This is a genomic window from Citricoccus sp. NPDC055426 (genome assembly GCF_040677445.1).
In the GTDB taxonomy this organism is placed as follows: Bacteria; Actinomycetota; Actinomycetes; order Actinomycetales; family Micrococcaceae; genus Citricoccus.
Map to the genome: position 1 here is coordinate 450,610 of NZ_JBFARZ010000001.1, position 112,579 is coordinate 563,188.

The 112,579-nt window shown below is 70.9% G+C and carries 98 protein-coding genes and 1 riboswitch (2 of these 99 running past the window's edge); of the genes, 36 read left to right on the forward strand and 62 right to left on the reverse strand.

Annotated features, from left to right (window positions below; translation table 11 throughout):
- A protein-coding gene (locus AB0K08_RS02080; protein WP_363351155.1) for an aminotransferase class V-fold PLP-dependent enzyme crosses the window boundary here: on the reverse strand, positions 1-355 show its beginning. The gene continues 743 nt to the left of window position 1, outside the view; only the first 355 of its 1,098 coding nucleotides appear in the window; the start codon lies at positions 353-355; its stop codon lies off the left edge, out of view.
- Positions 356-363: 8 nt separating this feature from the next.
- Entirely contained in the window at positions 364-756 is a 393-nt protein-coding gene (locus AB0K08_RS02085; RefSeq protein WP_363351157.1) for a RidA family protein, read from the reverse strand.
- 253 nt (positions 757-1,009) lie between these two features.
- Between AB0K08_RS02085 and AB0K08_RS02090 the strand changes: the two genes are divergently transcribed.
- Positions 1,010-2,101, forward strand: a complete 1,092-nt coding sequence (locus AB0K08_RS02090) for an aminotransferase class V-fold PLP-dependent enzyme (protein WP_363351159.1) — start codon at positions 1,010-1,012, stop codon at positions 2,099-2,101.
- A 13-nt stretch (positions 2,102-2,114) separates the two neighbouring features.
- Here the strand turns inward: AB0K08_RS02090 and AB0K08_RS02095 are convergent, their stop codons facing one another.
- The 8 genes from AB0K08_RS02095 to AB0K08_RS02130 form a co-directional block, all read right to left on the reverse strand.
- Positions 2,115-3,011 (reverse strand): NAD(P)-dependent oxidoreductase, encoded by an 897-nt coding sequence (locus tag AB0K08_RS02095; RefSeq protein ID WP_363351161.1) that lies wholly within the window; start codon positions 3,009-3,011, stop codon positions 2,115-2,117.
- Complete coding sequence (locus AB0K08_RS02100; RefSeq protein WP_363351162.1) at positions 3,008-4,714, reverse strand: dihydroxy-acid dehydratase; 1,707 nt, start codon at positions 4,712-4,714, stop codon at positions 3,008-3,010. The genes AB0K08_RS02095 and AB0K08_RS02100 overlap by 4 nt, the downstream gene beginning before the upstream one ends.
- Positions 4,715-4,788: 74 nt before the next feature.
- Positions 4,789-5,775, reverse strand: a complete 987-nt coding sequence (locus tag AB0K08_RS02105; RefSeq protein WP_363351164.1) for a fumarylacetoacetate hydrolase family protein — start codon at positions 5,773-5,775, stop codon at positions 4,789-4,791.
- Complete coding sequence (locus AB0K08_RS02110) at positions 5,772-6,821, reverse strand: amidohydrolase family protein (RefSeq protein WP_363351166.1); 1,050 nt, start codon at positions 6,819-6,821, stop codon at positions 5,772-5,774. The genes AB0K08_RS02105 and AB0K08_RS02110 overlap by 4 nt, the downstream gene beginning before the upstream one ends.
- A complete protein-coding gene (locus AB0K08_RS02115) occupies positions 6,818-7,957 on the reverse strand; it encodes an FAD-dependent monooxygenase (protein WP_363351168.1) in 1,140 nt (379 codons plus the stop codon). The genes AB0K08_RS02110 and AB0K08_RS02115 overlap by 4 nt, the downstream gene beginning before the upstream one ends.
- A 52-nt stretch (positions 7,958-8,009) precedes the next feature.
- Positions 8,010-9,005 (reverse strand): cyclase family protein, encoded by a 996-nt coding sequence (locus AB0K08_RS02120; RefSeq protein WP_363351170.1) that lies wholly within the window; start codon positions 9,003-9,005, stop codon positions 8,010-8,012.
- Complete coding sequence (locus AB0K08_RS02125) at positions 9,002-10,042, reverse strand: fumarylacetoacetate hydrolase family protein (RefSeq protein WP_363351172.1); 1,041 nt, start codon at positions 10,040-10,042, stop codon at positions 9,002-9,004. The genes AB0K08_RS02120 and AB0K08_RS02125 overlap by 4 nt, the downstream gene beginning before the upstream one ends.
- A complete protein-coding gene (locus tag AB0K08_RS02130; protein ID WP_363351174.1) occupies positions 10,039-11,055 on the reverse strand; it encodes a VOC family protein in 1,017 nt (338 codons plus the stop codon). The genes AB0K08_RS02125 and AB0K08_RS02130 overlap by 4 nt, the downstream gene beginning before the upstream one ends.
- Before the next feature lie 220 nt (positions 11,056-11,275).
- On the opposite strand from AB0K08_RS02130, the gene AB0K08_RS02135 reads away from it, so the two are divergent.
- Positions 11,276-12,223, forward strand: coding sequence for a LysR family transcriptional regulator (locus tag AB0K08_RS02135; RefSeq protein ID WP_363351176.1), 948 nt, complete (start codon positions 11,276-11,278; stop codon positions 12,221-12,223).
- Between the two features lie 10 nt (positions 12,224-12,233).
- On the opposite strand, the gene AB0K08_RS02140 is transcribed toward AB0K08_RS02135, so the two are convergent.
- The 7 genes from AB0K08_RS02140 to AB0K08_RS02170 form a co-directional block, all read right to left on the reverse strand.
- A complete protein-coding gene (locus AB0K08_RS02140) occupies positions 12,234-13,043 on the reverse strand; it encodes an ABC transporter ATP-binding protein (protein WP_363351178.1) in 810 nt (269 codons plus the stop codon).
- Positions 13,040-13,849, reverse strand: coding sequence for an ABC transporter permease (locus AB0K08_RS02145; RefSeq protein WP_363351180.1), 810 nt, complete (start codon positions 13,847-13,849; stop codon positions 13,040-13,042). The genes AB0K08_RS02140 and AB0K08_RS02145 overlap by 4 nt, the downstream gene beginning before the upstream one ends.
- Position 13,850: 1 nt before the next feature.
- Positions 13,851-14,690, reverse strand: a complete 840-nt coding sequence (locus AB0K08_RS02150) for an ABC transporter permease subunit (RefSeq protein ID WP_363351182.1) — start codon at positions 14,688-14,690, stop codon at positions 13,851-13,853.
- A 50-nt stretch (positions 14,691-14,740) separates the two neighbouring features.
- Positions 14,741-15,763, reverse strand: coding sequence for an ABC transporter substrate-binding protein (locus tag AB0K08_RS02155; RefSeq protein WP_115932201.1), 1,023 nt, complete (start codon positions 15,761-15,763; stop codon positions 14,741-14,743).
- Between the two features lie 159 nt (positions 15,764-15,922).
- Positions 15,923-18,655: a DEAD/DEAH box helicase gene (locus AB0K08_RS02160; RefSeq protein ID WP_363351185.1), complete on the reverse strand. Its 2,733-nt coding sequence runs from the start codon at positions 18,653-18,655 to the stop codon at positions 15,923-15,925.
- A gap of 15 nt (positions 18,656-18,670) precedes the next feature.
- Positions 18,671-19,216 (reverse strand): RES family NAD+ phosphorylase, encoded by a 546-nt coding sequence (locus tag AB0K08_RS02165; RefSeq protein ID WP_363351187.1) that lies wholly within the window; start codon positions 19,214-19,216, stop codon positions 18,671-18,673.
- Positions 19,217-19,296: 80 nt separating this feature from the next.
- Positions 19,297-19,827 carry a hypothetical protein gene (locus tag AB0K08_RS02170; protein WP_363351189.1) on the reverse strand — a complete coding sequence of 177 codons (531 nt, stop codon included), beginning with the start codon at positions 19,825-19,827 and terminating at the stop codon, positions 19,297-19,299.
- A 189-nt stretch (positions 19,828-20,016) separates the two neighbouring features.
- On the opposite strand from AB0K08_RS02170, the gene AB0K08_RS02175 reads away from it, so the two are divergent.
- A complete protein-coding gene (locus AB0K08_RS02175; protein ID WP_363351191.1) occupies positions 20,017-20,511 on the forward strand; it encodes a hypothetical protein in 495 nt (164 codons plus the stop codon).
- Positions 20,512-20,805: 294 nt separating this feature from the next.
- Complete coding sequence (locus AB0K08_RS02180; protein WP_345359791.1) at positions 20,806-21,009, forward strand: cold-shock protein; 204 nt, start codon at positions 20,806-20,808, stop codon at positions 21,007-21,009.
- 77 nt (positions 21,010-21,086) lie between these two features.
- Here the strand turns inward: AB0K08_RS02180 and AB0K08_RS02185 are convergent, their stop codons facing one another.
- The gene (locus AB0K08_RS02185) at positions 21,087-23,723 is read right to left on the reverse strand and encodes an ATP-dependent Clp protease ATP-binding subunit (RefSeq protein ID WP_363351194.1); all 2,637 of its coding nucleotides are present in this window, start codon (positions 23,721-23,723) and stop codon (positions 21,087-21,089) included.
- Between the two features lie 365 nt (positions 23,724-24,088).
- Between AB0K08_RS02185 and AB0K08_RS02190 the strand changes: the two genes are divergently transcribed.
- The 5 genes from AB0K08_RS02190 to AB0K08_RS02210 all read left to right on the forward strand — a co-directional run bounded on the left by AB0K08_RS02190 (position 24,089) and on the right by AB0K08_RS02210 (position 28,302).
- Entirely contained in the window at positions 24,089-24,292 is a 204-nt protein-coding gene (locus AB0K08_RS02190) for a cold-shock protein (RefSeq protein WP_363351196.1), read from the forward strand.
- Positions 24,293-24,489: 197 nt separating this feature from the next.
- Entirely contained in the window at positions 24,490-25,482 is a 993-nt protein-coding gene (locus AB0K08_RS02195) for a helix-turn-helix transcriptional regulator (RefSeq protein ID WP_363351198.1), read from the forward strand.
- A gap of 165 nt (positions 25,483-25,647) precedes the next feature.
- Positions 25,648-26,250, forward strand: coding sequence for a flavin reductase family protein (locus AB0K08_RS02200; protein ID WP_363351200.1), 603 nt, complete (start codon positions 25,648-25,650; stop codon positions 26,248-26,250).
- A 75-nt stretch (positions 26,251-26,325) separates the two neighbouring features.
- Positions 26,326-27,906 (forward strand): 4-hydroxyphenylacetate 3-hydroxylase N-terminal domain-containing protein, encoded by a 1,581-nt coding sequence (locus tag AB0K08_RS02205; protein ID WP_363351202.1) that lies wholly within the window; start codon positions 26,326-26,328, stop codon positions 27,904-27,906.
- A 78-nt stretch (positions 27,907-27,984) separates the two neighbouring features.
- Positions 27,985-28,302: a hypothetical protein gene (locus AB0K08_RS02210; RefSeq protein WP_363351204.1), complete on the forward strand. Its 318-nt coding sequence runs from the start codon at positions 27,985-27,987 to the stop codon at positions 28,300-28,302.
- 84 nt (positions 28,303-28,386) lie between these two features.
- On the opposite strand, the gene AB0K08_RS02215 is transcribed toward AB0K08_RS02210, so the two are convergent.
- On the reverse strand, positions 28,387-29,166 hold the full coding sequence (locus tag AB0K08_RS02215) for a pentapeptide repeat-containing protein (RefSeq protein WP_363351206.1): 780 nt from the start codon (positions 29,164-29,166) through the stop codon (positions 28,387-28,389).
- A 124-nt stretch (positions 29,167-29,290) separates the two neighbouring features.
- Between AB0K08_RS02215 and AB0K08_RS02220 the strand changes: the two genes are divergently transcribed.
- Positions 29,291-29,872, forward strand: a complete 582-nt coding sequence (locus tag AB0K08_RS02220; RefSeq protein WP_363351208.1) for a YdeI/OmpD-associated family protein — start codon at positions 29,291-29,293, stop codon at positions 29,870-29,872.
- A 295-nt stretch (positions 29,873-30,167) separates the two neighbouring features.
- Here AB0K08_RS02220 and AB0K08_RS02225 read toward each other — a convergent pair whose 3' ends face one another.
- The 16 genes from AB0K08_RS02225 to AB0K08_RS02300 form a co-directional block, all read right to left on the reverse strand.
- Positions 30,168-30,869, reverse strand: a complete 702-nt coding sequence (locus tag AB0K08_RS02225) for a hemerythrin domain-containing protein (protein WP_363351210.1) — start codon at positions 30,867-30,869, stop codon at positions 30,168-30,170.
- 56 nt (positions 30,870-30,925) lie between these two features.
- Positions 30,926-31,408: a DUF1801 domain-containing protein gene (locus AB0K08_RS02230; protein WP_363351212.1), complete on the reverse strand. Its 483-nt coding sequence runs from the start codon at positions 31,406-31,408 to the stop codon at positions 30,926-30,928.
- Positions 31,409-31,503: 95 nt separating this feature from the next.
- The gene (locus AB0K08_RS02235; protein ID WP_363351214.1) at positions 31,504-33,519 is read right to left on the reverse strand and encodes a lysozyme; all 2,016 of its coding nucleotides are present in this window, start codon (positions 33,517-33,519) and stop codon (positions 31,504-31,506) included.
- Between the two features lie 14 nt (positions 33,520-33,533).
- A complete protein-coding gene (locus AB0K08_RS02240) occupies positions 33,534-35,873 on the reverse strand; it encodes a hypothetical protein (RefSeq protein WP_363351216.1) in 2,340 nt (779 codons plus the stop codon).
- A 5-nt stretch (positions 35,874-35,878) separates the two neighbouring features.
- Positions 35,879-36,607 (reverse strand): hypothetical protein, encoded by a 729-nt coding sequence (locus AB0K08_RS02245; RefSeq protein WP_363351218.1) that lies wholly within the window; start codon positions 36,605-36,607, stop codon positions 35,879-35,881.
- Complete coding sequence (locus tag AB0K08_RS02250) at positions 36,604-36,915, reverse strand: hypothetical protein (RefSeq protein ID WP_363351220.1); 312 nt, start codon at positions 36,913-36,915, stop codon at positions 36,604-36,606. The genes AB0K08_RS02245 and AB0K08_RS02250 overlap by 4 nt, the downstream gene beginning before the upstream one ends.
- Positions 36,908-39,415 (reverse strand): hypothetical protein, encoded by a 2,508-nt coding sequence (locus AB0K08_RS02255; RefSeq protein ID WP_363351222.1) that lies wholly within the window; start codon positions 39,413-39,415, stop codon positions 36,908-36,910. The genes AB0K08_RS02250 and AB0K08_RS02255 overlap by 8 nt, the downstream gene beginning before the upstream one ends.
- A gap of 15 nt (positions 39,416-39,430) precedes the next feature.
- Positions 39,431-40,471: a hypothetical protein gene (locus tag AB0K08_RS02260; protein WP_363351224.1), complete on the reverse strand. Its 1,041-nt coding sequence runs from the start codon at positions 40,469-40,471 to the stop codon at positions 39,431-39,433.
- A gap of 35 nt (positions 40,472-40,506) precedes the next feature.
- Positions 40,507-42,525 (reverse strand): hypothetical protein, encoded by a 2,019-nt coding sequence (locus AB0K08_RS02265; RefSeq protein WP_363351226.1) that lies wholly within the window; start codon positions 42,523-42,525, stop codon positions 40,507-40,509.
- A gap of 19 nt (positions 42,526-42,544) precedes the next feature.
- On the reverse strand, positions 42,545-43,867 hold the full coding sequence (locus AB0K08_RS02270; protein ID WP_363351228.1) for a S8 family serine peptidase: 1,323 nt from the start codon (positions 43,865-43,867) through the stop codon (positions 42,545-42,547).
- Positions 43,868-43,933: 66 nt separating this feature from the next.
- Positions 43,934-44,728 (reverse strand): helix-turn-helix transcriptional regulator, encoded by a 795-nt coding sequence (locus tag AB0K08_RS02275; protein ID WP_363351230.1) that lies wholly within the window; start codon positions 44,726-44,728, stop codon positions 43,934-43,936.
- Between the two features lie 216 nt (positions 44,729-44,944).
- Positions 44,945-46,576: a ribonuclease J gene (locus AB0K08_RS02280; RefSeq protein ID WP_363351846.1), complete on the reverse strand. Its 1,632-nt coding sequence runs from the start codon at positions 46,574-46,576 to the stop codon at positions 44,945-44,947.
- 299 nt (positions 46,577-46,875) lie between these two features.
- Positions 46,876-48,237 (reverse strand): TRAP transporter large permease, encoded by a 1,362-nt coding sequence (locus AB0K08_RS02285; RefSeq protein WP_363351232.1) that lies wholly within the window; start codon positions 48,235-48,237, stop codon positions 46,876-46,878.
- Complete coding sequence (locus tag AB0K08_RS02290) at positions 48,237-48,890, reverse strand: TRAP transporter small permease (protein WP_363351234.1); 654 nt, start codon at positions 48,888-48,890, stop codon at positions 48,237-48,239. The genes AB0K08_RS02285 and AB0K08_RS02290 overlap by 1 nt, the downstream gene beginning before the upstream one ends.
- A gap of 72 nt (positions 48,891-48,962) precedes the next feature.
- Entirely contained in the window at positions 48,963-50,108 is a 1,146-nt protein-coding gene (gene dctP / locus AB0K08_RS02295; protein ID WP_363351236.1) for a TRAP transporter substrate-binding protein DctP, read from the reverse strand.
- A gap of 165 nt (positions 50,109-50,273) precedes the next feature.
- On the reverse strand, positions 50,274-53,366 hold the full coding sequence (locus AB0K08_RS02300; RefSeq protein ID WP_363351238.1) for an AAA family ATPase: 3,093 nt from the start codon (positions 53,364-53,366) through the stop codon (positions 50,274-50,276).
- Between the two features lie 216 nt (positions 53,367-53,582).
- On the opposite strand from AB0K08_RS02300, the gene AB0K08_RS02305 reads away from it, so the two are divergent.
- Positions 53,583-54,032: a GNAT family N-acetyltransferase gene (locus tag AB0K08_RS02305; protein WP_363351240.1), complete on the forward strand. Its 450-nt coding sequence runs from the start codon at positions 53,583-53,585 to the stop codon at positions 54,030-54,032.
- Between the two features lie 68 nt (positions 54,033-54,100).
- Here AB0K08_RS02305 and AB0K08_RS02310 read toward each other — a convergent pair whose 3' ends face one another.
- The 5 genes from AB0K08_RS02310 to AB0K08_RS02330 form a co-directional block, all read right to left on the reverse strand.
- Positions 54,101-54,256 carry a hypothetical protein gene (locus AB0K08_RS02310; protein WP_363351242.1) on the reverse strand — a complete coding sequence of 52 codons (156 nt, stop codon included), beginning with the start codon at positions 54,254-54,256 and terminating at the stop codon, positions 54,101-54,103.
- A 201-nt stretch (positions 54,257-54,457) separates the two neighbouring features.
- Positions 54,458-55,102, reverse strand: coding sequence for a GntR family transcriptional regulator (locus tag AB0K08_RS02315; RefSeq protein ID WP_363351243.1), 645 nt, complete (start codon positions 55,100-55,102; stop codon positions 54,458-54,460).
- Positions 55,103-55,200: 98 nt separating this feature from the next.
- A complete protein-coding gene (gene tcuA / locus AB0K08_RS02320; RefSeq protein ID WP_363351244.1) occupies positions 55,201-56,712 on the reverse strand; it encodes an FAD-dependent tricarballylate dehydrogenase TcuA in 1,512 nt (503 codons plus the stop codon).
- Between the two features lie 158 nt (positions 56,713-56,870).
- Positions 56,871-57,614, reverse strand: coding sequence for a response regulator (locus AB0K08_RS02325; protein WP_363351246.1), 744 nt, complete (start codon positions 57,612-57,614; stop codon positions 56,871-56,873).
- A complete protein-coding gene (locus AB0K08_RS02330) occupies positions 57,611-59,266 on the reverse strand; it encodes an ATP-binding protein (protein ID WP_363351248.1) in 1,656 nt (551 codons plus the stop codon). The genes AB0K08_RS02325 and AB0K08_RS02330 overlap by 4 nt, the downstream gene beginning before the upstream one ends.
- A 142-nt stretch (positions 59,267-59,408) precedes the next feature.
- Here AB0K08_RS02330 and AB0K08_RS02335 point away from each other — a divergent pair, with 142 nt between their 5' ends.
- From AB0K08_RS02335 to AB0K08_RS02355, 5 genes are all read left to right on the forward strand, one after another.
- A complete protein-coding gene (locus AB0K08_RS02335) occupies positions 59,409-60,392 on the forward strand; it encodes a tripartite tricarboxylate transporter substrate binding protein (protein ID WP_363351250.1) in 984 nt (327 codons plus the stop codon).
- The gene (locus tag AB0K08_RS02340; protein ID WP_363351252.1) at positions 60,389-61,105 is read left to right on the forward strand and encodes a tripartite tricarboxylate transporter TctB family protein; all 717 of its coding nucleotides are present in this window, start codon (positions 60,389-60,391) and stop codon (positions 61,103-61,105) included. Before AB0K08_RS02335 ends, AB0K08_RS02340 begins: the two co-directional genes overlap by 4 nt.
- Position 61,106: 1 nt before the next feature.
- Positions 61,107-62,798 carry a tripartite tricarboxylate transporter permease gene (locus tag AB0K08_RS02345; protein WP_363351254.1) on the forward strand — a complete coding sequence of 564 codons (1,692 nt, stop codon included), beginning with the start codon at positions 61,107-61,109 and terminating at the stop codon, positions 62,796-62,798.
- Positions 62,799-62,878: 80 nt separating this feature from the next.
- Positions 62,879-63,799: a serine hydrolase gene (locus tag AB0K08_RS02350; protein WP_363351256.1), complete on the forward strand. Its 921-nt coding sequence runs from the start codon at positions 62,879-62,881 to the stop codon at positions 63,797-63,799.
- A complete protein-coding gene (locus AB0K08_RS02355; protein ID WP_363351258.1) occupies positions 63,796-64,680 on the forward strand; it encodes a serine hydrolase in 885 nt (294 codons plus the stop codon). The genes AB0K08_RS02350 and AB0K08_RS02355 overlap by 4 nt, the downstream gene beginning before the upstream one ends.
- A gap of 97 nt (positions 64,681-64,777) precedes the next feature.
- Here AB0K08_RS02355 and AB0K08_RS02360 read toward each other — a convergent pair whose 3' ends face one another.
- Complete coding sequence (locus AB0K08_RS02360) at positions 64,778-65,287, reverse strand: N-acetyltransferase (RefSeq protein WP_363351260.1); 510 nt, start codon at positions 65,285-65,287, stop codon at positions 64,778-64,780.
- Positions 65,288-65,413: 126 nt separating this feature from the next.
- Here AB0K08_RS02360 and AB0K08_RS02365 point away from each other — a divergent pair, with 126 nt between their 5' ends.
- Positions 65,414-66,085: a DoxX family protein gene (locus AB0K08_RS02365; RefSeq protein WP_363351262.1), complete on the forward strand. Its 672-nt coding sequence runs from the start codon at positions 65,414-65,416 to the stop codon at positions 66,083-66,085.
- A gap of 43 nt (positions 66,086-66,128) precedes the next feature.
- The gene (locus AB0K08_RS02370) at positions 66,129-66,347 is read left to right on the forward strand and encodes a DUF2945 domain-containing protein (RefSeq protein ID WP_363351264.1); all 219 of its coding nucleotides are present in this window, start codon (positions 66,129-66,131) and stop codon (positions 66,345-66,347) included.
- A gap of 65 nt (positions 66,348-66,412) precedes the next feature.
- On the opposite strand, the gene AB0K08_RS02375 is transcribed toward AB0K08_RS02370, so the two are convergent.
- The gene (locus AB0K08_RS02375) at positions 66,413-67,087 is read right to left on the reverse strand and encodes a helix-turn-helix domain-containing protein (protein WP_363351266.1); all 675 of its coding nucleotides are present in this window, start codon (positions 67,085-67,087) and stop codon (positions 66,413-66,415) included.
- A gap of 83 nt (positions 67,088-67,170) precedes the next feature.
- Here AB0K08_RS02375 and AB0K08_RS02380 point away from each other — a divergent pair, with 83 nt between their 5' ends.
- Positions 67,171-68,700, forward strand: coding sequence for an MFS transporter (locus AB0K08_RS02380; RefSeq protein WP_363351269.1), 1,530 nt, complete (start codon positions 67,171-67,173; stop codon positions 68,698-68,700).
- Between the two features lie 11 nt (positions 68,701-68,711).
- Here the strand turns inward: AB0K08_RS02380 and AB0K08_RS02385 are convergent, their stop codons facing one another.
- Entirely contained in the window at positions 68,712-69,305 is a 594-nt protein-coding gene (locus AB0K08_RS02385; RefSeq protein WP_363351271.1) for a cyclodeaminase/cyclohydrolase family protein, read from the reverse strand.
- Between the two features lie 82 nt (positions 69,306-69,387).
- Here AB0K08_RS02385 and AB0K08_RS02390 point away from each other — a divergent pair, with 82 nt between their 5' ends.
- The gene (locus tag AB0K08_RS02390) at positions 69,388-70,671 is read left to right on the forward strand and encodes an AI-2E family transporter (RefSeq protein ID WP_363351273.1); all 1,284 of its coding nucleotides are present in this window, start codon (positions 69,388-69,390) and stop codon (positions 70,669-70,671) included.
- A 45-nt stretch (positions 70,672-70,716) separates the two neighbouring features.
- On the opposite strand, the gene AB0K08_RS02395 is transcribed toward AB0K08_RS02390, so the two are convergent.
- Positions 70,717-71,166, reverse strand: a complete 450-nt coding sequence (locus tag AB0K08_RS02395) for a hypothetical protein (protein WP_363351275.1) — start codon at positions 71,164-71,166, stop codon at positions 70,717-70,719.
- Between the two features lie 153 nt (positions 71,167-71,319).
- On the opposite strand from AB0K08_RS02395, the gene AB0K08_RS02400 reads away from it, so the two are divergent.
- Positions 71,320-74,925, forward strand: coding sequence for an SNF2-related protein (locus AB0K08_RS02400; RefSeq protein WP_363351277.1), 3,606 nt, complete (start codon positions 71,320-71,322; stop codon positions 74,923-74,925).
- A 162-nt stretch (positions 74,926-75,087) separates the two neighbouring features.
- On the opposite strand, the gene AB0K08_RS02405 is transcribed toward AB0K08_RS02400, so the two are convergent.
- The 3 genes from AB0K08_RS02405 to AB0K08_RS02415 all read right to left on the reverse strand — a co-directional run bounded on the left by AB0K08_RS02405 (position 75,088) and on the right by AB0K08_RS02415 (position 78,674).
- Positions 75,088-76,248, reverse strand: a complete 1,161-nt coding sequence (locus AB0K08_RS02405; RefSeq protein ID WP_363351279.1) for a hypothetical protein — start codon at positions 76,246-76,248, stop codon at positions 75,088-75,090.
- A gap of 245 nt (positions 76,249-76,493) precedes the next feature.
- On the reverse strand, positions 76,494-77,594 hold the full coding sequence (locus AB0K08_RS02410; protein WP_363351281.1) for an agmatine deiminase family protein: 1,101 nt from the start codon (positions 77,592-77,594) through the stop codon (positions 76,494-76,496).
- Positions 77,595-77,738: 144 nt separating this feature from the next.
- Positions 77,739-78,674, reverse strand: a complete 936-nt coding sequence (locus AB0K08_RS02415; protein ID WP_363351283.1) for a LysR substrate-binding domain-containing protein — start codon at positions 78,672-78,674, stop codon at positions 77,739-77,741.
- Positions 78,675-78,857: 183 nt separating this feature from the next.
- Here AB0K08_RS02415 and AB0K08_RS02420 point away from each other — a divergent pair, with 183 nt between their 5' ends.
- The 3 genes from AB0K08_RS02420 (at position 78,858) to AB0K08_RS02430 (ending at position 84,749) form a co-directional block, all read left to right on the forward strand.
- Complete coding sequence (locus AB0K08_RS02420; RefSeq protein ID WP_363351285.1) at positions 78,858-82,574, forward strand: bifunctional proline dehydrogenase/L-glutamate gamma-semialdehyde dehydrogenase; 3,717 nt, start codon at positions 78,858-78,860, stop codon at positions 82,572-82,574.
- Between the two features lie 116 nt (positions 82,575-82,690).
- Complete coding sequence (locus AB0K08_RS02425) at positions 82,691-83,443, forward strand: helix-turn-helix domain-containing protein (RefSeq protein ID WP_363351287.1); 753 nt, start codon at positions 82,691-82,693, stop codon at positions 83,441-83,443.
- A 64-nt stretch (positions 83,444-83,507) separates the two neighbouring features.
- Positions 83,508-84,749, forward strand: a complete 1,242-nt coding sequence (locus AB0K08_RS02430) for an acyl-CoA dehydrogenase family protein (RefSeq protein ID WP_363351289.1) — start codon at positions 83,508-83,510, stop codon at positions 84,747-84,749.
- On the opposite strand, the gene AB0K08_RS02435 is transcribed toward AB0K08_RS02430, so the two are convergent.
- Positions 84,746-85,168: a DUF1801 domain-containing protein gene (locus AB0K08_RS02435; RefSeq protein WP_363351291.1), complete on the reverse strand. Its 423-nt coding sequence runs from the start codon at positions 85,166-85,168 to the stop codon at positions 84,746-84,748. The genes AB0K08_RS02430 and AB0K08_RS02435 overlap by 4 nt on opposite strands.
- 103 nt (positions 85,169-85,271) lie before the next feature.
- Between AB0K08_RS02435 and AB0K08_RS02440 the strand changes: the two genes are divergently transcribed.
- The 4 genes from AB0K08_RS02440 to AB0K08_RS02455 all read left to right on the forward strand — a co-directional run bounded on the left by AB0K08_RS02440 (position 85,272) and on the right by AB0K08_RS02455 (position 89,254).
- Entirely contained in the window at positions 85,272-85,841 is a 570-nt protein-coding gene (locus AB0K08_RS02440; protein WP_363351293.1) for an acyl-CoA thioesterase, read from the forward strand.
- A 103-nt stretch (positions 85,842-85,944) separates the two neighbouring features.
- Positions 85,945-86,613 carry a hypothetical protein gene (locus AB0K08_RS02445; RefSeq protein ID WP_363351295.1) on the forward strand — a complete coding sequence of 223 codons (669 nt, stop codon included), beginning with the start codon at positions 85,945-85,947 and terminating at the stop codon, positions 86,611-86,613.
- A gap of 67 nt (positions 86,614-86,680) precedes the next feature.
- Complete coding sequence (locus AB0K08_RS02450) at positions 86,681-88,687, forward strand: glutamate synthase-related protein (protein WP_363351297.1); 2,007 nt, start codon at positions 86,681-86,683, stop codon at positions 88,685-88,687.
- A 51-nt stretch (positions 88,688-88,738) separates the two neighbouring features.
- Positions 88,739-89,254 (forward strand): DUF3237 domain-containing protein, encoded by a 516-nt coding sequence (locus AB0K08_RS02455; RefSeq protein WP_363351299.1) that lies wholly within the window; start codon positions 88,739-88,741, stop codon positions 89,252-89,254.
- 28 nt (positions 89,255-89,282) lie between these two features.
- Here AB0K08_RS02455 and AB0K08_RS02460 read toward each other — a convergent pair whose 3' ends face one another.
- Positions 89,283-90,665 (reverse strand): aminomethyl transferase family protein, encoded by a 1,383-nt coding sequence (locus tag AB0K08_RS02460; protein ID WP_363351301.1) that lies wholly within the window; start codon positions 90,663-90,665, stop codon positions 89,283-89,285.
- Between the two features lie 116 nt (positions 90,666-90,781).
- Between AB0K08_RS02460 and AB0K08_RS02465 the strand changes: the two genes are divergently transcribed.
- Positions 90,782-91,723 (forward strand): LysR substrate-binding domain-containing protein, encoded by a 942-nt coding sequence (locus AB0K08_RS02465; RefSeq protein WP_363351303.1) that lies wholly within the window; start codon positions 90,782-90,784, stop codon positions 91,721-91,723.
- 9 nt (positions 91,724-91,732) lie between these two features.
- Here the strand turns inward: AB0K08_RS02465 and AB0K08_RS02470 are convergent, their stop codons facing one another.
- Positions 91,733-92,770, reverse strand: coding sequence for an AsnC family transcriptional regulator (locus tag AB0K08_RS02470; protein WP_363351305.1), 1,038 nt, complete (start codon positions 92,768-92,770; stop codon positions 91,733-91,735).
- A 140-nt stretch (positions 92,771-92,910) separates the two neighbouring features.
- On the opposite strand from AB0K08_RS02470, the gene AB0K08_RS02475 reads away from it, so the two are divergent.
- The 3 genes from AB0K08_RS02475 (at position 92,911) to AB0K08_RS02485 (ending at position 95,801) form a co-directional block, all read left to right on the forward strand.
- On the forward strand, positions 92,911-93,687 hold the full coding sequence (locus AB0K08_RS02475) for a DUF5058 family protein (protein ID WP_363351307.1): 777 nt from the start codon (positions 92,911-92,913) through the stop codon (positions 93,685-93,687).
- A 74-nt stretch (positions 93,688-93,761) separates the two neighbouring features.
- Positions 93,762-94,517, forward strand: a complete 756-nt coding sequence (locus AB0K08_RS02480; protein WP_363351309.1) for a hypothetical protein — start codon at positions 93,762-93,764, stop codon at positions 94,515-94,517.
- 108 nt (positions 94,518-94,625) lie between these two features.
- Positions 94,626-95,801: an amidohydrolase gene (locus AB0K08_RS02485; RefSeq protein ID WP_363351848.1), complete on the forward strand. Its 1,176-nt coding sequence runs from the start codon at positions 94,626-94,628 to the stop codon at positions 95,799-95,801.
- Positions 95,802-95,878: 77 nt separating this feature from the next.
- On the opposite strand, the gene AB0K08_RS02490 is transcribed toward AB0K08_RS02485, so the two are convergent.
- On the reverse strand, positions 95,879-96,934 hold the full coding sequence (locus AB0K08_RS02490; protein WP_363351311.1) for an amidohydrolase family protein: 1,056 nt from the start codon (positions 96,932-96,934) through the stop codon (positions 95,879-95,881).
- Positions 96,935-97,015: 81 nt separating this feature from the next.
- Entirely contained in the window at positions 97,016-98,068 is a 1,053-nt protein-coding gene (locus tag AB0K08_RS02495; protein ID WP_363351313.1) for an ABC transporter substrate-binding protein, read from the reverse strand.
- Between the two features lie 138 nt (positions 98,069-98,206).
- Between AB0K08_RS02495 and AB0K08_RS02500 the strand changes: the two genes are divergently transcribed.
- On the forward strand, positions 98,207-98,998 hold the full coding sequence (locus AB0K08_RS02500) for an IclR family transcriptional regulator (RefSeq protein WP_363351315.1): 792 nt from the start codon (positions 98,207-98,209) through the stop codon (positions 98,996-98,998).
- Positions 98,991-100,232 carry an MFS transporter gene (locus AB0K08_RS02505; protein ID WP_363351317.1) on the forward strand — a complete coding sequence of 414 codons (1,242 nt, stop codon included), beginning with the start codon at positions 98,991-98,993 and terminating at the stop codon, positions 100,230-100,232. The genes AB0K08_RS02500 and AB0K08_RS02505 overlap by 8 nt, the downstream gene beginning before the upstream one ends.
- A 524-nt stretch (positions 100,233-100,756) precedes the next feature.
- On the opposite strand, the gene AB0K08_RS02510 is transcribed toward AB0K08_RS02505, so the two are convergent.
- The gene (locus AB0K08_RS02510; protein ID WP_363351319.1) at positions 100,757-101,971 is read right to left on the reverse strand and encodes an MFS transporter; all 1,215 of its coding nucleotides are present in this window, start codon (positions 101,969-101,971) and stop codon (positions 100,757-100,759) included.
- A gap of 105 nt (positions 101,972-102,076) precedes the next feature.
- On the opposite strand from AB0K08_RS02510, the gene AB0K08_RS02515 reads away from it, so the two are divergent.
- Positions 102,077-103,381 carry an MFS transporter gene (locus AB0K08_RS02515; RefSeq protein ID WP_363351321.1) on the forward strand — a complete coding sequence of 435 codons (1,305 nt, stop codon included), beginning with the start codon at positions 102,077-102,079 and terminating at the stop codon, positions 103,379-103,381.
- A 42-nt stretch (positions 103,382-103,423) separates the two neighbouring features.
- Here AB0K08_RS02515 and AB0K08_RS02520 read toward each other — a convergent pair whose 3' ends face one another.
- The 6 genes from AB0K08_RS02520 to hisD form a co-directional block, all read right to left on the reverse strand.
- Positions 103,424-103,735, reverse strand: a complete 312-nt coding sequence (locus AB0K08_RS02520) for a hypothetical protein (RefSeq protein WP_363351323.1) — start codon at positions 103,733-103,735, stop codon at positions 103,424-103,426.
- A 71-nt stretch (positions 103,736-103,806) separates the two neighbouring features.
- Positions 103,807-105,054 (reverse strand): Ig-like domain-containing protein, encoded by a 1,248-nt coding sequence (locus AB0K08_RS02525; RefSeq protein WP_363351325.1) that lies wholly within the window; start codon positions 105,052-105,054, stop codon positions 103,807-103,809.
- A gap of 134 nt (positions 105,055-105,188) precedes the next feature.
- Positions 105,189-106,193 (reverse strand): aldo/keto reductase family protein, encoded by a 1,005-nt coding sequence (locus AB0K08_RS02530; protein WP_363351327.1) that lies wholly within the window; start codon positions 106,191-106,193, stop codon positions 105,189-105,191.
- A 9-nt stretch (positions 106,194-106,202) separates the two neighbouring features.
- Positions 106,203-106,592: an RNA-binding S4 domain-containing protein gene (locus AB0K08_RS02535; protein WP_363351329.1), complete on the reverse strand. Its 390-nt coding sequence runs from the start codon at positions 106,590-106,592 to the stop codon at positions 106,203-106,205.
- A gap of 32 nt (positions 106,593-106,624) precedes the next feature.
- A complete protein-coding gene (locus AB0K08_RS02540) occupies positions 106,625-107,182 on the reverse strand; it encodes a flavin reductase family protein (RefSeq protein WP_363351331.1) in 558 nt (185 codons plus the stop codon).
- 73 nt (positions 107,183-107,255) lie between these two features.
- Positions 107,256-107,375, reverse strand: a riboswitch (SAM riboswitch).
- Between the two features lie 73 nt (positions 107,376-107,448).
- Complete coding sequence (gene hisD, locus AB0K08_RS02545; RefSeq protein ID WP_363351333.1) at positions 107,449-108,765, reverse strand: histidinol dehydrogenase; 1,317 nt, start codon at positions 108,763-108,765, stop codon at positions 107,449-107,451.
- Between the two features lie 96 nt (positions 108,766-108,861).
- Between hisD and AB0K08_RS02550 the strand changes: the two genes are divergently transcribed.
- Positions 108,862-110,571, forward strand: a complete 1,710-nt coding sequence (locus AB0K08_RS02550) for a mechanosensitive ion channel family protein (protein WP_363351335.1) — start codon at positions 108,862-108,864, stop codon at positions 110,569-110,571.
- A gap of 163 nt (positions 110,572-110,734) precedes the next feature.
- On the opposite strand, the gene AB0K08_RS02555 is transcribed toward AB0K08_RS02550, so the two are convergent.
- The 3 genes from AB0K08_RS02555 to AB0K08_RS02565 all read right to left on the reverse strand — a co-directional run.
- On the reverse strand, positions 110,735-111,259 hold the full coding sequence (locus tag AB0K08_RS02555) for a universal stress protein (protein ID WP_363351337.1): 525 nt from the start codon (positions 111,257-111,259) through the stop codon (positions 110,735-110,737).
- Positions 111,256-112,107, reverse strand: coding sequence for an SDR family oxidoreductase (locus tag AB0K08_RS02560; protein WP_363351339.1), 852 nt, complete (start codon positions 112,105-112,107; stop codon positions 111,256-111,258). Before AB0K08_RS02560 ends, AB0K08_RS02555 begins: the two co-directional genes overlap by 4 nt.
- Positions 112,108-112,255: 148 nt before the next feature.
- Positions 112,256-112,579, reverse strand: the end of a protein-coding gene (locus AB0K08_RS02565) for an MBL fold metallo-hydrolase (protein ID WP_363351341.1). The gene runs 525 nt beyond the window's last position; 324 of the gene's 849 nt are visible here — the last part of the coding sequence; its start codon lies off the right edge, out of view; it ends in the stop codon at positions 112,256-112,258.

Sequence of the window (112,579 nt, forward strand, 5' to 3'; positions counted from 1 at the left end):
GCCACGCCACGGAGGGGAACTCGTCGGCGGCGACGACGACTTCGTCGTCGGCGCGCCAGTCGACGCTGAGGGCGGCGAGGTTGATCACCTCCGTGGTGTTGCGGAAGAAGTTCGCATCCTCCACGGGGACCCCGAGGAGTCTCGCCACGCGCTCCCGGGCCCGGGCACCCAGGTCCATCCACAGGCGCTGGCCGTCCGCGCCCCTGCTGGCGACGTCGTCGTAGTAGGCGGCCGCCGCGGCCGACTGCCCCCGCCAGGCCAACCCGGCCCCCGCGGAGTTGAGGTAGGCGCGATCGGCCAGATAGGGGAAGTCCGCGCGGATTCCGGCCAGCCGGCCGTCGTCGAGCCCCGTCATCCCCGCGCTCAGCGTTCGGAGGGGATGCGCGCGACCGCCTGCACCTCGACCCTGGCGCCGGGCACCAGCAGATCGGCCACGATGACCGTGGCGCTCGCGGTGCGTGCCTCTCCGAAGAACTCGCGCTTGGCGCCGTCGACCGCACGAGCGTCGGCGGCGTCGGTGAGGTAGGTCGTCACAGACAGGACATCCTGGGCGCGCGCCCCGGCGGCCTCCAGTATGTTGCCGATGTTCAGGTAGACCTGGCGGGCCTGGGCGTCGATGTCGTCACCCCCGACCACCTCATGGTTCATGCCGGTCGGGCCGCACCCCGACAAGTAGAGCAGTTCCCCGAACTGCACCGCGTCGGTGTAGTGACCGAGCGGCTCATGGACCTTCTCGGCGCGAATCTCTCGTCTCATGTCCCTCTCCTTCAGTGGTTCGTGGTCAGGTGTCACCCGTGACGGCGACCGTGATCGCTACGCCCCTCGCCGGAGGTCGGCTGGAGGCGGATTTCCCCACGCTAGTCAGGTCCAGGACGCGTCCACATTCCGATTCCATGGGGCGGAAAAGGACCGATGGTCTTCCGAGAGTCACGGGATATTTCCGTCCCACGAAACGGGCGTTGACGCCCGTGTGGAACACGTCAAGTGTGTCTGGAAAAGGAGACTAACCGTGGATACCTGGTCGGCAAGCGTCGCGCGTGATTTCGCCTATCGCGAAGGATGGGTCTACCTCCAGTCCGCGGGGGCGGGCCTCGCCTTCCCCGGTGCGGCGGATGCAGCCGGTCAGTACTACCGCGACGTGGCGCTGCTCGGGTGCGATGCGCAGCCGAGGTGGCACCGTCCCCTCCAGGGTGCGAGGCAGCGGGCCGCTCGGCTGTTGGGGGTGCCGGAGGAGGACGTCGAGTTCTTCCGCAACACCAGCGAGGTCATCAACCTCGCCGCGAACAGTGTGGCCTGGCACCGCGGGGACGAGATCGTGGTGCTCGCGGACGACTACCCCTGCAACGTCCTCCCGTGGTCGAACGCTGAAGCCGCGGGCGTGGACATCGTGCGCGTCCAGCCGACGGCGCCCAGCCGGCGTGAGCAGCAGGTGCTCGAGGCGATCACGCCGCGCACCCGGATCGTCTCGGTGTCGCACGTGCATCCGTGGACCGGGACGATGCTGGACCTGAACCGCCTGGGCCGTGCGTGCCGGGACGTGGACGCCCTACTGGTGGTGGACGGGATCCAGGCGCTTGGCGCGGTGCCCGTGGACCTGAGCTACGTGGACGTCTACGGCGCCGGGGTCTTCAAGTGGCTGATGTCCGGCTTCGGCACCGCGGTCGGTGTCTTCCGCGAACGCGCCCGGGAGGCGCTCACGCCGATCTTCCGCAGCTATGTTAATCCGGCGCCCAGCACCTCGTTCAACTACGCTGCGCCGAACTTCCCGGGCCTGTACGTCCTGGACGCGACGCTCGAATACCTGGATGGCCTCGGCTGGTCGAACATCTACGCCCGCGTCGACCAGCTCGCCGGCGAGGTCTTCACCGCGCTGGAAGGGATCGGGGTCGGATCGATCACGCCGCGTGATGCGCGGGCGGGGATCGTCGCCCTTGAGGACGTGGGCGACTCCGCGGCGGTCGCGCGCGAGCTGCAGCAGCGCAAGGTCTCGGCGTCCGACAAGGCCGGACGGCTCCTCGTCTCCCCGCACTTCTACAACACCTCCGAGGACATCGCGCGCTTCGCCGAGGCACTGGCCGACACCCTGGCCACGCCCCGGTGACCCCCGGGCCGGCTCAGCCTCTCCCCGGCCCCCGTCCCTCAGGTGTGCCCTCCGGCTCGTGGCCGTAGGCCTCCGTCAGTGCCGCGAAGGAATCCTCGGGGTGCGTTGCGGCCGCGGCCTCCCAGGTGCGCCGGACACCCGGCATCAGGGCACTGGAGATCCCCGCCCCGTCCAGGGCCTCGTCCACCAGGTCCAACACTTCGAGGAACTTCTCCAGGCCGGCCCCGTCCGGGGCATTCTGGCCCCGCACCCCGTCGGTGAACTGCAGCTCCAGGCGGCGTGACGCGGCCCAGCCGCCCATCAGGGCGTCCAGCGCCACCTCGGGGTCGATCCCCAGAACCCGCACCAGGGCCGCCGCCTCCGCCGCGGCCACCGAGTGGGCCGCGACGAGCAGCTGGTTCACCAGCTTGATGGCTACCCCGGACCCTGGCCCACCCACGGGCACGATCCGGGCGCACGTGGCCTCAAGGAACGGACGGGCTGCGGCCAGAGCCTCCTCGGTGCCGCCGCACATCGTCACGAGGGTGCCGTCCGCGGCCCCCGCCGGTCCGCCGGACACCGGAGCGTCCACGTAGTGGATGCCCCGCGCCGCCAAGGACGAGGCGACCTCCCGGGAGACGCCCGGGTCGATCGTCGCGTGCTCGATCACCAGCCCGGCCTGCAGCGCGGAGGAGCCCGGGCCGCCGTCGAGGTAGACCTCCCGCACCGCCGCCGTGTCCAGCAGGCAACTGACCAGCACCGGGCGGCCGAGCACCTCTTGAAGCGTCCCGGTGCCCAGCCCGGCCTCCTGAAGCTCCCGAGCCCGTTCGGGGCGGCGCGCCCAGACCAGCACGTCGTGGCCGGACTGCTGCAGGCGACGGGCCATGGGCTCGCCCATGGCGCCGGCGCCGATGAACCCCAGCGCGGTCATGATCCCTCCGACCCCACCGACGGTGCGACCAGGAAGTCCAGGTCGCACCCCTCGTGCGGCTGCAGCGCGTGCTGGGCCTGCAGCCGGGCGAAGCCCCGCGCCGGCACGGGCGGGGGCGCCACCGGTGCCCGGGCGGCGAACTCCTTCTCGGGCACGCAGTGGTTGAGCTCGCCGGTGCCGGCGTCGATCACCACCTCGTCTCCGGTGCGTAACCGGGCCAGCGGCCCGCCGACCGCGGACTCCGGGCTGACGTGCAGCACCACGGACCCGGTGGAGGTGCCGCTCATCCGGGCATCGGAGATCCGCACCATGTCCCGCACCCCCTGGCGGTGCAGCTTCGCGGGGATGGGCAGGTGGCCGACCTCCGGCATCCCCGGGGCCCCGACCATGCCGAGGCCGCGCAGTACCAGGATGGTGGAGGCCTCCACGTCCAGCTCCGAGTCGTCGATCCGGGCGTGCAGGTCCTGAAGCCCGTCGAATACCACCACGCGGGCCCGGTGCCGGGCCGGGGCGTCCGCGGCCAGCTTCATGACGCAGCCGTCCGGGGCGAGGGTGCCGCGCATCAGCCGCAGGGCACCGCGCGGTGCCACCGGGTCCTGCGCGGTGCGCAACGCAGGGTGGCCCTCCGGCGGGGGCGTGGCGTCCAGGACCTCGCCCCAGGTACGGCCACCGGCCGCCGGGGCCTCGCCGTGGATCCTGTCGCCGAGCCGCCGCAGCACCTCCGGCACGCCGCCGGCCTGGTCCAGGTGCTCCAGTAGGTAACGTCCACCGGGCCGGACGTCGGCCAGCACCGGGGTGGTCCGGGACCACTCGTCCAGCCGCTCGAGCCCGATCCGCAGTCCGGCGCGCCCGGCGATCGCCTCCAGGTGGATGACGGCATTGGTGGAGCCGCCCATCGCCGTGATGGCCCGGAACGCGTTTTCCAGGGACTCCAGCGTCACCAGCTCGGTGGGCAGCTGCCCACGCCCGACGGCGGCCACGATCGCCTCCCCGGTCAAGCGCGCCAGCGCGCGGCGAGACGCGCTGGCCGCCGCCGGCAGCGTCGAGCCCGGCAGGGCGAAGCCCAGCACCTCGGCCACCGCCGCCATGGTGGTGGCCGTGCCCATCACGTTGCAGGTGCCGACCCCCACGTTGACGCTGCCCTCCAGCGCCATCCAGGCGCCGTCGTCGAGCTCTCCGACCCGCCGCTGTTCGCACAGCGGCCAGACGTCATCCACGGTGAACTCACGGTTCGCCCCGAAGCAGGAGACGGGGCGCGGCCCGGCGGCCACCACCATGGCGGGCACCCCGGCGCTGAGCGCCCCCATGATCTGGGCGGGGATGGTCTTGTCGCAGCCGCCCAGCAGCACCACGCCGTCGAGGGGGGAGGCGCGGACCATCTCCTCCACATCCATGGACATCAGGTTGCGCAGGTACATGGACGAGGGGCGGGAGAAGGGCTCGGAGATCGAGATCGTGGGGAACTCCAGGGGCTGGCCCCCGGCGGCCCGGACCCCTGCCTTCACCTCGGCCGCGAGCTCGTCCAGCCCGGCATTGCAGGGGTTGAGCTCGCTGGCGGTGTTGGCGATGCCGATCACCGGCGAGCGGCGGACGTCCTCGGCCGAGAATCCCGCACCGCGCAGGAACGCCCGGTGCAGCAGCCCGTCCTGGGTGTCCCCGCGGAACAGGGCCCCGCCTCCGCGGTTGATTCCCTCTTGTGACATGGGTGCTCCTCGCCGGTCAGCCACCCCTCCACCGTGAAGGGTGGTGCTGGGCAGGACGATACAGGGCGGGCCGCTCAGTCCCGCCGGTGCCGGGCGCGTGGCGCCGGGCGGGACCGGGCGGGCGGCAGCGGATGCGGCGCACGGGAGGCCCCCACGGTCCCGGTCAGCTCGCCGAGTCCCTCGACGGCCATGCGGACCACGTCCCCCTCCTGCAGCGGCGGCGGGACCAGGTCACCGCCGGCCTTGCCCCAGAGCTCGCCCAGGCAGCCGCCGTTGCCCACGGTCCCGGAGCCGAGGACGTCCCCGGGAACCACGCGGGAGGCCCGGGAGGAGTAGACGAGCAGCTCGGGGAAGGTCCAGGCCATGTTGGCGACCAGGTCCGCCCCGATGAGCTCGTCGTTGACGTACACCTCGGCCCGGACGGCCAGGAAGCCCTCGTCGTCCAGGAAGGGCGCCATCTCGTCCGCGGTGACGATCCACGGTCCGAGCGAGGTGGCGAAGTCCTTGCCCTTGGCCGGGCCCAGATGGCCGCGCATCTCGGCGGCCTGGATGTCCCGGGCGGACCAGTCGTTCATGATCAGGTAGCCGAACACGTGCTCGGCGGCCTCGTCCACGCCGAGGTCGGTGCCGGGACGCCCGTCCACCCCGCCGACCACCACGGCGATCTCGAGCTCGAAGTCGAGCCGTTCGGTGGCCGGGGGAGTGATCGTCTGGCCGGTGCCGAAGATCTGGTGCGGGTTGGTGAAGTAGAAGGTGGGGGACTCGTACCAGGCCTCTCCCACCTGGGGGTCACCATTCGCATCGGCGCTCATGCCCTCCACGTGCTCCTCGAAGACGGCGAAGTCGCGCACCGCCGCGGGCACCAGGGGCGCCAGCAGGGTGACCTCGGTCAGCGGGACGCCGTCGGCTGGGTCGGCCCGGCCGTGGAGGTCGGCCGCGGCCGCCAGCCCGGCCGCCAGGACCTCGCGCACCGTGGCCCCCTCGGGGAACGGCACCACCGCGTCCTCGATCACGAAGCCCTCGCCGTGGGTGTCACCGTGCGTCCAGCGTGCGATCCTCATCGCTTCCCTCCTTCTGCTGTCTCCTGCCGTGCTGCGCTGTGCAGTGCGGCGGTCTGCGGCGTCTCCAGCTCGGTGGCGTTGCCGCCGAGCACCGCGCGTTCGATCTCGGGATCCAACCCGGCCGTGCGGAGGAATCCGACCGGGTCCTCGCTGCCCATGTCAAAGGGATAGTCGCTGCCCATCAACACCTGGGAGTGCCCGGCCACCTCGATCAGCTGCTGCAGGGCACGGGGATCGTGCACCACGGTGTCGAACCAGATCCGCGTCAGGTAGTGCGAGGGCGGGTGCTCGCAGCCTTGGGCATCCGGACGGACCCGCCACGCGTGGTCCGAGCGCCCGATCGCCGTGGGCAGGTACCCGCCGCCGTGGGCGGCCACCACCCGCAGGCCCGGGTGGCGGTCCAGCACGCCACCGAAGATCAGGTGGGACAGCGCGACCGCGTTTTCCACCGGCTGGCCCACCGTGTTGACCAGGTAGAACCGGTCCAGGCGTTCATCGAGCGTGCAGCCGAAGGGGTGCACGAACACCGGGCAGCCGAGTTCGGCGGCCCGCGCCCAGAACGGTTCCAGTCGTGGGTCCGAGAGCTCCACGTCCCCGGCGGCGGAGGAGATCTCCACCCCGAGCAGTCCGCGGCCGAGCACGGCGTCCTCCAGCAGCTGCCGGGCGCGCTCGGGCCACTGCAGCGGCACCAGGCCGAGCCCGGTGAGCCGCTCCGGCGCCTGGGCCACGTGCTCGGCGATCAGCCGGTTCGCCTCCGTGCAGGCCCACACGGCGAGGTCCTCCTCAGCCCAGGGGTAGTAGTGGTTGGGGGAGGCGCTCACCCACTGGCGGTCCACCCCCTGCTCGTCCATGATCCGCAGCCGCTCGGCCACGTCGATGAGCCGGGGGATCCGGGCGGCCACCATGGGGCCGGACACCTGCTGGCTGGCCGCCCCGTTGCGGCGGTGGTCCAGCTCGGCGGCCGCGGCCACGCCCTCCGGGGCCCGGCGGACGACCTCCTCATGCAGGGAGGGCAGCAGCACGTGGGCGTGCACATCGACGATCATGCCCGCACCGCCACTCGCTGGGCCACGCCGCCGAGCAGCCCCGGCACGTCCGCGGAGTGATCCTGGCCGTCCCGCTGCCATTCGGCCAACTGCACGGAGGCGTCCACGATGGCGGTGGCCCGCTCCACGCGGCGGGCATGGAACTCCTCCCACAGGTCCTCGTCCAGGGCCGCGCGTTCCACGAGCAGCTCCGTGAGGACCAGGGCGTCCTCCAACCCCTGCGCCGCTCCCTGGGCGATGGTGGGCGGGCAGGAGTGCGCGGCGTCCCCGATGATCACCGCGCGGCCGCGGTTCCACCGGCCGGGGACCACATGCTGGGTGAACCAGGTGTAGTTCACCTGCGCGTTCCCGGCGGCCAGATCGGCCCGCACCTGGTCCCAGGGCCCGCCGTAGGCCCGGCTCTGCTCGATCATGGCGGCGGCGCCCTCCTCGGCGGTGGCACCGAAATGGTCCCCCGCATCGGACACCAGGAACGCGTACATGGAGTCCTGGCCGGTGGGGGTGTACCCGGCGATGTAGCAGGGCCCGCCGTAGTACAGCTCCGTGAACTGGACCTCGGCCGGCCGGGAGACGAAGGCCCGCCAGATCCCCATTCCGGTGTGCTCGGGCTCGGCCGAGATGCCCAGGGCCGTGCGCACGGTCGAGTGCAGGCCATCGGCTCCGATCACCAGGTCGTAGCGGCCCGCCGGTCCCGACTCCAGGAGCAACTCGGCGTGGTCCTCGGTCACGTTCACGCCGGTCACCCGCTGCCCGAACCGGACGGTGGCGCCGGCCCGGACGGCGTGATCGTGCAGGATGCGGGTGAGGTCCGCCCGCGGCATCCCCATGGCGGAGGGCAACCCGGACGCCGGATCCTCGCCCTCCTCCCGGCGGGCGATCACCGGGGCCTGCGGGCCGGGGGCCCGCATCCCCATCCCGTCGAAGGGGAACCCGGCCGCGCTGGCCTCCTCCCACACGCCCAGCTCCGCGAACGCGCGCAGGGCGTTGCCCTGCAGCGAGATCCCCGAACCCAGGGCGCTCAGTTCGGCGTTCGCCTCGAAGACCTCCACCACGACGCCGGCCCGGGCCAGTTGGATGGCCGCGGCCAGTCCGCTCACTCCGGTGCCGACGACGGCGACCCTGTTCACTGCGGTCATGATCAGTACCTCTCTCTGCCTCAATGGGCCTGGTGATGCCGGGGGGAGAATCTCAGAGCAGGGCGATGGGATTGAGGGGCGAACCGACGGCACCGGTGATGGGCAGCGGCTGCGCCGAGAGCAGGAACTCATACCGTCCGCGCTCGGCGCAGGCCTGCCCGATCCCCTCCAGGTCCCACATCTCACCGACCGTCAGTCCCATGTTGGGGATGACGACCTGGTGCAGGGGCTGGAAGGAATCGTGGAACTCGTTCGGACGCACCTCGAAACCCCACGTGTCCGTGGCGATCGCGGCGATCTCGCTGCGATGCAGCCACCCGGCGGTGGTGAGGGACAGCCCGGGGGCCGGCCCGCCGGCATAGTCACCCCAGCCCTGGCGGCGGACGCGGGCGAGCTGACCGGTGCGGACCAACAGGATGTCTCCCCGGCCGACGGCGGACGAGACGCCCTGGGCGGCGAGGCAGGCCTGAAGGTCCTCGGTGGTGATCGCATAGCCGTCCTCCAGCTCACCGGTCTCCGGGCGCAGGTGCCGGCCCAGATCGAGCAGCACACCCCGGGAGACGATGACGGCGGCGGCGTGCTCGATCCCGGTGACCTGGTCACCCTGGGTGGTGACGACGTCCCCGGCTCGGCGCCCGTTCCAGGCGTACCCGTGGTCGAAGATGTGGCCGAGGCCGTCCCACTGGGTGGAGCACTGCAGGGGCATCACGATCAGGTCGTCCGCCCCGCCGATCCCGTGCGGGTGGACCCCGGGGTTGCGCTCGGCGTCCAGGCCGGTGCCGGTCATGGTGTGGACCGGGTTGTTGCGCTTCTTCCACCCCTTCTGCGGGCCGTCCTCGTTGAACTCCTGGCCGAGCGAGACGGTCAGCCCCTCCGTGACCAGGCGGGCGGCCTCCAGGCGCTTGGCGGCGTCGATGAAGTTCAGGGTCCCCAGGGCATCGTCCTCGCCCCACCGCCCCCAGTTGCGGTACGCCTCGGCCCGCACGCCGACCTCGCCGGTCGGATCGGTCGGATCCAGGTCCGCCGGGTTCTCAGACAGCGAGCTCATCTGCTTCCTCCTGCACTCTCAGCGATACAACGGACCCTCTGGGTGCCCAGGCCCTGGACCGAGCCCTCCATGACATCGCCATCCCGCAGCAGCCGCCCCCAGTGGGCGCCGTTGCCGGCAGGGCTGCCGGTCAGCAGCAGGTCCCCGGGAAGCAGCGGCATGTTCAACGAGGCCGCGGAGATCAGCGCGGGCACGTCGAACAGCAGGTCCGAGGTGACGGCATCCTGCATGCGCTCGCCGTTCAGGTCCAGGGTGATGGCCAGGTTGTGGGGCTCCACGAAGCCTGCCGGGACCAGGAACGGGCCGGTGGGCAGGAACCCCGGGGCGTTCTTGGAGCGGTACCAGTCCGCGCCGATGCCCTTCGAGTCCTCACGGAACACGCGGTCCCGCGTGGTGATGTCGTTGCAGATGGTGTAGCCGGCCACGTGGTCCATCGCCTCCTCGGGGGTGATCCTGAACCCCTCCCGGCCGATCACCACGGCCAGCTCCAGCTCCCAGTCGTGCTGCTCGCTATAGGACGGCAACACCAGCGGGACGTCGTCGCCGACGACCGCCGTGGGCAGGCCGATGAAGAAGTACGGTTCCCCGGTGGCGGCGCGCTCATCCATCATCCGGGCCGCGTCCTCGCGGATCTCGACTTCGGGCCGGGTGTCAGACGTCGGGGCGTGGGCCACCACGAGGTCGATGACGTGGGTCCGGTAGTTCGCCCCGGCCTGGACCACCTGGCGCGGTTGGACCGGTGCCGTCAGCGTGACCTCGGCCAGGGGCCGCCAGGGACTGTCCGTGCCCGAGCCAGCGCCCGTACCCGTGCCTTCGTCGACGAGCCGGCCGAGCCGGTCCCAGTCGGGGGCGGCCAGGAAGGCGTTGAGGTCCGGTGCGCCGAGGTCCGCCTCGTCGAGGGCACGGATGCGCTCGCCGGCCACGAGGCCGAGGCGCGCCGTGCCGCCGTCGTCTCCGTCGCCGTCCCCGTCCCGAAAGCGGGCCACCGCGAACGGTGCGGTCAATCCGGTGCCGGGGGCCGGCGTCGTGCTGGTCATTCGGTGACCCCTGCGGACTTCGCGGCCAACTGGTCGCGGACCTCCTCGGTGATGCCCTCCTCCGAGGCGCTGGGTCCGTTCGCCGGCGGGAAGGACTCGCTCAGGGACGCGTGCATGGGACTGTTCTGGTAGATGTCGTAGGAGCCCTGGGACGTCTTCCAGGTGTTCGCGTCCCAGTCGGGCACGTAGTTGCGGTAGCCGCCGGTGTTGAGCTCGATCCGCATGGAGGAGGGCTCGCGGTAGTACAGGAACGACTGCTCGCCGATGCCGTGGATGGTGGGGCCGTACTCGATGCGCACCCCGTCCTCCAGCAGCGAGTCCGCGGCGATCAGCATCTCCTCGCGGGTGTCCACCCAGAACGCGAAGTGGTTGATGCGTCCGGCGCGCTCCGAGCCGTCGAGCACGATGCCCAGATCGTGGGACTTCTCGTTGGTGGTGATCACCGAGAACACCGAGAGGGGGATGTCCTCCAGCACCGTGCGGGCCATGATCCGGTAGCCCAGTACCTCGCTGTACCAGGCGGCGAAGGCGTCCACGTCGCTGGCGCAGACGGTGACGTGGTCGAGATGGCGGGGGGCACCGGCCACCCGGCTGCGCCGCTGGGGGCGGTCCGGGAAGACCGAGGCGAGCTCGCCCTCCTCGTAGCGGAAATGCCGGGCGTCCCAGTGCAGGGTCATCGAGTGGCCCCACGGTCCCACGAAGCGGTAGGCGCGGCCGATGTCCAGGCCGTCGAACCACTCACCGGTGACGCCGGCGGCCTCGATGCGCTGCACGGCCTCGTCCAAGGCCTCGCGGCTGGTGGTGCGCCAGGCCATGGTGGCCAGGGAGGGTTCGTCACCGTGCTGGATCACCAGGCTGTAGGTGTAGTAGTCGCCCCAGCAACGCAGGTAGACGGCACCGTCCTGGCGGGCGACCTCGGTGAGACCGACCTTGTTGACGTAGAAGTCCACCGATGCCTCGACATCGGGGGTGGTCAACGCGACGTACGACAGGTGGGAGAGAAGCGTGGTCATCCTCGGTCCTTTCAGTGCCCGGAGTGGGCCATGGCCCGGTTGGGCCTCGTTGGTTCTATAGTGGTCGGCGTCACATCATCAGTGAAGCCCGGAATGCATATCCCAACTATCGGCATCGCTGATAGCCTGACCGGAAGGTCGGGAGCGCTCGGCCGCAGCCGGCCGCAGTCGACGGGAATCGACGGAAATCGACAGAAATCGACAGAAGGAGGCCGCGGCCATGCCGGACGAGCGCCTGCTCTCACGCCTCGACCTGAACCTGCTCGTGGCGCTGGACGCCCTGCTCACCGAGCGGAACGTCACGCGGGCGGCGGCCCGGCTGCAGCTGAGCCAGCCCTCGCTGAGCGCCTCCCTGGGCAAGCTCCGCCGGCACTTCGACGATCAGCTGCTGGCCCGGCGGGGCAACACCTATGAGCTCACGCCGCTGGCCGTGCGGCTGGCCGAGCACACCACCGTGGCGCTGGATGCCACCCGCCGGGTGTTCGAGAGCCAGTCCCGGTGGGATCCCACGGAGTCCGAGCGCGAGTTCATCATCCACTGCTCCGACTACTCGCTGGCCACGATCGCGCCGCGGGTGACGCGGATCGCCCACCAGCAGGCGCCCCACGTCCGGATGCACTTCGTGCCCTCCTCGCCGGAGACCATGGACGAGGTGCTGCTGCGGCTGCCCTCGATCGACGCGCTCGTGCTGCCCCACGGAGTGGTCTCCGAACTGCCGCACCTGGACGTCATCCGGGACGACTGGGTGGCCATCGCCGCCACCGGCAATGAACGGGTCGCCGGCGGGCTCACCATGGAGGTGCTCTCCGAATCCCCCTGGGTCTTCACCTACCGCACCCGCTTCGCGTTCACCTCCGTGGGGCGCCAGCTCGAGCAGCTGGGGGTGAACCCCTGGATCGAGGCGGTGGCGGAGAGCTTCGTGATGCTGCCCCTGTTCGTGGAGCACACCGAGCGCCTGGCGATCATCCAGCGCCATCTCTCCCCGCTCGCCCAGCGCATGGGGGACGTCCAGGTGCTCGAGCTGCCGTTCAACGCGGTGCCGCTGTTGAACGCACTGTGGTGGCACCCGGTGCATGAGCCCGATCCGGAGCACCGGTGGTTGCGTGAGGTGTTCACCGCGGCTCGCATCGGCTTCGAGGATCACGACGGCGGCGCGCACCCGGGGTGACCGGGCGCCGCTACCGGGGGGAGGCCTTGAGGCCGCAGCGCTGGATCTCGTCCAGCACCCGGGTGCGCAGCTCGATGAACACGGGCTCGGCCCGGGTGGTCAGCTGGCTGCGCTCCCGGCCCAGGGGCACGGCGATGTCGTCGACGATCCGCGAGGGCCGCCCCCCGAAGACGACGACTCGGTCGCCCAGGTAGACCGCCTCGTCGATATCGTGGGTGACCAGCACGATCGTGATGCCGAGGTCCCGCCTCAGCCTCAGGACCAGGTCCTCCAGCTCGAACCGGGTCTGGGCGTCCAGGGACCCGAAGGGCTCGTCCATCAGCAGGATCGGTGACTCGTAGGCCAGGGCCCGGGCGATCGCGACCCGCTGTTGCATGCCGCCGGAGAGCTGCCACGGGTATCGGTGGGCGCTGTCTGTCAGGCCGACCACTTCGAGGGCGGCGGCCGCGCGCTCCAGCCGTTCCGCCTTGGCCACGCCCTGCCCCTCCAACGGGAAGGCGACGTTCTGCAGCACCCGCATCCACGGCATCAGCGAACCGCGGTAGTCCTGGAAGACCACGGCGATCTCCTCGACCGCCCCGGTGATCGGCGTGCCGCCCAGGGACACCTGCCCCGAGGTGGGCGCCGCCAGCCCGGCCAGCAGTCTCAGCAGGGTCGTCTTGCCGACCCCGGAGGGGCCGACGAGGCAGGTCACGTCACCGGGCTGGATCTCGAGGTGGAGGTCGTCGATGACCACCACCTTCTCCGCTCCGGTGCCGAAGGCCTTGCTGACGTGCTGGGCGGAGAGGGCGAGGTCGGTGGCGAGGGTCTGGGAGGTCATGCGCGTGCTCCTTTGCGGGGGCGGGTGGTGGGGCCGGCGTCCTGCTCGCGGTTCCACCGCAGCAGCCGGTGCTCGGCGAGGGCATAGAGGGAGGTGAAGACCCAGCCGATGACCCCGACCAGCAGGGTCCCTGCCCAGGCGGCGGCGAGCTGGAACCGCTGGCCGCTCTGCAGGATGAAGTACCCGACCCCCTCGGTGGCGCCGTACATCTCGCTGACCACCAGCATCACGATCCCGATGGTGATGGCCAGCCGGACGCCCACCGCGATCTGCGGCAGCGCGCCGGCGAGCACGACCTTGGGGATCTGCAGACGCAAGGGGATCCGGTAGGCCCGGGACGCCTCGAAGATGGCGGGCTGGATGGAGCGCACGCCCACGATGCAGTTGAGCAGGATGGGCCACACGCAGGCGATGAAGATGAGGAACACCTTCGGCTCCCGCCCGATCCCGAGCGTGAGGATGATGATCGGGACGAAGACCACGTTCGGCAGGGACCGGAAGAAGTCCAGGTAGGGGTCCAGGATGAGGCCGACCCGGGGCATCAGCCCGATCGCCGTGCCGAGGGCAAGCCCGACCACCAGGGACAGGAGCAGCGCCAGGAAGTAGTTGCCGAAGCTGAACAGCGCATCGCTCCAGAGCCCGCCACTGCTGGCCCATTGGCCCATGGTGCCGAGGATCTCGGTCAGGGGCGGCCAGAACACCGAGGTGGAGGAGGCGGACGCGGCGAACCACAGCAGGATCAGCGTCACCGGCAGCCAGGCCTGCAGCAGCACCGAGGCCAGCGGTGAGTAGGTCTTGGTACCCATGTCAGTCTCCCGATCCCTGGGGCTGCCAGCGCAGCAGCCGGCCCTGAGCCCACCCGAGCCCCATGTTCACGGCGTAGCCCAGCAGTCCGGCATAGACGATGTAGGCGTAGGCGAGAGCGGAGTTGCCCCCGACCTGGGCCTCGGCGATGCTCGCCCCGAGTCCGGGTGCGCCGGTCAGGACCTCCGTGGAGATCGTGACGAGGACTGCCACGGAGGCCGCCAGGCGCAGCCCGGCCAGGATGGAGGGAGCGGCGCTGGGTAGCAGCACCTTGCGCACGAAGAGCCCCCCGCGGATCCGGAACGCATGGGTGGTGTCCACGATCGAGGCGCTCACGCTGCGGACACCGTGCTGGGTCTGCAGGATGATGATGAACACCACCGCGACGAAGACCAGCACCACCTTCACCTCGATGCCGCGCCCGAGGATGAGCAGGAGCACCGCGACGAGTGCGACCGCCGGAAACGCGCGGCCGAAGTCGACGAGGAACCGCACCGACAGCTCGGCGGCCACGAATCGCCCCGTCAGGATCCCCAAGGGGATCCCCGCCACGATCCCGAAGGCGAGGCCGACCAGGGCACCGGCGAGGGTGTCGCCCAGGATCGACCAGAAGCTACCGGTCACCAGTGCCTGGGCCCACTCCATGAATACGGCGATCGGGCTGGGGAGGAGCGTGGCGGGGAAGACCCCCGTCAGGTGGATCAGGTACCAGAGGGCGATGCCTGCTCCGAAGACCAGGATCCTCCAGGGGGTGACCCCGATCCCGCCCAGCCGTGGCTCGCTGGATGTGCGGGCGCCGGCCGGGGCCCGGGCGGGGGCACGCTGGATGTCAGTCACGGTCACGTCGAAGACCTCTCATGATGTCGGGGTGGAGCGTTTCGGCGGCCATCCGATCAGCGGGCACCCTCCCAGACGATCTCCTCGTAGGTGAGGTCCTCACGGAGGTCGCCCTCGTCCTTCATCACCTGGAGCAGGGTGTTCCACCCTTCCTCGTCGAACTCGACGTTGAGGGGCTCGAGCACCATGCGCTCATCGATGAAGGGGGCCGGCAGCTGGGTGTGATCGTGGTAGGCCTGCCGCACGGCCTCCTCGTTCTCGTTGCCGTACTCGGTGCCTTTCTCGATCGCGTTGTGGAACCGCTCGAGGGCCTCCGGGTTGTTCTCGGCGAATTCCTTGGAGGCGACCCACAGCACCTGCGGGGCGTTGGGCAGGTACTCGCGCACCCCCGTGCCGACGCGGGTGAAGCCGCTGTCCACGGCGGAGAGGAGGAAGATGCTGAACGTGAAGACGGCGTCCACCTGGCCCTTCGCCGCGGCCTCCACCAGGGCGTCGGTCGGCAACGGCACGAACTCGACCGAATCCGGGTCGACTCCGTTCTCGATCAGGCCGGTCATGGTGGCCATGTGCGGCAGGCCGCCGAGCTCCGGGACGCCGATCTTCTTGCCCTCCAGGTCGGTCCATTCCTTGATGTCGCTCCCCGGCGGGACGACGACGCCGTCGGAGACCTCGCCCTCGTAGTCCGGGTCGGCTGACTTGGTGCCGGCCACTGCGACGACGGGCATGCCCTCGGCCACGGCCCGGATGACGGTCACCGCGTCGGTGGCCGCCACGTCGAATTCGCCGGAGATCACGGAGGAGTTCGCGGCGGCCCCGCCCATGCCGGTGAGCTGCATCTCGCCGATGTCGAGGCCTTCCTCCTCGAAGAAGCCCTGCTCATCAGCGAGCACGGCGTTCTCGATGTTCACGCCGCCGCGAGCCACGGTCAGCGGGAGGACCTCCTCGGCAGCGCCACTGCTGCTGCTCCCCGAATCGCTGACGGGCTCTGATTCGGCGGATCCGCCGCAAGCGGTCAATCCGAACATGAGGGCGAGGGTGGTGATGGCGGCAGCGGGTCGCAGGGTGCGTCGAAGTTCCATGTCATCTCCTGTGATGAATCCGGCGGGGAGCCGGGGAGGCGGGGGTGCCGATTCTCCTGGCCTCGGTGCACGGTGTGAGTGAGATCCAGGTCACATCAGCATCTCCGCGAAAAGACAATAGGGGAACGCTCTATTGCTTCTACTCAGCATCAGCCGCATCTATAGTGCGGTGAGTAGCCGCTCCCGCTCCGCCGCGATGACCTCCCGGGCCAATTCCGCCTCAGAGACGTCCACCGCCTCCGGGGCGGCCTCGGCCATCTCCGACTCGGCGGCGAACTGCTCGAACAACTCCGCCTTGACCGCCAGCATCTCGGTCAGCCGCTGGTCCACGCCCTCCTCGGTGAGCAGCCGGTGCACCTGGACGGTCTCGAGCTGGCCCATCCGCCGGGCGCGGGCGATGGCCTGCCACTCGAGGGCCGGGTTGAGCTGGGGTTCGCAGAGCACCACCACGGAGGCGGCCTGGATGTTCAGCCCCACCCCGCCGGCGGTCACCTGCGCCACCAGGGCGGCGCCACCCGGGGCGGCGGAGAACTCGTCCACCATCACCTGCCGCTTCGCCGCCGGCACCGAGCCGGTCAGCGGTCCGAACACCGGCCCCTCGAGTGCCCCCGCCACGGCGTCCAACACGTCCCGGAAGAAGGAGAACACGATGACCCGCCGCCCGTTCTCCTCGGCCTCGGCCACAATCTCCACCAGCCGCTGCAGCTTCTCCGAGGCGGCCCCGGCGGCGAAGGCCGCGGTGCGCATGGCCATGAAGTTCCCCTCCGCCACCGCCTCCCGGTAGGCCCGTGCGTCCGCCGCGGACATCGGCAGCAGCTCCTCGACCTCCACCAGCTCGGGCAGCTCGGTGAGCACGTCCTCCTGGTTGCGCCGCAGGTACGCCGGAGCCACCTGCTGCCGGAAGCGGGCCGGGGCCAGGGTGTGGGAGTCGACCACCAGGTCCGGCTGCAGGTAGCCGACCAGCACCCGGAACTCCTCGAGCCGGTTCATCAGCGGGGTGCCGGTCAGCAGCACCGCCCGCTCCGTGCACGCGACCACCTCCGCCACCGCCTGCGAGCGCAGCGCCTGCGGGTTCTTGATGTACTGCGCCTCGTCCACCACCACGCACGCCAGCGGCACCCGGCCGTTCCCGCTGGGACCGGACGGTCCTGCGGAACCGGCCGGGCCGGCGTCGTGCCCTGGGTCTGCCTCACCCGCAGCGCTGCGCAGGGTGGCGAAGGTGGTGACCGCGACCCCGCCCGTCCGCCGCCAGGCCGTCGCTGCCGCCTCCCGCTCCGGGCCGTGCAACCGGTGCGCGGTCAGCGTGGTCATCTTCTCGATCTCCCTGATCCAGTTGGCGACCACGGCCGCCGGGCACACCACCAGGAAGTGCTGGTTCTCAGGCCCGCCGGTCGCGGCGAGGTGCGTCAGCACGGCCAGGGCCTCCACGGTCTTGCCCAGGCCCATCTCGTCGCCGATGACCACCTTGCCCTGCACCAGCGCGAACTTCGCCCCGAAGCTCTGGTATCCGCGCAGCGAGGCCGTCAGCGCCGAGGTGTCCAGCCGGTACGCGCGCACGGCCTCCACGATCTCCGCCGGCAGGTCGCCCTGCGTCTTCTCCGGATCCTCCGTGGTGAAGCCGAGCTCGGCGAACAGCGCGTAGTAGTCGGCCGGCCGCGCCAGGAAGTCCTCCCAGGCGTCCGCCTCGTCTGCCCCGCCGGTCTCTTCGGCTTCCTCGCGGGGGACCTTCCCGGCCAGCTGGACCGCGGCGGCCACCGCCTCGGTGAACTGTGCGGCGGTCTGCTCCCGGCCGGCCAGCAGGACCGGATGGGCCGCGTCCATTGCCCGGGCCAAGGGTGCGAGGGTCTCGGCCATCGCCAGGCCGGCCGTCGCCCGGCGCAGCGGCAGCAGCCGCTCCCAGGCCCGGGTCCGGCGCAGCAGCTCGGTGGCCTGCTGTGTGCGTCCGGTGGGGTCGGCCGGGTCGAAGCGCAGCGGCGTGGCGTCCACCGTGAGGTCCCACAGGGTGCGGGCGGCTCCGCGCAGCCGGGTGGCGGTGGTCCTGCCGACCCCGGGCAGCGCCTCGAGCTCCGTGCCGCGGTCCCAGACCTGCAGCACCGTGGTGATCCCGGCGTCCACCAGCGGCCCCGTGGTCAGCCGCTCGGCCGTGACGTCCTTGAGCCGCTCCACGTCCATGGTGTCCAGCAGGGCTCTGGCCTCGGTCTCCCGGATCACGACGCCGGCCCGGTGGGCCTGCGCTCGCAGCTCGCCTTCCCGGCGGAGCGCGTGGTCCAGGGTGGTCATGGCGTGGGGGAGCGCGGCGGTGGCCTCGCGGGGGATCGGCTCCGGGGCGGTGCCGAGCTCGGGCAGGTGCCGGAGCAGCCCGATGACCGGGTGGAGGGCGTCCTCGGTGGGGATGCGGTCCGCGATGGTGGGCAGGGCCTCGAGGCGGTCCAGGAGCTTCGGCAGCCCCTGCGTGTGGGCCCACAGGCGGTAGGTGACCAGGTGGGCCGCGGCCTGCTCGGCCTCGGCGCGGGAGGCGCCGAAGGTGATCAGGCGACGCAGGCCGAGGAGTCTGCGGGCGTGGTCGATCGCCTGCTCATGGCCGCGCGAGAGGGTGGCGAGGGCCTCCTCCTCATGCGGGGCGATGGCCGGCAGGCTGTGCAGGCGGGCCAGGGCAGCGAGGTGGGTGCCGTCGTCGGGCCCCAGAGGGAGGGCCCGCCAGAGCTGGCCGGTCTGATGGCCTTGCTGCTCCTGGGTGCCGAGGTCCAGGACGTGGCTGCTGAGCCGACGGGCGGCCTCCTGCGCGTCCAGCCGCACCTGGGTGCGGTGGTCGAACAGCCTGGCGGCGCGCTCCAGCCAGGACTCGACCTCGTCACAGGTGGACTGGAGGGTGTCGCGGTTGTGCTGGTTCATGTCATGGACCTGCCACTACCAGCGGACCCGGATGCCCAGCGGCTGGCACATATCACTGAGCCACTCCCTGTCCTCCTGCCGATTGAAGATCATCGCCACGCCGGGGTCTGCAGCCAGCTCGCCGGGGGCAAGCCGGTCCCCGAACAGCACCACCGCAACGGTGTCATTGCACCGGTTGCTCATCCACGCCGCGCCGTCGAAGCCGGACCGGTGCGCGGCCCGGGCCCACTGGACGGTGTCCGGGTAGCTGCGGCGGTCCGACGAGGTGACGGTCTGGTGGGTGGTGCCGAGCGCGCGCAGGCCGGTCCCCATGAACCTGGCCAGCCGCAGGTCACGGCTCGGACGCAACCCGGCGAGCATACTGTTCAGGTAATCAGACTCCAGCAGCGCACCGCCCTCCACCGGGATGTTGCGGAGCAGCGTCTCACTCACGGCAGCCTCTGCCGAATAGGCGGCGTAGAGGACGGGAACCGTCTCCCCGTCGGAGTCCTGGAAGAAGGCGAACCTGGTCGACGCCCCGAAACCGGGGTTGAAGTCAGTGACCGTGCGACCACCGGACACGCCCAGGACTCGATGCAGGAGATGGCCGGTCGGAACGATGAAGGTCTCCGCCTCCCGCCGCCCCGTCGGCCACGAGGCCTCTACCACTGCGCGCCGAACCGGTCCCGGAACTCAGCCTGAACCTCGTCGGCATCCCCGATGAGGTCCACCGGGCGGCGCCCATCCAGGCTGGGGGCCTCGAGCAGGAACCACTGGGCCACGTCTTCGTCGGAGACGCTGAACTCGAGCGCCAGCCCCAGAACGTCCTGGACGGAGGGGTAGACGTGTCCCCGGCGGTCGAACTGGAAGCCGGGATAGCGGTAGGCGTTGCCTCGATGGACACCGAGCAGTGAGCGGGCCTTGCGGCGGTCATTGGCGTAACCGCCGGTGGACTGCCGTGAGCCGGAGATCCGGGCGACCTCGCGGCCGTCCAGCAGCCCGAACTCGTCGTCCATCCGCTGCCAGGCGTTCTCGGTCTCGGCCACGCCGGCAGCCATCTGGGGGGAGACGCGGTGCCGCAGCGCCCCCATCGCGTCACCGAGCAGGCGAACGGCGTCGAGCATCTGGCGATAGTCCCTGGTCTCCTCCAGGGCCACCTGTTCTGGCTTCGGGTCCGGTGTCACCGTGGACATGGGTGCCTCCAATCCTTGGCTTCCATCATATGTTGATCATCAACGGATATGAAGGGTTCGGCGTGGGGCCGCAGACTCTCGGTGCGCGACAGGCTCATTAGCAGGATTGCAGAAGTTAGCTAAGTTCTGCTAACTTTGTTAACGCAGGCATCGGAACCGCTGCCATAGAGATCAACCCAAGGAGTCACCATGGCTGCTGCAAACACCAACGCCACCAACGCCACGAAGGCCGCCGCCGAAGAGGTCAAGGCTGCTGCCTCGAAGGCCACCACCCAGACCGCCGCCGCCACCAAGGCCGCCGCCGACAAGGCCAACGCGAACGCCTCCAAGATGACCGAGGAGACCGTCGCCCAGATGAAGGCCGTCTCCGAGAAGGCCCGTCAGGGCTCCGCCGAGATGACGGACAAGGCCCTCGAGAACTTCGAGAAGGGCAGCAAGCAGTTCGAGGAGAACACCGCCCGCATCCAGGAGTTCAACGCCGCGATGGCCGAGTCCTCCAAGGCCGGCACCCGCGCCGCCGTCGATCAGTACGAGACCGCTGCCAAGGGCCTCTTCGACCTGCAGCGCAAGCTGGCCGGCTCCGCCACGTCCGACTGGGTGAAGGACGCCGCCACCGCCCAGATCCAGTTCGCCGAGGACGTCACCGCTGCGTGGGCCAAGGCCTCCCGCAACCTGCTCAAGTGATCTGATCCAAGCCCGTCTCAAGGGACTGTCCTGAGTCTAGGACGCACTCGCGGCCCCACCGGTTCCGGTGGGGCCGCAGGTGGTTAAAGAACGAAGGGAAAACTACCCCTCGTGCAAACGGCGAACATCTCGTAGATTGGTCCCAGAAGTCGTTGTTGTTGTATCAGTAAGTCCGTCCTCACTGCGGACCGGGTGGCCTTCGGGCCGGCTGGGGCGTTGCGAAGCGGTATATACACACCGCTTCGCCACCGCCGGAAAACCGGCGGGTAGAACACCCAGAGAAATGAGGCCACCATGGCCACCGGTACCGTCAAGTGGTTCAACGCTGAAAAGGGCTTTGGCTTCATCGCCCCGGATGACAACTCCGCCGACATCTTCGTGCACTTCTCCGCCATCGAGGGCTCGGGCTTCAAGGAGCTCCAGGAGAACCAGAAGGTCGAGTTCGAGGCCACTCAGGGCCAGAAGGGCATGCAGGCCTCCTCGGTCCGCCCGCTCTGATCTGACCTGACACCAGAACGGCCGCTCACCCTCGAAGGGTGGGCGGCCGTTCTGTGTGCGGGCTGCTGGCCAGCCGCTCAGGCGGCCAGCGCCTCCGGCGCGGCCTCGGACCGTGGGCCCGGCACCGCCACCACGGACAGCCCGCCGCCGTCCACGCTCACGCGCAGGGCATCACCGGCGGCCACGGCCTCGGTGACCAGCAGGTCCGCCACCGCATCATCCAGCTCGCGCTGGATCACCCGGCGCAACGGGCGGGCGCCGTAGGCCGGCTCGTACCCGGCCTCCGCGATCCAGTCGCGGGCGGCGTCGTCCACCTCCAGGGCGATGCCCTGATCGGCCAGCCGCTGCTCGGAGGCCTGCAGCTGCAGGCCCACGATCTGGCGCAGCTCCTCGGCGGACAGCGGCGAGAACAGCACGGTGTCGTCGATCCGGTTCAGGAACTCCGGCCGCATGAACTCCTTCAGCCGGCCCATCACCTTCTGCTTCACGTCCCGCCGGGCGGCCTCCGCGTCCCCGGACACGAAGCCCAGCGGCGTCCCGCCCGAGGACAGGAACTCGCTGCCCAGGTTGGAGGTCATGATCAGCACCGTGTTGCGGAAGTCCACGGTGCGGCCCTGGCCGTCGGTGAGCCGGCCGTCGTCCAGCACCTGCAGCAGCAGGTTGAACACGTCCGGGTGCGCCTTCTCGATCTCGTCCAGCAGCACCACCGAATACGGGCGGCGGCGCACCCGCTCGGTCAGCTGCCCGGCCTCGTCATAGCCCACGTACCCCGGAGGGGCACCGACCAGGCGGGAGACGGTGTGGCGCTCGCCGAACTCGGACATGTCGAACCGGACCATCGCGTCCTCGTCGTCGAACAGGGCGTGCGCCAGGGACTTGGCCAGCTCGGTCTTGCCCACGCCGGTCGGCCCCAGGAACAGGAAGCTGCCCACGGGACGCGAGGGATCGGCCATCCCGGTGCGGGAGCGGCGGATGGACTTCGCGATCGCCGTGACCGCGTCATCCTGGCCCACCACCCGGCCGTGGAGTTCCTCCTCGAGCCGGGCCAGCCGCGACTTCTCCGCCTCCGTCATCCGGGCCGCCGGAATGCCGGTGGCGCGGGAGACCATCTCGGCGATCGCGTCCTCGTCCACCACGCGGTCGGCGTCACCGGCCGCCGGGCGGGCCACCGCCTCGGCCAGCTGCTCGCCGAGGCGGACGGCCTCATCCCGCAGCTCGGAGGCCCGCTCGTAGTCCTCGGCGTTGGCCGCCGCGTTCTTCTCGGCCTCCACGTCCGCGAGCTGGGACCGCAGCCCGTCCACGTCCGGCGCCGGGCCGGCGTCGGACACCGGGCCTCGCTTCAGGGACAGCCGGGCCCCGGCCTGGTCGATCAGGTCGATCGCCTTGTCCGGCAGGAACCGGTCCGTGATGTACCGGTTCGAGAGCACGACGGCGGCGCGCAGCGCCTCGTCCGTGTAGCTCACCTGGTGGTGGTCCGCGTAGCGCCCGGCCAGCCCCTGCAGGATCTGCACGGAGTCCTCCACCGAGGGCTCGCCCACGGTGACCGGCTGGAAGCGGCGCTCCAGCGCGGAGTCCTTCTCCAGGGTGCGGTACTCCTTCAGGGTGGTGGCACCGACCAGGTGCAGGTCCCCGCGGGCCAGCCGCGGCTTGAGGATGTTGCCGGCGTCCATGCCGCCGGATTCCCCGGAGCCGCCCGCGCCGACCACCGTGTGCAGCTCGTCGATGAACACGATGATGTCGGCGTCCGCGGCGATCTCCTCCATCACCTTGGTCAGCCGCTCCTCGAAGTCACCGCGGTAGCGGGTGCCGGCCACCATCCCCGGCAGGTCCAGGGAGATCACGCGGCGGCCCGTGAGCTGGGCGGGCACCTCGTCCGCGATGATGGCCTGGGCCAGGCCCTCCACGATCGCGGTCTTGCCCACGCCGGCCTCACCGATCAGCACCGGGTTGTTCTTGGTGCGGCGGGCCAGGATCTCGATGGTCTGCTCGATCTCCTCGGAGCGGCCGATCACCGGGTCCAGCCGGCCCTCGCGGGCCTCCGCCGTGAGGTCCGTGCCGAACTGCTCCAGCATGGAACCCTCCTGGCTGGCCTGCCCGACCTGTTGGGGCTGTCCGGGCTGCTGCTGGGTGCCGGCGCCAGGCTGGCCCGGCTGGCCCTGCTGCTGGGCGGCGGCCTGCAGCGACTGCGGCGTGATGCCGGCCTGGGCCAGCAGCTGGCCGGCGGGGGAGTCGTGGTTGAGCACGAGCGCGAAGAACACGTGCTCGGGGTCGATGTAGGTGGAACCGAAGGCGCGGGCCACCTGGTAGCCGTCCAGCAGGACCTTCTGGGCGGAGGCGTTCAGGGACGCGGCGGCACCTGCAGCACCGGCCGCACCGGCGCTGTCGGTGCCCTGGCGCTCGGCCGGGGCCGGCAGTCGGTCGTCGACGGCGGCGATCACCTGCTGCGGGTCGGCGCCGGTCTGGCGCAGCGCGGTCGCGGCGGGGTCCTGACCCAGCAGGGAGCGCAGCAGGTGCAGCGCGTCCACGTCCTGCTGGCCGCGTTCGAGCGCGAACTGCGCGGCGGCAGTGACCACGTCATGGGTGCGCTTGCTCAGCAGCCGGGTGAGATCCACCGGCCGGGACTGCCGGGTGGAGCGCTGCCCCTGCAGGTAGCGGGTGAGGAATTCGTCGAAGGAATCGCCGTTCGAGCCGGCGGGTCCGAAGAATGCGGGCATGAGGTCCTCCTTGAGGTGTCTGGCACCAGGGTTGAGTGTGTTCAACTCAAGTAACGACCATGGTGCCCGGATTGTTCCCACGTTTCAAGAAACATGAGCGAACCTCACTCAAGTCAAAGATTTGCAGAGGCTTGATGGAGCAGCGGGGCGCGAGCGGACCCTCCCGGAAGGTGGTGGTCACGGAGTGGGCTGCGGATGGCGTACACTGGACACCAGAAGTAGTAGTAACAGTTGCAGTAAGTCCGTCCTCACCGCGGACCGGGTGGCCTTCGGGCCAGCTGGGGCGTGGCGAAGCGGTATGTACACCGCCGCTTCGCGCCCGCTGGAACACCGGCGGGTAAACACCCCAAAGAAAAGGAGCCATCATGGCTACCGGTACCGTCAAGTGGTTCAACGCTGAAAAGGGCTTTGGCTTCATCGCCCCGGACGACAACTCCGCTGACATCTTCGTTCACTTCTCCGCCATCGACGGCTCGGGCTTCAAGGAGCTCCAGGAGAACCAGAAGGTCGAGTTCGAGGCCACTCAGGGCCAGAAGGGCATGCAGGCCTCCTCGGTCCGCCCGCTCTGATCTGATCAGCTCGATCTGAAGAGATCGTCGAAGCGGCCGCACTCCCCTGTAGGGAGGGCGGCCGCTTTTGTCATGCCCGCGGGTGTGGTCCAACGCTCCTGCTGTGACGAGCATCACGAGTGGACGTGTATCTTGGTAGCCGAGCGGGGCGCGCACCGCGATCCCCAGCCCGACGGACCATCGAGAAGGGCCCTGCCATGGAGTCTCCGCAGGACCGTGCCGGGCCGGATGCCGCCGCTGCGGCGTGGAAGAGATTCAGCACCGCCAGGATCCCGGCCGGCCTGCGGGTCGAGTACTGGGAAGAGCACAACACCAAGGCCCTGATCGGCCTGGACATCCGGACTCTGGAGGGCGGGGCACTTCAGGCCGAGGAGCTGAACGTCTACTTCCCCTCACTCCGGTTCGCCAGCGTGCGTGGCTCCTCGCAGATCGTGGAGCGCTCCCAGCGGCTGATCGCACGGCACCCCACGGGGGACATCGCCATCTTCTTCGCTTTGGGCGGGGAGGCCTTCTTCTACCATGCGGACGGGATGCTCCTGCTGCGCCGCGGACAGGCTGTCCTCTACGACGCCGACCTGCCGTTCGTCCGCGGGTTCTCGCACGGCGTCCGCGAGTTCGTGCTGACCCTCCCGCGGGAGGAATTCATGCGTCTCTCCCACGGTGCGCCGCTGCGGGAGCCCCTCGTCTTCGATTTCGCGGCGGGCGACGGCGGTGCCGTCGGTGACGCGGCCGCCACCAGTCTCGCGTCACTCATCGATGAGGTCTTCATCCATCCTCCCGCCGATCTCGTGCCGGTGGAGCAGGAGGCCTTCGGGCTCCTCGAGCAGCTGGTGGCCCGTGCCCTGGGTACGGACCAGAACTCGGCCCACCGCCGTGCCCTCCAGGCGATCGAGCGGGGCTTCTCCCACACCGGCCTGACTCGTGCGGCGGTGGCGCGGGAGGCCGGGGTCAGCGAACGTCAGCTGGCCCGACTGTTCGCGCGGCAGGGTCGGTCCTTCGCCGAGGTGGTGGCGTCCCATCGGCTGCGCCGCGCCGAATCCCTGCTCGTCTCCGGACCGTCCATGAGCATCGCCGAGATCGCCCGGCGGTGCGGGTTCTCCACAGCATCGAGCTTCAGTCGGGCCTTCAGGGCCCACGCCGGGGTGACGCCGTCCGAGGTGCAGCGGGCCTCAGCGGCCCAGGGTGATTGAGACGAGAATCGGTCCGACCCTGGCGGGCTGGGCTATCGATCTGTCCCTGAGGGGACGTCGGATGTCCCCGAGCGGACATTCGCTGGTGGCGCCGGGGTGCCTCCTGCAGGATCTCCTCCTGTGATCCACATCACGGCACGAGAGATTCCCGCAGGAGGAAGCACCATGAACCAGGATGTGACGGTATCCAGTCGGACTCTGCATGAGGTCCAGCACGGCGCCGCCGTGGACGCCAGGAGCCTGCGCAAGGCCTTCGGCAAGTTCGCCACCGGGGTGACGGTGGTGACTTGCCAGGGGCAGGACGGCGCGCCACACGGTGCCACGGTCAACGCGTTCACGGCCGTCTCCATGGACCCTCCACTGGCCCAGATCACTCTGATTCGCGGGAACAAGGCCTCCGAGTACCTGGCGGACCGGCCGTTCGCGATCAACATCATGGCCGAGGATCAGCTGGCCACCTGCCTGAACTTCGCCGGCAAGCCCGCCCGGGAGCCGATTCGTTGGCGTTGCGAGGGGGCGATCCCGGTGCTGGAGGGCAATGCCGCCACCATCGAGTGCCGGCCATGGCGCGTCTACGACGGGGGCGACCACCTGATCGTGCTCGGCGAGGTCGTGGCCCTGGAGGTCAATGACGAGGCCCCGTTGCTGTTCATCTCCGGCAAATTCCATCACGCCGGCTCCCTGCACGGGGGAGCGCCCTGGGAGGCCTCCGGCGACTCGATCGCCCATGGCTGGTTCGAGGGCTCCACCTCCTTCAGGGCCTTCTGAATCCAACCGCCCGCACTACCCCTGTTCACCTGAACGCACCCGCGAATTCCATGACGATTCGAAAGGACGGTCACCATGACCACCACCGAAGCCCACTCGCAGACCATGTCCGAGCGCACCGAGCCAGCCAACCCGACATTGCCGATGACCGGAGACGAGTACATCGAGTCGCTCCGTGACGGCCGGGAGGTCTACCTGCACGGCGACCGCGTGGACGACGTGACCACGCATCCGGCGTTCCGCAACTCCGTGCGCATGGTCGCGAGGCTGTATGACGGATTCCATGACGAGGCGACGGCCGACAAGTTGCTGGTGGACACGGACACCGGCAACGGCGGCAAGACCCACCCGTTCTTCAAGGTCCCGAAGTCCGTGGAGGACCTGCGGGAGTCCCGCACCGCGATCGAGACCTGGGCACGCATGTCCTACGGCTGGCTCGGCCGCTCTCCCGACTACAAGGCGGCGTTCCTGGGCACCCTGGGCTCCATGCCGGAGTTCTACTCCCCCTACCAGGAGAACGCCCAGCGCTGGTACAAGGAGTCCCAGGAGAAGGTCCTGTACTGGAACCACGCCATCATCAACCCGCCGGTGGACCGCCACCTGCCCCCGGACGAGGTCAAGGACGTGTTCATGAAGGTGGAGAAGGAAACGGACAACGGCGTCGTCGTCTCCGGTGCGAAGGTGGTGGCCACCGGCTCGGCCATCACCAACTACAACTTCATCTCCCACTACGGGCTGCCGATCAAGAGGCCGGAGTACGCCCTGATCTGCACGGTGCCCATGGACGCTCCGGGCATCAAGCTGATCTCCCGCACCTCCTATGCCCAGAACGCGGCCGTGACGGGTACTCCGTTCGACTACCCGTTGTCCTCGCGGATGGACGAGAACGATGCGGTGTTCATCTTCGACAAGGTCGAGGTGCCGTGGGAGAACATCTTCGCGTACGGCGACCCGGAGCAGATCAACGGTTTCATGCCCCAGACCGGCTTCATCCAGCGGTTCACATACCAGGGCTGCATCCGTCTGGCCGTGAAGTTGGACTTCATCGCCGGCCTGTTGCTCAAGGCCCTGGAGATCGCTGGCACCCAGGACTTCCGCGGCGTGCAGGCCCGGGCCGGGGAGGTCATCGGCTGGCGCAACATGTTCTGGGCGCTGGCCGATGCCATGATGCTCAACCCCGATGAGGGCCCCAACGGTTCCGTACTGCCGAAGATGGACTACGGCATGGCCTACCGCATGTTCATGGCCCAGGGCTACTCGCGGATCAAGGAGATCATCGAGCAGGATGTGGCCTCCGGTCTGATCTACCTGCCCTCCGGCGCACAGGACTTCAAGAACGCCGAGGTCCGGCCCTACCTGGACAAGTACGTCCGCGGCTCCAACGGCGTGCAGGCCGTGGACCGGGTCAAGCTCATGAAGCTGTTGTGGGATGCGATCGGCTCCGAGTTCGGCGGCCGCCACGAGCTCTATGAGCGCAACTACTCCGGCAACCATGAGAACGTGCGGGTGGAGATGCTCATGAACGCGAAGAACAACGGCGCGGTGGACACCATGAACGGCATGGTGGAGCAGTGCATGGGGGAGTACAACCTCGATGGCTGGACGGTCCCCGACCTGTTCAACAGCGATGACGTGAATGCGTACATGCGCCGCTGAAGCGCCCGCCGCAGGCGAATAGCCCTCCGGAGACCCGCGCGGTTTCCGGGGGGTCTCGCCGTCAGCCATGATGGGACCATGGCTGACCACGACTTCATCATCCCCGCTGACCTCGCCCGCGCCGCCCGAGCCCTGACGCAGGTGTCCTACACGCTGGTGGCTCGGATCGCCGAGCTCGAGCCCGAGCGCGTCCGTGCCTACGAGCACGGCCTCGGCACCCTGGACGCCGCCGAGAGCCACCGCCTGCGCCAGGCCCTCGAGCACTTCGGCGCCCAGTTCATCGCGGAGGACGACGAGTCCGGATACGGTGTCCGCCAGAAGTACAACAGCGTCAAGGCCCAGCGCCTGGAGACCTGGGAGGGCGAGGGCGGCCCGGCGTACGAGGACGACATCTAGCCGATCGGCATTCTGCCCTTCGCCGGTCCTTCCGGCCTGCGTGCAGCACACACTGCTGGAACAACCCAGGAGCGGGGCCGAGGTTCAGGGACAGACGGGGTCCGCCGGAGGGGTGAACCCTCGGGGCCATGCGGTCGAGTGGTCGTAGCAGACCTCAGCCATCGTGGCGCCGTCCAGGAATGCGCCGGTCAGGGTGGCCCCCGTCAAGTCGGCTTGGGTGAGGACCGCGTTGACCAGGTTGGTGTCGGTGAGGTCTACGTCTCTGAGCGAGGCATCGGTGAGATCGGCATCCACCAAGGAGGCACCCTGCAGATGGGCCCGGTCGAGAAAGGCGCCCGAGAGGTCTGCGGAGGTCACCCGAGCCTCGGTCAGATTGGACTGGATCAAGCCCGCGTGGCTGAGCGTGGCGCCCCTGAGGTCTGCACCGGCCAGGTTGGCCTGGTTGATGTCCGCTCCGGTGAGATCCGCATCCGTCAGCACCGCCCCCTCGAGGTCGGTGCGGTAGAGCGTGGCTCCCGCGAGGTCGGCCGCCGTGAGTTCAGCTGCGGTGAGGTCCAGCCCGGAGAGCTCGGCTCCCCGCAGGAGCAGGCCCCTTAGCGGCTTGGGGCCGTCAGTGAGCGACATCTCGCGGACGAAGCGCGTGTTCTCCAGGATCTCCTGGCGTGTGCTCCGCTCCACCTCGATCCGCTCCTGCCGCGCGGCCATGCGCTGATCCCAGACAGCGGCGATCGCGAAGGCGGCCAGGGTCACGAGGAGACCCAGGAAGGCGTCACGGATCAGATCATCTCGTTGGCGGCGAAAGAAGCCGCGCAGGCCGCCACCGGACTGCGGCGAGGCGGTGGGTTCCGGCAGTGGGGAGGGCATGCCTGCTTCCTTGCGTCGTGGTCGTCCACACAGTGCCCTGTCCGCGGCGATTCTGCCAGCGTGGGGTGCCGACTGCCCTCCCGATTCCGTGGTCCTTTCCCTCCCGTCTTGGCAGAATGGGCCCATGCCCGTAGAACCCGAGGTCCTGATTGTGGCGGACGTCGCCGCCTGGCGCGCCTGGCTGGACGAGCATGAGGACGCCTCGGACGGGACCTGGTTGCTGCTGGCCAAGAAGAACACGCTCACGCCCACGTCGCTGACCTATCAGCAGGCGCTGCTGGAGGCGCTGTGCAGCGGCTGGATCGACGGACAGACCAAGTCCGTGGACGCCGATACCTACCGCCAGCGGTACACCCCGAGGCGCAAGGCGTCGCCATGGTCCCAGCGCAATGTGACGCTGGTGGCCGAGCTCATCGGGGCGGGCCGCATGCGGCTGCGCGGTCAGGCCGAGATCGACCGGGCGAAGGCGGACGGGAGGTGGGAGCGCGCCTATGCCGGGCCGGCGTCGGCCACCGTGCCGGAGGATTTGAGCGCTGCCCTGACAGCCTCGCCCGGAGCGGCCGAGGTCTTCGCGGCACTGAACGGCCGGAACCGTTACGCCGTGCTGCACCGGATCCACACCGCCCCGAGTTCCACGAGCCGCGCCAACCGCCTGGCCAAGCTCGTCGGGATGCTCGAGCGCGGCGAGACGCCGTACCCCCAGTAGGGGGCGCTGGCCCTTCCACTGGGAGGCCGCTAGAGCGTGACATCGATCTCCTCCAGGCGGGTCTGCACCGTGCGGCCGCTCTCCCAGGGATTGACGCGTGGCTTCCAGCCCCGGGCCGCCCGGTCAGCCGCTCGGCAGGGGGTGTCATCGTGGGTCTGGGTGGCCAAGGCGAGGATGAAGCCGTGGACCAGCCGAGCGAGCGACTCACCCGTGATCCCCGCGGCGGACGGATTCGCCGAGTCCCTGGCCGAGCACGGCATCACGGCCCGTGGCGTGACTGGACCGCGTGCCTGTCTCAGGCGACGGGCCGACCTTCCAGCGCCGCGCGGAACCGGGCGTAGCGGGGCCGGCCGACCCACTGCCAGGCCAGCCGGGCCGGGAACGGGAGGTTCTTGCGCATCCAGGCGGCGCCGCCGTCGGGCTGGGCCCTGAGGATGGCGCCGAGCATGTTCCAGGCCTGGCCCTTCGGGGTGGCGGCCCGGCCGTGCCGGGCGAACCAGTCCTGGTCCTTCGGTGTCAGGACGTGCTCCATGACCGGGACGATGTTCTGCTCCTCGTCCGGCAGGCGCTCGGTCAGGGCGGCGTTGATCCCGCGGAGGGCCGAGAGGACCGGGCCGGCCGAGACCGCGTCTGCGTTCCGCTGCCAGGCAGGTAGGGCCTCATCGAGCGCGGACAGGTGCCCGAGCATCACCGCGTGCTGCTGTTTCATGCGGCCCACGTGCAGGGCGCAGGCGGGGGCGCGGCTCTCGAGGGCGTCCCAGAGCCTGGCGTCCTCGCCCTCGTGATGGGCGTGGAGGGCGGCAGAGACCAGCCGGAGTTGCGCGGCCACGTGCCCGGCGTGGGCGGCGTCCCCCTCCCGCACGCCATCCACGAGACCGGCCGCGTCGCCGAAGGTGGCCTTGAACATGCGGTGGATCTCGATCATGCCGCTGGCGTCACAGGTCTTCGGACCGGTCAGCGGCGGCTCGCCCAGAGGGGCTGCGGGTGTGCTGGACATGGCGGAAAATTAGCACCGCCGCCCCCTCCGGAGAAGGGTGGGCCGGCGGCGGATGATCAGTTCCCGGGATAGGTCTGGGTGGCCTGGCGGACCACTTCGCCGAGGCGTTCCCAGGCCTCCTCGGACGGGTCCTGGAGGGCGTAGGACGTCGGCCAGAACCCGTCCGGGGTGTCCAGGGCGGCCAGGTTGCTGACGCCGAACGTCGAGTAGCGTTCCTTGTCCATCTGACCGCTGCGGAAGAAGCAGAGCACCTTGCCGCCGCGGGCGTAGCCGGGCATGCCGTAGTACAGCTTGGGGGCCAGATCCGGTGCCAGGGTCGTGACGATCACGTGGACGCGTTCGGCCATCTCCCGGTCCCCGTCCGGCATCTTGGCGATCTTGGCCAGCACGTCCGCCTCGTCGGCCGCCGCCTTGCGTTCCTTGCCGGTCTTGCCGGCCGTGGCGGCGCGCGTGGACTCTGCGCGCAGCTCGGCGGCCCGCTCCTTCATGGCCGCGCGTTCCTCGGCGGTGAATCCGTCCCCGGTGGGCTTCTCGCTCATGCTCTCTCCCTCGTCTCGTGCCGCGGTGGTCCTGCTCAGGCTAGGTCAGCGGTGGGGATCGCCGCTTCTTCATTCCTGACCAACGCGGCCGCCGCCTACTGCGGGACGTGGGCGCGCAGGTACTCCATCTGGTCCTGCGGCAGGGCCGGGACCGGGACCACCACGTCCGGGCCGCGCCAGTACTCCGGGTCGAACCGGCCGAGCTCGTAGAGGCTCTGCGACGTGAGCTCGTTGCGGGTGAACCGCAGTCCGCCGAAGGCGTTGACCTCGAACGACCCCTGGAACGCCCACTGGCCGACCCCGACCGGGTCGTAGGCCGCCTGGAAGTGGTAGCACAACGGCCACAGACGGGGGTCGTTGCCGTCCTGGATCTGACGCACCGCCGTGGCCCGGAACAGGGCGGAGGACTGCGACCAGGTCGAGGTGGAGGACAGGTTCGGTTCGATGACCGGGGTCTCGATCTCGCCGTAGTCGTTGCCGCCCCAGGCGATCATGATCTCGGCCGAGGCCGTGCCGATCCGGGCCTGAGGGAAGCGGTAGAGCAGCGTGCGGTACGTGCGGCGCGGGGTGGCGGCCCCGGGCATCCGCAGCTTCGCCTCGGGGACCAGGAGCCGGGACTGGGCGTCGTAGGAGACGCTCAGCGTCCCGGTGGAGGACTGGAGCGCGGACTGGGCGATCGATGCGGCTCCGAGGCCCATCGAGATCGCGTCGATGGCCAGGCCGATCGCGCCCACCGCCGCGGCCGGGTTCTGCTGGACCGAGTACCGACGGACGTCTACCGAGGACGGTGCGGCGAACGGCGTCCCGGCGAAGAGCTCGGCCTCAGCGGCCCGCCGCTCACGCAGGACCGCGCTGTCCCGTACGCCCTCCGGCCCCCGCACCCTGACCCACCGGAGCATCTCCGCCGGCACCTGGTCCATGAGACCCTCCTCCAACAGGCGGAGCACCGTGGAGCGCCGCAATGCCTCGGCCCCGATGCCGCAGGCGAAGGACACCAGGGCGTCGATCTGATGCTGTTCGAGGGGGCGGGCGATGTGGGTTGCCAGGAACCCCTCGGCCGCGGTGATCCTCCGGCCCAGTTCCGCCTCTCCGGGCCCGCCGGGGACCAGGTAGGGACGCTCCCAGCGGGCGATGAACTCCCGTCCGGCGGGGGAGGCCGTCCGGTCCAGGCTGGCGGTGCGGGAGTAACCGGCCCGCGCTCCGGGGCCGGTCAGGACGGTGGTGACCAGGCCCTGGGGCGCCGCGAAGGCCGGCAGGGCGTCGGAGGCGACGGTCAGCTCTCCGTGGCCGACCACCTCGGGGCGGGACTGCTGGATGACGTCCAGCCCGGAGACGTCGATGGCCTGGGCGACAGCCCCGGCCAGTGCACCGAGCACGGCGGTCACCGCGGAGCGCAGCAGGGTGTTGATCCACTCGACGGTCCGCCGGTAGGCGCCCGTCACGGCGGTCTCGAAGGAGGCACCGTCCCGCCACGCGGTCCAGAAGAAGTGGGCGGTCGGCTCGGGCAGGTAGTTATTGCCGTGACTGCCGGCGCTGGTCCGCGCCCCGGCGTCCAACCAGGCCGGGTTCAGCGAGGACCCGACGCAGTTCATCATGTACACGCTGCGGATGTTCAACGGGCCGCCGAACTCGGTGCGCAGCGCCCGGATCTGCTGCCCGGAGATGTTGCTGGTCAGGGCGATCACGTGGGTGTTGCCGTGGGTCAGGATCATCAGGTCCACCACGCGGCCGGCCCGGGTCGCGTCGAACAGGACCCGGCGCAGCTCCGCCAGGGTCGCGGTGGAGTCGCGCAGCAGGGTGACGGTGCCGTAGGGCTCCGGGGAGGCGGCGTTGAACTGCTGCAGGGCCAGCTCGACCGACTCCAGGGCTGCGTCCGTCAACCGTTTGAGCTCCTCGCCCACCCGATCCGCGATGGCGTGGCGGTCCGCCTCGGAGACGAGGTTCCCGGCCCCGGGCAGGGCCCCCAGGACGGTGTCGATGAGGGCCGGGATGCCCAGGTCCACGCCCCCGTTCTCCAGCAGGACCACGAGCTCGCGGTCGGCGGCGCCCTGCGGCACGGACCAGCTGCGGGTGGGGCGGAATCGCGTGGCGGTAGGCACGGCGGTGGGCATGGCGGTCTCCTCGGTCAGGCGCGCTTGAGCTGGCCGGAGGCCAGCAGCACGGAGATGGTGGCATCCAGCTGGTCGGTGAGGATGCCCGCGGCGGCGTCCACGAGCCGGGAGGACCCCGGGTCCGTATAGTCCTGCAGGGCGGCCCGCAGCTGGGTGGTCCCGGCCGCCGTCGGGTGCGGGGTGATGGCCCAGACCTGCTCGAGCAGGGGGCGGGTGTCCGCGTTGGAGGCCATGATCACCGGGTCCCGCAGATCGGCCACGGACCGGTCCACCGCCTTCCTCATGACGGCCAGCGTGGTGGGGTCCAGATGGCCGTCCCCGTGCAGCCGCCACTCCGGGTCACCGGCGTGGTTGGCCACTGGCACCCCGGTGGCGTTGAGGTGGTCGTGCAGGGCCTTGACCGCCACGTTGGCGATCTTGACCGGCTCCTGCTCGGCCGCCGTCACCAACAGCTCGGTGAACCGGGAGACGCTGTTGATGTTGGGACGCCAGGGGATGCAGAAGCCCCACCCGCACACCGGGTAGGAGGTGGTCTCCAGCGCGCTGAAACTCTCCGCCACGCGCCCGACGAACGCCTTCTCCGCCACCCGCCCGAAGAACGAGCGGCCGGCGGCGTTGAGCGAGGAGCCGGAGAAGAACCGCTGCCGGAACCGGGCGATCACCAGCTCCTTGTTCACCAGGTGTCCGGCGGCGAAGGCGTCCGTCAGGAAGTGGTCGCCGAAGGCGTTGACGGTCATCGGCCCGATCAAGGCGGGGGTGGACTGGCCGGCGGTGGCGTGCTCTGCCTGGGCGGCGCCGATCGCCCGGTCATGCCAGGTCTCCCACGCGGACCGGTTGTCCGGGTGGCGTGCCGTGAAGACCTCGCCGATGAGGCCTGCCGGGGAGAAATGGGCGTAGTTGTCCTCGGCCAGCTGCAGGTACCGGCCGCCCGTGGCACGGTCCCAGTCCTCGTTGGACACCGGGTGCGGGCCGCCGGGATTGCGGTAGTACGCCGTGCTCCGATCGATCAGCCCCTTCAGTGTGGTCAGCTCCGCCGGCCCGGCGGACATCAACTGGTCCGGGGTCTCGAAGAAGTCGCCCATGGAGATGATGTCCCCGTAGGTGAACTCCACGCCGCCCACGGTCAGCGGCGTGGACGCCGCCGCGACCTCGCCGGCCAGGACGTGCTCACCCGTGTCGAACAGCGCCGAGCTGCGCTCGGCGGCCACCGCACCGGCGAAGGACCCGGCGTCCATCCCGGCGTCCCGGCCGGGCAGCCCGGACCAGGGGCCGGGGGTGCGGTCGTAGGCGGCGCGGAAGTCCTCCGCCGGGATCGGCAGCGGATCGGGCGGGGCAGGCTGGGCGTACTGCACCGGCTGCACCGGCTGTACCGGCTGTACCGGTTGTGCGGGCTGCGTGGACTGCGCAGGCGGACGCCGCCGCGGCGCCGCGGCGGACTGCTGCTGGGCAAACTGGTCGAAGGAGTCGAACCGCTGCTGCAGCTCACGGTCGCCCAGGTTGAAGGTGTTGGAGTACTCCAGCTGTTCGGCGATCCGGTTGAAGATCGACTGCTCGGAGGAGGTCTCCGCCGGTGGAGGCGGCTGCGCCGGGGGTGCCGGGGGAGTGGAAGCCCGCCGGGCGGCCGGCCCGTCCGCCCGCGGAGGCCCCGGGGCCTCAGCCCGGTCCCGCATGGTGCCCGTGGACGCGTCATACACCTTGCGGCCCGTCAGGATGGCCTGCATATCCGAGGCGAGGTCCTCCTCACTCACCGCCTGGTCCGACGCCGGCCCCCCACCGACGACGGTCCCCTCCAGCGGCGCGGTGTGAGACAGCGGCGCAGTGGGTGCCGGTGGCGCGGAGGCGCCCGGTGCCAGCGGTGGGGGTGCCGGCGCTGGTGCTGGTGCCGGCGTCACCGGTGGAGCGGCAGCCGGGGAGGCGCTGGCGACAGGTGTGGCGACCGGACCGGCGACCGGAGCGGCGGGTGGGGCGGGACGGGGAGGCGCGGAGCCGGCGTCGGGCCTGGGCTCCGGAGAGCCGTCCGGCACGACACCCTCTCCGGTGCCCTGCGCCGCATCCTGACCCCCGTCCTGGCCCGCATCCTGGCCCGCGTCCTGCCCCATGGTCCGGGGCGGCTCACCTCGCGCCACCACGTACTCCTCGTTGTCCCCGGGCCCGGCACCGATGGCGGCAGCGGTGCTCCCGTCGCCGGGGGCCGGATCCCGCGGGGTGCCGAGGAGCTCGGTCCCCGCGTCGGTGGTCTCCACCGCGGCCGCCGAGAGGGGCACCCGCAGCCGCGGGGCCGGTGGCGGGGGCCCGTAGCGGCTGCGGAGCAGCTGCTGGTAGGCGTCATCGCACTGCAGGGCTCGCGTGTACATGGCGGTCACGTCCTCACATTCACTCGCACCACGGCGTAGGGGTCGAAGGTGATGACCACCTCGTTCTCCGCCGCCAGGCTCCGGCCGGCCGGCACGGCCACGCTCACATGCGCCGGGCCGTGGGACAGCACCTCGGCGAGCTCGCCGTTCAGCACCGCCACGGGCTCGAACGTCGGGTCGATCGCCAGCTGGCTGCCCTCGATCAGCAGCACCGGCTCGTCCTCCCGGGTCAGGCTCACCGCGTCGATGGCCGGGCCGCTGCGCCCGCGCCGGGCCTTCTGGATCTTCCGGGCCAGCTGCCCGTAGTCGATGTCAGAGTCCGTGGCGGCGCCGAGGTCCACGTTGCGGGCCTGGAGCTCCTGGAGGTCGTCCACGGAGTTCACCCCGATCCTGCGCAGCTTCTGCCGGGTACCCGCATCCACCTCGACCTCGTCCAGGGAGGTGCCGGCCTCCACAGACTTCAGCCGGGTGGTGGCCCGCACCTGCTGGTCCGTGATGGAGTTCAGCTGGATCGAGAGCTTGGAGGCGCCCTCTTCGCCGGGCTGGGCGGTGGTGAACCGCACGGAGCCGTCCGTGTAGGTGGGGAAGGCGTTGACGTCCAGGGACACCTCCTTGACGGAGTAGCTCAGCTGGGTGTTGATGGCCTTCACGGCCAGCGTCTGCCGGGTCTTGTCCAGCTCCACCACGAGGGAGTCCACGAAGTCCTCGAGGCGCCAGGCGCGGTTGTCCGTCATGGTGCCACGCCCCCCGGGTCGGCCCCGGACGCGGAGGACGCCGGGGACGTCTCGGCAGCCTCGGACGACTCCACGACGAGCCGCAGCGAGTGGAAGACCGGCGTCTCGGAGGTCTCCAGGTGGTAGATCGGCGGGGCCCCGCCGATGACCACGGAGCCGCCGGTGACCGTGAGGTCCAATTCCACCGGGGTCTGCACGGTGCAGCCCGTGATGACGGTCCGGATGGTGCCGTCCTCCGTGCTGATCGGCTCGGCCAGGGGCAGCAGCTCCGGCAGGAGCTCCGGCAGGGGGCGGAAGGCCTCATCCATGGCTGACCTCCTGACGGTCGGGCCCGCTCTCGGTCGCCGGCGAGGAGGCCGGCGCCGTGGCTGACACGGTGGCCGGCACGGTGGGCGGAACCATGGCCGGTTCCAGGCCGGTCTTCGTCTCGAAGCGGACTCGGAAGCCCTCGAAGGCGAAACCGGACTCGGTCCTCTCGGGGCCGGCGCCGCCGTCGGTGGACTCCAGGCCCAGCAGGCGCACCGACTCGATGGTGGGCATGGCGCGGCGGTGGGTGCTCCAGCCCAGGATCTGGCCGAAGGGGTCGACCTGTGCGGGGGAGGACACCTCGAACTGCCGCAGCGTCAGCACGGGGACGGCCCACAGCAGCCCGCGGGTGCCCTGGGAACCGTCGAACCGGACCGGAACCACCGCGTCCCCACCCCGCGCGGCCAGCCAGGAGGGTGCCGTGAAGGGGGCCAGGTCCTCGGGCGGCAGGGCGGTGTGACCCGGCCACAGGGGGAGCAGGCGGTTGAGCTCGTGGACGCTGACCTCCAGTCCGCTCTTGAGGCGCCCCACGTGGTCCCGGCGGGCCCCCGGACGCGGGTCGTCCAGGGCCGCGCGGCTGGCCATGAGGGCGTTGCCGCGGTCGGCTCCCGTGAGGACCACGGAGTAGCGCACCGCCGCGTCCAGGCCCCAGCGCTCGGACGGGTCGAAGGACCAGACCCGGTTCCAGAACGGGCGAAACCTGGCCTGGTCCGTCAGCTCCACCGGCTCGCCGAGCACCGGCCCGTCTCCCGTCACCGCCTGAGCCCCGCGCAACACGATCAGCGAGGATGACCCGGCGCGGTAGCTGCGCTCCGTCCCGGGCCACCGCAGGGCCGCCCGGACCTCGAGCGGGATGTCCTGCGGCAGGGCCCTGACCTCGGCCGCCGGCAGCGGCACGCGGATCTGGGCGCCCGGGGTCAGGTCCTGGACCCGCTGTTCCACCGCGGCGAGCTCGGCGGACGAGCCGGGCTCGCACACGCTCAGCCGCAGGATCGACCGCGGCAGCGGGACCGCCGGCCCGCCGGGGCCCGGATCGAGCCGGAACCGCAGCGTCAGGGACTGTCCCGCCGAGAACTCGGCCGGGGTGGTGGCCGGGCTCGGTGAGGGGGTGGCCGGGGTGCCCTGCGTGGAGTCCGGGGCCGGAGCCAGCACCGGCAACAGGGCGGCCCTGCTGGGAACGGCAGGCTCCGTGGCGGCGTGCGGGCCCACCGGGGCGGTCGCGGTCCCGCGCGGGGAGACACCCCAGACCGACCGGGAGGCGGCCGCCGAGGTGGTCGGCGGGATGACGGGCGAGGTGGTCGGCGGGATGACGGGCGCTCCGGTGGGGGCCGGGACCGTGGCACCGTCCGCGAGCAGGGTCCGGAGCAGGGCGATGAGCTCACCGTGCGCCGACGGGGCGGTTGCCGGTGCGCCGGTTGGCGTGCCGGTCGGAGCGCTGTCCGGTGTGGCGGGTGGCCCGCCCGGTGCGACCTCCTCGAGGGCCTGCAGCAGACGCAGCCGCTCCGTGGCGCCCAGAGCGTCCCGCATCGACTGCTGGTTGCGCTGGAGCTGGTTCTCCCGGGCCTGTCCGATGGCGTTGACCAGCTCCGGCAGCTTGTCCAGGGCGGCGCCGGCCAGCATGGCGAGCAGCGCGTCGTCCACCCCGGCGATCATCGGACGGGACGCCGCCACCCGGGCGGAGGACAGCGGGTGGACCGGCGCTCCGGACAGCCCCCCGGACAGGCCCCCGGACAGTCCACCGGAGAGCCCTCCGGCCCTCCGTCTGGGCTCGCCGAGGGTGAGGCCTCCCGCCAGACCGCCGAGGGTGCCGATCAGGTCACCGCCCCCGGCGCCGAGGGCGTGGCGCAGCAGGGAGGCCAGCACCCCGAGCACCCCGGAGCCCGCGTCACCGGTCTCGCCATTCGCCCCGGTCCCCCCGTTCGCCCCGGTTCCCCCGTTCGCCCCGGTTCCCCCGGGAGCCGTGGCGGGCCGCTCCAGCAGTTGCTGCAGCAGGGGCAGGGCCGCACGGGCCGCGGTGCCGAGTAGGTCGTCGAGGGAGGCCGGCCGGCTGTAGGTCTCGTGCGCACTGCGCACCGGGACGTTGCGCGCGGGTCTCAGGGCCGGCGTCGTGGGCTGGGAAAGAGGACCGGAGCCGGGACGGGACAGGACGGAGCTCATGGCCGGCACCGGAGCGGAGCGCCGGGACAGGCGCAGCGGACGGGAGAAGGCCGGGGCCCGCCCGGACTCGTCCCGGGCGGAGTGCAGCTGTGCCAGCGTCCGAGGGCGGGTGACGGCGCCGGCGTCGAGCCGGTAGGAGGTGGTGGTGCGCAGGTGCCGGCCGGCCGCGGGGTTCCGCCGCCACTCCGAGGCCCAGTAGACGTCCCCGAGCTCCAGGCCCTCGGCGCCGGCCCCGTCCGCCGGTGCGCCGAGCAGGACCCGGTAGAACGGGCTGGTGCCCGTGTCCAGCCCCAGCTGCACGTGCTGCTCATCGGAATCCTCCTCCCACATCAACGCCAGTGCCATGAGCCGGCCCCACCGTCATCGGGCCGGCGGCGCCCCGGCCCCCGGCGCTGCCTGCCCGGGGGGAAGGGCCCTGGTGCCACCGTCCGAGTACATGGTGGCGAAGTTGTCCAGCTTGAAGTAGTCGGTCTTGAACTTGATGTTGACCTTGCCCATCAGCTTGGCGGAGAGCGTGTCCGTGGCCTCCTTCTGGGAGGTGTTCACCTGGATGTTGGTGTTCTGCACGCTCATGCTCCCGCTGGGCCCCCCGAAGATCCCGCCGAGCGGTCCCTGGTAGGAGGCCTCGACGGAGGCGACGTTCGTGTTGGTGTCCTGGTGGGCCGCCTTGGACTTCCGGTTGGCCGTGATCATGAACTCGACGCCGGCCTCGACCTCGCCCTTCTCGACCACCAGGCGGGTGACGCCCATCAGCAGGACCTCCCGCAGGGCCGCCCGGTGCTCCTGGGCCATCAGGATCTTGGCCTCGAGCACGGCCTTCTTCACGGCCGTGTCCTCCGGGTCCAGCACCTCCCCGGCCGGATCCGTGAGCGCCATCTTCTGGCTGCCGTCCGGCTGGGACTCCATGGTGACGTTGTACTGCTCGTTCCTCGTCTCGGCGAGCTTCAGGAAGGACTCATCGTCCCCGATCTTCGTGATGAACTCCGCCGTGGACTTCGTGGCCTCCTTCATCAGCTTGATGTACGCGTCCGTCTGCTGCTTCATCACGGTCAGGTTCGCGTCGAAGACCGCCTTGAGCAGGTCGGCCACGAACTTGGGGAAGTCGACGCTGTCCACCAGCTCGTTGAAGGCCTCGGTGGACCCCTCGAAGCCCGGCCGGTAGCCCTCGAACCCCATCTGCTCCCCGGTGTCCGTGGCCAGGGCGGCGGCGAACCGCGGGGGCTCCCCGCGGCGGGTGAGCTGACGATCCACCTCCTGCTCCACGAGCCCCAGGTAGATGCTCTGCTGCTCCGCCAGGGGCATGGACTGATACGGCCCGCTGCCCGAGAGGACCTCCACCGCGGTGGCCCGGGCCTGCTGGAGGATGCCACCGTCGAGGCCCTCGTAGCCTTGCGCCTTCATCGTCTGACCTCCGTTCCGTCGATCTCGGTGCCGCTTCAGAAGTCCCAGTCGTCGGCCGGGGCCGCCGACCCGGATCCGGCCCCGTGGTGGCCGCCGGCGCCGTTGCCGCTACCGGCGAAGACGTCCATGCCGGGCAGGTTGGCGGGCATCCCCGGCAGGTCCGCCAGGTTCGGCATCCCCGGGACCCCGTCCAGCCCCGGGATCCCGCCGTAGCCGCCCCCGTAGCCGCCCCCGGGGCCGCCCGGGGTGGCAGGGTCGACGTCGAACTCCTCCACGATGCTGCTGGTGGTGATGAAGGCGTCCACATTGGAGATGAAGCGGGAGAAGGGCTCGTCCTGCTCGAAGGCCGCGGCCGAGTACTCCGCCACCGAGGTCAGCAGGGCGTGGCCGATCCGGGCCTTGTTGTTCAGGATGGTGGCCTTGGTCCGGCGGCCCCGGGCGGCGGCCATCTTCTCCACGAGCTTCAGCCAGGACCCACCCGTCGGGACCAGGTGGCGGCGCACCTCCGGGTGGTTCAGGATGCGGGTCACCACGAAGTCCAGCTCGGAGTTGATCATCGGGGTGGCCACCGTGGCCAGCCCGACGCACGTGGTGGACAGGTTGTACTGCAGGTCCTCGACGGCCTGCATGACGTTCTGGCGGGAGACGTAGTTGTCCGGGTGAGGGCTGACCTGGGCCCGCTCGAGGAACCGCGCGGATTCCAGCATCAGGGTCTTCCACAGGCGCCGGAACTCGCTGTTCGGCGGGGTGTCCGCGATCGTCGGGGCGCTGCCGGAGTCGAAGACCTGCCGGTAGTAGGCCTTGCGGACCGGCTCCCTCGTGGCGTCCACCTTGTCCTCGGCGCCCGTGCGCGCGTCGAGGGTCTGGAACCGGTTGGAGAACACGTAGTCCTCCAGGTCCTTGCGCAGCACCGGGTCCTCGATGGCGAAGCCGTCCCGGAACAGGTAGTCCTGGGTCAGGTAGCGCACGGTGTCGAAGACCCCGAGCTCGTCGCCCAGGACCATGACGTAGAACAGCTGGGCCGCACACCGCACCGCCGCCGTGTTGATGGACTCCTGGGCGGCGTCGTCCCCGTAGAAGGTGACGGCGAAGGGGTCGGGGGGCCCGGCCGCCGTCAGGCCCCCGGTGGAGGTGGCGGCCCGGGCCAGGTACATCGGCACCATGAAGGGCGCGTTCTCCTCCGTCACGGTGACGGTGGACTCCTCCAGGTACCGCACCAGCAGGGGCAGCACCGTGGGCGGGACCTCGACCTTGGAGGCCTCGATGATCTTGTCCCAGGAGCGGTTCGAGATGCCCTGGCTGACGACGCCCCGCACCGTGGGGGCGAAGGAGCCCACGGAGAACCCCGGCCGCGCGGCCACGGCGGCCAGCAGGATGGAGTCGTCGTCCCGGTTGATGCCGGGCACCCGCAACCGGTCCTCGGACACCAGGGCGCGGGCGGCGCTCGCGGCCGCGTACTCGATGACGTCCGCCGCCCCATCCGGGTGGTCCACCACGAACTGGACCAGGCTGGCGACCTTCAGGATGCCCCGCTGCAGGGCCGCCCGGGAGACCAGCAGGTCGCGGACCCCCTCGTACTGCAGGGCCGCCTTGACGTTGAAGTCGAGCGTGGACCACCGGGCGTTGAGGGACTCGTTGAACCCGTAGCGCAGGTCCGTGAGGTCGTTGCGGGCATCCAGGAGCTCGGCGAGCGTGAGCTCACCCTCGTTCTCGTCATGGGCGCGCAGCTTCCAGACCAGGCTGTCCCTGGCGAACTCGCCCTCGTTGGCGGCCCGGTCCTCGTTGCGCCGCGGGGTCAACGGCAGGTCCAGGAACTCCAGCAGCATCCCCTCGCCGCCGTCCTCGTCGAGGCTGAACACCGGCCGGGTCAGCTGCTCGTCGAGGTAGGCCAGCTGCCCCCGCACCCGTGGGTCCACATTGGCGGCGCGCCCGGAGACGGTGGGGAAGGTCCGGCGCATGCGGAACCCGGGCTTCTGCGCGAGGCCGCCCGGGGGCAACGCGGACACGAGGTGGTCGGCGTCGAAGGGTGAGTGGCCCTTCACGATCCGTTCCATGGCTGGTCTCCTCTGGTTTTCAGTTCGCTGGCACCATGGCGCCGGACGCGGAGTACGTGCCCAGCAGCCACTTGAAGGCGTCGATGAGGTTGATGCGGCCGAAGCCGGACTGACGGTCGCGGTCCCGGGCGTCCACCCGGTCGCTGGTGTGGTGCAGGATGCGCATGACGCCCCGGGGGCCGAGGCGCTGGCCGTGGTCGGCGGCGAGGGACTCCAGGAGGGCCACGGCGCCGGCCACGTGGGGCGAGGACTGCGAGGTCCCCGAGGCCACGGCGTATCCGGTCCCCGCGTAGGAGCTCAGGATCCTGACTCCCGGGGCCACCACCGTGATGTTGGCACCGTACGAGCTGAAGGGGGCGATCCGGCCCTCGTCGTCACAGGCCCCGACGGCGATGACCCCGGGCAGGGCGCCGGGGTAGTACTTCGTGGGGGTCCCGTCGTTGCCGGCGGCGGCGACCACCGTGACCCCCTGTTCCAGGGCGTAGGCGATGACATCGGCGTGGGGCAGCCCTCCGCCGGTGTGGCGGATGCCGACGCTCATGTTGATCACGGCGGCGCCGTGGTCCACGGCCCACTTGATCGCCGGGTTGATGTTGTCCACGATGCCCGCACCCTGCGGACCGTCCCCGGTCTGCAGGGTGGCCAGCACGCGGCCCGCCATCAGGCGGCAGCCGGAGGCCATCCCCGGCTCCATGTTCACGCCCCGCCCCGCGATGATGCCCGCCACGTGGGTGCCGTGGCCCAGCTCGTCGGTGGGGTCGTCGTCGGCCTCGAGCACGTCGCCGAGGAACGAGGTGGTGTCGAGCCCGGTGAGGTCCACGAAGTCGCGGGCCTCGGCCACGGCACCGGTCAGTTCGGGGTGGCGGGGGCTGATCCCCGTGTCCAGCACCGCGACCTTCACCTCCGGCCGCCCGCTGGTCAGGGCGTGGGCGAAGTCCGCGCCGATCGACGCGGCCGAGGAGCTGGTCCCGCCCAGGGGGGTGAACAGGTCGGTGTCAGGGATGGGGGAGCGGGCCACCACGAGCTGGTGGACCTCCTCGACCTCCGGGAGGCGGGCCAGGCGGTGGACCGTCCCGGTCGGCACGGGGGCCGTGGAGTCCAGCACGATCCGGTAGGTGCGGTCGAGCCCGTGGCGGCGCTCGGACTCCGTCCACCCTTCGGGGCCGGCCGCGTACTCGTGGGTGACCCAGAAATCGCGCCGGTCCGCGTGTAACACCGCATCGACCCCGGGCGTCAGGGAGGTCACGGTCCGGGACTTGTCGAGGATGAAGACCTGCCAGTCCGGGATCCCCTCAGACTCCGCCACGGGGGCGCGGAGCTTGAGGACCAGATGGTGCTTCATGCACCGATCGTGCCCCCTTCCCACGCGCGGCGGTATGGGTACTTCTGACACCTTCGGCCAGAGGGATCAGGCCGACCGGCGGAGGCCCGGGCCGGGCGGGGGCGGGCCCACCAGTCCCAGGTCCTCGGCCCGGCGGACGGCCAGCAGGCGGTCGTGTACGCCGAGCTTGGTGTAGACGGCCGACAGGTGCTTGTGGACCGTCCGCTCGGAGAGGCCGAGGCGGCCGGCGATCGCCCGGGCCAGCAGGCCCTCCCGCAGCAGCAGGAGCACCTCCACCTCGCGGCCGGTCAGGTGGATGGGCGGGGCGTCGGCCTCACCGTCCCGGTGGCCGGCCGGCTCCACCGGGGCCAGGCGCCAGCGGACGGCCTCGAGCGCCGCCAGGTGACGGCCCGCCAACGCCAGGAGGCGTTCGTCGTCGCCGTCGAAGGGGCGACGGCGGCCCAGGACCAGGTAGCACAGTCGCCCCAGGTCCACGGTCACCGGCAGCTCGGCCAGGTGGGGCAGGTCGATCCACTGGTGCAGGGAGCGTCGGGCCGCCGAGGCGAACCAGCGGGCCGTCTCGGGTACCTTCGCCAGCCCTGGCTCCGGCACCTCGAGCCGGGCGGCGGCCCCGGTGGCGGCCGAGGCCTGACGCCACAGGTGCAGTTCCGCGTGCTGGCTCGGGAGGTCGATGAGTGCGTGTGCCGCCGCCGGGGCGTCGAACAAGGGTGCCAGGGCCTGACACAGCAGGCCGCGGGTCTCCCGGCCGGCAGCCGCGGTGCCCAAGACGAGGGTCACCAGCTCCAGGAGTCCCACGGCGAGAGTGGTCTCCGGAGGTGGCGGCAGGAGGGGCGCGAACGGGTCTGGAGGGTCTTCCGGCACGGCACGCACACCTTCGGTCAGGCGCCGGGGGGGTGGCGACTGGACGGGTGAGACGGTGCGGGCCTGGGGGTGCCCATGAGTCAACGACGCCTCCCCGGCAAAGTCAACGGCTGGGTGACCGGGCCGTTGTCGGTGACCGGCCGGCGTCGTGCCCCGGCCGTTAAACGACTTTGAGGGCGATCCCACCGGTGGGATCGCCCTCAAAGCGGGGGAGGGTCAGGCGTCGACGACCACCGTGGTGATCAGCGGGGAGCGGCGGTAGGTGCGCTCCAGGTGGCGGCCCACGGTGTCCGTGATGAGCTTCTCCAGCTCCTCGAGGTCGTCGATGTCCTGGCCGGCGACCTTGCCCAGGGCGGTCTTGACCTTCTCCGCGGCGGCGTTGAAGACCTGCTTGTCCTGGATGAAGCCCTTGGTGACGAACTCCAGGGGCTCGGCCAGCTGGTTGGAATCGGGGTCCACGAGCGCCACGATGGTGATCGCGCCACCCTCCTGGAGCATGGTGCGCTCCTTGAGGGTCTCCTCGGTGACCTTGCCGACGGTGTGCCCGTCCACGTAGACCAGCCCTGCCTCCACCTGGCCGGAGACCTTGGCCTGGCCGTTGACCAGGTCCACCGTGGTGCCGTCCTTGACCACGAGCACGCGCTGCGGATCGATCCCGGTCTTCACGGCCAGCTCGGCGTTGGCGTGCAGGTGCTTGGACTCGCCGTGCACCGGCATCACGTGGGTGGGCTTGACGATGTTGTAGCAGTAGACGAGCTCGCCGGCGGAGGCGTGGCCGGAGACGTGCACCTTCGCGTTGCCCTTGTGCACCACCTTCACGCCCAGATCGGTGAACTTGTTGATGATCCCGTAGATGGCGTTCTCGTTGCCGGGGATCAGGGAGCTGGCCATCAGCACGGTGTCGTCAGCACCGAGCTTGATCTGGTGGGTGCCGCTGGCCATCCGGGACAGCGCGGCCATCGGCTCGCCCTGGGAGCCGGTGCAGATCAGCGTGATCTTGTTGTCCGGCATGGACTGCAGCTTCTTGAAGTCCACCACCAGCCCGCGGGGGATCTTCAGGTACTCGAGCTCGCGGGCGATCCCCATGTTCTTGACCATGGAGCGGCCCACGAAGGCGACCTTGCGACCGGCGGCGTGCGCGGAGTCCAGGACCTGCTGGATCCGGTGCACGTGGCTGGCGAAGGAGGAGACGATGATCCGCTTCGGGGCGGTGGCGAAGACCTGGTCGATCGCGGGGGTCAGGTCCCGCTCGGAGATCGTGAAGCCGGGGACCTCGGCGTTGGTGGAGTCGGTGAGGAACATGTCCACGCCCTCCTCGCCGAGCCGGGCGAAGTGCCGCAGGTCGGTGATGCGGCCGTCCAGCGGGAACTGGTCCATCTTGAAGTCACCGGTGTGCAGGATCAGTCCGGCGGGGGTGCGGATGGCCACGGCGAGGGAATCCGGGATGGAGTGGTTGACCGCCACGAACTCGAGCTCGAACGGCCCGGCCTGGTGCAGGTCCTCGGCCTCGACGTGCACGGTGACCGGGGTGATCTTGTGCTCGGTGAGCTTGGCGGTGATGAATGCCAGCGTCAGCTGCGAGCCGATCAGGGGGATGTCCGGGCGTTCCTTCAGCAGGTAGGGCACGCCGCCGATGTGGTCCTCGTGGCCGTGGGTCAGCACGATGCCCACGATGTCATTCCAGCGGCCCTGCAGGGAGGTGAAGTCCGGCAGGATCACGTCGATGCCGGGCTGGTGCTCCTCCGGGAACAGCACGCCGCAGTCCACGATGAGCAGCTTGCCCTCGTACTCGAAGACGGTCATGTTGCGCCCGACCTCGCCGAGGCCGCCCAGCGGGGTGATGCGCATCCCGCCGTTCGGGACGGTGGACGGGGCCTTGCTCTTGCGCGAGGGGCGGTTGGAGGACCGGTTGCCGGACCGGGAGTTCGTGGAGCGGTTGGAGTTGTTACGGGACGAAGAGGACAAAAGGTCACGCTTTCAATCAGGGATGGAGCTGGCGTTGCGAACGGCTCTCGTCGAGCGGGGGCCCGTGTCGATGCGGAGCGGCACCGGAAGTCTGTCCCTGATTTTACCCGCCTGCGGCCCAGTGGGAAATCGCCCCGGCGTCAGCGGCGTCCGCGCGGCCCCCGCCGGGGCGGACCGTCAGGTCATTCGACGGCGAGGGACGGCAACCACAGCACGATGTCCGGGACCGCGAACAGCACGACGATCATCACGATCTCGATGAGGACGAAGGGCCAGACGCCGCGGAACACGTCGGACGAGCGCAGCCCCGAGGTCCCGGCCACCACGAACACGTTGATGCCCACCGGCGGGGTTACCATCCCGATCTCGATCAGCTTCACGATCAGGATACCCAGCCAGACCCCGTCGAAACCGAAGTCCATGGCGATCGGGTAGATCAGCGGGACCGTGATCACCAGGATCGAGATGGATTCCAGGGCCATGCCCATGGGGATCAGCAGGGCCAGCAGACCGGCCAGGACGATCCACCCGGGCAGGTCGGTCCCGGTCAGCGCCTCGGCCAGGGTCTGGGGGACTCGGGCCACGATGAAGAACAGCGAGAGCACCGCGGAGCCCACGATGATCGCGAACACCATGGAGGTGGTCTGGGCGGTCTCCTTGAGGGCGTCGATGAACTGCCGCGCCATGGTGCGGATCCCGTCCTTGCGGAACTCGAAGATCAGCATGAACGCGGCGAAGAGGGCTCCGATCGCGGCGGACTCCGTGGGGGTGAACAGGCCGGAGTAGATGCCGCCCATGATGATGATGAACAGGATGATCAGGCGGACCAGGCCGCGGTAGGGCAGGTCCCGCCAGGCGATGGGCGCGGGGCCGCCGGCAGGACGGGCCGCCGCCTCAAGCTCGGCGGACAGGCCGCGGGCACCGGCCGGGGCCATGGTCATCTTCCGGGTCCGGATCAGGATGTAGGTCATGTAGGCCACCGCGGAGAGCACGCCCGGGACGATGCCGGCGGCCAGCATCTGGCCGATCGACTCCCCGGAGAGGATCGCGTAGAGCACCAGGAACACGCTCGGGGGGATCATGGCCCCCAGGGTGCCGGCCATGGCGACCAGCGCCCCGGCGAGGCTGGGCGGGTAACCGGCCTTCCGCATCTCCCCGATGGAGAGCCGGGACATGGTGGCGGCCGTGCCAATGCTGGAGCCGGAGACGGCGGCGAAGCCGGCGCAGGCGGCCACGGTGGAGATCCCGAGTCCGCCGGGCAGTCGCAGGAAGACCCTGCGGGCGATCTCGAAGACCTGTCCGGCGATCCGGGCCTTCACCGCGAAGATGCCCATCAGGATGAACATCGGGATGATGGTCAGCGTGAAGGTGGAGGTCTGTTCGAACGGGGCCGAGGCCAAGGTGCTGGTGACGAACTTGGGGTCTCGCAGCAGCAGGATCCCGATCAGGCCGGAGCTGGCCAGTGCGATCCAGACCGGCATCCGGAAGGCCAGCTGGACGACCAGCAGGACAATGACGAGTAGGACGATGATTCCGGTGTCCATCAGGGCCTGCCTTCCTCGGTGCGGTGGTGGGCGGTGTTCTCATCACCGCGGACCGAAGCGGGATCCGCCGAGTGCTGCGTGGCGGCGGTGCGGGCCTCCTGGGCGGCGGCCAGATCCGGGTCGATGCGGTCCTCGCCCAGCAGGGGCTGGCCGCGGACGATGAGCACCACGTTGATGACGGCCACCAGCAGGAAGGCCGCGAAGCCGAGGACGATCAGCCAGCGGGCCGGCCAGACCGGCCAGTCGACCAGCCCTTGGCGCAGTTCGTTGGTAGTGGTGCTCTGGACCGCCCGCTGGAAGGTGGCGATCACGAACCAGGTGGAGACGGCGACGGCGACCACCCAGGAGATGCCGATCAGGAGGCGGGCGATTGCCGGGCGGATAGCAGCCGTGAGCAGGTCCACGGCCACGTGGGCGTTGGTCGCCCCGGCATAGGCCAGGCCGAGGAAGACCGTGGCGACGAGCGCGCTCTCGCTCATCTCCAGCAGGCCGGGGACCGAACGGCCGCCGAGGTTGCGGACCACCACGTCCACGGTGATCGCGATCATGATCGCGATGGTGGACAGCGAGGCCAGGGCCCCGAGCGGGACCGTGATCACCGAGGCGATCCGGCGCAGGACGTCGACGCGTTCAGCGGGGGGTGTGCTGTTCATGACGGGTTTCCTTCCACAGGCGGGCGTGGGCACCGTGTCCCGGTGCCCACGCCCCTCTGCAGGGTGGTGTGATTACGCGCTGTCCGAGCAGACCAGGGACGGGTCCTTGGGGGTCTCGCCCTCGAAGGAGTCCATCTTCTCCTTGTACATCTCGAGGTAGCCCTCGGCGTCCTCGAGGCCGGCGGCCTCGGAATCGGCGATCCACTTCTCCTCCGGCTCGGTGCCCAACGCCTCGCGCCAGCGATCGGATTCAGCCTCGTCCCATTCGCCGATCTGGCCGATCGTCTCCAGGACGGGATCGCACTGCTCGAGGGTGATCTCCTCGAATACCTCGGCCACGCCGCCCTGGTTGTACTCCTCGTTGACCTCGTCGACGACCGTCTTCAGGTCATCCGGCAGGCCCTCGTAGACGTCCAGATTCATCCACAGCCCGGTGCTGGTGTACTGGCCGATGCCCGGATCGGTCCATTCGGAGAGGATGTCCTTGAGCTGGAAGGAGACCAGTCCGTCCATCGGGAAGCCGGCGGCATCGGCGATGCCGCGTTCGACTCCCTCGTAGGTCTCCGGCGCGGTCAGGGCCACGTTGCTGCCGCCAGCGCTCTCGATCGCCATCTGCGTGTAGGGGCCGGCCATGCGCCAGCGCTTGCCCGAGATGTCGTCGATGGACTCGACCGGATCGTTGCTGCCCAGCAGCAGGCGGCCGGCCGGGTTGTGGCCGATCATCTTCAGGCCGTTGCTCTCCCACAGGGCGGCCGCACCTTCGTGCTCGGTGCTCAACTCCGAGATGGCCTGGGTGAAGGCCTGGTTGTTCTGGGTGAGGAAGGGGATGCTGACCACGGTGGTCTGTGGGAAGAGCTGCGGGGCGTAGTCGGCGATCGTCTGGCCGACGTCGGCGCGCCCGTCGCGGACGCATTCCGGGATCTCGTCCGCGCTGCAGAGGGAGGCCGCGTAGCTGATGTCGAAGGTGATCCGGCCCTCGGAGCGCTCTTCGAGTTCCTGGGTCCAGTACTCCATGACGGCCTCGTCCACACTGCCCGGATTGGCCCACGAGGCCACCGTCAGGTTGACGGTCTCCTCTCCGTTGCCCTCCCCATTGCCCTCCCCGCCGGCATCGCCTCCGCCGCAGGCGGTGAGAAGAAGGCCGACGGCGGCGACGCCGGCCAGGGAGGCCAGCCTGCGGGAAGGGCGGGGGGTGCCCTTGGTGCGGTGCGTGAACATGACGGTGCTCCTCGGTGCGGTGGTGCGGTGCGGTTGATTGACGTACAGGATGATTGTACTTAGCAAGTGATTGAAATCACAGCACCTGTGGAGACCCCGTGGAAACCACGGGTCCGTCCGGCTGCCCCGACGGGCATGCTGAGGGTCATGGGGACACGAGCGGTTTCAGGGGGCGGCGGGTCCGTCCGGCTGTCCCGGTGCGCCGCCGGCCGGGGCCCCGCCCGGAAGGACCGGGACGAGCAGGCTCAGGGTGGCCGGACGCAGGGCCTGGCGCAGTTCCACCCGGCTGGGCTTGCCGAGCTTCATGAGGCAGTTGCCCACGTGGTACTCCACGGTGCGCACGCTCAGGAACAGGTCGGTGGCGATCTCCCGGTTGCTCTTGCCCTCGGCGACCTCCACCGCGATCTGCCGCTCGCGGGTGGACAGCAGGGCCAGGCTTCGGAAGGCAGCCTCTGCCGGAGGCGAGAACGGACGGGGTGTGCGGTCTGCTCTTCCGCCAGCCATCGGGCCGGTCATCGATGCGAATGTTCCTCCCAGAGGGCGGATTCCTGCCTCCGCTGCGGTGTCCGCGTCGGACGGTCCTGCCGTGCTCTCCATCGCGGCAGTGCGCGCGACGGCGGCCAGGGCCTCGGCCTGCTGGTGGAGCGGTACCGCACCGCATCGCAGGAAGAAGTCCGCGGCCTCCCGCGCCCACCGCCCGGTCGAGCCGTCCAACCGGGCCAGGTCCAGCGCCAGGAAGGCGCGGGTCAGGGCATGACCGCCACCGGGCGGCACCTCCGGACCGATGCCGGCCGCATAGGGGACCGGTTCGGCGTCGAGCGCAGCCACGGCGGCCTCAAGCTGCTCCCGGGCCTCCTCCGGCGCGGATTGGACGCGGTGGAGCGCGCCGAGGACGGCGGCCTCCACGGCGCGGAGCACGCCGTCCGGGGCTGAGCCCATGCCCACGGTGGCGTGGGCGGCCAAGGCCTGCAGCCGGTCGAGCTGACCGATCTCGGCCAGCGATCGGGCGTACAGGCACACCGTGGTGAAGCCGGCGGTGGCCCACCCCACTCGGGTGGACTCCATGAGCCGGAACTGCCGGACGGCCTCCTGATGGTCCCCGGCGAACACGCCGCTGAGGGCGCGAGCGTACGCGACCGCGCACACGACCACGTCACCCGAGGCGCTGGCATCATCCGCCGCCCGGCGGAGCAGCTGGCTACCGGCCTGGTGCTCGCCGCGGGCCAGCGGCACCAGGGCCGCCGTGGCGTAGGCGGAACGGACGCCGGAATCTGCCGGCAACATCAGGCAGTCGTCCACGGCCCGGGTGGCATGCTCCAGGGCCCGATCCCAGTCGCCCTGGTGGAACGCCAGCTGGCTCCGGGTCGTCTCCAGGAAGACCCGCTGGTCCCGGGTGCCCGGCTCGCCCTGGGCCGTGGTCTCCAGGATCCGACACGCGGCCGCGATATCGCCCTGGGCCCGCAGGCGTGAGCCGACCACCGCCGAGATGGCACTGCGCACGGCGTCGGTTCCCGGGACGGTGGCGAGCTCTCCCAGCAGTTCTGTCATCTGCTCGGTGAACTGGCCCACGCGAGTGCGGTCGCCGTGCCGCAGCCCGGTCCAGAGGGAGAGCAGTGCCTCTACGGAACGTGCCTCGCTGACCAGGCGCATGGCTTGCGGTTCGCGGCGGGCCATCGCCTCGAAGCCGCGGCGGACGGGCACGAGTTGCGTCAGCAGCGCGTCAATGGCGCCGCTGGCGGCATCGAACCGCGCGGTGGCGTAGGCGGTCCGCCCCGCAGCGGCCAGGGCGTGGCCGAGCAGAAGGAGACCGGCCTGGGTGGGATCCTCCTCCGGCAGGAGCAGGCCGTGGCGGATCTGGTCCACGGCCCCCTGGAGGTCCTCTGAAGCCAGCAGGTCCCAGGCCCGTGCCGCACTGCCGGCGCGGCTCTCCGGCAGGCCGGCCAGGATGTCCCGCAGATCGAGGATGAGTTCGGGGCTGCGGGCGATCACGGTGGCGCGCAGGGCCAGGACCAGGGCGGCCGGGTCGCCCGTCAGGCGGAGAGCCTGGTGGAAGTGGTCGAACGCGGCGGTCCCGTCGCCGCGTCCGAGGGCCTCGCCCCCTGCCTGCATGAGCGACCGGATCAGCGCGGGAGTCGCCGCTGGCTCCGGTGCCAGCCGTTGAGCCTGGACCCCATGCTTGAGTGCCGCGGCCCCATGCAGCACCTCTGCGAGGACCCGATGCAGTGCTGCCTGGCGCTCAGCCGGCAATCGCTCTGCCACGAGGGTCGCCAGGTGAGGATGGTTCCAGCCCACGGTGCCTGAGTCGTGGAAGACCTTCACCTGACCCGAGTCCAGGAGCCCGTGGTCCGGCACCCCGGGATAGCCCAGCGCCACCAGCGCACCGCTGAGCTGAACGATGTGCAGGGGGCCTCCGGCGACGGCCAGCAGGTCGACCGTGTCCCGCACGTGCGGGCAGAGCGACCCGAGGGAGGACTCCAACGCCTGGGTGAAGAGGCGCTCGGCTGCCTCCTGGCCGGAACCCAGGGACGCCAGGGCCTCCTGCAGCCGGCGGTGTCCAGGAGGCGCACTGTCCAGCCAGCGGACCACCGTGTCCACGAGCAACGGAACACCGTCCGTGCCGGTGTGCACCCGGCGGGCTGAGTCCTCGGAGACGGGGATGCCCAGCCGCTCCCGCAGGATCCGGCGGCAGTCGGCCACCCCCAGCGCGCCCAGCTGCACCAGTGCACCGTGACGTCCCGAGGCCAGGAAGCGCTCGATGCCCTCCGTCAGCGCGCTGCGGTGGGGCCGGTAGGTCAGGATGAACAGGAAGGGGCCCGTGGTCAGGCTCTGGGCACAGCGCCACAGCACTTCGGCGGAGAAGCTGTCGGCCCAGTGGACATCTTCGACCACCACAACGGTCGTGGCTCCGCCGCCCACGGATTCCAGCGCGTGGAGGGCGTCGAAGACCGACTGCACGGTGTCCTCCACCGAGCTGGGCCACCGTGCGGTACGGCTGCCGGTCACGGTGGCCAGCATCCGCTGGACCATCGCCCCGGGCGCCTCGGCGTCCGTGGGGTACAGCTCGATCACGTGATGCGCGGTGGAGTGCCCGGCCAGGAAGGTATCCACGAGGGCGGACTTGCCGATGCCGGGTGGGCCCTGGATCGCCACGAACTGGGGGACCCCGGCGCCGACCCGGTCCAGGGCCCCCTGGAGGCGGAGCAACTCGGACTCCCGTCCGGGAAGAGACTCGGACTGGGCGTGCGGGTGCTGCGTCATGCATTTTCCCCTGTTGGTGCCTTGGATCAACGGGAACCGTGCGCGCCGGCGGCGCGGAAGGTGCTACTCCCACTGCGGTCATGATATGCAGAGGTCAACTCTGCCTACGGCCATGCCAGGTAGATGACGTGCAGTGTGACGCCCGCCGCGTCGGAGAGTCGCCGGCAGGCCATGGTCACCCGGGGCTCGACCAGGCGACCATGGACCATGGCGACGATGCGCGCGGAACCCGGCCAGGCCGGCGTCGTGGGTCGATTGCTCTTCGACTTCAACTCCGAGTTCGGTTCGCCCACGCCGAGCGCAGCCGAGTTCGAGGCGCGCTTCAGCAGGCTCCTGACGCGCGAGGACGTGCTGGTGCTGCTCGCGGGCAGCGCGACGGAGCCGACCGGCTTCGCCGTCCTCACCCTGCGACCGAGCGCCTACAGCGACGGACCGCTGGCGCACCTCGAGGAGCTGTACGTGCGGCCGCACCTGAGGGGCCGGGGCGTCGGCACGGAACTGCTTTTGGACGCGATCGGACGCGTGCGGTCACTGGCGTGCGAGGAGATGCACATCAACGTCGACGAGGTCGACGAGGACGCCCGGCGCTTCTATGAGCGGCACGGGTTCACGAACATGCAGCCGGGCGAGGACTACCGCATGTTGTTCTACCTGCGGGAGTTCTGAACCGGCGCCCGGGCCGCTTCGAGGGCAGGACGAACCGCGATGTCCTGCCCTCAAAGGGGGTGGGAATCCTACCCGGCCAGGTGGAACGCAACCTCGAAGATGCCGGCGGCGACAGCGGCGGAGACGACGCCCAGAACGGTCCAGTAGGTGACCTGTTCGGTGGTCGCCGAGGCGCCGGCCACGGCAGGGGTTTCGGGCAGGGAAAGTGACAGCGGAGTGGACATGATGTCCTCCAAATGAGGGGATTCCGGGTCTGCCCAGAGCGGGCATCGGGCAGGACACTACCGATGAATCACCCCGGAGGAAACCGCCACGCCGGGCGACACGCCGAAGAGGTTTCATTCAGAGGTTTTCGGTCCCAAAACGTCCTGGTCAGCCCCCAATGAGTTGAGTCCCGGCCGCCCGCGGAGAGCCCCTGGGCCCGCCTATCCCAGGGCCCGGCTGAGCATCTCCAGCCGCAGCTGCCGGGCCGTGCCCATATGGGCACGCATGGCCTCGCGGGCGGCCGCGCCGTCCCGCTCGCGGACGTGACCGATGAGCGCCGCGTGTTCATCCAGCGACTGCTCCCACCGCCCCGGGGCGGTCAGCGTGGAGGTCGGGGCGTGGACCTGGTGCGTGGCCAGCCGGTCCAGCAGGTCGCGCAGGACGGGGTTGCGGGTGGCGGCCCACAGCGCCTCGTGGAACTCGACGTTGGTGGTCAGCCGGGTGCCGTTGTCCGGGTCCTGAAGGGCGCGGTCCCTCGCCAGCAGGCCCTCCAGGCGGGCGAGGTCGATCTCGGTGCGCGCGGCCGCGGCCTCCTCGGCCGCCTGGCCCTCGAGCAGGATCCTCAGGTCATAGACCTGCATGAGCTGCTCCGGGTCCAGGCTCCGCACCTGCAGGCCTCGCGTGCCGCGCTCGAGCAGGCCCTCCTGCTGGAGCCGGCCCAGGGCCTCGCGGACGGGGGTCCGGGAGACGCCGAACCGTTCGGCCAGGGCCACCTCGCGGAAGGGCGCGCCGGGGGAGTGCTCTCCGCGCAGGATCTCCGCCTTGAGCTCGCCGTGCATCGATGCGGCGTCGACTCTGCCTGCCACTGGTGTCCCCTTCTGCTTCAACCGCGTTCAACCGCGCCGGCCGGCGGCGGACACCCTGAAGGACCAGGGGCCCGACGCCGGCCGGTCACCGGGCGCTGTCAGGCCAGCGTACCGGCGCGCCGGCCGAAGACGACGCCGGCCGCGAGGCCGGAGCCGCCGGGGTAGTTGCCCGCGAACAGCCCGCCGAGCATCTCACCGCAGACGTACAGCCCGTCGATGGGCGAACCCTCGGCGTCCAACACCCGGCCGTGGGTGTCCGACTTCAGCCCGCCGAAGGTGAAGGTGATGCCGCAGGTGACGGCGTAGGCGTAGAAGGGCCCCTGGCTCAGGGGGGTGGCCCAGTTGGACTTGACCGGGGTGGTCTCCGCGCGGCGGCCGTCCTTGACGGTGGGGTCCCAGGGGATCGAGGTGTCGATGGAGGCGTTGTAGTCCGCCACGGTCTGCGCCATCGCGGAGGGATCCACGCCGATCTGCGCCGCCAGGTCCTCGAGGGTGTCCGCCTGGGCCACGGTGATCCCCGGCATGTCGTACTCCTCGGTGCGCAGCATGGCCCGCAGCGGGGCGTCGAAGATCTGGTAGGCCACCGAGCCGGGCTGCTTGAGGATCTCGCGGCCGAACTTGGCGTAGGTGTAGTTGCGGAAGTCCTCCCCCTCGTCCACGAACCGGCGGCCCTGGTTGTTCACGATGATCCCCAGCGGGTAGGACTGGCGGGTCAGGCGGTTGGTCAGCTCGCGGTTGGACTCGTTGTCCGGGGTGAAGGCGTCCCACTGGGTGGAGTGGCAGGTGGACCAGTGCCCGCCCTTGACGGCGCCGATCTTCAGGGCCGCGGCGATCATCTCCCCGTTGTTGTAGGGCGTGCCCCGGACCTTGGCGTTCTCCCAGCCCTCCCCGAGGTGCTCGCGGCGCCACTCGGCGCTCGACTCGAAGCCGCCGGCCCCGAGGATGACGGACTCGGCGCGCAGCTGTCGCAGCGAGCCGTCCTGCTGGCGGACAGTGACGCCGGTGACCCTGCCGTCCTCGAGGAGCAGCCCCGTCACGTCCTGCCCGTAGCGGACCTCGGTGCCCAGCTCACCGGCCACGCGGACGTGGTCGTGCATGAGGCCCTCGCCGCCGCCCACGTTGCCCACGTGCAGCCCGCCCCAGAACAGGTAGCCGCCGTCCTCGCGCTGGTAGGCCTGGCGCTCGTACATCAGCCGGTACCGCAGCCCCAGGTTCTTCAGCCAGCGCAGGTTCGGGGCGGCCTCGTTCACGAGGACCTCGGTCAGCTCCGGGTCGTTGCGGCCGTCCGTGACGCGTTCCAGGTCCGCGGCGTAGTCCGCGGCGGAGTACGGGGGGACCTCGGTGGCGGCATGGCGCTCGTCCGGCTCGATGAAGTCGGCCAGGTCCTCCAGGCCCTGGTGGGCGATGCGGGTGGCGCCGGCGGTGTAGTAGCTGTTGCCGCCGAAGGCGTCCTGCGGGGCCTTCTCCAGCAGCAGGACCTTCCGGCCACGCTCGGCGGCGGCGTGGGCCGCGGTGAAGGCGGCATTGCCACCTCCGACGACGATCACGTCCGCGTCCAGTCCGGCGCCGCGCTCGGTCAGCTGGTCCTCGGTGGGGGCAGTGCTGGTCATGGGGGTCCCTTTCGATGGCTTCGCCGCTCATCCACGACGACTGTGCACGACTGTATACAAATGTGGACAGAGGTGCAAGGGGGTGCGCGGGACGCAGGGCGGTGGCGGGAGGGGCGGGAAGCTGCGGGAGAACGGGCGCTGCGGGCGAGTCAGTACACCTACCGGCCGGTCCAGACGTAGCGGTGCTCCGGGCGGCCGGCCGCACCGTAGCGCGGACGCAGCTCCGCCAGGTCCTGACTGGTGAGGAACTCCAGGTAACGCCGGGCGCTGACCCGGGAGATCCCGCAGTCGGCGGCCACCTCACGGGCCGAGACGTCCGCGCCGGCGCCGGCCCGTTGCAGCGATTCGGCCACCAGTTGCAGGGTGGGGGCCGAGAACCCCTTGGGCAGGCGTCCCGGCAGACCGTGCTCCGCCGGCCCCGGGGCACCCGCGGGCGCCACCTCCGGCGCCCGGCCGGACGCGCCACGGACCAACTGGTCGATCTCGGCCTGTTCCAGTTCCTGCTGGTCCGGGTCGGCGGCGTCGGCACCCTGGACCAGGGCGGCGATCTCCAGCAGCCGGGCGTTGAAGTCCTCCCGGGAGAAGGGCTTGACCAGGTAGCCGTCCACGCCGAGGCCCACGGCACGCCGCACGGTGTCCCGTTCGCTGGCGGCGGTGACCATGACCACCGCGACATCGTGGCCGGTGGCGCGCAGGTCCTTCAGCACCTCCACGCCGTTGCGGTCCGGCAGGTGCACGTCCAGCAGCACCAGGTCCACCTCGTGCCCGGCCAGGAAATCCGCCACGGGCGCCCCGCGCTCCAGCACGGCCACCACCTCGAAGCCGTCCAGGGCCTCCACGAAGCGTCGGTGCATGCGGGCCACCGCGAAGTCGTCGTCCACCACGAGGGTCCTGATCGTCATGCCGGCTCCTGTCCGCGTTCGGGGCTGGTCCTGTCGGGGCCAGCCGTATCGGCCCCGGGCCACCCGGCCCGGAAACGGGCCCCGCCCAGCGGTGAGGTCTCCACGGAGACCCGGCCGATCCGGCGTCGGGCGATCCGGTCCACCAGGGCGAGGCCCACGCCGCGGCCGCCCGCGATCCGCCCGCCCGTGGCCCCATCCTCCTTGGTGGAGGCGCCCCAGCGGAACAGCTGCCGCGCCCGCGCCGGGTCCACGCCGGCGCCGGAGTCATCCACCGTGACCTCGAAGCCGCCGTCCCCGGCGGCCAGCTCCAGCACCACCGTGCCGCCGTCCCCGGCCGCCTCGATGGCGTTCGTGAGCAGGTTGGCCACCACGGTGAGGGCATCGTCATCCGCGTGCCAGTCCGGATGCAGCGCGCTGGACTCGGAGAGCGTGAGCCCGACGCCGGCCTCGCGGGCCAGCGCCGCCTTCGCGCCGACCAGCGCGGCGAGGGCGGAGTCCGTCAGCCCCGTCCGGTCGGGGCCGCCGGTCAGGCCGGTCAGGCCGCGGATGTAGGCCTCCGCCTCCTCGGTCTCGCCGAGGGACAGCAGCCCCGAGATCACATGCAGGCGGTTGGAGAACTCGTGGGTCTGGGAGCGCAGGGTCTCGGTGACGCTGCGTTGGCCCTCCAGCTCCCGCAGGTTGGCCTCCAGCTCCGTGCGGTCCTGCACCGTGAGGGTGCGCCCGATGTCCCGGCCTCGGGCCCGGATGGGACGCACCCGGGCCAGCAGGATGCGCTCGCCGGCCAGGGCGAAGGTGGTCCGCTCGGCGGGCTCGATGCCGGTGTCGCCCGGGGCATCTGGGACCGCCAGCAGGGCGGCCAGGTCGGGGTCGAGGACCTCGGCGGCCAGTCGGCCCTGGACGCCGTGGTCCACGGAGAGCAGGCGGGTGGCCTCGTCGTTGATGAGGATGATCCGGCCCTCCTCGTCCACGCCCACCACCCCGTCCCCCACGCTGTGCAGCAGGGCCTGGCGGGACTGGTGGAGGGCGGACATCTCCTCCGGATCGGCCCCGTAGATGCGGGTGCGCACGTAGCGGGAGGCCCAGGCGGCACCGGCGGTCCCCAGCCCGGCGGCGAGCAGGATCCAGGGCGCGAAGCCGAGGACCACCTCGAGCAGGTCCCCGCGGATCTCGCTCTGCAGCATGCCCACCGAGACGGTGCCCACCACGGTGCCCTCGTCCCAGATCGGCACCTTCGAGCGCAGGGACACCCCGAGGGGACCCTCCTCGGTGCCGCGGAACGTCTGTCCGCCGCGGATCGGCCCGTGGTCCGAGGAGACGGGCTCCCCGATCTGGTCCGGATCGGGATGAGCCACCCGCAGGCCGTTGCGGTCCACCACCACCACGAACTCCACGCCGGCCGCCCGTTGGGCCAGGTGGGCGATCGGTTGGATCTGCTCCGCCGCGTCCGCCGCGTTCACGGAGGCGATGACGTCCGGGTTCTCGGCGATCTCCGTGGCCACGGTGTGGACCTCCTCGAAGGCCAGGTCCCGGGTGCGCAGGTCCTCGAAGCGCAGCACGATCGCGGCCACGGCCACCACGGTCAGCAGCACGATCGCCACCTGCAGCGTCAGCAGCCGCAGCCGGCGGCCCCGGCGGGAGGGGGATCTGTGCATTCTCGTTGTCAGAACTTTCTTAACGGGCCCTTATGACCACAACCGGTTTTCGACTGTGCCGTGCATCACAACTCTGCCACCGTGGAGCATCGGTCCACGAACACTAGCGGGCCAGAACCTCCACCGAAGGTAACGAGAGACGATGAGTTCACGCACATTCACGAAGACCGTCCTCGGCGTGGCCGCGGCCGGCGTCGTCGGATTGGCCCTGGTCAACGCCGCCTCGGATGGCGGTGAGGCCACGGCACGGTCCAAGCTGGTGCTGATGGCCCCGGCCTCACCCGGCGGCGGCTGGGACGGGTTCGCCCGCGAGTCGCAGCAGGCCATCAAGTCGGACGGCATCTCCAACAACGTCCAGGTGGTCAACGTCCCCGGCGCCGGCGGGACCATCGGCCTGGGACAGTTCGCCCAGATGGAGGGCCGCTCGGACATGCTGATGGTCACCGGCGGCGTCATGGTCGGCGCCGTGGAACTGGCCGACTCCGGGGTCTCCCTCGAGGACGTCGACCCGCTGGTCCGCCTGGCCGACGACTTCGCGGCCCTCGTGGTCCCGGCGGACTCGCCGTACAAGACGCTGGACGACTTCATCGAGGCCTGGAAGCAGGACCCGGGCGGCACCTCCATCTCCGGCGGGTCCCTCGGCTCCATCGACCACCTGCTCACCGGGCTGGTGGCCGAGAAGGTCGGGATCGACCCCGCCGAGACCAACTACATCGCCTACTCCGGCGGCGGGGAGGCGCTGACCTCCATGCTCTCCGGCACCACGGTGGCCGGGATGTCCGGCTACAACGAGGTGGCCGACCAGATCGAGGCCGGCAACCTGCGGGCCCTGGCCGTCTCCTCCGAGGAGCGGCTGCCCGGGGTGGACGTGCCGACGTTCAAGGAACAGGGCGTGGACGCCTCCATGGCCAACTGGCGCGGCCTGGCCGCTGCCCCCGGGGTGTCCGAGGAGGACCGCGAGGAGCTGCTGGAGATCGTGGACGAGTACCGCCAGACCGAGCACTGGCAGGACGCCCTCGAGCGCAACAGCTGGACGGACAGCTTCATGACCGGCGAGGAGTTCGACGCCTTCCTCGACGAGGAGATCACCCGCACCGAAGACATCGTGGAAGGACTCGGACTGTGAGCGAGCACCAGACCATCACCCCCGCTTCAGGGGCACCCACCGCAGGCCGGCCTGCGGGACCGGACCGGCCGTCGTCGGGCACCCCGGGTATCCCGGGCACCCCGGGCTCTTCAGGCCACCGGCCCCGGAGCTTCTGGTCCGGGCGCAGCGAGCTGATCATGCCGCTGCTGGTCGGTGGCCTCGCCACGTGGCTGGCCATCGAGACGGCCACCATGAACGTGATGGGCGATTCCGTCCCGGGGCCGCAGTTCTTCCCGACCATCGTCTGCATCGTGCTGTTCGCGGTGGCGCTGGTCCACACGATCCAGATCCTGCGCCAGCCCCGGCTGCCGGACCCCACCGACGAGGCCGACAACGCCGACTGGTCCTCGGACATGCTCGGTGACCTGGCCCGCGCCTCGGACCGCGGCCGCGAGCGGATCGCCGGCCGCACCCCCGAGGCCACGCTGCCGAGCCACTGGAAGACGTACACGGACTGGAGGACCGTGGGGCTCGTGGTGGGCGGGGTGGCCGCGTTCATCCTCGTGCTGCCCGTGCTCGGCTGGGTCTTCTCCGCCGCCGGCCTGTTCTGGGTGGTCTGCAAGGCCCTGGGCAGCAGGCGCCCGGTCTTCGACCTCATCATCTCGCTGGTGTTCTCCTCCATCATCCAGCTGGCATTCAACGCCGGCCTGGGCCTGAACCTGCCCGGCGGCTTCCTGGAAGGACTGATCTGAGATGGACCAGCTGAACCTGTTGATGGAGGGCTTCGGCGCCGCCCTCACCCCGATCAACCTGCTGTGGGTGCTGATCGGCGCACTGCTGGGCACCGCCGTGGGCGTGCTGCCCGGGCTGGGCTCCTCGATGGCCGTGGCCCTGCTGCTGCCCATCACCTTCACCCTGGACCCGACCGCCGCGTTCATCATGTTCGCGGGCGTCTACTTCGGCGGCCTCTTCGGGGACTCCACCGCCGGCATCCTGCTGAACACCCCCGGCAACTCCGCGGCCATCGCAGGCTCCTTCGAGGGGCATCGGATGGCCAAGGACGGGCGGGCCGCCAAGGCCCTGGCCACCGCGGCCGTGGGCGCCTTCACGGGCGGGCTGATCGCCACCACCCTGGTGGTGTTCTTCGCCCCGGTCCTGGTGACAATGGCCACCGCCTTCGGCCCGGCCGAGTACTTCGCCCTGGCCGTGTTCGCCTTCCTGGCGATCTCCTCCGTGGTCTCCGAGTCCGTGGTGAAGGGCCTGGGGGCCCTGGCCATCGGGCTCGTGCTGGCCATGGTGGGCGTGGACGGCCCCTCCGGCACCGTGCGCTACACCCTGGGCATGCCCCAGCTGTTCGACGGCATCTCGATCGTGGTCATCACCGTGGGCCTGCTGGCCCTGGGCGAGGTCCTGCACATCGCCGGCCGGATCCACCGCGACCCGGACTCGGACCGGATCATGACCCGGGGCCGGGCCCGGCTGGAGCGGGCGGACGTGCGCAAGGCCCTGCCGGCCTGGCTGCGCGGCACCGCCTTCGGGGTGCCCTTCGGCATCATCCCGGCCGGCGGCGCCGAGGTACCCACGTTCCTGGCCTACGGCACCGAGAAGCGCCTGGCCAAGCGCCGCGGGGACACCGAGTTCGGCTCCACCGGCTCCATCAAGGGCGTGGCCGCCCCCGAGGCCGCCGGCAACGCGACCGCCGGCACCGCCATGGGCGCCCTGCTCGCCCTCGGCCTGCCGACCTCGGCCACCGCCGCCATCATGCTGGCCGCCTTCCAGCAGTACGGCATGCAGCCCGGGCCGCTGCTCTTCGAGCGCAGCGGTGAGCTGGTCTGGACCCTGCTGGCCTCGCTGTTCATCGGCCTGGTGGTCCTGGTCATCCTGAACATGCAGTTCGCCGTGCTGTGGGCCAAGCTGCTGCTGATCCCGCGCCACTACCTCTACGCGGGCATCACGGTGCTGTCCATGCTGGGCGTGTACGCCATCAGCTCCGCCACCCTGGACCTGTGGGTCCTGCTGGCCGTCGGCCTGCTCGGCTTCGTGATGCGCCGGTACCAGTTCCCGCTGGCCCCCGTGCTGATCGCCGTGGTCCTGGGGCCGCTGGCCGAGACCGAGCTGCGCCGCGCCCTGACCGTGGCCGAGGGCGACGCCTCGATCCTGGTCTCCAGCCCGGTGACGGTCATCCTGTACTCCGTGCTGGTCCTCGCCCTGGCGGTCAGCGGTCTGCAGCACCTGCGCCACCGCCGGCTGAAGGCCGCCGAGGCGGCTGGCGGCACCGGTGGCCAGGGCGGCTCCGGCGGCCCGGGCAGTTCCGGCGGCTTCGGTGGAGGTCCCGGTCAGGGGCCCGACGCCGGCCCGGGCACCGGTCCTGCAATCGGCCCGGAGGCCACGGCGGACGGACCGGAGCCGGTGGGTGCCGGCGTCGGTTTCGCCAGAGACGGATAGCGGCAGGCGCCTCGGCGCGAGGTCCTCCGAGCGGCCCCGACGGGCGGCGCGGAGGGCCCGCGCTGGCGTAGGGTCTCCTCGTGGACACCGTTGAGCTGGAGCGTCGACTGGCGGCACTGGCCGACGCCGCCCCCTTCGCCCTGCACTACGGTGCGGAGCCCGTCTCCCCGGCCGCAGCGGCCGGCGGGCCGGACCGCATCACCCGCGGGGCCGACGTCGTCCTTCCCTCCTTCTCCACGCGCAAGGTCGGCATCCTCTGCGCCACCCTCGCCCTGGCCCGTGCGGGACGGCTGGACCTGGACCAGCGGCTGACCATCACCGCGGCGCACCGCGAGGGGGTGCAGGCCGGGATCATGCGCAGCCTCGCCCCGGGGCTGGACCTGACGCTGCACGACTGCCTGGTGCAGATGATGTGCACCTCGGACAACATCTGCACCCAGCTCGTCTTCGAGGCCATCGGCGCCGCCGTGGACGACCTGCCGCAGGACGCCCTGCAGTTCGTCAACGACTACTGTGCCTGGGCCGGGATGCGTTCCACCCTGCACCGAGAGGTCTTCCCGCGCACCGGCGGGCTGGACTGGCACCACCCGATCGACGGGCTCACCGTGACCACCGCCGCGGACCAGGCCCGGTTGCTCGTGATGCTCGGCCGCGGTGCCGGTGGCCCGGGCGCCCTCGAGGCCGCGGCCCGTCTCCAGCTGACCCCGGCGGACTGCCGGCGGGCGATCGAGCTGATGCGCGGCATCCACACCCCGCGCCTCGGCGCCGCCACCACCCGCATCACCTTCGCCGAGAAGAACGGCCGCGGCCTGCGCTCACTGTCCCAGGTGGGGCTGGCCCTGGGGCCCGGCGGGGAGCCGCTGGCCGCCGTGGCCGTCTACGCCGAGACCGTCCCCACCGCGCTGCCGGACGGGGTGCCCGGCCGCAACGCCATGTTCGCCGCCTTCGCCGAGATCGGCCGGGCCGTGGAGGGCTGGGTGGCGCCGGTGGTGACGGCATGAAGCGTCCGCCGCCCGCGGTCCGTGCCCTTGCGCTGGCGGAGCTGTCCGGCGCGTACCCCCACCTGCGCTTCGCCGTCCGGTCCGCGGATGGTCGCCAGCAGGGGCACGACGCCGGCGCCCGGCACCCGCTGGCCGGTACCGGGAAGCTGGTGCTGGCCTGCGCGGTGGCCCGCCTGGCCGCGAGGGACCCGGGTCTGCTGGGCGATCGACTGACCCTGACCGGTGCCCGCCGGGACGCCGCCCGTTCGGGGACGCTGCGCCTGATGAGCGGCGAGCTGACCCTGACCGTGGATGATGCCCTGACCCTGATCGTCGGCACCGGGGACGCCCGGTGCGTGCTGGCCCTCCTGGATCACCTGCGGGACCGGGCGTACGACGTGGTGGGGGAGGCCCGGGCCCACGTGGCCGGACTCGGTCTCGAGGACACCGAGATCACCGGACTGGAGACGGACGGACGCCCGGAGGGAGGCCATCCTGGGGACGCCGGCGAGGGATCCAGCTGGGGCGAGGGCCTCAGGGGAGTGACGACCCCGTCCGACCTCTGCACCCTGCTGAGCGCCCTGCCCGAGTCGGTGCTGGGGTGGATGGGCGCGGCCTTCGAACCGGCCGGGCTGGCCAGCGGGCTACCGGGCTTCGGTCCGCGCACCGTGCCGCACCAGACGGTGGCCGGCTGGGAACTGCTTGCGGATGCGGGAGGCCTGGAAGACCCGGACGACCCGGACGACCCTCGCGGCTGGGCCTCCGTCCTCGTCCTGCCCGGTGCCGTGGTGGCGGCCTACCTCCCCGCCCGGCAAGCGGACGGCACCGCCGTGGCGCCCCTGCAGGCGTCCACGACCCTGGGCGCGCTGGGCCTGTCCGTCTGGCAGGAGTTCCACTCCTGAGCTCCCCGGCTCCCCGATCGACGTCACACGAATTGGCCCCGGAATCCGGAATCCTGAGCCACTTCGTGTGACTTCGATGGTCCGGAGGCGGTGAGGACTACAGGCCGAACGCCCGGGCGTAGCGCACCGTCCCCGCGGGAACCGGGCGGTCCTGGCGCAGCCCCAGCACCATCAGGGCCTCGTCCGGGACCTCGAAGTCCACGCGGATCCCGGCCCCCGCGGCGCGGGCGAAGCCGAACCTCGGGTAGTACTCCGGGTGCCCCAGCACGACGACGGCCCCCTCCCCGCGCGCCCGGGCCGCTTCCAGCGCGGCGCGGATGGCGGCGGTGCCGGCACCGGTTCGCTGGCGCTCCGGAACCACGGCGCAGGGGGCCAGGGCCAGGGCGGGGGCGCCGTCGATGTGGCACCGCGTGAGCAGGGCATGGCCCACCGGCCGGTCGGCGTCGTCCACGGCCACGAGGGACAGGCCCTCCCAGGCCGGATCATGGCGCAGCCGGTCCACCAGGTCGGCCTCGTCCGCCCGGCCGAAGGCGGAGAGGTTCACGTGCCGGACGGCCTCGGCGTCCTCCGGTCGTTCGGGGCGGGTGGTCCAATGCAGCGTGGCCATGCCTCGAGGGTAGGCGCAGTCGGTGGGCGGAGCGGCCTTGGCGCGGACTGGCAGTGTTCTGTGCATCCTCTCCATCACCGCGATTGCGTTTGACGGTGGCGCCCGGTGCGCGGGACGGTCGGAAGCATGCCCAGTGACGCCCGATCCACGCAGACCCGCCCGCCCGAGCCGAAATCCCCCGAGGAGCGTGCCGCCGAGGCGCTCGCGGCCCGGGGCGACCACGCCGAGCCGCGCGGGGTGGAATGGGCGGAGTCCGGCGGTGGGCCGCTGCGCCGCCGCGCTCCGGACCCGAGGCCGGGTGCAGCCATGCCCGCGCCGGCCCCGGAGGCGGAAGGCGCACCGGAGGATCAGGAGGCCGCTGCCGGCGCCGATGGCACCGTGATCCCCGTCCCCCTGTGGGTGCGGGACACCGTGTTGCTGGTGGCCCGGCTGGTCCTCGGGGTGGTCCTCGTGGCCCACGGCCTGCAGAAGGTGTTCCAGGGCGTCTCCGCCACGGCGGAGGGCTTCGGGACGATGGGCATCCCCCTGCCGGAGGCCGCCGCCGTGGTCACCATGGCCGTGGAACTCGGCGGCGGTGCGCTGCTGATCCTCGGCCTGCTGACCCCGATCGCCGGCCTGCTCTGCGCCGTGATCCTCGCCGGTGCCATCGTCTTCGCGCACCTGGGCAACGGGATCTTCGCCGCCGACGGCGGCTGGGAGGTAGCTGCGGGACTGGGCGTCGGCGCCCTGGTGCTGGCCGTCGTCGGGCCCGGCCGTTTCAGCCTCGACCAGATGCTGCTCCGGGACCGCCAGGCGTAGGGTGGCGCCACGACCAGTTCGGCACACCAGAGCAGGAGGCGTCATGTCCGGGAAGTCCACCGAGTTCTCCGTGGGGGACCACGTGAGCTGGAACTCCGAGGCGGGCCGGGTCTCCGGAACGATCACGAAGGTCCACACCAGCGACTTCGACTACAAGGGCCACACCCGGCGGGCCTCGAAGGACGAGCCGCAGTACGAGATCAAGAGCGACAAGACGGATCACATCGCGGCGCACAAGGGCGGCACGCTGTCCAAGGCGTAAGCCAACCCTCCACGTTTTGAGGGCAATTCGGACCGGTTCAAACTGCCCTCAAAGTGAGGTGGCGGTCAGGGGGCGGAGGCGTCCGCGCCGTCCACCAGCGGGAACAGGCTGAGGTAGAGCCGGATCCGCCGGGACTCGGCACCCTCGGCCGGGGCGCTTCCGGAGGGCCCGAGGGCCTGCTTGTGGCGCTCGATGACCTCCAGGAGCTCCTCGCCCAGCGCGCGCTCCTGCTCGAGGGTCATGGTCATGGTGGTGGTCGTATCCACGGAGGCCTCCACCCACTCCCGCGGCTCGGTGGGGGCGGCATCCAGGTAGCTGCTGATGTTCTCCATGCGGAGGCGCAGCCCCTCATGCAGCACCGAGTGCATCACCCGCAGGTTCGCCGCGTCCTGGCCCAGCTCCTCCACGTGCAGGCGGTAGCCGAGCGGCTTCCACCAGCGCTCCCGCCCCGAGCCACGGCCGGAGTCCTCCTCCACGAGCCCGTGTTTCTCGAGCTGGCGCAGGTGGTAACTGGTCTGGCCGGTGCTCTCGTCCAGGTGCCGGGCCAAGGACGTGGCCGTCGCCGAGCCCACGTCCATCAGGCGGGAATACATCGCCATCCGCAGGGGGTGTGCGAAGGCCTTCATGGTCTGGGCGTCCATGGAGCGCTCGGCGATCACGGGGATTACCGGGCCGGCGCCCGCCGGCGGAGCGCCGACGTCTTGCCGTGCATCGGGCGCCGGGGTCTTGTCATCAGCCATGTGCAGAGATACCTTTGCATAGACATTGATGCAGAGAAACCTCTGCATACTCCTCTTGGCAACAGTCTACGAAGGCGGCGACCATGTTGCGCACCACCCCCGAAGCACCACCCCACTCGGCCGGCCCCTCCACGGTGCCTCCGCGGGAACGGCTCGGCCGGCCCTTCAACGTGCACCTGTCCACCGTGGCCCTGTCCAACCTCGTGGACGGCATGGTGATGGTGGGTGTCCCGCTGCTGGCTGTCTCGCTGACCCGGTCCCCTCAGGAGATCGCCTGGCTCTCCACCCTCTTCTGGTTGCCGTGGCTGTTATTCGGGCTCGCCTCCGGCGTGCTGGTGGACCGCCTGGACCGGCGGATCGTGCGGCTGGCCGCGACCTCGGTGCGCGTGGCCCTGATGGGTGGCGTGGCGGTGCTCGCCGCCACCGGGCACCTGAGCCTGGTCCTGCTGCTCGTCTTCATGGGGCTGTACGGGCTCACGCAGGTGTTCGTGGACCTCTCCGCCCGCACGATCGTGCCCCAGCTGGTGCCCTCATCCCGCCTGGCCGCCGCGAACGGGCGCACCATGGCGGCCGAGCGGGTGTTCGACGACTTCATCGGCCGGCCCGTGGGCGGCCTGCTCGTGGTGGCCGGCGCCGGCTGGCTGTTCGGCGCCGCGGCCGCCGTGGGCGTGGCGGCCCTGTTGCTGCTCGGACTCGGGCTGACCGGACGGTTCCGCCCCGGGGACGCCCTGCCCGGCGCCGCAGCCGAGCACAGCGGGCAAGCCGAGCACAGCGGCTCAGCCGAGCACAGCGGAACCGGGGCCGAGGGCGCCAGGCCCCCGGCCGGCGTCGTGCCCGCGGAGCGCACCGGGGCACTGCGGGAGGTGCGCCAGGGGCTGGGATTCCTGTTCGGCCACCCGGTGCTGCGGCCGGTGGCGATCATGGCCGCCGTGGCCAACCTGGCGTCCGCGGCCTATATGGCGGTGTTTATCCTGTGGGTGGTGGGGCCGGAGTCGGCGATCGGCCTGAGCGCGGGCCAGTACCCGCTGACCATGGTGGCGATGGCGGCCGGGGCCATTCTGGCCACCGTGGTGATCGAGCCGCTGAAGAACCGGTGGCCCGAGGTGCCGCTCATGCTCGGCGGGTGGATGGCGCAGGTGCCGCTGCTGGTGCTGCCGGTGCTCATCCCGCGCCTCGATGTGCTGCTGTCTGCCTGGTTCCTCAGCGGCTTCTGCAACATGACGGGCAACGTGCTGGCCATGACCCTGATGCAGCGCCTCACCCCCAACCGGTTGCTGGGGCGTGTCAACGGGGCCACGAGCACCCTGGCGTTCGGGCTCATGCCGTTGGGCGCCGTGGCGGGAGGGTTCGTGGGCGAGCACCTCGGCCTGCCCGTGGTCTTCATCGGCGCCGCTGCGCTGCTCGGCCTCGCCGTGCTGTATGCGATGCTCACCATCGGCGGCCGGGAGGCCAGGACCACCGGGCCCGACGCCGGCCGCGCACCTCGGCCGGGCGCCGCACCCCAGGCTTCCGGGACGGTTCCGGCGACCGGGCGCGACCTGCGCCCCACGGACCCGAGCGTCCAGCGGGTGCTGCGGGCCGGTGCCCTCGGTGGGGGACCGGGGTTGCGGTGAAGGCGCCGCGCCTACTGGCGGATGCGCTCGCGCACCCGGTCGATGATCTCATCGGCACGCGTGACCAGGTCACCGGCGTCCTCGATGTCGCGGCGGATGCGGGCCCGGGCGTCATCGTCCTTGAGCGGCGCCAGGTCCGTCTCCAGGGTCAGCGCCGCCGCGATCAGCGTGCCCCGCACGGCGGCCGTCCCGGCACCCACGTCACTGAGCACGGTCGCGTTGCAGTCCGCGAGCACCTGCTCGGCGATGGTCAACGCCTCCCGGCCGGCGGCAACCAGCGCCTGTGGGGGACCGGCCGCCGCCTCCGTCTCCTCCTGGATGCGCTCCGAGCGTTCCCGCTGCTGCCCGTCCGTGTCCCGGGGCAACCCGAAGGCCTCGGCCACGCCGGCGAAGGCCTGCTCGTCGTCGTCGGACACGGAGAGGGCGTGGGTGGCCAGGGTGGCGGCCCGGCGGGCGATCTCCTCGTGGTCGCTGAACCGGGCGGCCATGGCCAGCAGCCCGGCACCCTGGGCCAGCAACAGGGCCCCGGTCGCGCCGCCGCCGGGGGTGGGCTTGCCGGAGGCCAGCCGGTCGACGTAGTCCTGGATGGTCTCGTGGCGGATCATGCGACCAGACTATGCGGTTCAGGGTCGGTTCAGGGTGGTCCCGGAGGGTACGGCGTCCATGGCCCGCCGTAGACTCACGGACGTGGATACTGCTGCAACCGAGGCGCGGAGCCCCGGCGTGACCCCCGACTCGACCGCGCGCCGCGCCTGGCCGCGGTTCCTGGTGATCGTGCTGAGCCTGGCGGGCCTGGTGATCGCGCTGCAGTTCGTGCAGGGCCTGCAGGCGATCGTGGGCCCGGTGTTCCTCGGCCTGAACCTGGTGCTCATCGCCTACCCGCTGCAGGCCTGGCTGATCCGTCAGGGCGTGCACCGGTTCCTCGGGGCCACGGTGACGGTGGCCGTGGTGGTCGTGGTGATCCTCGTCTTCATGGCGCTGATCCTGTGGTCCGCGTCCGAACTGGTGATGGCCCTGCCCCAATACGGCCAGCAGTTCAACGAGATCTACAACAGCATGATCACGTGGATCGGCAGCTTCGGCGTGACCCCGGACATGATGCTCGAGCAGCTGTCCGGACTGAACATGTCCACCGTGGTCTCCACCGCCACCGGGATCGTCACCGCGCTGCTGTCCAATGTCACCGCGATCCTGGGGCTCCTGGCCACCGTGGTCATGACCGTGTTCTTCCTGGCCATGGACTCCGTGGCCGTGGACCGCCGGATGGCCCTGCTGAACACCGCCAAGTACGAGCTCGGCACCGCCCTGACCGCCTTCGCGGACGGGGTGCGCCGGTACTGGGTCGTCACCACCATCTTCGGGTTGATCGTGGCGGTGCTGGACGTGGCCGCCCTCGCCATCATCGGGGTGCCGATGATCTGGGTGTGGGGCGTGCTGAGTTTCCTGACGAACTACATCCCCAACGTCGGCTTCATCATCGGCATGGTCCCGCCGGCCCTGCTCGGCCTGGTGGAGGGCGGCTGGGGTGCGTTCTTCGCGGTGGTCGCCGCCTACTCCGTGCTGAACTTCGTCATCCAGGCCGTCATCCAGCCCAAGTTCACGGGGGAGTCCGTCGGCGTGATCCCCACCGTGTCCTTCCTGTCCCTGCTGTTCTGGGCCTGGATCCTCGGCCCGCTCGGTGCCATCCTCGCGCTGCCCGCCACTCTGCTGCTGAAGGCGATCATGGTGGACGCCGACCCGCAGTCACGCTGGATCAACTCCTTCATCGCCTCGGACCTGAAGGGCATGGAGGCGCGGGACCGCAGGGCCCGGAGCACGACGGCGGCCGGTCAGGACGATGCGGCCGTGGAGGCTCCCGGGGTCTCCGGTCCGACCGAGGTCACCGAGACGGTGCCGACCGAGGCCGCCGAGACGGTGCCGGCCGAGCCGGCCGGCCGTCGTCGGGAATCCGGCGAAGCCCAGGAGAACTAGACGTCCAGGTGACCGGGCGACCCAGGCCGGATCCTGGTGAGTCGCTCAACGCCGCCCTTGCGCTCGTTCCCTGTCCGTGGGCCAGGGGTCAGTCTCCAGGGGGCCGCCCCACGCCAGCCAGTCTCTGTACCACCGCGGTGTCAGCGAGACCGGCCACCAGAACACCCCGATCAGACTGACAAAGATGAGCGCGGCACCGATCGCGTCGTAGACCTCGTCCGAGCCGGGGAGGAGTCCCAGGTCAGCGAAGACCCCGAGGCTGATGAAGATGATCCCGGGGCCCAGGAAGGCCAGTCCCAGGGTGTATCTGGTGGGAACCCGCGTGAGCGCGCCGTAGCCCTTCGGTCTCGCCCATGAACGCCAGCGGCCGGACCAGACCAGAAATCCGGCGAGCGTGATGGCTGCCCCGAGGATGGGGAGGCCGTACTGGAGCAACCACGTCACCACAGACATGAAGGCGTCGTTCTCCACCAGGTCTTGCGGGCCATCGATCACGAGAACAAGCTTCCCACGAAGTCCGTGGCCTTCTCGCCGAACGAGTCTCCGTCACGGTGTCGGTGGGGACCACCACCCGTCCCGCGGGGCGGCGGCCCATCATCCCTGGGGAGAGCTGCTCCGGTTGTCCGTGGGGCGTGAAACGATGGTCGGATGCGCGGTTCCCCCTCCTTGCCCTATATCGCCGACCAGGACATCACCCGGCTGGTCGACGCCCGGACGGCTGACCGCGGCAAGAAGTACGCGCGGCAGGGCGCCGTCTCCGATGTCATCTGGGAGCCGACGGACGAGGCCACCTCCACCGAACGGTCCCCGGCCACCCTGTTCGGCGAGGTGCAGGGCAATGAACCGCTGCCGTACGAGACGTTCGTGCTCCTGGTGCCCGGAAAGGCGTCCTCGCGATCACTGCCCCGGCAATGGACCCCGTTGCGTGGCGGCTGCACCTGTCCGGTCCGCGTCAACTGCAAGCACGCCGCCGCGCTGCTCTACGCCGCCACCACGCAGGCGATCCGCGAGCACCTGCGCGGACCGGGAGGGCCGGGGGCCGTGACGCCGGACGGGATGTTCGCTCCGGGGGAGGACCCCGCACCCCAGGGCTGGGGCGAGGTGGAGCGCTTCACGGACGGCGCCCCGATGTCCTCGCTGATGTCCTCCCCGAGGGGCACAGGCCCGGGCGCCCAGCCTGCGGACTGGCGCTCGGTGCTCGGGGAGCTCACCGGTCAGCAGGACGAGGTGCATGCCGAGGAACCGGTCGGGATCGGGGTGGAGCTGCTGGCCGAGCCACGCAGCCAGATGCGCCGCCGCTGGGGCGCCGGGGAGGCCTCCGTGGCGGACGTCCGGGAGGGGGCCGCCCTGCACGTGCAGCTGCGGCCGATGCGCCGAGGCACCCGGAACAACTGGATCAAGGGCGGGCTGACCTGGAAGAAGTTCCAGTACGGTGGGCTGCGCCACCAGTTGCGGGAGGAGCAGGTGGAACTGCTCGGACAGCTCTACCGCCTCCACCTGGCGGAGCGGCCACCCTCCCACGGGTACGGCTCCGACGAGACGATCCGGCTGGACACCCTCACCGGCCCCGCCGCCTGGCAGCTGCTGGTCCGTGCGCAGCAGGCGGGCGTCGAGTTCGTGGGCCAGGGGATCGTCAGCGAGGTGGTGCTCGCCGAACCCGCCGCCGTCCGGCTGGACGTGAGCGGCCCGGAGGCGGACCTGGCCGTGACCCCGGTGGTGGAGTCCGGCGGACAGGTGATGCCCGGCGCGCGGGCGGCCGGCTCCGGTGGCTTCGTCGCCACCGAGGTGCTCAGCGATGCCTCGCGCCACCTCGCCCCCGTGCGGCTGACCCTCGTACCGGCGGCCGAGACCGTCCCCCGTGCCGTACTGGACCTGCTCGCCCAACCTGAGCCGCTGCGGATCCCGAAGGCGGAGTCCGAGGAGTTCTTCTACGACGTCTACCCGCGGCTGTCCCGCATCCTGCCGGTGGACAGCGCGGACGGCACGGTGCAGTTCCCCGAGGTGCCGGCGCCCCGGTTGCAGCTCTCGGTGTCCCACCGCCGCCACCACGAGACCTCCCTGGAGTGGTCCTGGCTGTACTGGGGGCCCAAGCGGGAGCTGCCCGTGGAACACCGGCGCTCTCACCCGCGGGGCGGTTGGTCGCCCACCGGCTACACCGGCCGGGCCCGCGGGGTGGACGTGGACCGGGACATCGAGCACGAGGACGCCGTGCTGGAAGCGGTCCGGGACACGGCGGAACAGGCCACCGAGGGGGTGGCCGTGCTGCCCAGTCAGATCCGCAACACGCACCTGCACGGTGCGGACACCGCCCGCTTCGTGGAGTACGTGCTGCCGGAGCTGGCGCAGCTGGACCACGTCACGGTGGTGGAGCACGGCACCCGCCCGGACTACCGCGAGCTCACGGACGACCCCCAGGTCCGCGTCACCCAGGTCCAGGCCGCAGACCCTCAGGACAACGACTGGTTCGACCTCGGCTTCGAGATCACCGTGAACGGCCAGCTGATCCCCTTCACCGCAGTGTTCAAGGCCCTGGCCGAGGGCAAGAAGACGCTCCTGCTCAACGACGGGACCTACTTCTCCCTGGACAACCCGGGCCTGAACCGCCTGCGCGAGCTCATCTCCGAGGCCGGCGCCATGGGGGAGTGGAAGCCGGACGCCCCGCGGATCAACAAGTATGACGTGGCCCTGTGGGAGGAGTTCGAGGACCTCGCCCACGAGTCCGTGGAGGCGGTCGCCTGGCGGGAGTCCGTGGGCGCCCTGAAGAACCTCTCCGAGATCACGACGCCGGCCGTCCCGGCAGGCCTGGACGCCACCTTGCGTCCCTATCAGCTGGAGGGCTTCGCCTGGCTGTCCTTCCTCTACGACCACCACCTCGGCGGGATCCTCGCCGATGACATGGGCCTGGGCAAGACGATCCAGACGCTGGCGCTGATGCTGCGGGCACGGGATCGGAGCCGCCCCGGGCCGGCACCCCAGGTGACGCCGCCGTTCCTGGTGGTGGCGCCGTCGTCGGTCCTCGCGGTCTGGAAGGAGGAGGCCGAGCGCTTCGCGCCGGGGCTGGAGCTGCGCGTGCTGGACACCACCGCGGCCAAGCGCGGCACGCGCGTCGCCGACGAAGTGGCCGGGGCCGACGTCGTGGTCACCAGCTACACCCTGCTGCGCCTGGACTCGGATCAGTTCACGGACCTGGACTGGGACGGGCTGGTGCTGGACGAGGCGCAGTTCGTGAAGAACCGCGCCGCGAAGGCACACCAGGCGGCCAAGGCCATCCGGGCGCCGTTCCGGCTGGCGATCACCGGCACGCCCATGGAGAACTCGCTGTCCGACCTGTGGGCGCTGCTCTCGCTGACCGCCTCGGGGCTGTTCCCCTCGCCGACGGTGTTCCGGGCCGAGTACACCAAGCCGATCGAATCGCCGGATCCCTCCGAGGACGGCCGCCGCTTCGCCGCGAAGCGGATGGCCCGGTTGCGGCGCCGGATCCGGCCGTTCATGCTGCGCCGGACCAAGGACCTGGTGGCCTCTGACCTGCCGCCGAAGCAGGAGCAGGTCAGCCACGTGGAGCTGGTGCCGAAGCACCGCCGGCTCTACGACCAGGTGCTGCAGCGCGAGCGGCGCAAGGTGCTCGGGCTGCTGGAGAACATGGAGGAGAACCGCTTCGTCATCTTCAAGTCGCTGACCCTGCTGCGCATGCTCGCGCTCGACCCGGCGATCGTGGACGAGAAGTACGACTCCGTGCCGTCCTCCAAGATGGAGGCGCTCATGGGCCAGCTCGAGGAGATCGTCGCGGAGGGCCACCGGGTCATCATCTTCAGCCAGTTCACCTCCTTCCTCACCCGGGTGGGGGACTCCCTGGCGGACCGCGGGGTGGCCTTCGCCTACCTGGACGGGGCCACGCGGAACCGCTCGAAGGTGATCGAGGAGTTCAAGACCGGGACGGCGCCGGCCTTCCTCATCAGCCTCAAGGCCGGCGGCTTCGGGCTGACCCTGACCGAGGCCGACTACGTGTTCCTGCTGGACCCGTGGTGGAACCCCGCCACCGAGGCCCAGGCCGTGGACCGCGCGCACCGGATCGGGCAGGACCGCACCGTCATGGTCTACCGCATGGTGGCCGAGGGCACGATCGAGGAGAAGGTGCTGGCCCTGCAGCAGAAGAAGGCCGCCCTGTTCTCCTCGCTGACCGACGGCGATGCCGCCTTCTCCTCCACCATCACCGCCGACGACGTCCGTGAGCTGTTCACCCCGGAGGCCGACTGACGGAGGGGGCTGCCGGCCACCGCCCTCACGTCACGTGCCGGGCCACAGCTGCAGCCACAGCCACGGCCGCCGCCACCCTCAGATCCCCGGCCACAGCCATCCTGCCGTGCCACAGCGATAATCGCTGTGGCACGGCAGGATGGCTGTGACTGGTCCGGAGGCTTACTGTGGCTGGGCTTGAAGGCTGTGGTTGAAGCGACGGTGTTCGTCAGACATGCGGGGGACCCCAGCGCGGGTCAGTTTCTCCGCGAGCCGTTGAGCGGAGGTCAGGTCACTCCACATCCACCGCACGAAGCGGATCCCCTCTTCCTGCATGCGCTCCATCCGCTGCTTCTCCTCGCGAATGACGTCCTCGATACTCCGTCCGGAGTAGCTGGCCCCTCCGGTGTACTTCTTCTTGCCGTCGAACTCGCCGGCCAGCCGCAGCTCCTCCCACCAGAAGTCGACGATCCCCAGGAGCTGTCCATAGGCGTCGTAGATCTCGTGCTGGAGTTCAGGCGCCTGGAACCCCAGCTCTTCGATGTTGAGCCGGCTGAGGGACTCACCGGGAGACTCGGAGAGCGGCGAGGCGAATTGGGCGATCCGCCGGAAGGCTGCGGCGGCCTTCTGGGTCAGGCAGAGGTCCGCCAGTCCGAGGAATTCCCGGCGCTCCATGGGGGTCGCCGTGCGGGGGTGTTTGCCGTCATCGGCGAGGCGTCGGCCACTCAGCACGGCATCGGCCACCATGAGGGCGCTGCCCGCGGTCATGTGGGGAAGGGCATCGGCCAACGTGAGGTGGAGGTCCTCCGCCCGGAGCGCGACCTCGCCGTCGATGAGCAGCGAGACGGCGGGGCGTTCCGCCTCGGTGGAGTCCGCCCATGACTTCGGGTAGACCAGTCGGCGTTCGCCGAACAACGGGCGTTTCGAGGCATCAGGCCGCGAGCGCCGGGTGGTCCCGGCGGCGCCGACGCTGGAGGCCCGGAGCTTCACCACCGTGGGGATGCCGTTCAGCGGAAGCCGGTGGAGCATGAGGGCCGTTTCCCGTGCGAACACCGGCGGCTTCTTCGACGTCATGGCGATCGACAGGGCCGTCGTGAGGTGTCGCTCGCGGTTGAACGCACTGTTCCAGCTGGTGGCTTGAACGAATGCCCCGGGGCGCAGCCGTATGGAGGTTCCGGTGGCGGCGGAACGGTGCAGTCGATGCCCCCAATCCATCTCTGGTCGGTCTGCCGAGGACAGCATCAGCGGGATGTCCCACGCCGTCAACGTGCCGGGGCCCGTGTGGCTGACGGGGTGGGCGGGCAGCGGGTGGGCGGGCAGCGCGGCCGGTTCTCGAGAATCCATGGCATCCACTCCACCCGGAAGGGGGTCCACAGGGTGCGGGCGCCGTGCTCCTCTGTGGAGACCTCGCCGGTGACGGCCCCTTGTGGAGGAGTGCTGCCGGCTCTGATCCGATCCCGGATGCGGAACCGAATTTCCAGCCATAGTGATCCTGCCCGGCCACACTGATTATGAGTGTGGCTGGGCAGGGTCGGTGTGGCTGCGCCGGTGTGCCGCTGTGGCTGGGCAGGATCACTGTGGCGGCGGGTTCAGCCCTGGCGGGAGGGCTGGGGCAGCGCCACCTGCCGGATGCCGACGCCGCGCCGGTACAGCCGCTGTGCGGGGATGGGCACCACCGTGCGCCCCGGGAAGGCGGCCTGCAGCAGCTGGTGGGCGCCGTCGTCGTGCGGGTCCTCGAAGGAGGGCACCACCACGGCGCCGTTCACGGGCAGGACGTTGACGTACGACCAGGCCAGGGGGCCGCGCTCATCCTGGCCGGCCAGCGGGGCGGTCACGGTGGCCACGTTCAGGGGGCGGCCCCGCGCGTCCGTCTGGCTCTGCAGGATCTCCAGCGTGCGCACGGACACCGCGTGGTCCGGGTGGGCGGGGTTCTCCTGCCAGTGCAGCAGCACCACGGAGGGGGAGGCGAAGGCCACGAGCTGGTCGATGTGCCCGCCGAACCCGAAGCGTCCCCGGTCCCGGGCCAACCCACCGGGCAGCCAGATGATCTTGCGGATGTCCGTGTAGCGGGTGAACTCGGCCTCGATGTGCGCCCGGGACCAGCCGCCGTTGCGGGCGGGGTCCAGCAGCACGGACTCGGAGACGATCAGCGTGCCCTCACCGTCCGTGATGAACGCCCCGCCCTCGTTGACCATGAGGGAGAGCTGGCGCCGGGCGCGGGTCAGGTCGGCGATCGTGCCGCCGGCCACGTCATCCAGCCGGTACTCGAGGCCCGGGCGCCGGCCGAAGCCGTTGAAGACCCAGTCGATCATCCCGAGCTTCCGGCGTCCGGTCCGCCCGTTCTCGGGGCCGAGGGTGAAGGTCGGCCCGGTCAGGCCGAGGTAGGGGTTGTCCATGGCGAGCGGCACCACCGGGATCATGGGATCCACGTAGGTGTGCACGATCTGCCGGTCGGCCGGATCCACCAGCAGGGTGACCGGCTCATAGTCCATGACCGCGTGGGCCACCCGGGTCCACGCCCGCCGGGCCCCGGAGAGCTCCCAGAGCGAGGAACCCATCTGCGCGTAGTCCCGGGGGAAGGCCATCCACAGCCGCTCCTGCGGCTCGGTGTCCGCGGGCAGGTGCCAGGTCGCCGTGGACAGGTCCGCCGAGGCCGCAGCCCGCGGCAGTGTCTGCGGGTCCTGGCGCATGGCTCCCTTTCCTCAGGTGCATCACGGGGGTTCTCGGAGTCGGTCCTGACCTGCGCCGCAGCGCGGTGGGTCGATCTCCGACCTCTCCATGCTATGCGAGGGCGCAAGACCCCCACCCCGGAACGGCCGGTCACGGCCGGTTCGTTATGCGTCCGTTCTCCTATCCAGCCGGCCCGCGGCCGCCTCCAGGGCATCCCGGACGGCGACGACGGCCGGAGACCCGGCGGAGGAGGACCGGATCGAGGTGAAGACGGTGCGCAGGGGACGCCCGGCGAGGGGGATCCGGCGCAACCGGGCCTCGTGGTCCACGAGGGTCAGGCCGGGCAGCAGTGCCAGCGCGTTGCCGGACTCCACGAGCCGCACGTGGGCCTGGAGGTCCGCCGAGACGAAACGGACATCCGGCTCGTGGCCGGCCGAGCGGACCAGCTGCTCGGCCCAGTGCCGGGTGGCCGTGCCGTGCGGCTCCATCACCCACGGCAGGGGTCGGTGGGTCAGCAGCGCCGCCAGCTCCCCGCCGGGTGGCAGCGGCCCGCCGTCCACGGTGAGGTCGGCCGGCACGGCCAGCTGCAGCTCGTCCTGCAGCAGCTGGCGGCGGTCCAGGCCGGGCCAGTGGGGTGCCGAGTGCCCGGGGTACTGCTCGGCGACGACCACATCGAAGTCCCGCGCCCAGGCCTCGTGCAGGGCCTGCTCCGGTTCGTAGTGGACGAGCTCCAGCCGCAGGTCGGGGTGCTGGGTGCGCAGGCGGGACAGTGCGGCGGGAACCACGGTCAGGGCCGCGGACTGGAAGGCGGCCAGACGGACCCGGCCGCTGATGGCGCCGCCCGCGGACGTCAGCGCCGTCTCCGCCTCCTCGAGGGCATCCAGGATCGGCTCGACCCGGCTCACCAGGGCCTGCGCCGCCTCGGTGAGCTGCACGTTGCGGCCCACTCGGCGCAGCAGCTGCGTCTTCGTCTCCCGTTCCAGCAGGGAGAGCTGCTCGGAGACGGAGGAGGGCGCCAGGTTCATGGCCCGGGCCACGGCGGAGAGGGTGCCCCGGATGGCGAGCTCGCGCAGCAGCACGAGGCGGCGGACCTCCAACATCGGCGCCCCTTCCTCCAGCAGTTCTCCGGCAAGCCTCCGGCAAGCCTCCGGCAGGCTTCCGACAGGGTTCCGCAGGCTTCCGGCAAGCCATCGGCATGCTGCCACAATTGTTCGGGTCATCCGAAGGGTACCGTGCGGAAACGTTCGCTGGTCACGCACAGTGTGACGGAGAACAATGGCTGCATGAGCACCCTGCACCCGGCGATCCCGGACCCTGACGAGTTGCGCACCCTGGCCCCGGCCGCCGTCGAGCAGGTCAAGGCCTGGCTCCACGAGGCACGCAAGCACCCCTCGAACTTCTCGGCCCAGCAGCTGGCGGGCGTGCTGAAGGACCCGGCCGGGCTGGACTTCACGGTGGGCTTCGTGGACCGCGTGATCCGGCCGGAGGACCACCGGATCGCGGCGGAGGCGCTCGCGGACCTGGCCCCGCAGACCCCAGGGTTCCTGCCCTGGTACATGCGCTCGGCCATGGGCGTCGGCGGACGGCTCGCCCCCTTACTGGCCCCGGTCGCCGTGCCCGCGGCCCGCAGGGTGCTGCGTGAGTTGGTGTCCCACCTGATCGTGGACGCCACGGACGCCAAGCTCGGCCCGGCCATCGCCAAGCTCCAGACCGAGGGGATCCGCCTGAACATCAACCTGCTCGGCGAGGCCATCCTCGGCCAGCAGGAGGCGGACCGGCGGATGGACGGCATCCGCGCCCTGATCGAGCGCGAGGACGTGGACTACGTCTCCGTCAAGGTCTCCGCCGCCACCGCCCCCCACAGCCCCTGGGCCTTCAAGGAGGCCGTCGAGGAGGTCACCGCCGGCCTCCTGCCGCTCTACGAGCTCGCCGCCTCCCAGGCCGGCGCCGGCGGGGCGGCGAAGGGTCCCACCTTCATCAACCTGGACATGGAGGAGTACCACGACCTCGACATGACCCTGGCCGTGTTCATGCGCCTGATGGACACCCCCGCCCTGCAGGACCTCGAGGCGGGGATCGTGCTGCAGGCCTACCTGCCGGACGCCCTGGACGCCATGATCCGCCTGCAGGAGTTCGCGGCCCGCCGCGTGGCCGCCGGCGGGGCCCCCCTGAAGGTCCGCGTGGTCAAGGGCGCCAACCTGCCCATGGAGCACGTGCAGGCCTCGGTCAGCGGCTGGCCCGCCGCCACCGTGGACTCCAAGCAGGCTGCGGACACCAACTACAAGCGCGTGCTCAACTACGCGCTGACCGAAGAGCGCACCCGCAACGTGCGGATCGGCGTGGCCGGCCACAACCTCTTCGACGTGGCGCTGGCCTGGCTGCTCGTGCGGGAGCGCGGCCTGAGCACCCGGTGGCGCCAGGGCGGGCCCAGCCCGGACGTCGAGTTCGAGATGCTGTTGGGCATGGCCACCGGCCAGGCGGAGGCGGTGCGCCAGGACGTGGGCTCGCTGCTGCTCTACACCCCCGTGGTCCACCCGCACGAGTTCGACGTGGCCATCTCCTACCTGATCCGCCGCCTCGAGGAGGGGGCCAGCCAGGAGAACTTCATGTCCGCCGTCTTCGAGCTGGACACGGACGCCGAGCTCTTCGCCCGCGAGGAGGCCCGCTTCCACGCGTCCCTCGAGGACCTGGACACCGAGATCCCGACGCCGGCCCGGAGTCAGAACCGGCAGCTCGCCTCCTCGCCGGGAGGCCTGCAGGCCTCCCGGGGACCGGTCCCCGACCCCGTGGACGGCTTCGCCAACACCCCGGACACGGACCCGTCCCTGGCCGCCAACCGAGACTGGGGACGCGCCATCACCGCCGCGGTCCCGGGGTCCACGCTCGGGACCGAGACCGTCGCCGCCGCCCAGGCGAGAACACCGGAGCAGGTGCAGGCCGCCGTCGGGCAGGCCGTCTCTGCCGGGGAGGCCTGGCGGACCCTGACGGGGGCCGACCGCGAGAGGGTGCTGAACGCCGTGGCCGACTCCCTGGAGGCGAGCCGCGGCGCGCTGCTCGAGGTGGCCGCCGCCGAGACCGGCAAGACCCTGGACCAGGGCGACCCCGAGGTCTCCGAGGCGATCGACTTCGCGCGGTACTACGGGCGGCTGGCCCGCGGCCTGGACGAGGTGCAGGGCGCGCGGTTCCACCCCGCCAAGCTGGTGCTGGTGATCCCGCCGTGGAACTTCCCGGTGGCCATCCCCACCGGTGGCGTGCTGGCTTCACTGGCCTCCGGAGCGCCCGTGGTGTTCAAGCCCGCCCCGCAGTCGGTGCGCACCGGGGCCGTGGCCTACGAGGCCATCCGCGAGGGTCTGAAGACCGGGCTCGGGCAGCTCGGCTGGGACGCGGACCGGGTGGCCGGGACCGCCGAGCACCTGGTGAGCTTCCTCAGCATCGACCCGGACCGCGAGGCCGAACTGGGCGAGGGGCTCATCACCCATCCGGACGTGGAGCGGGTCATCCTCACGGGCGGCTATGAGACCGCGCAGTTGTTCCGCTCCTTCCGGAAGGACCTGCCGCTGCTGGCCGAGACCTCCGGCAAGAACGCGATCATCGTGACCCCGAGCGCCGACCTGGACCTGGCCGCGAAGGACGTGGTGAACTCCGCGTTCGGGCACGCGGGACAGAAGTGCTCCGCCTCCTCGCTCGTGATCCTCGTGGGCTCCGTGGCCACGTCGAAGCGCTTCCACCGCCAGCTGCTGGACGCCGCGGCCTCACTGACCGTGGGCTACCCCGAGGACCCGCGCTCGCAGATGGGGCCGGTGATCGAGGAGCCCGGCGAGAAGCTGCGGCGCGGGCTGACCGAGCTGGGCGCCGGCGAGCACTGGGCCCTGCGGCCGCAGCCGCTGGACGACACCGACCGGCTGTGGAGCCCGGGGATCCGCGCCGGCGTCCGACCCGGTTCGGACGCCCACCTGACCGAGTACTTCGGCCCCGTGCTGGGCGTGATGACCGCCGAGACGCTCGAGGACGCCGTGGGGTTGGTCAACGCCGTGGACTACGGGCTGACCTCCGGGCTGCACTCCCTGGACCCGGACGAGATCGAGGTGTGGCTGCAGACGGTGCAGGCCGGCAACCTCTACGTGAACCGCGGGATCACCGGCGCCATCGTGCGCCGGCAGCCCTTCGGCGGCTGGAAGCGCTCGACCGTCGGGGCGGGCACCAAGGCCGGCGGACCGCACTACCTGCACGGGCTGGGGACCTGGACGGATGCGCCGTCGGCTGCGCCGTCGGACGCGCCGGCCCACGACGACGGCCTGGCGGCGGCCGCTGAAGGGTCCGGTTCGGACTCGGGTCGGCCTGCCACGGCCACCGACGGACTCACCGGGATGGGCCACCACCTCGCGGACGGTGCGGACCTGGACGAGGGCGACCGCCGCTGGCTCGCCGACGCCGACCGGCTGGACGAGGCCGCCTGGCGCGAGACCTTCGGGGTGGCCCGGGACGTCTCCGGGTTGATGGCCGAGCGCAACGTGCTGCGCCACCTCCCGGTGCCGGTGACCATCCGCTGGGAGTCCGGCCCGCTGGTGCACCTGCTGCGCGTGCTGATGGCCGGCCGGCGTGCCGGGTCGGCGCTCTCGGTGAGCGTGCCGCAGACGCTGCCGGCCGACGTCGGGCGTCTGCTGGCCGGTGACCCGGACGTGGTGGTGCACGTGGAGGACACCGCGGCGTTCCACGCCCGGGCCGCGCAGCTGACCGGGCTGCCGCCGTCCGCACCGGGCGGCGGGGACCCGCGGATCCGGCTGGTGCAGGACTGGAGCGCCTCCGCCGCGGACACCTCCCGGGAGGCCCTGCTCGCGTTGCACGAGGCGCTCGACGGTTCCCCGGACGTGGCCGTGTCTGCGGGGCCGGTGGTCTCGGCCGGCGACGTGGAGCTGCTGCCGTTCCTGCACGAGCAGGCCATCTCCATCACGGCCCACCGCTTCGGCACCCCGGACCACCTCACCGAGCACCTCCTCTGATCTTGGACAACTGGAGGTCGAATCCGGACCGTTTACTCGCCGGTAACCGCCGAGAATGGGCCGGATTCGACCTCCAGTTGCCGGGGTGCGGGGGAAGGGTCGATAGTGTCGGGGGCATGACGCACGCACCAGGGCAGCAGCCCCGCTCGGTAGAGGTCCGTTCGCAGGTGGTCGAGGCCGCCGTGGAGCTGTTCAGCGAGCGCGGCTTCGAGGCCACGAGCGTGGATGACCTGGCCCGTGCCGCCGGGGTGTCCCGGTCCACCTACTTCCGCCAGGTGGGTGGCAAGGAGGACGCGGTGTTCGCCGACCACCCCCGGCTCATCGAGGAGCTCGGGGCGTGGATGGACGGGCAGGCCGGCGCCGAGGGCCACCCCGCTGACCCGTGGGCCACCGTGTGTGCGGCCTCCGAGCGCGTCTTCGCGCACCTCTCCGCAGACCTGGACCTGGCCCGCCGCCGCTACACCGCGGTCCGTGCGGTCCGTGCCCTGCGGGACCGGGAGATCATCACCGAGCGGGGCTATGAGCGGCTCTTCTCCGGCTACCTGCGGGGGAGCGTACCGGGCCTGGAGCTCGTGGACGCGATCGGCTTCGCGGCCCTCGTCACCGCCACGCACAACCACTTCCTGCGCCAGGCGGTGCGGTCCGAACCGACCGATTCGGGCGAATCGGCGGAAGGGGTCCGCGACCGCCACGCGGCGGCCCTGGACCGGGCCCTGGTGCGGGTCCGGCAGCGCTTCGGTGTCGGCGCGGACGCCGCCCCCGGGCCGGAGGCGGCCTCCGCGCAGGTCCTGGTGGCAAGCTTCCCCGTGACCATGCCCTCGGGCGAGGTGCTGCGCCGGGTCCGTGACGCCCTGGACGCGGAGGCCTGACAGGACCCCGTCTGACACTCCATTCCATTGTGCATGGAACTGAGTGTCATCTACCATGGGACCCATGACCGAGACCTCCCCCTCCGAGCCCTTCCCTGGCGCCACCGAGCCCGACTATGACGTGACCAGCCCGCTGGACGTCGACTACTTCGACGCGTTCCGGGACATCCCGGCCGCCGACCGCGAGATCTGGGACCGGGCGCGGAAGGCCGCGGCCGCCGTCGCGCCCCAGATGGCTGAGGGCTGGGACCGCCACCTCTATCCCATCGAGGCGGCCGTCAGCCTGGGCCGGCACGGCCTCTTCAACGACGGGCTGGTCCACCCGGACCTGGAGGAGTTCTCCCCGCTGGCCACCGGGCTGGTGAACATGGAGGTCTCCCGCATCGACGGCTCCCTCGGCACCGTGATCGCCGTCCAGGGAGGGCTGGCCCTGCGGACCCTGGTGTACTGCGGCAGCCCGGAGCAGCAGGCCGAGTACGTCAAGCCCCTCGCGTCCGGTGAGGTGCTCGGTTCCTTTGCCCTGACCGAGCCGGACCACGGCTCCGACTCCTCCGGGCTGGCCACCACCGCCACCCGTACCGCGGCCGGCTACACCCTGCGCGGGGCCAAGAAGTGGATCGGCAACGGGGCCTCCGGTGGCATCACCTTCGTCTGGGCGCGGGTGGACTCCCCCGGGGGCGAGGACCACGGGAGGGTCCGCTGCTTCCTGGTCCCGCAGGACACCCCCGGCTACCGGGCCGAGGTCATCGCCGGCAAGGGCGCCCTGCGCGCGATCGACCAGGCGCTGATCCACCTGGATGACGTCCAGGTGCCGGCCGACGCCCTGCTGCCGGGCTCGACCTCGTTCAAGGACACCTCCCGGGTCCTCTACGCCACCCGTGCCGGCGTCGCCTGGTCCGCGCTGGGCCATGCCACGGCCTGCTTCGAGTCCGCGCTGGCCTACGCGAAGCAGCGCGTGCAGTTCGGCAAGAGGCTCGCCCAGCACCAGATGGTCCAGGAGAAGCTGACCCGGATGCTCTCCCAGCTGGTGGCCATGCAGATGTACTGCGTGAACCTGGCGCAACTGGAGTCCGAGGGCCGGTTGCGCCCCACCCAGGCCTCCCTGGCCAAGTACCACAACACCCGCACCGCCCGGATGATCGCCTCGGAGGCCCGGGACATGCTCGGCGGCAACGGGATCCTGCTGGAGAACGGCGTGATCCGCCACCAGATGGACATCGAGGCCATCCACACCTATGAGGGCACCGAGTCCGTCCAGGCCCTGCTGATCGGCCGCGACCTCACCGGCTTCAGCGCCTTCGCCTAGGCCGGCGGGAGTGCGGTCTCGGCCAGGCTGCGCTCCAACAGCGTGCGCAGCACGGCGCGATCCACGCCGGTCAGCCGCGTGAGGTATAGGCAGGCCTTGCTCGCCCGATGCCGGCCGAGCGTGTCCATCAGCTCCGGCCAGCGTTCCGCGAAGTCGCTCACGAGGTAGAGGGTGTGCTCCCGCGGCCCGGAGGCGAAGGCCATCAGTGGCGCGCGCCCACCGTGCCCGCTCGCGTACCGGTACTCGAACTCCCCGAAGCCGATGATCCGGCCGGCCCAGACCACGGCTTGCTCGCCGCTGACCTCGGCGTGCAGCGCGAGGAGTTCATCGGCCTCGGCGCGGCGGGGGCCGGTGACGCGCTCGAGGACCTGTTCCACCGGGAGATCGGATGGTGACATGGCGGGCGGTTTCGTGGCCACGGTGCTCCTTGCGCTCTGATAATGCGGGCCGGGCCGCCGGTCCGGACAGTATAGGAAGGGGCGTCGTGTACCCGTCAGTAACTTATCGTGGCACCATGGAGCCATGCACCTGATCTTCCGCACCCTGTTGGTGCTCCTCAAGGCCCGCCGCCGCTCCGCGCTGAGCGTCTGGGAGACCTCCTCACTGCCGTTGAAGGCCCTGCCCACGGACATCGACTTCGCCATGATCGTCAACAACGGGATGTACTTCTCGCTGATGGACCTGGGGCGGTTCGACCTGCTGGCCCGCAGCGGCTTCTGGGACCTGATGATGAAGCGCAAGTGGACCCCGGTGGTGCAGTCGGAGCAGATCTCCTTCCGCAAGTCGATCCGGCTGTGGCAGCGCTTCAGCCTCGAGACCAGGATCATCGGGGTGGATGAGAAGTGCATCTGGATCGAGCAGCGCTTCGTGCGGGAGGGCGAGATCTATGCTCGCGGCTACCTGGCCACCCGCTTCGTGGACGCCAGCGGCGCAGTGGAGCTGCAGGAGATCATCGACGCGGTCCGGACCGAGCTGGGCCAGACCCTGCCGGAGGACTTCACCGTCCCGGACTGGCTGCACGAGTGGCGCGGCAACGTCGCCCTGCCGGGGACCCGGAGGCCGGCCCCGCACGTCTGGTCAGACCTCCGGTGAGATGAACGACGCCGGCCGGGCGCCGCCGTCGTCCATCTCGCCCGGCAGGGTGGCCGGGATACGGGACGCGCGAGGGCCCAGTGCCCGGAGAAGGACGGTACACATGCACCTGCCGTGGCAGGCACGCCGGTTCATCGCGGTCGTGGTCGGAGGACTCCTGGCCCTGACCTACCCACTGTGGGGGCAGCCCTTCATCGCAGTGCTGGCATGGCTGACGGGCCTCAACGGGCAGGGCGGGTTCGGTCCGGCCACGGCCCTGACACTGCCGGGCCTGCTGTTGGGGGGGCTGATCGCCTCCGTGCCGGCCGCCGTCGCCGCCGTCGCCTGGTTCATCGGCGACGCTGCGGAGGCCACCGGCCGGGGCGGGGACGCCGGGCGGATGGAGCCCCTGGCCCCCGAGCGCCGCAAGGCCTTCAGCTGGCTGCGCCTGAGCGGGTGGCTGGTGGTCTTCGGAATGCTCGTGGGCATGCTCTTCTCCACCTCGGACGTCTTCCAGTCCTGGGCTGGTGCCATGCAGGGCCTGGTCGAGCGCATCGACCCGCAGCTGCCGGCCGTTCAGCGCGACGCGGTGGCGGCCATGCTTCAGGCGTTCCCCTTCTCCGCCCTGGCACTCTTCGCCTGGTCCCTGATCTCCCTCACCATGCCCCAGCGCCGTCACCGCTGGCCAGGTACCAGCGATTGGCGGCCATGGATGAGCCTGGCGGTGGGCGCGGCCGTATGGCTCGCCGCGGTCCTGGTCTCCGTGGTGCCCGCCTACCTGTTGATCGGCTGAACGAGGGGCCGTGCTCGCGGAGCCGGCCTCAGTGCGATCTGGGTCACAGGGGTGCAGGATGGAGGGTATGAACAACCGCCTGCTCGTCATCGGGGGACTGGCCACCCTGGCCCTGGTCCTGGTCATCGCCTATCTGGTCGGGTTCTGGGCCTGGATCCTCCTCGGCGTCATCGCCCTGCTGCTGGCGGTCCTCGCGGTCTGGGACGTGACCCAGAAGAAGCACGCCATCCTGCGCAACTTCCCGGTGATCGGGCACGCCCGTTACCTGCTGGAGTCGATCCGGCCGGAGATCCAGCAGTACTTCATCGAGCGGAACTATGACGGGCGGCCGTTCGACCGGGACACCCGGTCCATCATCTACTCGCGGTCCAAGGGCGCTGACGACCACAAGCCCTTCGGCACGGAGAAGGAGACCGGCAGCATCGGTTATGAGTTCCTGCTGCACTCCACGGCCCCCGTCCGCCCGCCGGAGCGGATCCCCACCGTGCGCATCGGCGGGCCGGACTGCCGCCAGCCCTACGACCTGTCCCTGCTGAACATCTCCTCGATGTCCTTCGGCTCGCTGTCCAAGAACGCGGTGCTGGCCATGAACAAGGGCGCCGGGATGGGCGGGTTCGTCCATGAGACCGGTGAGGGCGGGCTCACCAGGTACCACCGGGGCAACGGGGCGGACCTGTTCTGGGAGATCGGCTCCGGCTACTTCGGCTGCCGCACCCACGAGGGGCGTTTCAACCCGGAGACCTTTGCCGAGAAGGCCACCCTGCCCGAGGTCAAGGGCATCACCATCAAGCTCTCCCAGGGGGCGAAACCCGGCCTGGGCGGGGTGCTGCCGGGGCCCAAGGTCACCCCTGAGATCGCCGAGGCCCGCGAGGTGCCGGTCGGTGTGGACTGTATCTCCCCGGCCTCCCATTCCGCTTTCACCACCCCGCGCCAGATGGTCCGGTTCATCGGCCAGCTGCGTGAGCTCTCCGGTGGCAAGCCGGTCGGCATCAAGTTCTGCGTGGGCTCGCGGACGGACGTGCTGGCGATGTGCAAGGCGATCTGGGAGGAGCGGACCGCACCGGACTACATCATCGTGGACGGTTCCGAGGGCGGCACGGGCGCCGCCCCGCTGGAGTACTCGGACCACGTGGGCACCCCGCTGACCGAGGGCCTGATGCTGGTGCACAACGCGCTGGTGGGCACCGGCCTGCGGCACATGATCAAGATCGGCGCGGCGGGCAAGGTCGCCTCCGGCTCGGACATCGTCAAGCGCCTCATCCAGGGGGCCGACTTCACCATGTCCGCCCGGGCCATGATGATGGCCACCGGATGCATCCAGGCCCAGAAGTGCCACACCAACCACTGCCCCGTGGGCGTGGCCACCCAGGACCCCCGCCTGGTGCGGTCACTGGACGTGGAGGACAAGTCCAAGCGGGTGCACAACTACCAGAAGCTCACCGTGCGTGAGGCGGTGCAGATCATGGCCTCGATGGGTCTGGACCATCCCTCGCAGCTGAACACGCGCATGCTCCGGCGCCGGGTGGACCACCTCAACACCCGCTCCTACGCCTCGATCTACCACTGGCTGCGGGAGGACGAGCTGCTCAACGAGCCCCCGCGCGGCTGGGCGGCGGACTGGCGGGAGGCCGACGCCGACCACTTCGGCGAGCACGCGCCGGTGGGCTACCTGACCGAACCGGACCCGCAGTGGCGGGACGAGCTGGACGTGCAGACCTCAGCGATGTCCCTGGGAGAACTGCGCTCCACCCTGCGCTCGGGAGAGTCTGTGAACGCCGTGCCGGCCGGCGCCACCCCGGCGGAGGCCGGCGCGGAGACCGGCGCGAAGGCCGACGCGGAGGCCGTCCCGGAGAGGGTCCCGGCGGGCGCGGCGAACTCGGCGGACTCGGCGGGGGACCGCGGCGGGGAGGAATGGTCCGGCGAGGGGGAGCCCCGCTCCGGTGGCCGGCCTCCCGAGCGCAACGCCGACGAGAAGAACATCGACGGCGCCCGGCCGCGGCGCTCGCGTAGCGAGACCGGGTCAACGCCCGTGGTGAGCAACGAGCCCCGCCCGGAGGGCCAGCTGGGTTCCTGAGGCGGTGACTACGGGCCGCCGGCAGGGCGGACCCGCTCTAGCATGTAGGACATGTCACACAATCCCTCCGGTCCAGCCGGCCCCTCGGCCGCCGCTGCCGCGTCCCGGCCCACCCCGCCCCCGCTCGAGTTCCTCGCCACCGTGGCGGTCGAGGTGAGCGCACCCGTCGAGATCGGGCGGACCCACCGCGGGCAGCGGCGGATCATCCCGATCACCGGCGGCACCGTCACGGGCCCCGAGCTCAACGGCACCGTCCTGGCCGGCGGTGCCGACTTCCAGCTCATCCAGTCCGAGACCTCCTCGGACCTGGACGCGCGCTACGCCATCGAGACCGACGACGGCGAGCGGCTGTACGTCATGAACGCCGCCTACCGCACGGGCTCGGCCGAGGACATCGCCGCCCTCGCCCGCGGCGAACGGGTGCCCGCCGAGCGGATCTACTTCCGCTGCGCGCCCCGCTTCGAGGTGGCCGGTGAACGGTGGGCTTGGTTGGAGTCCACGGTGGTCATCGGCTCGGGCCGTCGCGAACCGGAGCGCGTACTGATCGACCTCTGGGCGGTCCGCTGAGCCGGCCGGCCGTCCGGCCGTCAGGCCGTCAGGCCGGCTGGTCCGCCCGGTAACTGGTGCGTGCCTTCTCCGTCAGCGGGGCCGGCTGGACGGTGACGCGGATCGGTACCTGCACGTGGTCCTCCACCTGGGCCTTCGAGGACGGGGTGTCCTCGCCCCAGAGCAGGGTCAGCTCGGTGCCGGGCTCCGCCAGGTCGGCATCGATGATGGCCAAGGACAGGATGGCGCGTTCATTGGCCGAGTACCCGGTCCAGGTCGAGAAGCCTGCCGCCCGGCCGTCCTGTTCGACCCGGTCGAAGTGGAACGTGTCATACAGGGCCATCGGGAGGTTGATGAACTTGGCCCCGGGGCCCGGATGGAACATGGAACCGTAGGCCTTCGCGGTGTCCTCCCCGTTCCACACCAGCGTGACCTTCTTCCTGCGCGTGGTGGTGCCCGCCTGCTCCATGGCCTGGAGGGCTTCCTTTCCGATGAAGTCGTGGTCGAACTTCACGATCCGCCCGTAGTCGAGTTCATAGGGCGTGACGTAGTAGTCCGCGATGTCCTGTGAGTGGAATGAGCCACCGAGTGGGGCGGTGGCCTCATAGGACTTCTCGCTCAGCCATTCCCGGTAGCCCTTGAGCTCGTCCCCCGAGTAGATGGCCGGCAGGGGGCGAGGCAGCCAGCCCGATTCCAGGGCGTTGGTGTGGTAAGCGCGGCCGCCCACCTGCGTCAGACCGAACTGCTGGCCCGCCTCGAGGAGGGCGGCGTGCACGGTCTGGTTGTCCTCCCAGGGGCCCCACAGCTCCAGTCCCGGCTCCCCGGCCATGCCGTGCCGGAGGGCGCGGACCTCCTTGCCGGCGATCGTCAGGCGGGTCATGTGGAAGAACTTCAGCGTCGGGGGTTCCTGCCCCGTCGCGGCCCGGATCACGTCCATGGCGCCCGGCCCCTGGACCTGGTACCGGTACAGCCGCGGATCGCCCTTGCGGTACAGCGAGTTGTCATCGCGCCAGATCTCGACGTCGTAGCCACCGGTCTCAGCGTGATACTGCAGCCAGTTGATCGAGGGTGGGATGCCCACCGCCTGGTACTCGTCCTCCTCGAGGTGGAACAGGACGTTGTCCCCGATCACGTGACCGGAGGGGCTGACCGCCACGTACTGCTTGGCCATCTCGACCGGGAAGTTCGCCACCGAGTTGATCGCGGTGTCGCTGATGAGCTTCAGTGCGTCCGGGCCTTTGATGTTCAGGTCCGCCATGTGGTGGGACTGGTCGTAGAGGACGGCGGTGCGGCGCCAGGCCAGCTGCTCGTCCCGCCAGTTGGTGAACTCCGGGACCACATGGGGAACGACGGCGGGCGGAGACTGCGACTCCCACAGCAGGTTGACGGCGTCGCCGGCCTGGTTAATGGCGTCTTCGAGATGCTTGACCATGATTCTCTTCATTCCTCGTCGCGGGTCGGGGCAGATCCTTCTCCTGTCAGTGTGGTGAGCGACATATCCTCTGTAAAGTCTCATTTGAGGCCAATCATCCGAAGGAGAAGTGCGTTATGGAGCTCGAGGCGACGCTCGGGGCCGGGCCGCAGCTGACCCTCCGTCAGCTCGAGCTGTTCCTGGCCGCCGTCGAGTACAGCTCGTTCACCGCGGCGGCGCAACACGCCTACGTGACGCCGAACGCCGTCTCCCTCGCGGTCAGCGAGTTGGAACGGGTTCTGGGGGTCACCCTGCTCGTGCGGCACCGCGCCCGGGGCGTGACCACCACGCCGGCCGGGATCCAGCTGGCCGAGGGCGCCCGGGCGCTCCTGCGACAGGCGGCCGACCTGCAGCTGACGGTCGGGGACGGCGGCGAGAGCCTGTCCGGGCCGGTGGCACTGGGCTGTTACTCGACGCTGGCGCCCACGGTGGTGCCGGAGTTGTGGGAGCGGCTGGCGGAGCGGCACCCGGAGATCGAGTTGACCGTCACGGAGGGGACCACCGACCATCTCGTGGGACAGCTCCACGAGGGCAGGCTGGACTGCATTATCGCCTATGAGGTGGCGCTGCCGCTGGGCCTGGCCGTCCGCCGGCTGTACGGCGCGCGGCCCTCCGTGGCGCTGCCGGCGTCCCATCGGCTCGCCGGCCAGGCCGCGGTGGACCTGGCGGAGCTGGACGGCGAGCCACTCATCCTCTTCGACCTCCCACCCAGCGGTCAGAACACGCTGCAGCTGCTGCGCGGCCGCGGTCTCCGGCCTCGGGTGGCGCACCGCACCACCAACTTCGAGCTCGTGTATTCACTGGTGGGCCGCGGCATGGGGTTCGCCGTGCAATACCAGCACCCGGGCGTGGACGTGAGCCGGGAGGGGCGCCGCCTGGCCTTCCGGCCGATCACCCCGCAGCCGGAGTCGGAGCCCGTCATGGTGGCCTGGCCGGAGAGGCTTCCCCTCACCTCGAGGGCGGCGGCGGTGGTCCGGCTGGCCCAGGACTGCCTGCCGGTGGATGAGCGGGTCCGTTGAAGTCGTGGTTCAGTCCCAGGCAGAACCGGGCGGGACGAATTCCCCGGTGCGGACGCCCTCCGGATCCAGCCGCCAGCCCACCCGCTTGGGTATGTTCGCGATGATCACGCTCTCGTGGATCTCCAGGTGGGACAGCTTCCGTGAGGCGGCCTGTTCCACGGTCATGATGTCCGCGGCGGAGCGCAACCACATCATGAAGGTGAAGTTCGTCCGGCCCGTCGTGGAGGCGCACAGCCTCAGGGCCCCCAACGAGGACAGGGCGGTGGCCGCCGCATCGTGGTCGGCGGCCGGCAGTCTCGCGAACCACTGGCAGACCACGGGATAGCCTGCCGCACGGTGGGAGACCTCGCAACGGAAGGACAGCGAGCGGTTGGCCAGGACCTTCTGCAGCCGACGGCGGGCAGTCGCCGGGTGCAGGCCGGTCTGCTCGGCAATCTGGGCTGCCGTCGTCCGGGCGTCGCGCCCCAGGGCCCGGACGATCGGCCCGTAGGACGGTGGCGCCGCGACGTATCGGGCGAAGTTCTCCGGTGGCGGGCCTGCGGCGGCATGGAGGGCGGCCTGCTGCTCGGGGGAGAGCGCGTCGAGATGCCAGTCTCCACCGCTGCCGTGCAGTCGGGTGCAGAAGGCCGTCTCGTAACGGACCAGGCCGGGGATTCGGTCCAGCTGCGGGTAGACCGAGGCGGTGAGCGCTGCGGGACTGGGTGCGATGACGGTGAGCATCAAGTCCCGGTCCCGGTGGCATTCCTCGATCGTGAAGACGTCGGGGATGGCCGAGATCGCCTCCGCCACCTCCCGGCGCTGCCCGGGCAGGCACTGCACGTCATGGAAGGACAGCGCCATCTGGTCCGGGTGGCCCACCGGGTGCGCCGTGGTCCAGGACAGGCCCTCCTGGTTCAGGTGGCGCCACCGGGCCGCCAGCGAGGTGGCATGCACCCCCAAGACCTCTCCGAGCACCGACCAGGGCAGCCGGGGACCGAGTTGCAGGGCGTGGACCAGTTGCAGGTCCTCCTCGCTCAGCAGGCGCGCTGTGTGCAGCAACTCTGTCATACGACCTCCTGATGCAGATATTCAGGGATTTGACGCGCAGTGATGCACGACACACCACAATGGTACTCACGCCGTGCACCACATCATTCCGGGCCGGAGCGCACGTCGCGCTCAGCCCCGGACCCAGCAGGGAGGCTCCCATGATCCCCACCACCGCAGCGACGACCATATCGGCCACCGCGGCGGCTCCCACGAGCCCTGTCCTGTCGCTGGCAAACTCCCCGGTCCTGTGGATCTGCGTCCTGGGCGTGTTCCTGGTGATCGTGGTGCAGTCTGTCATCTACATGAAGGCGGCCCGCAGGGCGGCCCCGGCCGCGGGTCTGACAACCGGAGAGCTGCGGACCTCATTCCGCACCGGTGCGATCGCCGCCATCGGACCCTCGCTGGCTGTCGTGCTCGTCGCCATCGCCCTGCTGGCCCTCTTCGGTGCGCCGGCCACCATGGTGCGCATCGGATTGATCGGCTCGGTGTCCTTCGAGACGGCGGCTGCCAGCATCGCCGCCGGAACGACCGGCGCTGAACTCGGCGGACCGAGCTACACGCCGGAGGTCTTCGCCGTCGTCTTCTTCGCCATGAGCCTGGGCGGTGCGATGTGGATGCTCGCCACCCTGGTCCTCACGCCGCTGCTGCAGCGGGGCGGCCATCGACTGCAGAAGGTCAACCCCGCGCTGATGACCGTGGTCCCGGCCGCGGCCCTGCTCGGGGCGTTCATCTCCCTCGGGCTGGCGGAGGTGCCCAAGAGTCCCGTCCACCTGATCACGTTGCTCACCTCGGCGGCCGTGATGGGGCTCTGCCTCGTCCTGGCCCGGGTCCCCGGCCTGTGCTGGTTGCGGGAGTGGGGCCTGGGCATCGCCATCCTCATTGGACTCACGACGGCCTACCTGGCCCACTCCGCCGGCCTCGGCCCGGCCGGCTGAGACAGCCTGCCCCCCGCCACCCCGGTTCCGTCCCGCTGACACCCCCTTGCTGACACCCCCTTCAGGAGACTCTCATGACCGCCACCCTGACCGAGTCGCCCACCACAGCCACCATGGGCGAGTTCGAGCGCACCACCAACCGGTGGGGCCGGGCGACGATGATCGTCGGGCTCATCTTCTCCCTGGCCGGTCCGCTCTACCTCGTCTTCTTCGCAGACCTCGGGGTGACGGCCACTCAGCTGTTCACCGCTTTCGGCGCCGTGGCCGGAACCTTCTTCGTCATCTGGCTCGTCGAACCGCTGACCTACTTCCCCATCCTCGGTTCGGCCTCCATGTACCAGGCCTTCATGATCGGCAACATCTCCAACAAGCTGTTGCCCGCCGCGCTCATCGCGCAATCCCGCATCGGCGCCAGGCCCGGCACCCCGCGGGGCAGCCTGGCAGCGGTGATGGCGATCTGCGGGGCCGCCGCCGTCCACCTCGTGTCCCTGCTGGTGTTCGTCGGCCTGCTCGGCACCTGGCTCATCAGCGTGATCCCACCGGACGTCACCGAGGTGGTCCGCGTCTACGTGTTGCCCTCGGTCATGGGCGCCGTGGTGGTGCAGGCGATCGTCAGCCTCCGTCAGGTGCGGGCCACCGTGGTGGCGTTCACCGTGGCCGTACTCGTACAGTTCGTCCTGGTTCCCCTCGTCCCAGCCATGGCCATGGTGGCCACCGCGATCTGCGTGATCGTCACGCTCGTGATCGGCTGGTACGTCCGCAAGCGTGAGTCCTCCGAGCCCGTCACCACAGAGGCCACTGCAGAGCCCGACACCACGCCACCCGCCTGAGCCCACCCGCCTGAACCGGCACCGCCGGAACCCCCGCCCACCCCGAAAGGCCTACCCGTGACCGAGAACCCTGTCTACCCCGAGCTCCCCGCCGACCTGCGCGAGCGCATGCTCGGCCTCTACCAACACCTCCATGCGCACCCCGAGCTGTCCATGCAGGAGCATGCCACGGCGCAGTACCTCGAGACGCACTTGGACACCTTGGGCATCGAGCACTTCCGCTGCGGCGGCACCGGGGTGGTGGGCGTGCTGCGCAACGGGGACGGGCCCGTCGTCGCGTTCCGGGCGGACACGGACGGGTTGCCGATCGAGGAGGACTCCGCGGTCGGCTACCGCTCCACGGCGCGCGGCACCCTGGAGGACGGCACCGAGGTGCCCGTGATGCACGGTTGCGGCCATGACACTCACGTCGCCGCACTGATGACGGCTGCCGAGGTCCTGGCCGCAGACCGGGAGAACTGGTCCGGCACGCTCGTCCTGATCTTCCAGCCGGGGGAGGAGACCGCGGCCGGAGCCCGGGCCATGGTGGAGGACGGGCTGTGGGAGAAGGCTCCGCGCCCGGAGGTCGTCTTCGGCCAGCACGTCATGCCGGGACTGGCGGGGACGGTGGAGGTGGTCAGCGGGCCGGCCATGGCCTACGCGGACTCCTGGAAGGTCACGCTGCACGGCGAACAGTCCCATGGCTCCCAGCCCCAGGACTCCATCGACCCCATCGTGCTCGGGGCGCACATCATCACCCGGCTCCAAGGCATCGTCTCCCGGGAGATCGGACCCCGCCGGGCCGCCGTCGTGACCGTGGGCACCTTCCACGCGGGCCTGAAGGAGAACATCATCCCGGCCACCGCGGAGTTCACGCTCAACGTGCGCACCATGGAGGACGACGTCCGCGAGAGCGTCCTGGGCGCCATCCGGCGCATCATCTCCGCCGAGGCGGCCGCCTCCGGCGCGCCCGAGCCCGAGATCGAGGAGCTCTACCGCTTCCCGCGGAACCTCAACGACCCGGCGGCGACGGCGGTGCTCACCGAGGTGCTGCGCGGCGCTCTGGGTGCCGAGAACGTGCTGGCCGGCGAGCCCAAGATGGGTTCCGAGGACTTCGGCACCCTGCCCGGTGCGCTCGGCGTGCCCTCCGTGTTCTGGTTCTTCGGCGGCTTCGACGCGGCCACCGTGGAGTCCGGCACCATGCCGGTCAACCACTCGCCGCGCTTCGTGCCCGTGCCGGAACCCACCCTCTGGACGGCCGCGACGGCGGCGCTCGCCGCACTGCGCTCCCGGCTCGGATCCTGACCCCTCCCCGTTCCAACTGGAGGTCGACTCCGGCCCATTGACCCACCGGTCACCGAAGAGAATGGGCCGGATCTGACCTACAGTTCCAGGTCGAAGACTCGGGTGGCGATGCCCTCGAAGAACTCGAACCTCTCCGTATCCGTCATCGGCAGGTTGTCCTGGAGTTGAACCTCGGACGGCTCGTACTGGTAGGGGTAGTCCATCGCGTACATCACGCGGTCGGCGCCCATCATCTTCCGGACGAACATGATCTCGTCCTCCCAGGGCATGCCGCTGGTGGTGATCCAGACGTTGCGGCGGATGTATTCGGAGGGCTTGAGCGGCAGCGGCTTCACATGTGGATAGCGGCCGGTGGCCACCTGCTTGCCGTACATGTAGTCGATCCGGTTCAGCCAGAACGGCACGGCCTCGCCGAGGTGACCGACCACGAGCTTCAGGTTCGGGAAGCGCTCGAACACCCCGGAGACCACCAGCCGCATCAGGTGCAGGCCGGTCTCCACTCCGAAGCCGTACATCGAACCGTCCAGGCCTCTCTCGTGCAGGGGTTTGAACAGACCTGCCGAAGGGGCGTTCGGGTGGAGGTAGACCGGTACCCCGAGGGATGCGGCGGCCTCGTAGAACGGCAGGAACTCGGGGGCGTCCGTGTAGCGGTCCCTCACGTGGGAGTTCAGGATCGCGCCCTTGAGGCCAAGTTCGTTGACGGCCCGTGAGAGCTCGGCGGCGCCGGCGTCGGGCGCCGTGAAGGGCACGGCGGCCAGTCCGGAGAACCGGTCAGGGCGCTTGCGGACGATCTGTCCCAGATGGTCGTTCGCCACGCGGGCGAGGTCCGTGGCCTGGGCGGCGGCCAGGGGGTTGGTCCCCGGTGCGGTCAGGGCCAAAATCTGATGGTCGACGCCGGCCGCGTCCATCTCCTGCAGGCGCACCCCCTCGGTGTCCACCATGCGCTCGCGGATGAACCGTGGGCGGTCCCCGTCGCCGAGGGCGTAGTAGCCCATCAGGCTCATGAAGCCGGGATCGTCCTCGGGGTGCTCCCCCAGGATCTGACGGAACAGGTCGAACATCTCCGGCGGCGCCCAGGCCTCCTCGGTGGCGATGCGTCGGTAGGCGCGGGGGGCTGCAACGGGGTTGGTCATCTTCGGGGTCCTTGGTTCTCTCGGAGTGTTCGGGGTGCGTTTGTCGGAGCGGCCGGGGGCGTGCTCGGCCGCCTGCGGAGGTCAGGAGGCCGCGGGGGTGACGATGTCCTCCACGGTGATCTCCTCGTCCATGAGCCCGTAGCGGACCATGCGCTCGTTGAGGAACTGCAGGGTCTCCTCATCCACGGTGGCGTTCCAGACGGGCAGGTGGATCTGGCCGGCCAGGTCGGGCTCGATCGTGGTCACCTCGGGCAGAGCCTCGCGGAACGCGTCCGGGTCATCGGCGATGGCTTGGCCGGTGGCGTCGATGCCCCGCTGGAACGCCTCCACCACCTCTGGGCTCTCGGCGGCGTAGTCCTCGGAGGTCATGTAGGTGCCCACCATCATGTCCGCCCGAGACTCGGCGTACGGGCTGGCCACCTCCACGGCACCCTGGTCCAGGGCCATGGTGACGAAGGGCTCGATCAGCAGGGCGCCGTCCACCTGGCCGTTGGCGACCGCCGGCAGCATGTCGGAGAAGCCCATCTCGGCGAACTTGACTTGGTTGCGGTCCGCCCCGGCGTCCTCCATCAGCGTCATGATGACCACGTCGTTGATGTTCTCCAACGTGTTGACCGCGATGGTGGCCCCCTCGAGGTCGGAGACGTCCTCGATCCCGCTGGAGTCGGAGGCCACGATGCGGGCGAAGTCCTCGGCGGGATCGGCCACGGTGCGGGTGCCCGCCGCCACGATGGTGATGGGCAGGCCCTTGCTGGCGGCCAGGATGGCGCTGACCGTGTTGGACCCGGCGAACTGCGTCTCGCCGTTCACCAGTGCGGGCACGGCTGCGGCTCCGCCGATGCTGACGTCCACGGTGACGTCCAGGCCTTCGGCCTCGAAGTAACCCTCGTTCACCCCGTACTGCAGGAAGGCCGAGGGCATCCCCGCGGTGTCCGCCACGCGGACCGCCGTGGTGCCCGTGGTGGCCTCGGCGGTGCCGATGTCCTCCGACGGTGTGCCGTCCTGTGGGCCGGAGGTGGTGCCGCCTCCACAGGAGGTCAGCAGCAGCGGGGCGGCCAGCAGGGGTGCCAGCCAGCGGGTCCGTCCGGCGCTCCACAAGCTGTTCCGCGTGGTGCTCCTCGGGGTGGTCCTCATGGCGATCTCCTGTGCAGTGGGGATAGGGATGGAAAGGTGATGTCTTCCCCAGAGCGTAGGATGCGAGTTCAGCAGACGGAACAGTTTTCGAGAGTGTTCTGCTGTGCCGAACGTTGAATGTCAAGAAGGAGCTGCAGGATGGCGGAGATCCGATCCGTGGTGCATGCCCTGACGGTGGTGGACCAGGTCATGGCCGCCGGCGGGGTCCGGGTGCGGGAGGTGGCCGCGGACCTCGGGATCGCGCCGTCCAGTGCTCACCGCCTGCTGAGCACGCTGGCCTCGCGGGACTATGTGGTCCAGGATCCCCACAGCCGCGTGTACCGACCCGGGGCAAGGCTCCTCGGGCTGACCGGCGGGACGGTGGGCACCCGGGAGATCCGCCACGCGGCCCACCGGCCCATGGAGATCGTGGCGGCGGCCACGGGGGAGTCCATCTCCCTGTCCGTCCTCGTCCGCGCGGAGGTCGAGTTCGTGGACGGCATCGAGTCCGGTCACATCCTCCGGGCCTCGCCGCGGATCGGCGCCCGGCTGCCGGCCTACAGCACGGCGGGCGGCCGGGTGCTGCTGGCCGCTCTGGATCCCGAGGACGTCTCCGGCATGTTCGGCGGCCGCCTGAAGAAGCTCACGGACCGTACCGTGGACACAGTGCCGGAGCTCGCGGGGATGCTGGCTAGAATCCGTCAGGCCGGCTATGCGGTGTCCCGGGGGGAGAGCACCGAGGGGATTTCCGCCGTCGCGGTGCCCATCCGCCTGGCCGACGGCCGGGCGGTCGCCGGGCTGGCCGTCGTCGCCCCCACCGACCGGCTCCCGGACACGGGGCTGTCGGTGGTCATCGAGCACCTGCTGCGGGCGGCCCGGGACACCGCGGCGGCCCTGACGCGCACGACCGGCCACGGGAACGGACACGGGGACGAGGAGCAGCATGACTGAGCGGACACCCGGACAGGGACCGGCCACCCCGCGGGCCGGCACTGCACTGCTGACCGTGCTGCTCATCGCCATGGGCGTCGGGCCGCTGCTGAACTACGGGCTCTCGGCCACCTCCGACCTGCTGATCCGGGAGATCGGGGTCTCCGCCGGCCAGTTCGGCCTGCTCGTCACGGTGCTGTTCGTCAGCGCCGCGGTCTCCTCCATGGTGATCGGCCGGCTGGCGGACGTGCTCAGCATCCGCAGCCAGCTGATCTTCAACTACGGCGGCACGATGGTGGCGCTGCTGGTGTCCGCGATCGGCCCGGCGTACTGGACCCTCATTCTGGCCTGCATCATCGTGGGTCCGGCCCAGGTCATCGCCAACCCCACCACCAACCGCGTCATCTACTCCGCCGTTCCCGCCGCGAAGCGGTCCGGGTGGATCGGGGTCAAACAGTCCGGCGTCCAGGCCAGCCAGCTGGTGGCCGGTCTCCTGTTCCCCGCCGCCGCGCTGTGGGCCGGCTGGACGGGGGCGGCCGTGTCCGCCGCAGTCCTGGTGCTGGCCCTGCTGTGGTGGTCGTTGCGCCACATCCCCCCGGAGGAGCCGACCGACTGGGCGGCGGTCCGCCGGGTCCTGGCAGACCGGTTCCGCCGCCGTGGTGTCTCCACGGCGTCCCTGCCGCTGCAGGTCTGGCTGTTCGCCGCCGTCGCCTTCTTCTCCGGCATGGGCACCCAGGCCACCAACGTCTACCTGCCCCTGTTCGCCGTGCGGGACCACGGCTACAGTCTGCTGATCGGCGGGCTGGCGGCCGGGCTCTCCGGGGTGGTGGGCGTGGCCAGCCGCATCTACTGGGGCCGCGCACTGGGGGCGGGGCGGCGGCCGGGGACCCTACTGGTGCTGATCTCCCTGGGCGCCCTGATGGGCATGGTCTGCATGGCTGCCTCCTCGGTGTGGGACCTGCCTGCCCTGTTTTGGGCCGGCGTGGTGCTCCACGGGCTGACGGTGCTCGGCACCAACGTGGTGGTCAACGCCGGGACCATGCAGACCGTGGATGCCACCCGCATCGGTGCCGCCACCGGCACCACCACCATGGGCATGTATGCCGGGTTCGCGGTCGGGCCGGTCGGGATGGGCGCCGTGGTGGAACTCACCGGCGGGTTCGTCCTCGGCTGGGTCCTGGTCGGGGTGGCTTACGCCGTGCTGCTGGTCCTCGCGGTGGCCATGGTCCGGACCGGACGGCGTCCGGCCCGCTGAGCGTGGTCCGGGCCACGGCGCGCGGCGGGTAGCGCGCCTACCATCAGAGCATGGAACTTCCCGACGCCGGCTCCCTCCCTCCCGTCCGCCGCACCCCACGCTCGGTGCCGGACGGCCCCCTCGGGGCGTGGGCGGCGCTGCTGGTGGTCCCGGCCGTGTGGCTCGGGCTGGTCATCGGCATCTCGCTGATCGAGGCGCCGCTGAAGTTCACGGCGCCGGGCATCACCATCCCGCTCGGGCTGGGCATCGGTCGCCGGGTGTTCATGGCCATGAACCTGGTGGAGGTGGTGCTGGCCGTGATGCTGCTGGCGGCCCTCTGGCGGAGTCTGGGCCGGCCGCGCCGGAGCCGGCTGTGGCTGCTGGGCTGGGCGTCCGCCGCCGTGCTCGTGGTCAAGATGGCCGTGATCAAGCCCTTCCTGAACCAGCGGACGGACGCGGTGCTGGCCGGCGACTTCGAGGGCGGCTCCGGCACGCACTACGTCTACATCGCGGCCGAGGCGGTGCTGATCGTGATCCTCGTGCTGCTACTGGTGGCCGCGGCCCGGGCGGTGCTGGGCCCGGCGGCCGTGGGCCAGCCAGTACACCCCCGTGGTCATGAGCACGAAGCCGGCCAGCCCCAGGTACATGCCGGAGAATCCGGTGACCGGCAGCAGGGAGCCCAACAGGATGGGCCCCAGGCCGATGCCCACGTCCAGCATGAGGAAATACGTGGAGGTGGCCACCCCGATCTGGAACGGCGGCACCACGGTGGCGGCCACGGACTGCAGTGACGTCAGCAGTGCGCCGAAGCCGAAGGCGCACAGGACGGCCGCGATGAGCAGTCCCGGCACGGCCGGCCAGAGGGCCAGCACCGCCATCGCCACCGCCAGACAGGCCAACAGCGGGAAGACCACCGCGTTGTCCCCGTACCGATCATGGGCCGGCCCCACGATGAACCGGGAGAGCACCAGCACCACGGCGTAGACCACGAAGAACAGGCTGGCCGAGGTGGGGCTGATGCCCTGTTCCTGGGCATAGCCGTTGAGGAAGGCCAACACGCCAGAGTAGGCCAGCCCGGACAGCAGGATGACCAGGGAGACGGGTACAGCGGGCCGGGAGAGTATCCGGAGCAACGAGAACCCCGGGTGGGATCCGTCCTCCGGGCGGGGCGCCGCCGGCAGGTGGACCAGGGCGGCGGAGACGAGGCCGATGCCGGAGACCACGGTGCACAGGATGAACAGTGAGTCGAAGCCGAAACGGTCCGTCAGCTGGAAGGCGAGCAGGGGCCCCAGGGCCGTGGCCACCGTGGTAGAGGTGCCGAACCAGCCGGTGCCCTCACTGCGGCGTTGCGGTGGGATCATTCCCTGGACGGCGGTGGCCACCACCGTGCTGGCCGCGCCGAAGGTCACCCCGTGCAGCACGCGGACCGCGATCAGCATCCCGAGGCTGTCCACCGTCAGGTACAGCGCCGAGGCCACCAGGAACAGCGCCATGGACACCAGCAGGGTCCGGCGGCGTCCGATGAACTCCATGGCCTGTCCCGTGAAGAGCCGGGCGAGCACGGAGCCGAGGACGAAGCCGCTGACCGCCAGCCCGGACATCACCTCCGAGGCCTGGAACTCGTTGACGGCGTACAGTGCCATGGCCGTGACCAGCAGGTAGAACACCAGGGCCTGGAACAGGTTGGTCAGCGAGACCAGGATGAAGTTCCGGCTCCACAATCGAGTGGGAGGCTGCGGTGTGTTGGCTGCAGGGGACACGGAGGGGACCGGCTTTCTGGGCAGTACGCGGAGCAAGCGCCCGGGCGAGTCTAGCCCCCGTTCGCACGGCGGTGCGGGGGAAGTCCGCGGGATACGCTGGTGCTCATGGCACAACGCGGCGAGCTGACCTGGCTCTGGATCATGATCGCCGCCGCCGTCCTCACCCAGACCGCCCTGAACCTGCTGCGCCCGGTCACGAGCTACAAGCTGTTGGTCCTGGGAGCCGGCGAGACCTGGGTGGGACTGGCCACCGCCGCCTATGCCATCCTTCCGCTGGTCTTCGCCATGGCCCTGGGCCGCGTGACGGGGAGGCGGCCCACCCTGCGCGGCATGATCGCGTTCGGTGGCGCGGTCATGGGCCTCGGCGGCCTCGGGCTGGCCCTCGGCGGCAACATCGCCGTCATCATGGTGTCCTCGGCCGTGCTCGGCATGGGCCACCTGGTCTTCACGATCGCCGGTCAGACGGTCATCGGCCGGCGGACCTCACCGGCCACCATGGATGCCGCGTTCGGGTGGTTCACGGCCGCCTTCTCCGTCGGTCAGATGCTCGGCCCGCTGATCTCCGGGTTCATCCTGGGCAACGTCACCCTGGGGGAGGCCTCGCACAGTGCGGCCTTCGCCGGCCGGATCGACGCGGCCCTCTGGCTGGGTGCGGCATGCTCCCTGCTGGCGGTGCCCGTGATGTACCTGATGAGGGCCGACGGCGGCCGGCGGTCCCGCGCGCACCCGCCGGCACCCGGCGTGGCACCGGAGGTCGGCGCCGGGCCGGGCGGCGAGACGGCCGCAGCCGGGGCCGGGCCGGCGTCGGGCTCCGGTGCGGGTGCGGAGAAGCCGACCATGCTGCGGATCTGGCGCGTGCCGGGGATCCCCTCCCACATGATGGCCTCCCTGGCCCTGCTGGCGGTGCTGGACATCCTGACGGCCTTCCTGCCGCTCGTCGGCGAATCCGCTGGGGTGGCGCCGGTCTGGGTGGGTGTCCTGCTGGCGGTGCGCGGCGGGGCCTCGTTCGTGTCCCGCATCGTGCTGCCGTGGATGTCCCGGAGGTGGTCCCGTCACTCGCTGGTGCTGGTGTCCCTGCTGGCCACCGCGGTGGCGGTGGGGTTCGTGCCGCCGGTGCTCGAGGCGTGGGGCGCCTCCTGGTTCGCGCTGACCCTGATGGCCGTGGGCGGCTTCGCCCTCGGGATCGGCCAGCCGCTGACCATGTCTCTTGTCTCCCAGGCCGTGCCGGTCGCGTGGCGCGGCCCGGCGCTGGCGGTCCGCCTGGTCGGCAACCGCGTGGGGCAGGTCGTGATGCCCGTGGTGGCCGGACTCGTGGCGGCACCCCTCGGTCCCGCCGGCGGCATCTGGTGCGCCTGCCTCATCCTGGCGGCCTCCGGCACCGAACGGCTGGTGTCCGGGCGCCGGACCTAGCCGGACTGGCCGGACCCAGCTGTATCGGCCGGAGCGGGCGGTTCAGCGGCCGCCGTCGTCGCTGTCCGGGTCCTCGTCGTCCTCGAGGCCGTCCCATTCCGAGTCCTCGTCCAGGATGTCCTCGCCGTCGACCGCTTCGGGCCTGCCCTCCTGGTAATCCGGGATGCCGTTGTTGTCCTCGTCCCCGTCCAGCAGGAACGTGTCCCGGCGCAACGGGTCTATGGCGTCCAGGGTGTCCGGGTCATCGGAGGAGCCGACGTCCGTGGTGCCGTCCCGGCCGTCGGCCGGCTGCTCCAGGTCGTTCTCCGGTTCCTCGATGAATTGCTGTTCCAGTTCGTCCTCGTACCGGCTCAACCTGAACCTCCTCGATGTCGGGCGGCCCACGGGCGGGCGGTCCGTCCCAGCGACCGCATCGTCCGGCCAGCCTAGTGCCGGCGGCCCGCGCGGGGTAGGGCGGCTGCGGCGAGGCCGATGAGCACCAGCATCAGGACCCCCATGCCGGCGAACAGCCAGATGGAGGACCCGGTGACCGCAGTGGCCCGTTCCGGGGCCGCCACCGGGGTGCTGCCGCCGTCCGCATCCTGCGGGGCCGTACCGTCCTGCTCGCCGGCACCACCCTCCGGGAAGCTCCCGCCGCCGGGGCGTGAGGCCATCCCGGCGGAGATGCCCTGGATGAGGGTGCGGGCGTCCTCGACGGCCTGCAGCGAACACGAGACCGTGGTCTCCCGGGGCAGGTCGCCCAGGCGCTGGGCCGTGGTGGAGGTCTCGGGCGCGGTCCCGGAGGGGGCGTTCCCCTCCGGCGACGCCGGGCCGCTGCCCGGCCCGCCTCCGGATCCGGAGGCGCTGGCGCCCGGGGTGCCGGGGACCGACTCGGAGCCGCCGTGACCGTTGGCGCCGTTGCTGTCTCCGTCACCGCCGCCGGCGCCACCGGCTCCGTTGTCACCACCGTTGCCACCGCTGCCGCCGCCGGGCGGCGTCTGCGGGGGAGCGGTGGAGGACGGGGCCGGCGTCGGCTCAGCGGAGGGGGCGGGCCCGGAGGTCGGCTCCTGGCTGGGAGCCGGGGTGGTGCTGGTGGGCGAGGGGGCCGGCGTCGTGGGATCTGGCGTCGGCGGGTCCGTGGGCGTGGGCGCCGGCGGGGTGGTGGGGCCGGGGCTGGTGGGGGCCGGTGTGGGGGTGGGCGTGGGGTCCGGCTGTGCCTCCACCCGGATCGACAGGTCACAGACGGCCGTCCCGCCCTGACCGTCGTCTGCGGTGACGGCGATGAAGTCCTGGCCGGAGAAACTCGGCGGAGCCGTATAGGTCAGGGTGTGGCCCGTGATCGAGGTCTCGGCCCCCCAGGAGGAGCCCGCCGCCGTCAGGGTGACCCGGTCGCCGTCGGGATCCGAGACCTGGAAGCCGATCAACTCCGGGGTACCGGCCTGGACGAGGACCCCGGGGCACTGGAGGAACTCGGGCGGGGCGTTGCCGCTGGGGCTCGGGGAGGGAGAGGGGGCCACGGGTTGCGTGGGGGAGGGAGATTCGCTGGGGCTGGGCGGGGTGCTCGCCACGGCCGGGCCGGCCAGGCCGGTCAGCAGGACCAGGACCCCAGAGGCCACGGCCAAACGACGGCCGAGGTCCGCGCGGGCATGGTGCGGGTGGGAAAGGTCAGCAGCGTGCCCTGCCTTGGTGGTCATGCTCAGCCCCCCTGATGGCGCTTGACCCCGTGTTGCCCGCTCCGTCCAGCGGAACGGGCAACACCGGCTATCTGTGATCATACCGTGATGTTGCAGGATGTCCAGATCACGGCTTGATCACAATGCGGGGCTGGTCAGGCGGCGCGCTCCTCCGGGACGGAGACCAGGGTGGGGTCGTCCGTGACGATGTGCCCGATGGCGGCGTCGACGGCCCCCAGGGTGGCGTCATCCAGGGTGAGGTCCAGGGCCTTCACGTTCTCGGCGATCTGCTCCGGCCGGGAGGCTCCCACGATGGCACCGGCGACGTTCGGGTGGGCGAGGACCCACGCGATGGCGAGCTGGCCCATGGTGGCGCCGAGCCCCTCGGCGATGGGGCGCAGCTTCTGCACGGCGGTGAGCACGTCATCGGACATCCGGTGGGCCATGGTGCGGGCGCCGCCCTCGGTGTCCGCGCCCCTGGAGCCCTCCGGGGGCTGCTGGCCGGGCAGGTACTTGCCGGTGAGGATGCCGCCGGCCATGGGGGACCAGACGATCTGGGAGAGTCCGAGGTCCTCGCACGCCGGGATGACCTCGGGTTCGATGACCCGCCACAGCATGGAGTACTGCGGCTGGCTCGAGATGAGCTGGAAGCCCAGCTGGGAGGCCATGGCGTGGGCTTCCCGGATCTTGTCCGCCGGCCACTCGGAGACCCCGATGTACAGGGCCTTGCCGGCGCGGACGACGTCCGCGAAGGCCTGCATGGTCTCCTCCAGGGGCGTCTCCACGTCATAGCGGTGGGCCTGGTAGAGGTCCACGTAGTCCATCTTCAGCCGCTGCAGGGAGCCGTTGATGGACTCCATGATGTGCTTGCGGGAGAGCCCGGTGTCATTGTGGCCCCTGGGACCGGTGGGCCAGTAGACCTTGGTGAAGACCTCGAGGGACTCGCGGCGCTGACCCTGCAGGGCCTCGCCGAGGACGGACTCGGCCTTGGTGTTCGCGTAGACATCCGCCGTGTCGAAGCTCGTGATGCCCTGGTCCAGGGCCTCCTTCACGCAGGCGTGCGCCGTCTCGTTCTCGACCTGGGAGCCGTGGGTGAGCCAATTGCCGTAGATGATCTCGGAGATCTTGAGTCCGCTGTTGCCGAGGTATCGAAATTTCATGGATTCACCCTAGTCGGACTCGGTGCGCCGCCGGAGCTGGTCCAGCTGCCGGCGCTCCCGCTTGGTCGGGCGTCCGGCCCCGCGGTCCCGGCGCGGCACGGCCATCAGCTCCCGGGGCACGGGCTCGGGGGAGTGGTCGATGTAGTGGCGGACGGCCTCCGGGGCGCCGACGCGTTTGGCCAGCAGACCGGTGACCTCGAGGATGCGCTCCCGGCCGGGCTGGCGCAGCCGGATGGTGTCCCCGGGGCGCACCGCCTGTGAGGCCTTGGTGGGCTGCCCGTTCAGCCGGACGTGCCCGGCCCGGCAGGCGGCGGTGGCCGCCGAGCGTGTCTTGTACATGCGCACGCCCCAGAGCCAGGCGTCCAGGCGGACCTGGGCGGGGGCGCTGGGCTGTGGCATGCCTGTGGAGTCTACCGGGGCTACTGGTCCGGCTACTGGTTGCCCTCCGCGGTGCGCAGGTTGCGGAACGCGGAGCGGTGGAACACGATCGGCTCGTGCTCGGAGGAGTGGTCATGCACGCCGTGGACCTCGAGCAGGACCATGGTGTGGTCACCGGCCGGCAGCTCGGCGTAGACGGTGGTGTCCAGCCACAGGGCGGCACCGTTCAGGAGCAGGGCGCCGTGGTCCGTGGCGCGGACGTCCAGCCCGGCGAAGCGGTCGCCCTCCTTGGAGGCCAGCTGGCGGCACACACTGGTCTGGCCCTCGCCGAGGATGGAGATCCCGATGCGTTCCGCCTGCTTCAGCCGCGGCCAGGTCCGGGAGGTGTTCTGCACCGCGACCGACACCAGGGCCGGCTCGAGGGAGACCCCGACGGTGAACGACGAGGCCACGAGCCCCTCCTTGACACCGTGGGCCACGCCGGCCAGGGCCGCCACGCCGGAGGGGAAGTGGGAGAAGGCGGCGCGCAGGGTCTCGGTGGACAGCTCGCGGTCGAGGTCACGGTCCAGGGCGGCGGTCGGGTGCAGTTCGTGGGTAGCCAGAGCGGTCATGTTCGGTCCTCCGTTCGACGGCGGATCTGCCCCGCGGCGCCCGCGGAGAGTACTCCGAACGGCACCGGCAGAAACGCGGTACTTGCCTGCCGGCGCATCCGGTAGGCCGAATCCTCACCTGGAGCACCCCACTACTGCGTGAAGAGGGTTGCCGTCCCGCAAGCCAGGGCTGTAACAGCGGGAACTCGTGATTCTGTGTCCAGAGTAACGAGGCCCGGCTGGGACGGTCAAAGGTTTTTCCGAACTGTGAACCCCCGTGACCTGCTTCAGCGGAAGCGGAGGGAGACGGCCTCGCCGTGGGCGGGCAGGCCCTCCGCCGTGGACAGGGCGGAGATGTTGGCGTCCAGGTCCTTCAGGCCGGTCTCCGTGTAGCGGATCAGCTGCTGCAGGCGCAGGAAGCTCACGGTGTTCAGCCCGGAGGAGTACCGGGCGGAGCCGCCGGTGGGGAGCACGTGGTTGGAGCCGGAGGAGTAGTCGCCCAGCGGCACCGGGGAGTACGGGCCCACGAACACGGCGCCGGCGTTGCTCACCCGGCGGGCCGTGGCCAGCGCGTCCACGGTGTGCACCTCGAGGTGCTCGGCGGCATAGGCGTCCGCCACGGCCAGCGCCTCGTCCAGGGTGTCCACCAGCAGGATCCCGGACTGGGGGCCGCCCAGGGCCTGGCGGATCTGCTCCTCGTGGAAGGAGCCGGGCACCTGTGCCTCGACCTGCTCCGCCACGTCCCGGGCCAGCTCGGGGGAGGTGGTGATCAGCACGGAGCCGGCCATCGGATCGTGCTCCGCCTGGCTGATCAGGTCCGCGGCCACCCAGCGGGCGTCGGCCGTGCCGTCGGCCAGGACCGCGATCTCGGTGGGCCCGGCCTCGGCGTCGATGCCGATGGTCCCGAGCAGGGCGCGCTTGGCGGCCGCCACGAAGATGTTGCCCGGCCCCGTGACCATGTCCACGGGGGCACACAGCCGCGCGCCGGCGTCGTCCGCCACGCCGTAGGCGAACATGGCCACCGCCTGGGCGCCGCCCGCGGCGTAGACCTCGTCCACGCCGAGCAGGGCGCAGGCGGCCAGGATCACGGGGTGCGGCAGGCCGCCGAAGTCCTTCTGCGGCGGGGACGCGACGGCCAGGGAGGGCACCCCCGCGGCCTGGGCCGGGACCACGTTCATCACCACGGAGGAGGGGTAGACGGCGCGGCCGCCGGGCACGTACAGGCCCACCCGGTTCACCGGGACCCAGCGGTTCTCCACCACGGCGCCCTCGGCGAGCTCCACCTCGGACCCGGGCGGGAACTGGGCCGCGTGGACGGCGCGGGCGCGGCTGATGGACTCCTCGAGGGAGGCACGGACGGCCGGGTCCAGGGTCTCGAGCGCCTCGGCGATCCGGTCGGCCGGGACCCGCAGGGACGGGGGCCGGACGCCGTCGAACTGCTCGCCCAGCTCCAGCACGGCGGAGGCGCCCTCGGTCCGGACCCGCTCGAGGATCGGCAGCACCTTCGGCACGGCGGCGGCCACGTCCACCTCCGCGCGGGGCAGCACGGTGGCCGGATCGTAGTCGCGGCCGCGCAGGTCCGTGGTGGCAAGCAGGGCAGGCATGGGTGGGGCTCCTGGGAGGCAGGGGGTTCGGCAGGTTCAGCGTCCATTCTCCACCTGTTCAGGATCGTCCAAGTGCGGGATGACAGACTGGGAACCATGCTCAGTCTGTCCCCCCTCTCCGAGATGCCCGCCGTCCTGACCTCCGCGGGGGGTGTGGCGGAGGCGGCCGCCGAGCCCGCCGGAACCTCCGGCCCGTCCCCCGAGAACGTCCCGGACAGCGTCCGGGAGGGCGCCGAGGGCGCGGTGGACTCGCTCGGCCCGTTCTGGGGAATCCTCTCCACGGTGGCGATCGCGGTGGCGATCGCGGTCGCCGTGGTGGTGGTCGGCTGGTTGCTGCTGAACACCGTGCTGCGCCGCAAGCCCGGGATGCGCAGTCAGGTCGCCAAGTGCCGCATCCCGATCCTCGCCGCGGCCGTGCTGCTGGCGGCCCGGATCGCCCTGGGCCTGACCGCCTCCGGCTACCCCTGGTTCAACGGTGTGAACTTCCTGCTGATGGCCGGGATCGTCGGCTCGCTCGCCTGGCTGGCCTTGCGGATCGTGCAGATCGTGGAGGAGCGGCTGCTCGGCAGGTACGCCTCGGAGGGCGTGGACGACCGTCGTGACCGCAAGATCCGCACCCAGACCGTGCTGCTGCGCCGCGTGATCCAGGCCGCGATCATCGTGATCGCCGTGTCCGTCATCCTGCTGACCATCCCCCAGGTCCGCGCCGTCGGCGCCGGGCTGCTGGCCTCGGCCGGCGTGATCTCCGTGGTGGCCGGCCTCGCGGTGCAGTCCACCCTGACCAACGTCTTCGCCGGGATCCAGCTGGCCTTCACGGACGCGATCCGCGTGGGTGACGTGGTGATCGCGGACGGGGTCTACGGGACCATCGAGGACATCACCCTGTCCTACGTGGTGGTCAAGATCTGGGACGGCCGCCGGGTGATCTACCCCTCCAGCCACTTCACCACCACCCCGTTCGAGAACTGGACGCGCACCGGCTCCGCCCTGTCCGGGACCGTGGAGATCGACGTGGACTGGAGGGCCCCGGTGGACGCCACCCGCGAGCGCCTCAAGGCCCTGCTCGAATCCACCGAGCTGTGGGACGGCAAGGACAGCTCCATCCAGATCAGTGAGGCCCTGAACGGCACCATGAAGCTGTGGGTGGCGGTCTCCGCCCGCAACGCCGGCGACCTGTGGGACCTGCGCTGCCTGGTGCGCGAGGACCTCGTCACCTTCCTGCGTAGCGAGCACCCCGAGGCCATCTACGCCCAGCGCTTCGCCGAGGCGCCGGCCCTCGCGCCCGTCGGCGTGGACTCCGGGGCGTCCGGGGAAGCGGCTGGTGGTGCCGCGGACGGCTCGGCCTCGGCCGGCGCCGCCGGCACGGCCGGCTCCGCGCCGGATCAGGGGCACGACGCCGGCCCGGCCGGTTCCGCGTCCGGCACCGGTTCTGGGGCCGGTACCGGTACCGGCACCGGCATGGGGCAGCAGCCCCGCACCCCCACCAGCCCGCTGCCGTGGGTCGAGGCGGGGGCCGAGGCAGGTCAGGACCGTCAGCCCGCCGACACCGGGACCACGGCGGCCGTCACGGGCTCCACCCCGTTGACCAGGTCCAGCGACGACTCCTCCGTGTTCACCGGCTCCATCAGCGCGGTGGAACGCAACCGCGAGTTCGCCGGCCCGGGCGAGGCCGCCTTCGCCGAGCGCAAGGAGAAGGCCGCCCAGGCTGAGGGAACCGAGGGGACTGACGCGGACGAGGAGACCACCGGGCGCAAGGGCCCGGACGAGGGGCCCGACGGCGGCCCCGCAGGCCCCGGCTCCGACTGACCCACCCCGGCGTTTTGAGGGCAATCCCACGGCACCCCGGCGTTTTGAGCGCAATCCTCACGCCAACCTGGCGCTTTGGGGGCAATCCTCAGGAGTGGGATTGCCCTCAAAGCGGGATTGCCCTCAAAGTGAAGGGGCCGGGCGGGAGGCCGGAGCCGTCCGGCTACGGGCGGTCGGCCGGGCCGGCGCCGGGCGGGGTGTCCACAGCGGCGCCGGGGCCGCTGATGGCGGCGGGCTCGGTGGCGGCGGTGAGGTCCTCCGGCGGAGCCTCGTCGATCACGCCGGTGGGCTTGGCCGGGTTGTCCTTGACGCAGAGCACGGGCTGGTCGAGTTCCTTGAGCAGCCCGTCCGAGACGGAGCCCATGACGAAGCGCCCGAAGGTGCCACGGCGCTTCATGCCGATCACCACCACGGAGGGCTGGACCTCGTCCGCCACGTCCTTGAGCTCGTCCAGCGTGGACCGGCCCCGGGCGTACTGGCGGAACTCCGCGGCGATCCCGGAGGCGTCGAGGACGGCCTGCAGCTGGTGCTGCTGCTCCTCCGTGACCATGTAGTCGTGTTGGTGCGCGCCGCCCGGTCCGGCGTTGACCACCAACAGCCCCTCATGGGTCAGCCGGGCGATGCGGATGGCCTCATCGAGTGCCGCCTTGGACTCTCTGCTGGCTGTGTAGCCGACGAGGATGGTCATGGGCGCTGGCTCCGGTCCTTCGGCTCGATCCGGCTGAAGCGCTCCAGCACGGCGTCCGGGCTGAACCGGGCCGCCGTCATGAGGGAACGGAACCGGCGGGAGGGGATGCACACGCTCCGGCCCTCGGCGGCGGCGGTCAGGCCCTCGCGGACCACGTCCTCGGCATCCATCCACGCCCACCTGGGCTTCTTGGTGGTGTCGATCCCGGCGCGGGTGTGGAACTCCGTGCGCACCGGTCCCGGGCACAGGGCGGTGACGGTGACGCCCTCCGGCTTGTACCGGGTGTTGGCCCAGCGGCTGAAGCTGATGGTCCAGGCCTTCGCGGCGCCGTAGCTGCCCTCGGGGAGGAGCCCGGCCACGGAGGAGACGTTGATGATGCGCCCGCCGCCGCGGGCCAGGAAGGACTGGATGGCGGCGTGCGAGAGCAGCATGGGGGCCTCGGTGAGTAGCCGGAGCATGGCCAGCTCGTCCTCGGCCTCACTCTCGTGGAACTCGGTGGACAGCCCGGAGCCGGCGTTGTTGACCAGCATGGTGATCGGCTGGTCCCGGGCCCGCAGCCGGGCGGCGACGACCTGGACGCCCTCGGCGGTGGACAGGTCCGCCGTGAGGGTCTCCACGCTGATGCCGTACTGCGCCTCGAGCCCCTGGGCCTTGGCCACCAGCTGGTGCGGGTTCCGGGAGGTGATGACGAGGTGGTGCCCCTGGCCCGCCAGCTGCCGGGCGAATTCGGCCCCGATCCCGGCGGTGGCCCCGGTGATCAGGATCGTCTGACCGGAGCGCCGGGGCGAGGGTGCCACGGGGATCTGCCCGTCGTGGTGGAGTGCGCGTTCATCGAGTTGTTCTGCCACGTGGTCCGCCTTGCTGCATGACTGCCGTTCGACTGCCGATAATGCTGAGGGGGAGGTGGTGGACCCTCCGCACTCCATGGTATTTGCACGGGCCGCCGCCGTACGTTACCGCGGCGGCGCGGGAGGTCACAGTCTGGACACTCTCGGGTCAGTCCTCCTCGGCCAGGTACGCCAGCTGTGCGCCGAGGGACATCAGGGCGGCCGGGCGCAGCCGCTCCTCGATCTCCGGGTAGACGGCGGGCAGCAGTCGCTGGGCCAGGTCGTCGGCGGAGGCGCGTTCCCGCTCGGCCGGGTCCAGCCCCGCGAGCCCCCCGCGGACCTGGTCCAGCCGCTGCCGCCGGTGCTCCCGGTACATCGCGCCGACCTGGGCGATCGAGGGCAGCACGGGGCCGTGGGCGGGCAGCACCGTGGCGTCGCCCAGGGCGATCAGCGTCTCGAGGGAGCGCAGGTAGTCCGCGAGGGTGCCGTCCGG

What these genes read in the sequence shown, in the direction of transcription:
- AB0K08_RS02265 (WP_363351226.1), bottom strand. Translation starts at nt 42,525, where the DNA reads ATGGAACGGATCGTGAAGGGCCACTCACCCTTCGACGCCGACCACCTC.
- AB0K08_RS02160 (WP_363351185.1), bottom strand. Translation starts at nt 18,655, where the DNA reads ATGAACCAGCACAACCGCGACACCCTCCAGTCCACCTGTGACGAGGTC.
- AB0K08_RS02525 (WP_363351325.1), bottom strand. Translation starts at nt 105,054, where the DNA reads ATGACCACCAAGGCAGGGCACGCTGCTGACCTTTCCCACCCGCACCAT.
- AB0K08_RS02470 (WP_363351305.1), bottom strand. Translation starts at nt 92,770, where the DNA reads ATGACAGAGTTGCTGCACACAGCGCGCCTGCTGAGCGAGGAGGACCTG.
- AB0K08_RS02330 (WP_363351248.1), bottom strand. Translation starts at nt 59,266, where the DNA reads ATGCACAGATCCCCCTCCCGCCGGGGCCGCCGGCTGCGGCTGCTGACG.
- AB0K08_RS02505 (WP_363351317.1), top strand. Translation starts at nt 98,991, where the DNA reads ATGACTGAGCGGACACCCGGACAGGGACCGGCCACCCCGCGGGCCGGC.
- AB0K08_RS02245 (WP_363351218.1), bottom strand. Translation starts at nt 36,607, where the DNA reads ATGACGGACAACCGCGCCTGGCGCCTCGAGGACTTCGTGGACTCCCTC.
- AB0K08_RS02310 (WP_363351242.1), bottom strand. Translation starts at nt 54,256, where the DNA reads ATGTCCACTCCGCTGTCACTTTCCCTGCCCGAAACCCCTGCCGTGGCC.
- hisD (WP_363351333.1), bottom strand. Translation starts at nt 108,765, where the DNA reads ATGCCTGCCCTGCTTGCCACCACGGACCTGCGCGGCCGCGACTACGAT.
- AB0K08_RS02325 (WP_363351246.1), bottom strand. Translation starts at nt 57,614, where the DNA reads ATGACGATCAGGACCCTCGTGGTGGACGACGACTTCGCGGTGGCCCGC.
- AB0K08_RS02345 (WP_363351254.1), top strand. Translation starts at nt 61,107, where the DNA reads ATGGACCAGCTGAACCTGTTGATGGAGGGCTTCGGCGCCGCCCTCACC.
- tcuA (WP_363351244.1), bottom strand. Translation starts at nt 56,712, where the DNA reads ATGACCAGCACTGCCCCCACCGAGGACCAGCTGACCGAGCGCGGCGCC.
- AB0K08_RS02305 (WP_363351240.1), top strand. Translation starts at nt 53,583, where the DNA reads ATGCGCGCGGAACCCGGCCAGGCCGGCGTCGTGGGTCGATTGCTCTTC.
- AB0K08_RS02105 (WP_363351164.1), bottom strand. Translation starts at nt 5,775, where the DNA reads ATGAGGATCGCACGCTGGACGCACGGTGACACCCACGGCGAGGGCTTC.
- AB0K08_RS02415 (WP_363351283.1), bottom strand. Translation starts at nt 78,674, where the DNA reads ATGTTGGAGGTCCGCCGCCTCGTGCTGCTGCGCGAGCTCGCCATCCGG.
- AB0K08_RS02485 (WP_363351848.1), top strand. Translation starts at nt 94,626, where the DNA reads ATGCTCGGCCTCTACCAACACCTCCATGCGCACCCCGAGCTGTCCATG.
- AB0K08_RS02120 (WP_363351170.1), bottom strand. Translation starts at nt 9,005, where the DNA reads ATGAGCTCGCTGTCTGAGAACCCGGCGGACCTGGATCCGACCGATCCG.
- AB0K08_RS02515 (WP_363351321.1), top strand. Translation starts at nt 102,077, where the DNA reads ATGGCACAACGCGGCGAGCTGACCTGGCTCTGGATCATGATCGCCGCC.
- AB0K08_RS02205 (WP_363351202.1), top strand. Translation starts at nt 26,326, where the DNA reads ATGACCACCACCGAAGCCCACTCGCAGACCATGTCCGAGCGCACCGAG.
- AB0K08_RS02110 (WP_363351166.1), bottom strand. Translation starts at nt 6,821, where the DNA reads ATGATCGTCGATGTGCACGCCCACGTGCTGCTGCCCTCCCTGCATGAG.
- AB0K08_RS02500 (WP_363351315.1), top strand. Translation starts at nt 98,207, where the DNA reads ATGGCGGAGATCCGATCCGTGGTGCATGCCCTGACGGTGGTGGACCAG.
- AB0K08_RS02085 (WP_363351157.1), bottom strand. Translation starts at nt 756, where the DNA reads ATGAGACGAGAGATTCGCGCCGAGAAGGTCCATGAGCCGCTCGGTCAC.
- AB0K08_RS02335 (WP_363351250.1), top strand. Translation starts at nt 59,409, where the DNA reads ATGAGTTCACGCACATTCACGAAGACCGTCCTCGGCGTGGCCGCGGCC.
- AB0K08_RS02495 (WP_363351313.1), bottom strand. Translation starts at nt 98,068, where the DNA reads ATGAGGACCACCCCGAGGAGCACCACGCGGAACAGCTTGTGGAGCGCC.
- AB0K08_RS02440 (WP_363351293.1), top strand. Translation starts at nt 85,272, where the DNA reads ATGCACCTGATCTTCCGCACCCTGTTGGTGCTCCTCAAGGCCCGCCGC.
- AB0K08_RS02445 (WP_363351295.1), top strand. Translation starts at nt 85,945, where the DNA reads ATGCACCTGCCGTGGCAGGCACGCCGGTTCATCGCGGTCGTGGTCGGA.
- AB0K08_RS02125 (WP_363351172.1), bottom strand. Translation starts at nt 10,042, where the DNA reads ATGACCAGCACGACGCCGGCCCCCGGCACCGGATTGACCGCACCGTTC.
- AB0K08_RS02095 (WP_363351161.1), bottom strand. Translation starts at nt 3,011, where the DNA reads ATGACCGCGCTGGGGTTCATCGGCGCCGGCGCCATGGGCGAGCCCATG.
- AB0K08_RS02540 (WP_363351331.1), bottom strand. Translation starts at nt 107,182, where the DNA reads ATGACCGCTCTGGCTACCCACGAACTGCACCCGACCGCCGCCCTGGAC.
- AB0K08_RS02155 (WP_115932201.1), bottom strand. Translation starts at nt 15,763, where the DNA reads ATGGAACTTCGACGCACCCTGCGACCCGCTGCCGCCATCACCACCCTC.
- AB0K08_RS02215 (WP_363351206.1), bottom strand. Translation starts at nt 29,166, where the DNA reads ATGCCCTCCCCACTGCCGGAACCCACCGCCTCGCCGCAGTCCGGTGGC.
- AB0K08_RS02400 (WP_363351277.1), top strand. Translation starts at nt 71,320, where the DNA reads ATGCGCGGTTCCCCCTCCTTGCCCTATATCGCCGACCAGGACATCACC.
- AB0K08_RS02135 (WP_363351176.1), top strand. Translation starts at nt 11,276, where the DNA reads ATGCCGGACGAGCGCCTGCTCTCACGCCTCGACCTGAACCTGCTCGTG.
- AB0K08_RS02425 (WP_363351287.1), top strand. Translation starts at nt 82,691, where the DNA reads ATGACGCACGCACCAGGGCAGCAGCCCCGCTCGGTAGAGGTCCGTTCG.
- dctP (WP_363351236.1), bottom strand. Translation starts at nt 50,108, where the DNA reads ATGTTCACGCACCGCACCAAGGGCACCCCCCGCCCTTCCCGCAGGCTG.
- AB0K08_RS02200 (WP_363351200.1), top strand. Translation starts at nt 25,648, where the DNA reads ATGAACCAGGATGTGACGGTATCCAGTCGGACTCTGCATGAGGTCCAG.
- AB0K08_RS02480 (WP_363351309.1), top strand. Translation starts at nt 93,762, where the DNA reads ATGACCGCCACCCTGACCGAGTCGCCCACCACAGCCACCATGGGCGAG.
- AB0K08_RS02375 (WP_363351266.1), bottom strand. Translation starts at nt 67,087, where the DNA reads ATGGCTGATGACAAGACCCCGGCGCCCGATGCACGGCAAGACGTCGGC.
- AB0K08_RS02550 (WP_363351335.1), top strand. Translation starts at nt 108,862, where the DNA reads ATGCTCAGTCTGTCCCCCCTCTCCGAGATGCCCGCCGTCCTGACCTCC.
- AB0K08_RS02145 (WP_363351180.1), bottom strand. Translation starts at nt 13,849, where the DNA reads ATGGGTACCAAGACCTACTCACCGCTGGCCTCGGTGCTGCTGCAGGCC.
- AB0K08_RS02260 (WP_363351224.1), bottom strand. Translation starts at nt 40,471, where the DNA reads ATGAAGGCGCAAGGCTACGAGGGCCTCGACGGTGGCATCCTCCAGCAG.
- AB0K08_RS02355 (WP_363351258.1), top strand. Translation starts at nt 63,796, where the DNA reads ATGAAGCGTCCGCCGCCCGCGGTCCGTGCCCTTGCGCTGGCGGAGCTG.
- AB0K08_RS02255 (WP_363351222.1), bottom strand. Translation starts at nt 39,415, where the DNA reads ATGGCACTGGCGTTGATGTGGGAGGAGGATTCCGATGAGCAGCACGTG.
- AB0K08_RS02460 (WP_363351301.1), bottom strand. Translation starts at nt 90,665, where the DNA reads ATGGTCAAGCATCTCGAAGACGCCATTAACCAGGCCGGCGACGCCGTC.
- AB0K08_RS02475 (WP_363351307.1), top strand. Translation starts at nt 92,911, where the DNA reads ATGATCCCCACCACCGCAGCGACGACCATATCGGCCACCGCGGCGGCT.
- AB0K08_RS02235 (WP_363351214.1), bottom strand. Translation starts at nt 33,519, where the DNA reads ATGCCCACCGCCGTGCCTACCGCCACGCGATTCCGCCCCACCCGCAGC.
- AB0K08_RS02285 (WP_363351232.1), bottom strand. Translation starts at nt 48,237, where the DNA reads ATGGACACCGGAATCATCGTCCTACTCGTCATTGTCCTGCTGGTCGTC.
- AB0K08_RS02490 (WP_363351311.1), bottom strand. Translation starts at nt 96,934, where the DNA reads ATGACCAACCCCGTTGCAGCCCCCCGCGCCTACCGACGCATCGCCACC.
- AB0K08_RS02300 (WP_363351238.1), bottom strand. Translation starts at nt 53,366, where the DNA reads ATGACGCAGCACCCGCACGCCCAGTCCGAGTCTCTTCCCGGACGGGAG.
- AB0K08_RS02220 (WP_363351208.1), top strand. Translation starts at nt 29,291, where the DNA reads ATGCCCGTAGAACCCGAGGTCCTGATTGTGGCGGACGTCGCCGCCTGG.
- AB0K08_RS02430 (WP_363351289.1), top strand. Translation starts at nt 83,508, where the DNA reads ATGACCGAGACCTCCCCCTCCGAGCCCTTCCCTGGCGCCACCGAGCCC.
- AB0K08_RS02370 (WP_363351264.1), top strand. Translation starts at nt 66,129, where the DNA reads ATGTCCGGGAAGTCCACCGAGTTCTCCGTGGGGGACCACGTGAGCTGG.
- AB0K08_RS02230 (WP_363351212.1), bottom strand. Translation starts at nt 31,408, where the DNA reads ATGAGCGAGAAGCCCACCGGGGACGGATTCACCGCCGAGGAACGCGCG.
- AB0K08_RS02385 (WP_363351271.1), bottom strand. Translation starts at nt 69,305, where the DNA reads ATGATCCGCCACGAGACCATCCAGGACTACGTCGACCGGCTGGCCTCC.
- AB0K08_RS02190 (WP_363351196.1), top strand. Translation starts at nt 24,089, where the DNA reads ATGGCTACCGGTACCGTCAAGTGGTTCAACGCTGAAAAGGGCTTTGGC.
- AB0K08_RS02180 (WP_345359791.1), top strand. Translation starts at nt 20,806, where the DNA reads ATGGCCACCGGTACCGTCAAGTGGTTCAACGCTGAAAAGGGCTTTGGC.
- AB0K08_RS02365 (WP_363351262.1), top strand. Translation starts at nt 65,414, where the DNA reads ATGCCCAGTGACGCCCGATCCACGCAGACCCGCCCGCCCGAGCCGAAA.
- AB0K08_RS02420 (WP_363351285.1), top strand. Translation starts at nt 78,858, where the DNA reads ATGAGCACCCTGCACCCGGCGATCCCGGACCCTGACGAGTTGCGCACC.
- AB0K08_RS02130 (WP_363351174.1), bottom strand. Translation starts at nt 11,055, where the DNA reads ATGACCACGCTTCTCTCCCACCTGTCGTACGTCGCGTTGACCACCCCC.
- AB0K08_RS02530 (WP_363351327.1), bottom strand. Translation starts at nt 106,193, where the DNA reads ATGAAATTTCGATACCTCGGCAACAGCGGACTCAAGATCTCCGAGATC.
- AB0K08_RS02240 (WP_363351216.1), bottom strand. Translation starts at nt 35,873, where the DNA reads ATGTACACGCGAGCCCTGCAGTGCGATGACGCCTACCAGCAGCTGCTC.
- AB0K08_RS02360 (WP_363351260.1), bottom strand. Translation starts at nt 65,287, where the DNA reads ATGGCCACGCTGCATTGGACCACCCGCCCCGAACGACCGGAGGACGCC.
- AB0K08_RS02185 (WP_363351194.1), bottom strand. Translation starts at nt 23,723, where the DNA reads ATGCCCGCATTCTTCGGACCCGCCGGCTCGAACGGCGATTCCTTCGAC.
- AB0K08_RS02270 (WP_363351228.1), bottom strand. Translation starts at nt 43,867, where the DNA reads ATGAAGCACCATCTGGTCCTCAAGCTCCGCGCCCCCGTGGCGGAGTCT.
- AB0K08_RS02115 (WP_363351168.1), bottom strand. Translation starts at nt 7,957, where the DNA reads ATGACCGCAGTGAACAGGGTCGCCGTCGTCGGCACCGGAGTGAGCGGA.
- AB0K08_RS02225 (WP_363351210.1), bottom strand. Translation starts at nt 30,869, where the DNA reads ATGTCCAGCACACCCGCAGCCCCTCTGGGCGAGCCGCCGCTGACCGGT.
- AB0K08_RS02555 (WP_363351337.1), bottom strand. Translation starts at nt 111,259, where the DNA reads ATGACCATCCTCGTCGGCTACACAGCCAGCAGAGAGTCCAAGGCGGCA.
- AB0K08_RS02450 (WP_363351297.1), top strand. Translation starts at nt 86,681, where the DNA reads ATGAACAACCGCCTGCTCGTCATCGGGGGACTGGCCACCCTGGCCCTG.
- AB0K08_RS02195 (WP_363351198.1), top strand. Translation starts at nt 24,490, where the DNA reads ATGGAGTCTCCGCAGGACCGTGCCGGGCCGGATGCCGCCGCTGCGGCG.
- AB0K08_RS02535 (WP_363351329.1), bottom strand. Translation starts at nt 106,592, where the DNA reads ATGCCACAGCCCAGCGCCCCCGCCCAGGTCCGCCTGGACGCCTGGCTC.
- AB0K08_RS02140 (WP_363351178.1), bottom strand. Translation starts at nt 13,043, where the DNA reads ATGACCTCCCAGACCCTCGCCACCGACCTCGCCCTCTCCGCCCAGCAC.
- AB0K08_RS02170 (WP_363351189.1), bottom strand. Translation starts at nt 19,827, where the DNA reads ATGTCCACGGTGACACCGGACCCGAAGCCAGAACAGGTGGCCCTGGAG.
- AB0K08_RS02280 (WP_363351846.1), bottom strand. Translation starts at nt 46,576, where the DNA reads ATGCGCATCACCCCGCTGGGCGGCCTCGGCGAGGTCGGGCGCAACATG.
- AB0K08_RS02455 (WP_363351299.1), top strand. Translation starts at nt 88,739, where the DNA reads ATGTCACACAATCCCTCCGGTCCAGCCGGCCCCTCGGCCGCCGCTGCC.
- AB0K08_RS02465 (WP_363351303.1), top strand. Translation starts at nt 90,782, where the DNA reads ATGGAGCTCGAGGCGACGCTCGGGGCCGGGCCGCAGCTGACCCTCCGT.
- AB0K08_RS02410 (WP_363351281.1), bottom strand. Translation starts at nt 77,594, where the DNA reads ATGCGCCAGGACCCGCAGACACTGCCGCGGGCTGCGGCCTCGGCGGAC.
- AB0K08_RS02290 (WP_363351234.1), bottom strand. Translation starts at nt 48,890, where the DNA reads ATGAACAGCACACCCCCCGCTGAACGCGTCGACGTCCTGCGCCGGATC.
- AB0K08_RS02210 (WP_363351204.1), top strand. Translation starts at nt 27,985, where the DNA reads ATGGCTGACCACGACTTCATCATCCCCGCTGACCTCGCCCGCGCCGCC.
- AB0K08_RS02380 (WP_363351269.1), top strand. Translation starts at nt 67,171, where the DNA reads ATGTTGCGCACCACCCCCGAAGCACCACCCCACTCGGCCGGCCCCTCC.
- AB0K08_RS02100 (WP_363351162.1), bottom strand. Translation starts at nt 4,714, where the DNA reads ATGTCACAAGAGGGAATCAACCGCGGAGGCGGGGCCCTGTTCCGCGGG.
- AB0K08_RS02175 (WP_363351191.1), top strand. Translation starts at nt 20,017, where the DNA reads ATGGCTGCTGCAAACACCAACGCCACCAACGCCACGAAGGCCGCCGCC.
- AB0K08_RS02250 (WP_363351220.1), bottom strand. Translation starts at nt 36,915, where the DNA reads ATGGATGAGGCCTTCCGCCCCCTGCCGGAGCTCCTGCCGGAGCTGCTG.
- AB0K08_RS02405 (WP_363351279.1), bottom strand. Translation starts at nt 76,248, where the DNA reads ATGGATTCTCGAGAACCGGCCGCGCTGCCCGCCCACCCGCTGCCCGCC.